82 protein-coding genes and 2 pseudogenes are annotated in these 93634 nt (G+C 58.7%); 24 read left to right on the forward strand and 60 right to left on the reverse strand.

What is annotated here, in order from left to right; genetic code table 11:
- The 11 genes from KHQ26_RS23570 to maeB form a co-directional block, all read right to left on the reverse strand.
- The coding region (locus tag KHQ26_RS23570) for an iron-containing alcohol dehydrogenase (protein ID WP_211777969.1) at window positions 1-314 on the reverse strand (314 nt) is incomplete at its 3' end.
- Window positions 304-1143, reverse strand: coding sequence for an ethanolamine utilization protein EutJ (gene eutJ / locus KHQ26_RS23575; protein WP_004174895.1), 840 nt, complete (start codon window positions 1141-1143; stop codon window positions 304-306). The genes eutJ and KHQ26_RS23570, both read right to left, overlap by 11 nt.
- A gap of 9 nt (window positions 1144-1152) precedes the next feature.
- Window positions 1153-2556: an aldehyde dehydrogenase family protein gene (locus tag KHQ26_RS23580; protein WP_004174893.1), complete on the reverse strand. Its 1404-nt coding sequence runs from the start codon at window positions 2554-2556 to the stop codon at window positions 1153-1155.
- A gap of 11 nt (window positions 2557-2567) precedes the next feature.
- The gene (gene eutN / locus KHQ26_RS23585; RefSeq protein ID WP_002913719.1) at window positions 2568-2855 is read right to left on the reverse strand and encodes an ethanolamine utilization microcompartment protein EutN; all 288 of its coding nucleotides are present in this window, start codon (window positions 2853-2855) and stop codon (window positions 2568-2570) included.
- A 128-nt stretch (window positions 2856-2983) separates the two neighbouring features.
- A complete protein-coding gene (eutM, locus tag KHQ26_RS23590) occupies window positions 2984-3274 on the reverse strand; it encodes an ethanolamine utilization microcompartment protein EutM (RefSeq protein ID WP_000387720.1) in 291 nt (96 codons plus the stop codon).
- A gap of 38 nt (window positions 3275-3312) precedes the next feature.
- Window positions 3313-4329: a phosphate acetyltransferase gene (pta, locus tag KHQ26_RS23595; RefSeq protein ID WP_004149263.1), complete on the reverse strand. Its 1017-nt coding sequence runs from the start codon at window positions 4327-4329 to the stop codon at window positions 3313-3315.
- The gene (gene eutT / locus KHQ26_RS23600; RefSeq protein WP_004174890.1) at window positions 4319-5125 is read right to left on the reverse strand and encodes an ethanolamine utilization cob(I)yrinic acid a,c-diamide adenosyltransferase EutT; all 807 of its coding nucleotides are present in this window, start codon (window positions 5123-5125) and stop codon (window positions 4319-4321) included. The genes pta and eutT overlap by 11 nt, the downstream gene beginning before the upstream one ends.
- On the reverse strand, window positions 5122-5811 hold the full coding sequence (eutQ, locus tag KHQ26_RS23605) for an ethanolamine utilization acetate kinase EutQ (protein ID WP_002913725.1): 690 nt from the start codon (window positions 5809-5811) through the stop codon (window positions 5122-5124). The genes eutT and eutQ overlap by 4 nt, the downstream gene beginning before the upstream one ends.
- Window positions 5789-6268, reverse strand: coding sequence for an ethanolamine utilization acetate kinase EutP (gene eutP, locus KHQ26_RS23610; RefSeq protein ID WP_002913727.1), 480 nt, complete (start codon window positions 6266-6268; stop codon window positions 5789-5791). Before eutP ends, eutQ begins: the two co-directional genes overlap by 23 nt.
- Before the next feature lie 12 nt (window positions 6269-6280).
- Window positions 6281-6616 carry an ethanolamine utilization microcompartment protein EutS gene (eutS, locus tag KHQ26_RS23615; protein WP_002913729.1) on the reverse strand — a complete coding sequence of 112 codons (336 nt, stop codon included), beginning with the start codon at window positions 6614-6616 and terminating at the stop codon, window positions 6281-6283.
- Between the two features lie 218 nt (window positions 6617-6834).
- A complete protein-coding gene (gene maeB / locus KHQ26_RS23620) occupies window positions 6835-9114 on the reverse strand; it encodes an NADP-dependent oxaloacetate-decarboxylating malate dehydrogenase (RefSeq protein WP_002913731.1) in 2280 nt (759 codons plus the stop codon).
- A gap of 294 nt (window positions 9115-9408) precedes the next feature.
- On the opposite strand from maeB, the gene tal reads away from it, so the two are divergent.
- Together tal and tkt are read left to right on the forward strand one after the other, a co-directional pair.
- Window positions 9409-10365 (forward strand): transaldolase, encoded by a 957-nt coding sequence (gene tal / locus KHQ26_RS23625; RefSeq protein WP_004174884.1) that lies wholly within the window; start codon window positions 9409-9411, stop codon window positions 10363-10365.
- A gap of 16 nt (window positions 10366-10381) precedes the next feature.
- Complete coding sequence (gene tkt / locus KHQ26_RS23630) at window positions 10382-12376, forward strand: transketolase (RefSeq protein ID WP_009309516.1); 1995 nt, start codon at window positions 10382-10384, stop codon at window positions 12374-12376.
- Here the strand turns inward: tkt and KHQ26_RS23635 are convergent.
- The 3 genes from KHQ26_RS23635 to aegA form a co-directional block, all read right to left on the reverse strand.
- Entirely contained in the window at window positions 12366-13412 is a 1047-nt protein-coding gene (locus KHQ26_RS23635; protein ID WP_004149270.1) for a DUF1176 domain-containing protein, read from the reverse strand. The two genes, tkt and KHQ26_RS23635, sit on opposite strands and share 11 nt — an antisense overlap.
- A gap of 63 nt (window positions 13413-13475) precedes the next feature.
- Window positions 13476-14072: a GDP-mannose pyrophosphatase NudK gene (gene nudK, locus KHQ26_RS23640; RefSeq protein ID WP_002913754.1), complete on the reverse strand. Its 597-nt coding sequence runs from the start codon at window positions 14070-14072 to the stop codon at window positions 13476-13478.
- Window positions 14073-14130: 58 nt separating this feature from the next.
- Window positions 14131-16113: a formate-dependent uric acid utilization protein AegA gene (gene aegA, locus KHQ26_RS23645; RefSeq protein WP_020803933.1), complete on the reverse strand. Its 1983-nt coding sequence runs from the start codon at window positions 16111-16113 to the stop codon at window positions 14131-14133.
- Window positions 16114-16485: 372 nt separating this feature from the next.
- Here aegA and acrD point away from each other — a divergent pair, with 372 nt between their 5' ends.
- The gene (gene acrD / locus KHQ26_RS23650) at window positions 16486-19599 is read left to right on the forward strand and encodes a multidrug efflux RND transporter permease AcrD (protein ID WP_004174879.1); all 3114 of its coding nucleotides are present in this window, start codon (window positions 16486-16488) and stop codon (window positions 19597-19599) included.
- A gap of 127 nt (window positions 19600-19726) precedes the next feature.
- Here the strand turns inward: acrD and ypfM are convergent, their stop codons facing one another.
- Window positions 19727-19786: a protein YpfM gene (gene ypfM, locus KHQ26_RS23655; RefSeq protein WP_100181659.1), complete on the reverse strand. Its 60-nt coding sequence runs from the start codon at window positions 19784-19786 to the stop codon at window positions 19727-19729.
- Window positions 19787-20151: 365 nt separating this feature from the next.
- Between ypfM and KHQ26_RS23660 the strand changes: the two genes are divergently transcribed.
- The 3 genes from KHQ26_RS23660 to KHQ26_RS23670 are packed head-to-tail and all read left to right on the forward strand — an operon-like array spanning window position 20152 to window position 21866.
- Window positions 20152-20505: an ArsC family reductase gene (locus tag KHQ26_RS23660; RefSeq protein WP_002913764.1), complete on the forward strand. Its 354-nt coding sequence runs from the start codon at window positions 20152-20154 to the stop codon at window positions 20503-20505.
- A gap of 3 nt (window positions 20506-20508) precedes the next feature.
- Window positions 20509-21636, forward strand: a complete 1128-nt coding sequence (dapE, locus tag KHQ26_RS23665; RefSeq protein WP_002913766.1) for a succinyl-diaminopimelate desuccinylase — start codon at window positions 20509-20511, stop codon at window positions 21634-21636.
- A gap of 26 nt (window positions 21637-21662) precedes the next feature.
- Window positions 21663-21866 (forward strand): YpfN family protein, encoded by a 204-nt coding sequence (locus KHQ26_RS23670; RefSeq protein WP_002913768.1) that lies wholly within the window; start codon window positions 21663-21665, stop codon window positions 21864-21866.
- 48 nt (window positions 21867-21914) lie between these two features.
- On the opposite strand, the gene ypfH is transcribed toward KHQ26_RS23670, so the two are convergent.
- The 6 genes from ypfH to dapA form a co-directional block, all read right to left on the reverse strand.
- Window positions 21915-22610 (reverse strand): esterase, encoded by a 696-nt coding sequence (ypfH, locus tag KHQ26_RS23675; protein WP_002913770.1) that lies wholly within the window; start codon window positions 22608-22610, stop codon window positions 21915-21917.
- Between the two features lie 76 nt (window positions 22611-22686).
- The gene (locus KHQ26_RS23680; RefSeq protein ID WP_004174876.1) at window positions 22687-24690 is read right to left on the reverse strand and encodes a tRNA(Met) cytidine acetyltransferase TmcA; all 2004 of its coding nucleotides are present in this window, start codon (window positions 24688-24690) and stop codon (window positions 22687-22689) included.
- A gap of 9 nt (window positions 24691-24699) precedes the next feature.
- A complete protein-coding gene (locus KHQ26_RS23685; RefSeq protein WP_002913800.1) occupies window positions 24700-25575 on the reverse strand; it encodes a neutral zinc metallopeptidase in 876 nt (291 codons plus the stop codon).
- Window positions 25576-25694: 119 nt separating this feature from the next.
- Window positions 25695-26408 (reverse strand): phosphoribosylaminoimidazolesuccinocarboxamide synthase, encoded by a 714-nt coding sequence (gene purC / locus KHQ26_RS23690; protein ID WP_002913801.1) that lies wholly within the window; start codon window positions 26406-26408, stop codon window positions 25695-25697.
- A 216-nt stretch (window positions 26409-26624) separates the two neighbouring features.
- On the reverse strand, window positions 26625-27659 hold the full coding sequence (gene bamC, locus KHQ26_RS23695) for an outer membrane protein assembly factor BamC (RefSeq protein ID WP_002913802.1): 1035 nt from the start codon (window positions 27657-27659) through the stop codon (window positions 26625-26627).
- A 16-nt stretch (window positions 27660-27675) separates the two neighbouring features.
- Window positions 27676-28554: a 4-hydroxy-tetrahydrodipicolinate synthase gene (gene dapA, locus KHQ26_RS23700; RefSeq protein ID WP_002913803.1), complete on the reverse strand. Its 879-nt coding sequence runs from the start codon at window positions 28552-28554 to the stop codon at window positions 27676-27678.
- Between the two features lie 153 nt (window positions 28555-28707).
- Here dapA and KHQ26_RS23705 point away from each other — a divergent pair, with 153 nt between their 5' ends.
- Window positions 28708-29274: a glycine cleavage system transcriptional repressor gene (locus KHQ26_RS23705; protein ID WP_002913804.1), complete on the forward strand. Its 567-nt coding sequence runs from the start codon at window positions 28708-28710 to the stop codon at window positions 29272-29274.
- A gap of 3 nt (window positions 29275-29277) precedes the next feature.
- The gene (bcp, locus tag KHQ26_RS23710; RefSeq protein ID WP_002913805.1) at window positions 29278-29748 is read left to right on the forward strand and encodes a thioredoxin-dependent thiol peroxidase; all 471 of its coding nucleotides are present in this window, start codon (window positions 29278-29280) and stop codon (window positions 29746-29748) included.
- A gap of 61 nt (window positions 29749-29809) precedes the next feature.
- Here the strand turns inward: bcp and KHQ26_RS23715 are convergent, their stop codons facing one another.
- Together KHQ26_RS23715 and KHQ26_RS23720 are read right to left on the reverse strand one after the other, a co-directional pair.
- Window positions 29810-30871, reverse strand: coding sequence for an AI-2E family transporter (locus tag KHQ26_RS23715; RefSeq protein WP_002913806.1), 1062 nt, complete (start codon window positions 30869-30871; stop codon window positions 29810-29812).
- A 54-nt stretch (window positions 30872-30925) separates the two neighbouring features.
- The gene (locus tag KHQ26_RS23720) at window positions 30926-31042 is read right to left on the reverse strand and encodes a hypothetical protein (RefSeq protein WP_004221267.1); all 117 of its coding nucleotides are present in this window, start codon (window positions 31040-31042) and stop codon (window positions 30926-30928) included.
- 51 nt (window positions 31043-31093) lie between these two features.
- Here KHQ26_RS23720 and bepA point away from each other — a divergent pair, with 51 nt between their 5' ends.
- The 3 genes from bepA to KHQ26_RS23735 all read left to right on the forward strand — a co-directional run bounded on the left by bepA (window position 31094) and on the right by KHQ26_RS23735 (window position 33966).
- Complete coding sequence (bepA, locus tag KHQ26_RS23725) at window positions 31094-32557, forward strand: beta-barrel assembly-enhancing protease (RefSeq protein ID WP_002913807.1); 1464 nt, start codon at window positions 31094-31096, stop codon at window positions 32555-32557.
- Between the two features lie 9 nt (window positions 32558-32566).
- Complete coding sequence (gene arsC, locus KHQ26_RS23730) at window positions 32567-32926, forward strand: arsenate reductase (glutaredoxin) (protein WP_004174871.1); 360 nt, start codon at window positions 32567-32569, stop codon at window positions 32924-32926.
- 128 nt (window positions 32927-33054) lie between these two features.
- Window positions 33055-33966, forward strand: a complete 912-nt coding sequence (locus tag KHQ26_RS23735) for an Rpn family recombination-promoting nuclease/putative transposase (RefSeq protein ID WP_002913812.1) — start codon at window positions 33055-33057, stop codon at window positions 33964-33966.
- On the opposite strand, the gene KHQ26_RS23740 is transcribed toward KHQ26_RS23735, so the two are convergent.
- From KHQ26_RS23740 to bglK, 5 genes are all read right to left on the reverse strand, one after another.
- Window positions 33963-34664, reverse strand: coding sequence for a DnaA inactivator Hda (locus tag KHQ26_RS23740; protein ID WP_020947395.1), 702 nt, complete (start codon window positions 34662-34664; stop codon window positions 33963-33965). The two genes, KHQ26_RS23735 and KHQ26_RS23740, sit on opposite strands and share 4 nt — an antisense overlap.
- 98 nt (window positions 34665-34762) lie before the next feature.
- A complete protein-coding gene (uraA, locus tag KHQ26_RS23745; RefSeq protein WP_002913824.1) occupies window positions 34763-36049 on the reverse strand; it encodes a uracil permease in 1287 nt (428 codons plus the stop codon).
- Window positions 36050-36144: 95 nt separating this feature from the next.
- A complete protein-coding gene (upp, locus tag KHQ26_RS23750; RefSeq protein ID WP_002913827.1) occupies window positions 36145-36771 on the reverse strand; it encodes a uracil phosphoribosyltransferase in 627 nt (208 codons plus the stop codon).
- Between the two features lie 217 nt (window positions 36772-36988).
- Window positions 36989-38422, reverse strand: a complete 1434-nt coding sequence (locus KHQ26_RS23755; protein WP_004174870.1) for a 6-phospho-beta-glucosidase — start codon at window positions 38420-38422, stop codon at window positions 36989-36991.
- 9 nt (window positions 38423-38431) lie between these two features.
- Window positions 38432-39325, reverse strand: coding sequence for a beta-glucoside kinase BglK (bglK, locus tag KHQ26_RS23760; protein WP_002913833.1), 894 nt, complete (start codon window positions 39323-39325; stop codon window positions 38432-38434).
- A gap of 263 nt (window positions 39326-39588) precedes the next feature.
- Here bglK and purM point away from each other — a divergent pair, with 263 nt between their 5' ends.
- The 4 genes from purM (at window position 39589) to ppx (ending at window position 45041) form a co-directional block, all read left to right on the forward strand.
- The gene (gene purM / locus KHQ26_RS23765) at window positions 39589-40626 is read left to right on the forward strand and encodes a phosphoribosylformylglycinamidine cyclo-ligase (RefSeq protein ID WP_002913836.1); all 1038 of its coding nucleotides are present in this window, start codon (window positions 39589-39591) and stop codon (window positions 40624-40626) included.
- Window positions 40623-41264, forward strand: coding sequence for a phosphoribosylglycinamide formyltransferase (purN, locus tag KHQ26_RS23770; RefSeq protein ID WP_004174865.1), 642 nt, complete (start codon window positions 40623-40625; stop codon window positions 41262-41264). Before purM ends, purN begins: the two co-directional genes overlap by 4 nt.
- A 180-nt stretch (window positions 41265-41444) precedes the next feature.
- Window positions 41445-43505, forward strand: a complete 2061-nt coding sequence (gene ppk1 / locus KHQ26_RS23775; protein ID WP_002913838.1) for a polyphosphate kinase 1 — start codon at window positions 41445-41447, stop codon at window positions 43503-43505.
- A 3-nt stretch (window positions 43506-43508) separates the two neighbouring features.
- Complete coding sequence (ppx, locus tag KHQ26_RS23780) at window positions 43509-45041, forward strand: exopolyphosphatase (RefSeq protein ID WP_002913839.1); 1533 nt, start codon at window positions 43509-43511, stop codon at window positions 45039-45041.
- Window positions 45042-45094: 53 nt separating this feature from the next.
- On the opposite strand, the gene KHQ26_RS23785 is transcribed toward ppx, so the two are convergent.
- The gene (locus KHQ26_RS23785) at window positions 45095-47323 is read right to left on the reverse strand and encodes an EAL domain-containing protein (protein WP_004174863.1); all 2229 of its coding nucleotides are present in this window, start codon (window positions 47321-47323) and stop codon (window positions 45095-45097) included.
- A 370-nt stretch (window positions 47324-47693) separates the two neighbouring features.
- On the opposite strand from KHQ26_RS23785, the gene KHQ26_RS23790 reads away from it, so the two are divergent.
- Window positions 47694-47867, forward strand: coding sequence for a YfgG family protein (locus KHQ26_RS23790; protein WP_004174861.1), 174 nt, complete (start codon window positions 47694-47696; stop codon window positions 47865-47867).
- A 96-nt stretch (window positions 47868-47963) separates the two neighbouring features.
- On the opposite strand, the gene KHQ26_RS23795 is transcribed toward KHQ26_RS23790, so the two are convergent.
- Window positions 47964-48875 (reverse strand): LysR family transcriptional regulator, encoded by a 912-nt coding sequence (locus KHQ26_RS23795; protein ID WP_004221278.1) that lies wholly within the window; start codon window positions 48873-48875, stop codon window positions 47964-47966.
- A gap of 73 nt (window positions 48876-48948) precedes the next feature.
- On the opposite strand from KHQ26_RS23795, the gene KHQ26_RS23800 reads away from it, so the two are divergent.
- The 3 genes and pseudogenes from KHQ26_RS23800 (at window position 48949) to KHQ26_RS23815 (ending at window position 53505) form a co-directional block, all read left to right on the forward strand.
- Window positions 48949-50181 carry an MFS transporter gene (locus KHQ26_RS23800; protein ID WP_004149291.1) on the forward strand — a complete coding sequence of 411 codons (1233 nt, stop codon included), beginning with the start codon at window positions 48949-48951 and terminating at the stop codon, window positions 50179-50181.
- 293 nt (window positions 50182-50474) lie between these two features.
- Window positions 50475-51653 carry an anaerobic sulfatase maturase gene (locus tag KHQ26_RS23805; protein WP_004162150.1) on the forward strand — a complete coding sequence of 393 codons (1179 nt, stop codon included), beginning with the start codon at window positions 50475-50477 and terminating at the stop codon, window positions 51651-51653.
- Window positions 51637-53505: pseudogene (locus tag KHQ26_RS23815) on the forward strand (sulfatase-like hydrolase/transferase). The gene KHQ26_RS23805 and the pseudogene KHQ26_RS23815 overlap by 17 nt, the downstream one beginning before the upstream one ends.
- A gap of 94 nt (window positions 53506-53599) precedes the next feature.
- Here KHQ26_RS23815 and guaA read toward each other — a convergent pair.
- Together guaA and guaB are read right to left on the reverse strand one after the other, a co-directional pair.
- The gene (gene guaA, locus KHQ26_RS23820) at window positions 53600-55177 is read right to left on the reverse strand and encodes a glutamine-hydrolyzing GMP synthase (RefSeq protein WP_004151979.1); all 1578 of its coding nucleotides are present in this window, start codon (window positions 55175-55177) and stop codon (window positions 53600-53602) included.
- A gap of 67 nt (window positions 55178-55244) precedes the next feature.
- The gene (gene guaB, locus KHQ26_RS23825) at window positions 55245-56711 is read right to left on the reverse strand and encodes an IMP dehydrogenase (RefSeq protein ID WP_004151980.1); all 1467 of its coding nucleotides are present in this window, start codon (window positions 56709-56711) and stop codon (window positions 55245-55247) included.
- Between the two features lie 158 nt (window positions 56712-56869).
- Here guaB and xseA point away from each other — a divergent pair, with 158 nt between their 5' ends.
- Window positions 56870-58261 (forward strand): exodeoxyribonuclease VII large subunit, encoded by a 1392-nt coding sequence (xseA, locus tag KHQ26_RS23830; protein ID WP_004174856.1) that lies wholly within the window; start codon window positions 56870-56872, stop codon window positions 58259-58261.
- On the opposite strand, the gene KHQ26_RS23835 is transcribed toward xseA, so the two are convergent.
- The 12 genes from KHQ26_RS23835 to KHQ26_RS23890 form a co-directional block, all read right to left on the reverse strand.
- Window positions 58245-58463 (reverse strand): zinc ribbon domain-containing protein, encoded by a 219-nt coding sequence (locus tag KHQ26_RS23835; RefSeq protein ID WP_004144303.1) that lies wholly within the window; start codon window positions 58461-58463, stop codon window positions 58245-58247. The genes xseA and KHQ26_RS23835 overlap by 17 nt on opposite strands.
- A 49-nt stretch (window positions 58464-58512) precedes the next feature.
- The gene (locus KHQ26_RS23840; protein ID WP_049124060.1) at window positions 58513-59553 is read right to left on the reverse strand and encodes a Gfo/Idh/MocA family oxidoreductase; all 1041 of its coding nucleotides are present in this window, start codon (window positions 59551-59553) and stop codon (window positions 58513-58515) included.
- Between the two features lie 117 nt (window positions 59554-59670).
- Window positions 59671-61149, reverse strand: a complete 1479-nt coding sequence (der, locus tag KHQ26_RS23845; RefSeq protein WP_004144309.1) for a ribosome biogenesis GTPase Der — start codon at window positions 61147-61149, stop codon at window positions 59671-59673.
- Between the two features lie 113 nt (window positions 61150-61262).
- Entirely contained in the window at window positions 61263-62441 is a 1179-nt protein-coding gene (gene bamB, locus KHQ26_RS23850; protein WP_002913889.1) for an outer membrane protein assembly factor BamB, read from the reverse strand.
- A 10-nt stretch (window positions 62442-62451) separates the two neighbouring features.
- Window positions 62452-63072, reverse strand: coding sequence for a YfgM family protein (locus tag KHQ26_RS23855; RefSeq protein WP_002913890.1), 621 nt, complete (start codon window positions 63070-63072; stop codon window positions 62452-62454).
- Between the two features lie 34 nt (window positions 63073-63106).
- Window positions 63107-64381, reverse strand: coding sequence for a histidine--tRNA ligase (hisS, locus tag KHQ26_RS23860; RefSeq protein WP_004174851.1), 1275 nt, complete (start codon window positions 64379-64381; stop codon window positions 63107-63109).
- A gap of 91 nt (window positions 64382-64472) precedes the next feature.
- Complete coding sequence (gene ispG / locus KHQ26_RS23865; RefSeq protein ID WP_002913892.1) at window positions 64473-65594, reverse strand: flavodoxin-dependent (E)-4-hydroxy-3-methylbut-2-enyl-diphosphate synthase; 1122 nt, start codon at window positions 65592-65594, stop codon at window positions 64473-64475.
- A gap of 26 nt (window positions 65595-65620) precedes the next feature.
- Complete coding sequence (gene rodZ, locus KHQ26_RS23870) at window positions 65621-66616, reverse strand: cytoskeleton protein RodZ (RefSeq protein WP_004174849.1); 996 nt, start codon at window positions 66614-66616, stop codon at window positions 65621-65623.
- A 276-nt stretch (window positions 66617-66892) separates the two neighbouring features.
- On the reverse strand, window positions 66893-68059 hold the full coding sequence (locus KHQ26_RS23875; RefSeq protein ID WP_002913894.1) for a bifunctional tRNA (adenosine(37)-C2)-methyltransferase TrmG/ribosomal RNA large subunit methyltransferase RlmN: 1167 nt from the start codon (window positions 68057-68059) through the stop codon (window positions 66893-66895).
- A 358-nt stretch (window positions 68060-68417) separates the two neighbouring features.
- Entirely contained in the window at window positions 68418-68849 is a 432-nt protein-coding gene (gene ndk, locus KHQ26_RS23880) for a nucleoside-diphosphate kinase (protein WP_004144312.1), read from the reverse strand.
- Between the two features lie 160 nt (window positions 68850-69009).
- Entirely contained in the window at window positions 69010-71334 is a 2325-nt protein-coding gene (gene pbpC / locus KHQ26_RS23885) for a peptidoglycan glycosyltransferase PbpC (protein WP_004174847.1), read from the reverse strand.
- Window positions 71335-76266, reverse strand: coding sequence for an alpha-2-macroglobulin family protein (locus KHQ26_RS23890; RefSeq protein WP_020803953.1), 4932 nt, complete (start codon window positions 76264-76266; stop codon window positions 71335-71337). It abuts the gene before it with no gap.
- 205 nt (window positions 76267-76471) lie between these two features.
- Between KHQ26_RS23890 and sseA the strand changes: the two genes are divergently transcribed.
- Together sseA and KHQ26_RS23900 are read left to right on the forward strand one after the other, a co-directional pair.
- Window positions 76472-77329, forward strand: coding sequence for a 3-mercaptopyruvate sulfurtransferase (sseA, locus tag KHQ26_RS23895; protein WP_002913950.1), 858 nt, complete (start codon window positions 76472-76474; stop codon window positions 77327-77329).
- Between the two features lie 226 nt (window positions 77330-77555).
- On the forward strand, window positions 77556-78398 hold the full coding sequence (locus KHQ26_RS23900; protein WP_004174837.1) for a hypothetical protein: 843 nt from the start codon (window positions 77556-77558) through the stop codon (window positions 78396-78398).
- Window positions 78399-78468: 70 nt separating this feature from the next.
- On the opposite strand, the gene sseB is transcribed toward KHQ26_RS23900, so the two are convergent.
- The 11 genes from sseB to trmJ all read right to left on the reverse strand — a co-directional run bounded on the left by sseB (window position 78469) and on the right by trmJ (window position 87304).
- On the reverse strand, window positions 78469-79245 hold the full coding sequence (sseB, locus tag KHQ26_RS23905; RefSeq protein WP_002913952.1) for an enhanced serine sensitivity protein SseB: 777 nt from the start codon (window positions 79243-79245) through the stop codon (window positions 78469-78471).
- Between the two features lie 99 nt (window positions 79246-79344).
- Entirely contained in the window at window positions 79345-80631 is a 1287-nt protein-coding gene (gene pepB, locus KHQ26_RS23910; protein ID WP_004174836.1) for an aminopeptidase PepB, read from the reverse strand.
- A 70-nt stretch (window positions 80632-80701) separates the two neighbouring features.
- Window positions 80702-80902, reverse strand: coding sequence for a Fe-S cluster assembly protein IscX (gene iscX / locus KHQ26_RS23915; RefSeq protein ID WP_002913954.1), 201 nt, complete (start codon window positions 80900-80902; stop codon window positions 80702-80704).
- Window position 80903: 1 nt separating this feature from the next.
- On the reverse strand, window positions 80904-81239 hold the full coding sequence (gene fdx / locus KHQ26_RS23920) for an ISC system 2Fe-2S type ferredoxin (RefSeq protein WP_002913956.1): 336 nt from the start codon (window positions 81237-81239) through the stop codon (window positions 80904-80906).
- Between the two features lies 1 nt (window position 81240).
- Entirely contained in the window at window positions 81241-83091 is a 1851-nt protein-coding gene (gene hscA, locus KHQ26_RS23925) for a Fe-S protein assembly chaperone HscA (protein WP_004149343.1), read from the reverse strand.
- 15 nt (window positions 83092-83106) lie between these two features.
- Complete coding sequence (hscB, locus tag KHQ26_RS23930) at window positions 83107-83622, reverse strand: co-chaperone HscB (RefSeq protein WP_004174835.1); 516 nt, start codon at window positions 83620-83622, stop codon at window positions 83107-83109.
- Between the two features lie 74 nt (window positions 83623-83696).
- Entirely contained in the window at window positions 83697-84020 is a 324-nt protein-coding gene (gene iscA / locus KHQ26_RS23935) for an iron-sulfur cluster assembly protein IscA (protein ID WP_002913979.1), read from the reverse strand.
- A gap of 17 nt (window positions 84021-84037) precedes the next feature.
- The gene (iscU, locus tag KHQ26_RS23940) at window positions 84038-84424 is read right to left on the reverse strand and encodes a Fe-S cluster assembly scaffold IscU (RefSeq protein WP_002913991.1); all 387 of its coding nucleotides are present in this window, start codon (window positions 84422-84424) and stop codon (window positions 84038-84040) included.
- A 26-nt stretch (window positions 84425-84450) separates the two neighbouring features.
- A complete protein-coding gene (gene iscS, locus KHQ26_RS23945) occupies window positions 84451-85665 on the reverse strand; it encodes a cysteine desulfurase (RefSeq protein ID WP_002913992.1) in 1215 nt (404 codons plus the stop codon).
- Between the two features lie 178 nt (window positions 85666-85843).
- Window positions 85844-86335 (reverse strand): Fe-S cluster assembly transcriptional regulator IscR, encoded by a 492-nt coding sequence (gene iscR, locus KHQ26_RS23950; protein ID WP_002913993.1) that lies wholly within the window; start codon window positions 86333-86335, stop codon window positions 85844-85846.
- 234 nt (window positions 86336-86569) lie between these two features.
- A complete protein-coding gene (gene trmJ / locus KHQ26_RS23955) occupies window positions 86570-87304 on the reverse strand; it encodes a tRNA (cytosine(32)/uridine(32)-2'-O)-methyltransferase TrmJ (protein ID WP_002913994.1) in 735 nt (244 codons plus the stop codon).
- 120 nt (window positions 87305-87424) lie between these two features.
- Between trmJ and suhB the strand changes: the two genes are divergently transcribed.
- Complete coding sequence (gene suhB / locus KHQ26_RS23960; protein ID WP_002913995.1) at window positions 87425-88228, forward strand: inositol-1-monophosphatase; 804 nt, start codon at window positions 87425-87427, stop codon at window positions 88226-88228.
- A gap of 46 nt (window positions 88229-88274) precedes the next feature.
- Here suhB and KHQ26_RS23965 read toward each other — a convergent pair whose 3' ends face one another.
- The 3 genes from KHQ26_RS23965 to KHQ26_RS23975 form a co-directional block, all read right to left on the reverse strand.
- Window positions 88275-89111 (reverse strand): hypothetical protein, encoded by an 837-nt coding sequence (locus KHQ26_RS23965; RefSeq protein ID WP_004174831.1) that lies wholly within the window; start codon window positions 89109-89111, stop codon window positions 88275-88277.
- A gap of 99 nt (window positions 89112-89210) precedes the next feature.
- On the reverse strand, window positions 89211-90191 hold the full coding sequence (locus KHQ26_RS23970) for a nickel/cobalt transporter (protein WP_004174830.1): 981 nt from the start codon (window positions 90189-90191) through the stop codon (window positions 89211-89213).
- The gene (locus KHQ26_RS23975; RefSeq protein WP_004151988.1) at window positions 90182-90820 is read right to left on the reverse strand and encodes a DUF1007 family protein; all 639 of its coding nucleotides are present in this window, start codon (window positions 90818-90820) and stop codon (window positions 90182-90184) included. Before KHQ26_RS23975 ends, KHQ26_RS23970 begins: the two co-directional genes overlap by 10 nt.
- 124 nt (window positions 90821-90944) lie before the next feature.
- Between KHQ26_RS23975 and csiE the strand changes: the two genes are divergently transcribed.
- Window positions 90945-92222 (forward strand): stationary phase inducible protein CsiE, encoded by a 1278-nt coding sequence (csiE, locus tag KHQ26_RS23980; RefSeq protein ID WP_002914002.1) that lies wholly within the window; start codon window positions 90945-90947, stop codon window positions 92220-92222.
- Here the strand turns inward: csiE and KHQ26_RS23985 are convergent.
- Window positions 92219-93355, reverse strand: a complete 1137-nt coding sequence (locus KHQ26_RS23985) for a 3-phenylpropionate MFS transporter (RefSeq protein ID WP_004174829.1) — start codon at window positions 93353-93355, stop codon at window positions 92219-92221. The genes csiE and KHQ26_RS23985 overlap by 4 nt on opposite strands.
- 82 nt (window positions 93356-93437) lie before the next feature.
- Window positions 93438-93634, reverse strand: a pseudogene (locus KHQ26_RS23990) (aldose 1-epimerase); the annotation flags it as partial.

Raw genomic sequence — 93634 nt, forward strand, 5'->3', positions numbered from 1 at the left:
GCGTCCCGCAGCTGGGCGACGGCGGCGCAGACATCGGTGACGCAGGGTTCGCCGGCGGGACAGGGCCAGAGAGTCATAGCAATCCCTTTCATCGCCAGGCTACGCTCCAGCCCGGCGGTCATTCCCGCCTGATGGAGAAAACTGTCAACCATGACAAACAGATGCCTAAGGCCCCGGGACTGCGCTTGCGGACCGCAGGCCGCCAGCGCGCCGACGCCGTGCAGCGTCACCGGCGGAACGTTGAAGCTTTTCATTTGCTGAAGATTCAGCGTATCAAAGGCATGGAACAGCGCCGTCTGCAGTTCAGCTTGCATACATCCCCTCCGCTTTTTCCCTCCCGCTGTTGGCGATTGCCAGCGGGGTCATAAACAGGCTGTGCTGCGGCAAATGCACCGGTAATGCCGGGAAGCGCTGACGAAACAGCTCATGCACGCCCGGCTGCATACAGGCGCCGCCTGCCAGCCACAAATCGACAATCCCTTGTCCGGCAATATGTCGGGCGACAATTTCGGCCATCTTCTCGTACACCGGCTTAACCACCGGCCAGATCTCCCTGGCGTGGCTGCGCTTGTACTGCTCCGCCTCCTCAAGCCCGATGCCGCGATTCCCGGCCAGAGTCAGGGAGATATGGTGGCCGCCGGTGGCTTCATCCGCCGAATACGTCACCCTGCCCTGTTTAACGATGGCGATCCCGGTGGTGCCGCCGCCGATATCCACCACCCCGGCGTTATCGAGCTGCAGCAGATCGGCCACCGCGGTAGGCTCATCCAGCACATGACTGATCTCCAGCCCGGCGGACTCCAGGACATTGATCGAAATGCGCGGATCGGTGCCGGGCGGAAACGAGGTCGCCGCATGGGTGAAGCGGCAGCCCAGCTGCTGCTCGAGAGTCGCAAGATGTCGGCGCACGAGGGTGACGGCGCCAAAGAAATCCCAGACGATGCCGTCGCGCACCACGTCGGCCCAGTCAAGGCATACCGCAACCGGCTGGCCGTCACGGTCAACCACCATCGACACCACGTCGCAGGTGCCCAAATCGATGCCCAGCCACAGCGGCGACTCGCTGGCGGCGGGCGCCTGGTTACACAGGGCAGCGGCTTTTTGTAGTCTCGGCGAAAGCCAGCGTTGTTCGTCGTGCGCCATGTTCATCCCTTATACGATTCGAAACGCATCCACCAGCACGCAGCGGCGCAGACGAACGAAGGTGCGCGCGCTGGTCACCCCTTCCCCGGTTGGGGTGGTGATGGTCATGGTGGTCCAGCCCTCGCCGCCCAACCCAAGCCCGGCGATGCACGGTCCATTTTTGACGAAGATGCTGGTGTCGATGGCATTCGCCATCTGGTTCATGTTGTCGATGTTGCGGGAGTGCATCGCCGCGGTGTGGTGGCAGCCGCCTTCCAGTTGCACCGCCAGGGCGATGGCCTCTTCAACGTTCGCCACCCGCACCACCGGCAGCATCGGCATCATCAGTTCAGTAACAGCAAACGGATGGCTGGCGGGCGTTTCCACAAACAGCAGGCGGGTTTGCGCCGGCACCTGCAGACCAATCGCCGCGGCGATTTTGCCCGCGTCGCGACCGACCCAGTCGCGGCTGACCGTGCCTTTGCCGCGCTCGTCAATATTTTTCAGCAGCAGCGGCTGGAGCTGTTCGGCCTGCGCCGTCGTGAGTTTCACCGCCTGCTGGCCTTCCATCAGGCGCATCAGTTCGTCGGCAACGCTATCGACCACGATCAGCACCTTCTCGTCGGCGCAGATAATGTTGTTATCAAAAGAGGCGCCTTTGACGATCGCCTGCGCGGCGCGCGGTAGATCGGCAGTCTCATCCACCACCACCGGCGGGTTGCCAGCCCCGGCGGCGATCAGGCGTTTGTTGGTATGTTTGCGCGCCGCCTCGACCACCGCTTCGCCGCCGGTCACCACCAGCAGGCCGATGCCAGGGTACTTAAACAGCCGCTGGGCGGTGTCGATATCCGGGTTCGCCACGGTCACCAGCAGGTTGGCCGGGCCGCCGGCGGCCACTACCGCCTGGTTAAGCAGGGTAATTGCCCTTTGCGAGACCTTTTTCGCCGCCGGATGGGGGGCGAAGACCACGCTGTTGCCGGCGGCTATCAGGCTAATGGCGTTGTTGATCACCGTCGCCGCCGGATTGGTGGACGGCGTCACCGAGGCCACCACGCCCCAGGGCGCATTTTCAATCAGCGTCAGGCCGTTATCGCCGGTGAGCACCTGCGGAGTCAGACACTCCACGCCCGGCGTGCCGCGCGCCTGCGCCACGTTTTTGGCAAACTTATCTTCAACGCGTCCCATGCCGGTCTCCGTCACCGCAAGCTCCGCCAGTTCACGGGCATACTTTTCACCCGCCTCACGAATGGCCTGAATCACCTGCTGACGCATCGCCACCCGCTTTAATCCCTGCTGGGCCACCGTTGCCGCCGCGACAGCGTCATCCAGTGAGGCAAAAACGCCCATATCATGAACGGTGCCGGCAGGCTGGCTGCTGTCTTTCATTTTCAGCAGTACCGCTTTCACTACCTGTTCAATGTCCTGTTGATTCATGATTTTTCACCCTACTTATGGAAGAGCACCTGACCATCGGCCGCAGCCTCATCCACGATACCAATCACGCACAGATCGACCGGAGAGGCGCCGTGTGCGTGCGCCTGTCGCGCCGAGCTGCCGCTGACCAGCAGTACCCACTCTCCGCATCCCGCGCCGATGCTGTCGATGGCGACCGCGCATTGCCCGTCGGGCTCGCCGCGGGCATTGAGCATCTCCACCATCAGCAGTTTGTCGTGGGCCAGACCTTCATGGCGTACGGTGCAGACCACATATCCGGTTACCACAGCCAGCTTCATGTCCGTCTCCGCGTGTGATGTGCAGGCCGGAAAAGCGCAACGCCATCCGGCATTCATGCCTTTTCATGGCCGGATAGCGACGCGCTGGCGTCTTATCCGGCCAGAACTTTCCGGCACCCCCTCCCCCGTTAGATGTTACTGTCGCCCTTGAAGCTAATCGGGAAGACCTCTTCCAGATCGCCATGCGGGCGCGGGATGACATGTACAGAGACCAGCTCACCGATACGCTGAGCCGCCGCCGCCCCGGCATCCGTCGCGGCTTTGCACGCCGCGACATCGCCGCGCACCATGGCGGTCACCAGGCCCCCGCCGATCTGTTTCACTCCCACCAGCTTGACGCGGGCCGCTTTGACCATGGCGTCGGAGGCCTCAATCAGTGCAACCAGGCCCCGGGTTTCAATCATTCCTAATGCTTCCATTGTGTTTTCCTCTCATAAGGGGTCCTGAAGGGGACCATTCATTCAACCAGCGTGGACGAGTCGGGGATCCGGCTTGCGTCCGTCTGGCGCGGTACCGACGCCACCAGCGCCAGTTCGATAATTTCCTCTACGCTACAGCCTCGCGAGAGGTCGTGAAGCGGGGCGGCCAGGCCCTGGATCAGCGGCCCGATGGCGCGATATCCGCCCAGCCGCTGGGCGATTTTGTAGCCGATGTTGCCCGCCTCCAGCGACGGGAAGACCAGCACATTGGCCCGGCCCTGCAGCGGGCTGCCGGGCGCTTTGTGCGCAGCGACGTCCGGTACAAAGGCGGCGTCAAACTGCAGCTCGCCATCGACCATCAGCTGCGGCGCCCGCTGACGCACGATCTCCGTGGCCTGCTGGACGTTAGCCACACAGGGATGCCGGGCGCTGCCGTGTGTCGAGAAGGACAGCATTGCCACCCGCGGCGCTTCGCCAGCGATCGCTCGCCAGGTCTCGGCGCTGGCAATCGCGATATCCGCCAGCTGCGCCGCGGTCGGCTGCGGCACCACGCTGCAGTCGGCAAACCCCAGCGGCTGTCCGGCATACTGCGGCAGCATCAGAAACAGCGAAGAGAGCGTTTTACATCCCGGCTGCAGGCCGATAAGGCGCAGACCAGCGCGCAGCACGCTGGCGGTTGACGAGAGATTTCCGGCGATACACACCTCGGCCTGCCCGGCGCTGACCATCGCCGCGGCGAACATCAGCGGGTCGGCCAGCTTGTCGACCGCGTCAGCGGGCGCTTTATCGCCGGCGCGCGCCTGCCAGGCGGCGGCAAACGCCTTGCGCATCGCCAGGTTGCTGTGCGGATCGATGACCTGCACCCCGGTCAGCGGCAGACGTTCGCCAAGGGCGAACTGCCGCAGCGCGAAGGGGCTGGCGACGAGGATCGGATGCGCCAGGCCCTGCTGCTGCAGATAATGCGCCGCCTTCAACACACGGACGTCCAGCGCATCCGGGAACACCACCCTGGCGGGGGCGCGCAGCGCCAGTTTGCGACACTGGTCAATGATCATCTTCACCTCCCAACTGCTGCAGTTGGCTGAGCGCCGGCGGCGCGTCCGTCACACCCAGGATCATCATCACGTAGACCGCGCTGGAGAGGCGGTTGAGCGCCTGTAGAATATCGGCACGCTGGACCGCAAATTGCGGCGTAATAAACACCTGCGCCGCGGTCACCTCCGCCTCGCGCACTTTGCCGCGCAGCAAATTAAGCAGCGCGACATCGCGCCCATGGCGGGCCTCCGGCACCAGGTGATCGTGACCCAGGTAACGCAGCGGCTGATGGGACAGACGATGCAGCTGCGCCTCGCTGAATCCGGCTATCGACTGCGCCGCCAGCGGTTCCTCCAGCGCATCGGCGCGCATGATGTTGCCCAGCCGCGAACGGATATCCGTCAGCCACGGCTGCCAGGGCTCCGCCAGTTCAATTTGCAGCCACACCGTCAGGGCGATGGTGCTGTCCAGCACCGCGCGGAAGGCCAGCCGCGGATCGTTTTTCGCCACCAGGGTATCGGCCGTCAGATGAGTTAAGGTGTCCGGCTTTTTGCCCACCGGCTGGTGACAAAGCTCGCAGCAGGCCTGGGGCGGATGGTCGCTGCTGGTCAGGACATGCACCGGCTGCGGCGTCTGTTCGTCATCCTCGACAAACAGGCGCCCCTGGCGGTCGAGAAATTTGACCCGCAGATGCCGACTTTCCAGCAGTTCCCTCGCCGAGGGCGTCAGGCGGGCATCGGCAGAAAGATGGATTTCACCGCCTTCGCTGAGCGTATGATTCGCTCTGAGCCACGCTTCGGTAATGAAATCGTTCATAGCGATTGCCAGTTTGCCGGCCAGGCGACGTACAGGAAGCGCACCGTCGACGGGGTACCGAATTCGATGCTGGAGCCTTTCGGGATGAACATGACGTCCCCCGCTTTGGCGACCAGCGTTTCCCCCTGATGGCGCACATGCAGCTCGCCCTCCAGCACCATATCGATTTCGTCGTAGTTCAGCGTCCACGGGAAGAAGGCGTTCTCCCACTGCATAAATCCGGCCGCCATGCTGCTGCCATCCTGGTCAGTCACCAGGTCCGTTAAGCCAACGCAGTGCGGCTGGGCGCCGTCGAAGCGGCCAAACTTCACGCTGCTGCCGTCGATCACTTTGATGCCGCCTTTGCCGGTCACGGAGTCAAATCCCGGCTGCATCGCCTCCTGCTCCAGGGACTGCTTCTCCTTCATCACCTTTTCCATCAGCTGCGCCACCAGGCTTTCGGTAAACTGGCCTTCCGGCAGCTGCGCCAGGATGGTTTCCCGGATCCGCTGGCTTTCCGTTTTGTCGCTGTCCGCCGCTGTCGCCGCCGGCGCGGCGCCATCGTCTTCGGTGATAGTGAATCCCAGCAGCTCGGCGACTTCGCGCGCTTCCGGGGTGATAATGCTGGCGCGCAGAACTACTGACATCGCCTGTTCGCCGCGCGCGTGGGCGGCACGAATATCGTTAGCGGTAATGAGTTTCTTCACCTGGCCCTTCCTCCTTTTGGCTGAGCTCACTCAAGTAATTTTCCAGCGGCGCAACGCTTTGCGGATCGCAACCGTTGAGGGCGAAAACCGGCGCCTGAAACCCCATCCCGTCCAGCAGCTGCCGCACCGCGGCGACATTGGCATCCGGCAGATCCGTTTTGCTGATCGCCACGATAAGGTGCTTTCGGCTGCCAATATCCAGCAACCCGGGTGGCAGGCGACTTTCGGTATCATTGGCCGCATGGACATAAATCAGGGTGTCCACATCCTGCAAGGTGGTAATTAAGGCGTGATACCAGCGCGGATGGCTGAAATATTCCCCGGGTGTATCGATGTCGCCACGATCGTTAAATTCCAGCGCCTGCGTTTTTCTGGCGAGGGAATAATTCCCTTGCAGGGCATTAAATAACGTGGTTTTTCCTGCACCGACGGCGCCGACAATGGCAATACGCTTCATGGTCGCTCTCAATTAACTTTTCGTTAATTCGCACAAGGTATAATTTAATAAGCGGCCTAATCCGCCGATGGTCTGCAGAAGCGCCTCCTCCACCGCGCCGACCGAGCCGTAGATCACCAGCGCGCCGCTAAACCGGTCGAGAAAACCGATGTGCACGTCGGCGGCCTTCATCGCCAGATCGCCGGCGATCATCGCCGTTTCTCCCGGCGTCAGCGTCATAATGCCGATCGCGCCGGATTCGGGTACGCCGATCTTTTTCGCCAGCTCCGCTCCCGGGTGGGCAATCAGATGCGCCAGCGTGACCTGTTTGCCTGGTACGAATTCCTGAATAATGCGTTCTTTATCCATGACTGATTGCCCCCTGAAATCTGTCCTCATGGTGACGACATTTCAGCGCGGCAAATAACAAATTTCGGCAAGTGGGGTTAAAAGGTGAAGTGGATCACTCAGGAGAGAAAATAATATTGCGGTGGAATTAAAAAGGCAGGCTCAGCGTTTTTTACTCACCGGCCTGCCTGATATTGCGCGCGGAAACGGATCCGCGCGTTAACGGGGGAAATAGAAAATCACAGCGGTTCGGTTTGCGCTTCAACAACCGCCAGCGCCACCATATTAACGATCCGACGTACGGAGGCGATCGGCGTCAGGATATGCACCGGCTTCGCCACCCCCATCAGCACCGGCCCGACGGTCACCCCTTCCGAACTGGAGACGCGCAGCAGGTTATAGCTGATCCGGGCGGCTTCCATATTCGGCATCACCAGAATATTGGCCGCCCCCTTCAGCGGGCTGTCCGGCATGCGATCGTTGCGGATGCTTTCCACCAGCGCGGCGTCGCCATGCATTTCGCCATCGATCATCAGCTCCGGGGCGCGGGCCTTCACCAGCTCCAGGGTTTTACGCATTTTGCTGGCTGACGGACAGTCGGCAGAGCCAAAGTTGGAGTGCGACAGCAACGCCACGCGCGGTTCAATACCAAAGCGTCGCACGCTTTCCGCCGCCATCAGGGTGATCTCCGCCAGCTCTTCCGGCGACGGATCGTGATTGACATAGGTATCGGCGATAAAGGTGTTGCCGCTCGGCAGCAGCAGCGCATTCATCGCCCCGGCGGTGCTGACGCCGTCGCGATAGCCAAACAGCGGCTGCACCACGCGGTAGTGATCGTGGTACTCGCCAATAGTCCCGCAGATCATCGCATCCGCTTCACCGCGATGAACCATGATGGCGCCAATCACCGTGGTGTTACTAATCACCGCCCGCTGCGCCTGCTCCTGGGTAATGCCGCGGCGCTTCATCAGCTGGTAGTACTCGCTCCAGTACTCTTTAAACCGCGGGTCGGATTCATTATTGACGATCTCAAAGTCAACGCCGGCCTTGATCTGCAGGCCCAGCTTCTGGATGCGCATTTCAATCACGCTCGGGCGCCCCACCAGAATCGGTTTGGCCAGTCCCAGAGACACCAGCTCCTGGGTGGCGTGCAGCACCCGGGTCTCCTCCCCTTCCGCCAGCACCACGCGCTTCGGCTCTTTGCGCGCCTGAGAGAAGATAGGCTTCATAAACAGGTTGGTTTTATAGACGAACTCGCTCAGCTTCTCGATATAGGCGTCAAAATCGGCGATCGGGCGCGTCGCCACACCGGAATCCATCGCCGCCTTCGCCACCGCGGGGGCGATCTTGACGATCAGCCGCGGGTCGAATGGTTTCGGAATGATGTACTCCGGACCAAAGCTTAAATCCTGATCGCCGTAGGCGGAGGCCACCACTTCGCTCTGCTCGGCATGGGCCAGCTCGGCAATCGCATGCACCGCCGCCAGCTTCATCTCTTCGTTGATCGCCGTCGCGCCGACGTCCAGCGCGCCGCGGAAGATGAACGGGAAGCAAAGTACGTTGTTGACCTGGTTAGGGTAGTCGGAGCGGCCGGTACAGATGATGGCGTCATCGCGGACCTGCTTCGCCAGCGGCGGCAGAATTTCCGGCTCCGGGTTGGCCAGGGCGAGGATCAGCGGCGCCCGCGCCATCTTCTTCACCATCTCCTGAGTCAGCACTTTCGGACCGGAGCAGCCGAGGAAAATGTCGGCGCCGTCGATCACGTCATCGAGGGTGCGTTTGCCGTCGTCTTCCACTGCATAGGCCGCTTTGGTTTCCGCCATGTTCGGCTCACGGTCTTTATAGATAACGCCTTTCGAATCGCAGACCACGATGTTGTGCTTTTGCATCCCCAGCGCCACCAGCAGATTCATACAGGCGATCGCCGCCGCGCCCGCGCCGGAGACCACCATCCGCACGTCGGACAGATTCTTCTCGACGACGCGCAGACCATTGAGGATCGCCGCGGTGCTGATGATCGCCGTGCCGTGCTGATCGTCATGGAAGACCGGGATATTCATCCGCTCGCGCAGCTGCTGCTCGATGTAGAAACACTCCGGCGCTTTAATATCTTCCAGGTTGATACCGCCGAAGGTTGGTTCGAGGGCGGCGACGACGTTAATGAATTTGTCCGGATCCAGCTCATCGACTTCGATATCAAACACATCGATACCGGCAAATTTCTTAAACAGGACGCCTTTGCCCTCCATTACCGGCTTACCGGCCAGCGCGCCGATGTTGCCGAGCCCCAGCACCGCGGTGCCGTTGGAGACGACCGCCACCAGGTTGCCACGGGCAGTGTATTTGTAGGCGGCCAGCGGATCTTTTTCGATTTCCAGGCAGGGGGCTGCGACGCCCGGCGAGTAGGCCAGCGCCAGATCGCGCTGGGTGGCGAGAGGTTTGGTCGGCGAGACCTGGATTTTTCCGGGAACCGGAAATTCGTGGAAGTCGAGGGCGCTCTGTTTTAACTGCTCATCCATTTTCTATTCCTTTCTTTCACGTATCGTTCGTAGGGGAAAAGCGTGATGACCATCCTGTCGTTCACCTTTCAGTGGCAGACAGTATCCCTCCTGGCGGGGCGATAAACTTTGAACACCGCCAAACTCTGGCCATCGTTATGATTTTGTTGTTATCAATTTATAGCGGTTATGTTACCCGGAATCGCCGCCAATAATAGCCCTGTCTGCTATGCTTTTTGGTTATGTACCTCATCAATGTTTATACCGTATACCGGCAAGCACTCATGTAACACCTTGTTCCAGGAGGACTTATCCATGAATCAGTTAGACAGCATCAAGCAGTTCACCACGGTGGTCGCCGACAGCGGAGACATCGAATCCATCCGCCACTACCATCCGGAAGACGCCACCACCAACCCCTCTCTGCTGCTGAAGGCCGCCGGCCTGGCGTCCTATAGCGGCCTCATCGACGACGCTATCGCCTGGGCCAAAAAACAGGGTGGCGGCCGCGAAGCGCAGGTGGCTCACGCCTGCGATAAGCTGGCGGTCAATTTTGGCGCGGAGATCCTCAAAAGCATTCCCGGGCGGGTCTCCACCGAGGTGGACGCCCGGCTCTCCTTCAACCGCGAGAAAAGTATCGAGAAGGCTCGCCACCTGGTGGCGCTGTATCAGGAGATGGGCATTGATAAGTCGCGGATCCTGATCAAGCTGGCATCCACCTGGGAGGGGATCCGCGCCGCGGAGGTGCTGGAGAAAGAGGGGATCCACTGCAACCTGACGCTGCTGTTTTCCTTCGCCCAGGCCCGGGCCTGCGCCGAGGCCGGGGTTTATCTCATCTCCCCGTTCGTTGGGCGTATTTATGACTGGTATCAGGCGCGCAAACCGCTGGAGCCTTACGTGGTGGAGGAAGATCCGGGGGTGAAATCGGTGCGCAATATCTATGACTATTTCAAACAGCATAAATACAACACCATCGTGATGGGCGCCAGCTTCCGCCGCACCGAGCAGATCCTGGCGCTGGTCGGCTGCGACCGGTTGACCATCGCCCCGCCTTTATTAAAAGAGCTGCAGGCCAGCGATACCCCGGTGGTGCGCAAATTGATCCCTGCCAGCCAGATCCTGCCGCGTCCGGTGCCGCTCAGTGAAGCGGAGTTCCGCTGGGAACATAATCAGGATCCGATGGCGGTCGAAAAGCTAGCGGAGGGGATCCGCCTGTTCGCCGTCGATCAGCGCAAACTGGAAGATCTGCTTGCCGCCAAACTGTCACTTTAGTCTCACGGAGAAAAATATGTCCCGAAGAGAGCTTGCCAACGCCATCCGCGCCCTGAGTATGGACGCCGTGCAGAAAGCCAACTCCGGCCATCCCGGTGCGCCGATGGGGATGGCTGATATTGCCGAAGTGCTGTGGAACGATTTTCTCAAGCACAATCCGCAGAACCCTGACTGGGTAGACCGAGACCGTTTCATCTTGTCCAACGGCCACGCGTCGATGCTGCTCTACAGTCTGCTGCACCTGACCGGCTACGATCTGCCGCTGTTTGAACTGAAGCAGTTCCGTCAGCTGCACTCTAAAACGCCCGGCCACCCGGAGCATGGCTATACCCCTGGGGTGGAAACCACCACCGGCCCGCTGGGCCAGGGGCTGGCGAACGCCGTCGGGATGGCCATCGCCGAACGGACGCTGGCGGCGCAGTTTAATCGCCCCGGCCATGAGATCATTGACCATCACACCTGGGTGTTCATGGGCGATGGCTGTTTGATGGAGGGGATCTCCCATGAGGCCTGTTCGCTGGCCGGCACGCTCGGACTGGGCAAGCTGATCGGTTTTTACGATCACAACGGCATCTCCATCGACGGCAAAACCGAAGGCTGGTTTTCCGATGATACGGCGGAACGCTTCCGCGCCTATCACTGGCACGTCATAGGCGATATCGACGGCCACGATCCGCAGGCTATCAAACAGGCGATAACGGAAGCGCAGGCGGTGAAAGATAAACCGTCACTGATTATCTGCCGGACCATCATCGGCTTCGGTTCGCCCAACAAAGCCGGCTCAGAGGAGTCTCACGGGGCGGCGCTTGGCGAAAAAGAGGTAGCGCTAGCCCGCCAGCAGCTTGGCTGGAAATATCCTCCGTTCGAGATCCCGAAAGAGATCTACGCGGGCTGGGATGCGCGTCCGCGCGGGGAAAAAGCGGAGCACGCCTGGAACGAGAAATTCGCCGCCTACCAGCAGCAGTTCCCGGAGCTGGCCGCTGAGCTGACCCGACGTATGAATGGCGCCCTGCCGGAAGACTTTGCCGCGACCGCCCGCGACTACGTGGCGAAACTGCAGGCCGAGCCGGCGAAAATCGCCAGCCGCAAGGCTTCGCAAAACGCGCTGAACGCCTACGGCCCGCACCTTCCGGAACTGCTGGGCGGTTCTGCGGATCTTGCGCCGAGTAACCTGACCATCTGGTCTGGATCGACATCGATTAAAGAAGATCCTGCGGGCAATTATATCCACTACGGGGTGCGCGAGTTTGGCATGACCGCGGTGGCCAACGGCATTGCCCTGCACGGGGGCTTTATTCCTTATACCTCGACCTTCCTGATGTTTGTGGAGTACGCCCGCAACGCCGCGCGCATGGCGGCCCTGATGAAGGCCCGGCAGATCATGGTCTATACCCATGACTCGATCGGTCTTGGGGAAGACGGGCCGACGCACCAGGCGGTGGAACAGCTGGCCAGTCTGCGGCTGACGCCCAACTTCAGCACCTGGCGCCCCTGCGACCAGGTGGAGACCGCCGTCGCCTGGCAGGCGGCTATCGCGCGACAGAGCGGGCCGACGGCGCTGATCCTGTCGCGACAAAACCTGGCGCAGATGCCGCGTACCCCGGAACAGGTGCAGGATATCGCCCGGGGTGGCTACGTGCTGAAGGATGCCGGCGGCAAGCCCGACCTGATCCTCATCGCCACCGGCTCGGAAGTGGAGATCACCGTCCTGGCCGCGGAAAAACTGTTGGCCAAAGGGGTAAATGTGCGGGTCGTCTCGCTCCCTTCCACTGATGTGTTTGACGCCCAGGATGAGGCCTGGCGCGAATCGGTGCTGCCGTCGGACGTCAGCGCCCGGGTGGCGGTCGAAGCCGGGATAGCGGACTACTGGTATAAATATGTCGGCTTAAAAGGCAAGATCGTCGGCATGACCGGCTATGGCGAATCCGCCCCGGCAGAGCAGTTGTTCCCGTTCTTTGGCTTTACGGTCGACCATATCGTCGCCACCGCCGAACAGGTGCTTAACGGGTGATCCACAGCGTGGGCCAGGCATCTGGCCCCTGCCAGTTGTCGCACGTCGGCTGCTGCGCGTAGCGGGAGAGGCTGAACCGCTGGCCGTCAAAACGCCAGCGGGTTTGGATCCCGCAATCGCCGGCCCCGCGGCCTTTATCCAGGGTCACCAGCTCATGGCGGCGGTCATCATAGCTGGCGTTGATCAGCTCAATCTCCCGCGGCGCCTCGCCCGGCGGCTGAAATGGCAACGTTAGCCGCACCTGACGGGCGACATAGGGGCGCTGGCGGGAGACCAGCCAGGCCAGCCAGACGGTGTTGTAGGCGCCGGATTCGCAGCTGGTCATCAGCAGCACTTTGTCATCCGTCAGCGCAGTAACGCGAATTTCACGGCGGAAGGGATCGAGGGAACAGTGGCTGTTGGTCATCCGCTCATTACCGTAGTCCATCAGATCGTTGAGCTCCTCACGCCCCAGCGGCGACTGCGCCGTTTCCGCGCTCGCCACCGCGCGCAGCGCCGGCGCCGGCGGTACGCTGAGCGGCGGCTCTTCCCCTTTGCCGACCCAGGCCGTTTCGCTACCTACCCGCTTTTGCCGATCGTCGATAAAAAACAGAGCCGCTTTCAACCCCTGCAGGGAGATGGTCTGCAGGCCATTGGCCAGCGAGAGCGCTTTACCCTCCTGAACCTGCTGGAGAAACGCATCGATCGTCACGCTGTCGGCGGTTTTAATGAGCTTATCTTCAATGTGCCAGCGCTTGTCGGTCAGGGACAGCGGTTTACCATCCAGCAGCAGGCGCGGCGCTATCGGCGCGAGCGTCGCCACTGGATTGCCGGTGCCGCCCAGCTCGATACGCAGACTGGCGTCAGTGACTGCCCCAGCGCTGCGGCTGAGGGTCATCACCAGGCCATGATGCAGCCCCACGTTACGGGTGACGCAGAAATTTTGGTTGTTACAGGTGACCAGCCAGTCGTTGAAGCGCTGCTGCGTCGGTGCCGACCATGCCTGCGAGCAAGGCAGCACCGCCAGAAAAAGGAAAAAGATGACGCGAAAAAGCATGAACCGCCCGACCCCAGATAAACCCGACCACGGCGCCTATCCTGGACAACGGCAGCGGGTTACTCAATCGGATTTGTCAGAGTTCCCCGACATCAGGCCGGAGGTTTGCAGATATTGCAGCAGAATGACCGCCTTACCGTCGCGGATCTCCCCGTCAGCGACCATCTGCAGCGCCTGGCTAAAAGGCAGCTCCAGCACCTCGATGGCTTCATCATCCACCCCGCCGCCGCTGGTGGTTCGCTGCGCGTCGCTGTACTCGGCGATAAAGAAATGCACTACCTCGGTGACGCCCCCTGGCGACATAAACAGCTCAAACAGCTTTCTCACCTCGCCCACTTCGTAGCCGGTCTCTTCCACCGCCTCTTTACGAATGCAGGCTTCCGGCTCGTCGTTGTCCAGCAGCCCGGCGCAGGTTTCAATCAGCATGCCGTCATGATTGCCATTGACCCAGGTGGCGACACGGAACTGACGCACCAGGACCACCGTCTGCTTATGGCGGTTATACAGCAGCACGGTGGCGCCATTGCCGCGATCGTAGACCTCGCGCTTGTGGCGCACGACGCTGCCGTCCGCCCGCGTCAGCTCATAGGTCATGTTGCGTAGTACGAACCAGTTCTCAGAGAGGATTTTATCTTTAATGACGTGAATATTGAGTGACATACCGACCCCACAGCGTAAAAGGACGCCCTCATACTACGCTGCGGAGCCGGGTTTGTCGTCAGTGAAGCGGCGTCGTTTTCCGCGCCAGATAGTCCAGGATCCCCTGCGCCGCGTGACGGCCTTCCGCCATCGCCGTCACTACAAGGTCTGCGCCGCGCACGGCATCGCCGCCGGCAAAGATCTTCTCCTGACTGGTCTGATAACGGTAACGGCTCTCCACTCCGGCTTTAATACGCCCCTGGCTGTCCAGCGCCACCCCCGCCGCCTCCAGCCAGGGCATGCGGTGCGGGTGGAAGCCAAAGGCCATGATCACCGCATCTGCCGGCATAACAAACTCGCTGCCGGGGATCGGCGTCGGACGGCGTCTTCCCCCGGCGTCCGGAGCGCCCAGCTCGGTGCGCAAAAAGCGAACCCCGTTAACTCGCCCTTTCTCGTCCAGCTCAAGCGTCACCGGCTGGACGTTAAACTCAAAGAGCGCCCCCTCTTCGCGGGCGTTTTTGACCTCTTTTTTCGAGCCCGGCATGTTGGCTTCATCTCGCCGATAGGCGCAGGTCACCTGGCGGGCGCCGTGGCGCAGCGCGGTGCGCACGCAGTCCATCGCCGTATCGCCGCCGCCCAGCACCACCACGTTCAGCCCGGCGGTGTTGACATAAGGCTCTTGCGCCGATGCCGCCAGCCCCATCACCTGTTTTGTGTTGGCGATGAGGAACGGCAGCGCATCGTAGACCCCGGGGGCCTCTTCGTTCGGCAGCCCCGCCTTCATGGAGCGATAGGTTCCGGCGCCGACGAACACTGCGTCATAATCGGCCAGTAGTGTCGCCATGGAGATATCTTTCCCCACCTCGCAATTGAGCTCAAAGCGGATACCCATCTCGCTGAAGATCGCCCGCCGCCGGGCCAATAGCGATTTATCCAGCTTGAACGCCGGAATGCCGAAGGTCAGCAGACCGCCAATCTCCGGATGACGGTCGAAGACCACCGGCTGGACGCCGTGGCGCACCAGCATATCGGCGCAGGCCAGCCCGGCCGGCCCGGCGCCGATAATCGCCACCCGCTTGCCGCTCGGCTTAACCTGCGAAAGGTCCGGACGCCAGCCGCTGGCCAGCGCCTGGTCGGAAATATAGCGCTCAATATTGCCGATGGTGACTGCCCCGCTTTCATCGCGCAGGGTGCAGGCGCCTTCACACAGCCGGTCCTGGGGACAGACGCGGCCGGTGATCTCCGGCAGGCAGTTGGTCTGATGGGAAAGCGCGACCGCGGCGGCGATATTCCCCGCTTTAACCAGCTCGATCCACTGCGGGATATGGTTATGCAGCGGGCAGGTCCATTCGCAAATACTGTGCTCCCCACACGTGAGACAGCGGGCGGCCTGCTGCTGCGCCTGCTGCGGGGTGAACGGCTGATAGATCTCCTCAAAGTGGCTCTTACGCACCTCCGCCGCCAGCTTATCCGGCTCCCCGCGCGGGGGCGTCATCGCCATTTGCCTGACCTTCGCGCCAGCATTGGGCTTGCTGCAGAGCGGCGTAGCGCGCTGCCACGGCTGTACCTCCTGGCATGCCGAGCGCAGTCGCCGCTGCTTCGCCAGGGTGATCAACGTCTCATCGTCGGCGAGGGTCAGCGCCTGCGCGGGACAGTTTTCCACACAGGCCGGCCCCGCCTCGCGGCCCTGGCATAGATCGCACTTGTGCGCGCTGGCTTTCACCAGGCCTGCGGCCTGCGGCGTCACCACCACCTGCATCACCCCGAACGGGCAGGCCACCATGCAGGATTTACAGCCAATGCATTTCTCCTGACGGACCTGAACGCTGTCGCCGGACTGGGCGATGGCGTCGTTGGGACAACTGCGGACGCAGGGGGCGTCCTCGCAGTGGCGGCAGGTGATGGCGTTACGCTGGCCCTCCGCTTTGATCACGGTGATACGTGGCAAAAAGCGCTGCGGGGTCAGCACGTGTTGCTCCTCGTTATGCGCCATCACGCAGGCCACTTCGCAGGCCTGGCAGCCGATGCACTTTCGGCTATCGCTCAAAATAAAGTGGTTCATGGCTTCCTTTTGTCTTCTTGGTGAATAACCCCTCAATGCGCATGCCTATTTATTACCCGACAAGATGACGCCGGAACAATGTCCAATTGCCCAGGATAAACTTTTTCTGGAGAGAATCCGTTTTGGATCAATTTTTTTGACTTAAATGAAATGAGGTTTCACACCGGCAAGGGATAATGCGCCGGTCTGCGGTGACGAAGCAGACTCGCTACCTGCTGGCAGGAAAGCTCGAGGTTTCTTTACGATACGGCAAAAGCAACATGATAAATTACACTATCTCCTTAATTTCTCCACGATTGCCGGAGAGGCTGGCGCTAAAGTGGCACAGGCTGTGCAATAACAAGAAAATGTGCATATGAGGTTTTTATTCTGATGGCGAATTTCTTTATCGATCGCCCCATTTTTGCATGGGTGCTGGCAATCCTGTTATGCCTGACGGGCACCCTGGCCATTTTGTCGCTGCCGGTTGAACAGTATCCCGACCTCGCCCCGCCGAATGTGCGGATCACCGCAAACTATCCCGGCGCCTCCGCGCAAACCCTGGAGAATACCGTCACTCAGGTTATCGAACAGAATATGACCGGCCTCGATAACCTGATGTATATGTCCTCCCAGAGCAGCGCCACCGGCCAGGCGACGATCACCCTCAGCTTTACCGCCGGTACCGACCCGGATGAAGCCGTGCAGCAGGTTCAGAACCAGCTACAGTCGGCGATGCGTAAGCTGCCGCAGGCGGTGCAAAACCAGGGGGTGACGGTGCGCAAGACCGGTGATACCAATATCCTGACGCTCGCCTTCGTCTCCACTGACGGCAGTATGGATAAACAAGATATCGCCGACTACGTCGCCAGTAACATCCAGGACCCGCTCAGCCGCGTCAACGGCGTGGGGGATATCGACGCCTACGGTTCGCAATACTCAATGCGCATCTGGCTCGACCCGGCGAAGCTCAACAGCTACCAGATGACCACCAAGGATGTTACCGACGCCATCAGTTCGCAGAACGCCCAGATTGCCGTCGGCCAGCTTGGCGGGACGCCTTCGGTCGATAAGCAAGCGCTGAACGCCACCATCAACTCGCAATCTCTGCTGCAAACCCCGGAGCAGTTCCGCAATATCACTCTGCGCGTCAATCAGGATGGTTCAGAGGTGACGCTGGGCGATGTCGCCACCGTCGAGATGGGGGCGGAGAAGTACGACTATCTTAGCCGCTACAACCGCCAGCCGGCCTCAGGCCTCGGGATCAAGCTGGCTTCCGGCGCCAACGAAATGGCCACCGCGGAGCGCGTGATCAATCGCCTCAATGAGCTGGCGCAGTTTTTCCCCCACGGTCTGGAATATAAGGTCGCCTACGAGACCACCTCCTTCGTGAAGGCTTCCATCACCGACGTGGTGAAAACCCTGCTGGAGGCGATCCTGCTGGTCTTCCTCGTGATGTATCTGTTCCTGCAGAACTTCCGCGCCACCCTGATCCCGACCATCGCCGTGCCGGTGGTGCTGATGGGCACTTTCGCGGTGCTGTATGCCTGTGGCTACAGCATCAACACCCTGACGATGTTCGCGATGGTGTTGGCGATCGGCCTGCTGGTGGATGACGCCATCGTGGTGGTGGAGAACGTCGAGCGCATCATGAGCGAGGAGGGCCTGTCGCCACGCGAGGCGACCCGCAAATCGATGGGACAAATTCAGGGCGCGCTGGTGGGGATCGCGATGGTGCTGTCGGCGGTATTTGTGCCGATGGCCTTCTTCGGCGGCACCACCGGCGCCATCTATCGCCAGTTCTCAATCACTATCGTCGCGGCGATGGTCCTCTCGGTGCTGGTGGCCATGATCCTCACCCCTGCCCTTTGCGCCACGCTGCTTAAGCCGGTTAAGCCAGGTGAATCCCATGAAAGAAAAGGCTTCTTCGGCTGGTTCAACCGCACCTTCAACCGCAGCGCCAGCCGCTACGAAACCTTCGTCGGCAAAATACTGCACCGCTCGCTGCGCTGGATGCTGATCTACGTCCTCCTGCTCGGCGGGATGGTGTTCCTGTTTCTGCATTTGCCGACCTCGTTCCTGCCGCTGGAGGATCGCGGGATGTTCACCACCTCGGTCCAGTTGCCGAGCGGCAGCACCCAGCAGCAGACGCTGAAGGTGGTGCAGAAGGCGGAAGATTACTTCCTCAATAACGAGAAGCAGAACGTCGAGTCGGTGTTCGCTACCGTTGGCTCCGGCCCCGGCGGCAATGGGCAGAACGTGGCCCGTATGTTCGTTCGTCTCAAAGACTGGGACCAGCGCGACCCGCAAACCGGCACCTCCTTTGCCATTATTGAACGCGCCACCAAAGCGTTTAATCAGATTAACGAAGCGCGGGTTATCGCCAGCAGCCCGCCGGCGATCAGCGGCCTCGGCAGTTCGGCAGGCTTCGATATGGAGCTGGAGGATCATGCCGGGAAGGGGCACGATGCGCTGATGGCGGCGCGCGATACGCTACTTGAGCTGGCCGGGAAAAATCCGCTGTTGACCCGCGTCCGGCATAACGGGCTCGATGACAGTCCGCAGCTGCAGGTCGATATCGATCAGCGTAAAGCGCAGGCGCTTGGCGTCTCCATTGACGACATCAATGATACGCTGCAAACCGCGTGGGGGTCGAGCTACGTCAACGACTTTATGGATCGCGGCCGGGTAAAGAAAGTCTACGTCCAGGCGGCGGCGAAATACCGGATGCTGCCTGACGATATCAATCTTTGGTACGTGCGCAATAGCAGCGGCACGATGGTGCCATTCTCGGCCTTCGCCACCTCGCGCTGGGAGACCGGCTCGCCGCGGCTGGAGCGCTACAATGGCTACTCAGCGGTGGAGATCGTCGGTGAGGCGGCGCCGGGTATCAGTACCGGTACCGCGATGGACATGATGGAGAAGCTGGCCGCGCAGTTACCCACCGGCTTTGGCCTCGAATGGACCGCCATGTCCTACCAGGAACGCCTCTCTGGCGCTCAGGCGCCGGCCCTGTACGCGATTTCTCTGCTGGTGGTGTTCCTGTGCCTGGCGGCGCTGTACGAGAGCTGGTCGGTGCCGTTCTCGGTGATGCTGGTGGTGCCGCTGGGGGTGATTGGCGCCCTGCTGGCGACCTGGATGCGCGGGCTGGAGAATGACGTGTACTTCCAGGTGGGTCTGTTGACGGTGATCGGCCTGTCGGCGAAAAACGCCATTCTGATCGTCGAGTTCGCCAATGAGCTCAACGAGAAGGGCCAGGATCTGCTCAGCGCCACGCTGTCGGCTTGCCGTCAGCGCCTGCGCCCCATCCTGATGACCTCGCTGGCGTTCATCTTCGGCGTGCTGCCGATGGCGACCAGCACCGGCGCCGGTTCCGGCAGCCAGCATGCGGTCGGCACCGGAGTGATGGGCGGGATGATCTCCGCCACCGTGCTGGCGATCTTTTTCGTGCCGCTGTTCTTTGTGCTGGTGCGTCGCCGTTTTCCGCTAAAGGAGCGTCCGCAATAAACCGACGAGCTTCGGCGGCGAGGCGTAATAACAGAAAAGGCGACCACGGTGGTCGCCTTCTTTATGTGTTCAGAACCCTAGCGCGCTTATTTACTTCGCGTTATTCCCCTGCTCACATTGCGGAAATTTATTTACGAAGCATGCCTTCAATAAAGTCTTTCCAGTTCCCCAGTTCATGTTCAATCATAATAGCCTCTCTTATTATTATGGTCGATTCTATATAACTTCATTACCGATGGGAAGTTGTGCTCCCCTATTGCTCTGATTGTCTTATTGACCGCTGACAGAGATAAAACCTCTGGTTGTCGCTACTATGCCGCTTCGTATGTAAACATAATGTGACGTAGAGCAACCTCAGACAACATTTTTGCAATAATGTTAAAGCCCTCACATCATGCCCACAGGTGGCCAACATTTAACCACCCGATATATCGAATGAGATCCCCGGTAAAAAGTTATATTTATTCATCTGAATCACGTATTATTTCAGTAAGACTTATATATTCGGAAATATCTGAGTTAACCGCTTAATTGAATGTAAAAGGTTTATCTATGCTCACCATGTACGGAATTAAAAACTGCGATACCATTAAAAAAGCCCGCCGCTGGCTGGAAGCGCATCAGATTGAGTATCGCTTCCATGATTACCGCGCCGATGGCCTTGAGCGCGCGCAACTGGATACCTTTATTGCCGAGCTGGGCTGGCAGGCGCTGCTGAACACCCGTGGCACCACCTGGCGCAAACTCGACGAGTCGCTGCGCAATAGCATCGATAATGCCGACGCCGCTGCCGCATTGATGCTGGAAATGCCGGCAATTATCAAACGCCCATTGCTCTGCGCGCCCGGTCGTCCTATGCTGCTGGGTTTTAGTGAAGCAAGTTATCAGCAGTTTAACGAGGTATAGTCTATGTCTTGCCCGGTCATTGAGCTGGCTCAGCAGCTTATTCGCCGCCCTTCCCTTAGCCCCGATGATGCGGGATGCCAGGCGTTAATGATTGAACGCCTGCGTGCGATCGGCTTTACCGTTGAACCGATGGATTTCGGCGATACGCAGAATTTCTGGGCCTGGCGCGGCCACGGCGAGACGCTGGCCTTCGCCGGCCACACCGACGTAGTCCCGGCAGGCGACGCCGACCGCTGGATCAATCCCCCGTTCGAACCGACCATCCGCGACGGGATGCTGTTTGGCCGCGGAGCGGCGGATATGAAAGGCTCGCTGGCGGCGATGGTGGTTGCCGCAGAGCGTTTTGTCGCGCAGTACCCGAACCACAGGGGCCGACTGGCGTTTTTGATCACCTCTGATGAAGAGGCCAGCGCCAAAAACGGCACCGTCAAAGTGGTGGAGACGCTGATGGCGCGTAACGAGCGTCTGGACTATTGTCTGGTCGGCGAACCTTCCAGTACCGAAGTGGTCGGCGATGTGGTGAAAAACGGCCGCCGCGGCTCGCTGACCTGCAACCTGACTATTCACGGCGTGCAGGGGCATGTCGCCTATCCGCACCTTGCCGATAACCCTGTCCACCGCGCGGCGCCGATGCTGGCGGAACTGGTCAATATCGAGTGGGATAAAGGCAATGAGTTCTTCCCGCCGACCAGCATGCAGATCGCCAACGTGCAGTCCGGCACCGGCAGCAATAACGTGATCCCCGGCGATATGTTCGTCCAGTTCAACTTCCGCTTCAGTACGGAGCTGACGGACGAGATGATCAAATCCCGGGTGATCGCCCTGCTGGAAAAATACCAGCTGCGTTACAGCGTGGAGTGGTGGCTCTCCGGCCAGCCGTTCCTCACCGGACGGGGCAAGCTGGTGGATGCGGTCGTCAACGCGATTGAGCACTATAATGAGATCAAACCGCAGCTGTTAACCAACGGCGGCACCTCAGACGGACGGTTTATCGCGCGCATGGGGGCGCAGGTGGTTGAGCTGGGCCCCGTAAACGCAACGATTCACAAAATTAATGAATGTGTGAACGCCGCCGACCTGCAGCTGCTGGCGCGGATGTATCAACGCGTCATGGAACAGCTGGTCGCCTGACGAATTGACGTAAAGAGGAAGCGCGCATGGAATGGCTTATTAAACACTGGTGGATTCTGGTGCTGGTCTTTTTGGTGGGGGTAATTATCAACGTGATTAAAGATCTGAATCGCGTTGACCACAAAAAATTCCTCAACAACAAACCCGATCTGCCGCCGCACCGTGATTTTAACGATAAATGGGACGATGACGACGACTGGCCGAAGCACGACCAGTCGAAGAAACCGTAAGTTTGCCTTTATCGCGGTACCGCCCGCCTGTAACCCCGCTCTCCGGGGTTACAGCATTTCGATGATATCATCCCCTTTTGGCGTACTGCCGCTCAGCGCCTCATCAAAATAGTGCTTCGGCACGGTATAACGCAGACGCTCGATCGCCAACTGCATACTGCGATCGTCAATGGCATGCCCGAGATCGTCGACAATATCTAAGGTCACGTCGCCGCCCGCCTGCTGTAACGCCTCCTCGGCCGACACCGCCCACGCCAGGTCGATAACCCGATCTTCACCCCCGTGGATCAGGTGAATGGTAGTGGCCGTCGTTGCCGTCTCCGGCAGCGTCGCATAGCGGCCATTAAAGGCGATGACCCGCGAAGCCAGATCCGGCGCCGCTTTGATACTCTCCAGCGACATAATCGCCCCCTGAGAGAAACCGATCAGCGCGGTGGCCAGTGGACTGACGCCGCTCTTTTCCTGCCAGTAGCGTACAATTTCAATAAAGGTCGGCATAATGGCGTCGATGCGCTGCTGACGATTCTCTTCCGTCACCCCCTGCAGTGAAAACCACTGCCGACCGTTGGGGCCGCAAGGTTCCACCCCGCCGATACTGACGATCAGCGCATCGGGAAACTGCGGCGCGAACCAGCTGCCGATTTGCCCCATGGAGACCGGGTTATCCCCTACGCCATGAAACAGCAGCAACAGCTGTTGCGCAGGCGTCGCAGGACTTTGAACAATAAAATGATCGTGTTTCATGGCTGTCTCCTTAGTGTTTGCGGGCAGTGTACGCCGCTCGCCAGATATGACCATGCCATTTAACTGAATGAGTTAGTTAAAAAAATTGCAGATGCGCCACCTGCTGACGCAGCGCCTCAGCGCGCGCTGCATCAAGGAAGCGCAAGGCGTCAGCGGCCTCCCGACGCCATCTCGCCTGCAAGGCTTTTCGCCCCGTCAGCTGCAGCACGGCGCAGAGTGCGGCCTCCTCTTTGCCCTGCAGTCGTCCCCGCAGGGCCGGCAACGGCATGTCGGCCTGCATCAGTAGGCGGTTGAGGCAGCCCAGCGCCGCGGCCAGCGGGCGGTGGGCGAAGGCAAAGCTCGCCGCTTCCAGCCAGTCCTCATCACTAAGCATAGCGTCTGCGACGGCCGGCAGCGGCGCGGATTCCTCTCGCCACGGGCGAAGCCAGTATTCATCGCGCTGCAGCCGCTGCGCCTCCCGCTGCGCCAGCTGGCGCCCTGCCGCGGTCAACGGATAGAGGGCCATCGCCGTATAGCAGCCGCTGCTGGCCTCGCGATGGGTACCCAGCCGTACGAGGGTAAACCCGCAGCGTTGCCAGAAGCGCCACAGCTCAGCGGTATAGCCGAAGCTGACGGAGAGATAGTCATAGCCAGCGGCATCGGCGGCGATATCGGCGATCATCTTCCGCCCAAGGCCTTCCCGCTGGCGGGTGGGATGGACAGCGATCCGACTGACCCGCAGCCCGCGCAGCGTCGCCGCCAGGGGACTGCCGCCGTGCGCCGCCAGCGACTGGGCGACCAGATTCCCGCGCGGCCGGCGAAAACCCGCCCATACCGCCCGGCTCAGTTCGCGAGAAAGTCCCCCCTCGGCCACCAGCCACAGGGCGCCCGCTACCGCGGCGCCGGCGCGAGCGCAGCGGAAAGCCTGGCCCGGAGCATCCATCATGCGCCGCAGATCGAGCGGGGAAGTTCGGTAATGCGCCCCGGACAATAGCTGGTACATCGCCTCCGGTAGCGCTGGCTGCGTTTGCCAGCAGGACTGATTGACCGCCTCCAGGGCTAGCTCCCCCATCGGCGCGTCGCGAAATGCCTCATCGTTAAAGATAAGCAACTGACTGATAGCTGACTCCAGCGGACAGCCCGCCGCCCAGCGGATCGGGGCGCTCAGGGTGAACGATTGCAGATGGGGCAGACTGGCGCAAAATTTCAGCAGGAATCCGCGACCGGTGCCCTCGTACCCTTGCACCGTCGTGGTGAGTAGCGTGCGGGGAAAACGGCTCACCAGCTGCCGGAGAAGCGGAGCCGGGATAGCCGCGGCCTCATCGACTATCAGCCACGCCGCCTTTTCTTTCGACGCCAGCAGCGCATCGGGCGCTATAAAGCGCAACGTCTCCCCGGCAAAGCTGGCCAGCACTTCGACAGCGCTACGCGTTGGGGCGGTGACGATGGCCTCGCCCCCAAGCTGGCGCAAGAGCATGCCCGCCAGCGCGGACTTTCCCCGTCCACGCTCCGCCGTCACCGCCGCGATACCGGGCGGCAGGCGTATCAGTTGCTCAAGGATTGCCGCCTGCTCGGCCTGCGGGCGGCCATCGGCGGGATGCCAGTCTGGACGCGGGGCGGCCAGCGGGAAACGTGGCCGGTCCGACTGCCGCCAGAGCAACACCTCCGGATCGGCGATAAACTGCCGACAGCAGCGGTGAACAAAGTTAGGGGTAACGATAGGGTCAGGCGTATCGCTCCAGCGCAGAGAGTCCTCATCCGCCCGGGTCGGCCAGTCGGCGAAGGGGGGCGTCAGCAGCACCAGCCAGCTTCCCGCCCGCAGCGTGCCGCTCAGGGCCGCCATGGCGGCCACATCAAACCCGCGCCGGGCATCGAAAAAGGCGTGCATCACTTCCCGCCCCAGCAGCGTTTTCAGCGCGCCGGGCGCCACGCAGGGCGCAGAACCCGGCTCGGGGCCAACCCACAGGCCATCGCCGCCGAGCCTCTCCCGTAGCGCCTGCGCCTGCTGCAGCGTCCAGCTCTCATCGCCGCTGAGCACCAGCAGGCGACGGATCCCCTCCCGCGCCATTTGCGCGGTGAGGTCAAGCAGCGCGTCCATCATGGGGGACGATTACAGCGCGCTGCCGAAGGTATTGCACTGCGCCGGATCGCCGCTATCGAAACCGCGTTTGAACCAGGTGTAGCGCTGTTTCGAGGTGCCGTGGGTAAAACTGTCCGGCACCACGCGTCCCTGGCTCTGCTGCTGTAGACGATCGTCGCCGATGGCCTCGGCGGCGTTCAGCGCCTCCTGCAGATCGCCAGTTTCCAGAATATCCTGCTGCTGCATATTATGACCCCAGACGCCGGCGAAGCAGTCTGCCTGCAGCTCCATCTTAACCGACAGGCGATTGGCTTCGGCCTGCGTGGCATGCTGCTGTTGCTGGCGGACCTTCGGCTCAATGCCCAGCAGTTTTTGTACGTGATGACCCACTTCATGAGCAATGACGTACCCCTGGGCAAAGTCGCCGTCGGCGCCCAGTTTATTTTTCATCTCATCGTAGAATGACAGGTCGATATAGACCGTACTGTCGGCAGGACAATAGAAGGGGCCCATCACCGACTGACCGGTGCCGCAGCCGGTACGGGTCGCGCCGCGGTAGAGCACCAGCTTTGGCTGCGGGTACTGGCGGCCCATCTTTTCAAAGATCGGCCCCCAGGTATCTTCGGTGGTAGCCAGAATGACGGAAGTAAACTTCGCCGCTTCATCGTCTTTCGGACTGATGGAGCGCTGCGTGGAGGTCTGCTGCTGCGGCATCGGTTCGCCGGTCAACATGCCGGTCAAATCCACGCCGTAGTAGCCCGCCACCAGCACAATAATCAGCAGTACAATGCCGCCCTTCCCGCTCGGCAGACGGAAGCCGCCGCCCCCGCCGCCGCCAAACGGCGAGCCTGATTGTCCACGTCGATCTTCAACATTGTCGCTTTCGCGACGCCCTTGCCAGCGCATAAGCACCTCATTCCCTGTTATGTATCAATAGCAGAGATCGTAGGCGGTTCAGCGCAGGATTACCACAGGAAACAGCAAGAGACGCCAGAAGATGAGGCCATCTTCTGGCGGCGGGCGGGTTAGTCGAGCTTAACGCCCAGGCGGTGAGCCACTTCTTCGTAGGCTTCGATCAGGCCGCCAAGGCTCTGGCGGAAGCGGTCTTTGTCCATTTTATCGAGGGTGTTTTTATCCCACAGGCGGCTGCCGTCCGGCGAAAACTCGTCGCCCAGCACCACTTCGCCTTTGAACAGACCAAACTCCAGCTTAAAGTCCACCAGAATCAGACCGGCGTCATCGAACAGTTTTTTCAGCACGTCGTTGGCTTTGTAGGTCAGCTCGCGCATCCGCGCCAGATTCTCTTTACTCACCCAGCCGAAGGTTTCGCAGTAGGAGTCGTTGACCATCGGATCGTGCATAGCATCGTTTTTCAGGAACAGGTCGAACAGCGGCGGATTCAGCTCGATACCTTCTTCAATGCCTAAACGTTTTACCAGCGAGCCTGCCGCACGGTTACGCACCACGCACTCTACCGGCACCATATCCAGTTTTTTCACCAGACATTCGGTATCGGAGAGCAGCGCTTCCATCTGGGTAGGGATGCCCGCTTCTGCCAGTTTACTCATAATGAAATGGTTGAATTTGTTGTTCACCATGCCTTTACGATCGAACTGCTCGATGCGCGCGCCATCACCTGCTGACGTATCGTTACGGAATTCCAGTACCAGCAGGTCCGGATTATCGGTGCTGTATACTGTCTTCGCCTTACCACGATACAACTCAGCTTGCTTTTTCATCTTTCACTACTCCAGTGATATTGAGCCAAAAAATGACGTGTCGGTCTTACATAACATCCTGCAACGGGCGTTGGAGCGGATGCTGTACGCTTGCGGGGCGAACTGCAGTCAGGCGACTGGAGCAGCCTTAACGCGGCGATTTACAGGATTATATGGCCACGCACACGTTTGCGTCACTATACATGAAAAAGGGCCGGATTGCTCCAGCCCTTTTGATTACTTGTTAAATGCGGCCTGGAATACGGCTACCAGGGCGTCATTTTGCGACTGCGTCAGGGTGTGGCCTTTCGGGTCGATAAACTGCAGGCTACTGCGGTTATCGAGGTCGCCGACCTGCAGTTTGTAGTCGCCGGAGACCAGCTGCGGGTCACGTGCGCCCAGCTCCTGCCAGCTGCTGTCAGACAGCGGCTTATAGGTCAGCGCCATGCTGCCCTGAGAGCGCGTGCTGTCGGTCACTTTCATCCCCACTTTCTCGAGGGCGCCCGGCAGACGCTGCCACACCAGGTTAAACGGCGCGCGAACAACGAGCATCGGCAGGCCGGTATCGTCGGCGGCGCTCTGCACGTCGAAGGTGGCCCCCGCGCTGCGCTGGGCGGCGTTCTGGGCGCTGGTGGCATTCATGTCAAGGCCTTCCGAAATGACGTTCAGCATAGCGGTGCTGTAGCGCTGCAGAGACGCCGGATCGGCAACCGGTTTACCCGCCTGCTCCAGATTCACCAGCTTAACGACCACCGCTTGCTGATAACCCTGCGGTTTGACGGAGATTTGATAACGACCGCGATACTGCTGATCTTCATCAAGACGGTTCCACTCAACCCAGTCGGTGTTCAGCGTCTGGCTCGCATCATCGCGCTTGGCGATAACGTAGTTCTTCGACTGAAGAATGCTGGTGACCTGTGCCCACAGCGAACCGCTGCGGCCGTTCTCGACCATCAGCGTCGCGGTATCGCCGTTAAACTGGGTCCGCGCACCGCTCACCAGCGCCAGCGGCTGCGCCGGCGGACGAATGTCCAGCGCTTTACCGACCGCGCCGGTGCTGTTAGCCACCGGAATATTGTAATCACCCACCTGAATCGGCAGGATCATCCCCGCCGGCGCGTGAAGTTCGCTCAACGGTGATGCCTGTAAATAGGCCTCATCACCGCTCACCTGACGCTTATAGCGCGAGTCGGAACTACAGGCCGCGAGGAGTAGAACCAGCGAAACACCCGCAACCTTCGCCAGGCGCGACTTCTGTACTGAGTAAGCCATCAAATCTCCCTAAACTTTACAGCAAACCGGCATGCTTCAGCGCGGCAGTGACGGCTTCACGACCATGATCGGTGATAGGCGTCATCGGCAAGCGCAGCGTATCGGTCGCCACAAGACCCAACGCCTTGCATCCCCATTTCACCGGGATAGGATTGGGTTCGACAAATAATTTTGTATGCAGTGGCATCAGACGCTGGTTAATCGCACGAGCTTCGGCAAATTGACCCGCCAGCGCCAGACGGCACATGTCGGCCATTTCGCGCGCCGCCACGTTGGCCGTAACAGAAATCACGCCTACGCCGCCGAGCTGCATGAAGTCCATACCGGTCGCATCGTCACCGCTCAGCAGAATAAAGTCGTCTGAAACCAGCTCTTTGATCTGGTGAACGCGACTTAAGTTCCCTGTTGCTTCCTTAATACCGACAATATTTTTAATTTCCGCCAGACGGCCAACGGTTTCCGGCAGCATATCGCAACCGGTACGGGACGGCACATTATACAGAATTTGCGGCAGGTCAGTATGTTCGGCGATAGCTTTAAAGTGCTGGAACAGGCCTTCCTGGGTCGGACGGTTATAATAAGGAGTGACCGTCAGGCAGCCAACAACACCGCTATCGTTAAAACGTTTGGTCAGGCTAATCGCCTCTGCGGTTGCATTGGCTCCCGTTCCAGCGATAACCGGAATACGCCCGTCGGCCAGCTCCAGCGTCATCATCACCACGTCGCCATGCTCTTCATGGCTCAGCGTTGCGGATTCACCGGTAGTCCCTACCGAAACGATCGCCGAGGTTCCGTTGGCGACATGGTAATCAATCAGTTTTTTCAGGCTTGTCCGGCAGACATTACCGTTTTCATCCATCGGCGTGACAAGCGCTACAATACTTCCCGTGAACATGGGCCATCCTCAGAGCAGAAGTGCGACAAGATTCTCAATGTTACGTTTGGAGCTGTAATAAAAGCAAGAGACCCGACGCCATCAGGGATGTTGTATGGCGGTTTTTTTTATGCTTTCCTAATGTTACCTCACCTTTTTAAAGGAAGAACAGGTTTGACAGCCTCATTACAACACTATCTGGTTATTACCGCCCTGGGGGCTGACCGTCCCGGCATCGTGAATACGATCACTCGCCACGTCAGCAGCTGCGGTTGTAATATCGAAGACAGCCGGCTGGCCATGCTCGGTGATGAGTTTACGTTTATCATGCTGCTTTCCGGGTCGTGGAATGCGATTAACCTGATCGAATCAACTCTGCCGCTGAAAGGCGCGGAGCTGGAGCTGTTGATCGTGATGAAACGCACCACTGCGCGCCCGCCGCAGGCCATGCCAAACACCGTTTGGGTCCAGGTTGAGGTGCCGGACTCACCGCATATCATCGAGCGCTTTACTGCCCTGTGCGATACATGGAATATGAATATTGCGGAGCTGGTGTCCCGCACGCAGCCAGGAGACGGCGATTCCGCGCAGCTTTTTATCCAGATAACTGCCCACAGTCCTGCGACGCAAAATGCAGCAAATATCGAACAAGCGTTCAAAGCCCTATGTACAGAACTGAACGCACAAGGCAGTATTAACATCGTTAATTATTCACAGCATGATGAACAGGATGGAGTTTAACCCATGACCCCACTGAAAGCCGGTGATATCGCACCGAAATTTAGCTTACCGGACCAGGACGGCGAGGAAGTAAATTTAACCGACTTCCAGGGACAACGTGTCCTGGTTTATTTTTACCCGAAAGCCATGACCCCGGGCTGCACCGTACAGGCGTGCGGCTTGCGCGATAATATGGACGACCTGAAAAAAGCCGGCGTTGAAGTGCTGGGCATCAGCACCGATAAACCGGAAAAACTCTCCCGTTTCGCCGAAAAAGAGCTGCTGAACTTTACGCTGCTGTCTGATGAAAACCATCAGGTTTGCGAGCAGTTTGGCGTCTGGGGCGAAAAATCCTTTATGGGGAAAACCTACGACGGGATCCACCGGATTAGTTTCCTCATCGATGCCGATGGCAAAATCGAACACGTCTTTGATGATTTCAAAACCAGCAATCACCACGACGTGGTGCTGAACTGGCTGAAAGAAAACGCCTGATGCAAAGCAAGACGCCGGGAGAGGAAGCCCTCGCCCGGCGTCTTTTTTTATTCTCATTGCCTTAGTCGTCGACCGCCAAACCATCCGGCCAGGCATGCACCACTGCTTTAATCAGCGTGGCCAGCGGAATGGCGAAGAAGACGCCCCAGAATCCCCACAGTCCGCCAAAGATCACCACCGACAGGATAATCACCAGCGGGTGTAAATTGACCGCTTCCGAGAACAGCACCGGAACCAGCAGGTTACCGTCCAGCCCCTGAATAATCAGATAGACCGCAAACAGGCTCCAGAACTCGGTGCCAGCGCCAAACTGAAACAGCGCCACCCCCACCACCGGAATGGTCACCACAAACGCGCCGATATAGGGGATCAGCACCGAGAAGCCCACCAGCACTGCCAGCAGCAGCGAGTAGTTGAGGCCAAAGAGAATAAAGCCTATCCAGGTGGCGACGCTGACGACAATCATCTCCAGCACCTTGCCGCGAATATAGTTGGTGATCTGCTGGTTCATCTCTTTCCACACCTGCCCGGCAAGCCCGCGATTGCGCGGCAGAACGCGGCGCACCGCGTTGAGCATCTGCTCTTTATCCTTCAGCAGGAAGAAGACCATCAGCGGCACCAGCACCAGATAGACCGCCAGGGTGAGTAGCCCCACCAGCGAGGCCAGAGAGTACTTAACCACCGAGTCGCCCACCGTCAGCATCCGGGTGCGCATATTTTCCGCCATCGCATCGATAATGCCGGCATCCATTAACGCCGGATAGCGCCGCGGCAGCGTGGCGGCGAAATCAGAGAGCTTATTTAGCATGCCCGGCATATCGCGGATGAGGTAGATCCCCTGCTGCCAGGCTACCGGCAGCACCACAAAGGCCAGCAACAGCAGGATGCCCACAAAGAGGATCAGCACCAGCGAGGTGGCCCAGGTGCGCGACAGACCGATGCGCTCCAGACGAACGGTCGGCCACTCCAGCAGATAGGCCAGCACGATAGCCACCAGCAACGGGGCCAGCAGGCCGCTGAAAAAGAACATAATGCCGAAACCGGCAAGCAAAATAACCAGCAGCGCTATCGCCTCAGGGTCGCTGAATCGACGGCGGTACCACTGCATTAACATCTCAAGCATAAAACCTTCCCTGAAGGGCCAAGCGGCGACAATCCGGGGAATTGTATCGAAATGTCACAAAAAAGACTTCGCTTTTTGATGCGCCGCAGTCAAACCGTTCTCCGCCATGAAGAACATATTTTCAAGGCGGCCAACGCCAGCTAAACTCGCTGGGATGCGGCCAGGGAACATTACGCCGCACAATCGGTCAAACTGGCACACCCACATTACAGGACAGAGGTTATGTTCAGGCAGTTGAAGAAAACGCTGGTGGCGACCGCGATCGCGTCGCTGACGCTGGGTTCGATAGGTCCTGCTTTTGCTGACTCCGCAGATACCCTGCCGGACATGGGAACCTCCGCAGGAAGCACGCTGTCAATCGGTCAGGAAATGCAGATGGGGGATTACTACGTCCGCCAACTGCGCGGTAGCGCGCCGCTGATCAACGACCCTCTGCTGGTGCAATATATCAACGGGCTGGGTATGCGTCTGGTGGCTCACGCCAACTCGGTGCGTACCCCGTTCCACTTCTATTTGATTAATAACGACCAGATCAACGCCTTCGCCTTCTTCGGCGGCAATGTGGTCCTCCACTCCGCCCTGTTCCGCTACTCTGATAACGAGAGCGAACTGGCCTCTGTCATGGCGCACGAAATCTCCCACGTGACGCAGCGGCATCTCGCCCGCGCGATGGAAGATCAGAAGCGCAATGCGCCGCTGACCTGGGTCGGTGCCCTGGGTTCGATTCTGCTGGCGATGGCCAGCCCGCAGGCCGGAATGGCGGCCCTGACCGGGACGCTGGCCGGTACTCAGCAGGGTATGATCAGCTTCACCCGCCAGAACGAAGAAGAGGCCGACCGGATTGGCATTCAGGTTCTGCAGCGCTCGGGTTTCGACCCACAGGCCATGCCGATGTTTATGGGTAAACTGCTTGACGAGTCGCGCTACTCGACGCGACCGCCGGAAATGTTGCTCACCCACCCCCTGCCGGAAAGCCGACTGGCCGATGCCCGTAACCGCGCCAACCAGATGCGCCCGGTGGTGGTACAGTCCTCGGCGGACTTCTATCTGGCGAAGGCGCGTACCCTCGGGATGTACACCAACGGCGACAACAAGCTGGGCACCGATCTGCTGAACGCCTGGGATAAAGGCAATATCCGCCAACAGCATGCCGCCCAGTATGGTCGCGCTCTGCTGGCGATGGAAAGCAATAACTTTGACCAGGCACGCAAAACGCTGCAGCCGCTGCTCAACGCCGACCCGCAAAATGCCTGGTATCTCGATCTGGCCACCGATATCGACCTCGGACAGAAGAAAACCAGCGACGCCATCAATCGCCTTAAAAACGCCCGCGAGCTGCGTACTAATCCGGTGCTGCAGCTGAACCTGGCCAACGCCCTGCTGCAGGGCGGGCAGCCCGGGGAAGCGGCGACCATTCTGAACCGGTATACCTTTACCTATAAAGAGGATGGCAACGGCTGGGACCTGCTGGCCCAGGCGGAAGGCGCGCTGGGCAATCGCGATCAGGAGCTGGCGGCGCGGGCTGAAAGCATGGCGCTGGTCGGCCAGCTGGAGCAGGCGATTTCCCTGCTCAGCAGCGCCAGCTCGCAGGTGAAACTGGGTAGCCTGCAGCAGGCACGTTACGATGCCCGTATCGATCAGCTACGCGATCTGCAGGCTCGCTTCCGTCCCTATCAAAAAATGTAAGGAGACCCCATGACCGACGCGGTAAAAATTTACCATAACCCACGCTGCTCCAAGAGCCGCGAAACGCTGAGCCTGCTGCAGAGCCGCGGCATCGATCCTGAGGTGGTGCTTTATCTTGAGACGCCACCGGATGCCGGGACACTGCGCCAGCTGCTGCAGCTGCTGGGTATGGAGAGCCCCCGCGAGCTCATGCGCCAGAAAGAGGAGCTGTATAAATCGCTCAATCTGGCCGACCCGGCTCTCAGCAACGCGGCGCTGATACAGGCGATGGTCGACAATCCGAAACTCATCGAGCGCCCTATCGTCGTCAGCCGCGGCCAGGCGCGTATTGGCCGCCCGCCGGAACAGGTTCTTGAGATCGTAAGCTAACTCACCCGCGCCGCGCTTGCGCGGCGCTTTTTTTTACGTGGGCGATTCCAGATCTTTCACGCCAATATCTCCCGCCCTCCGGACGGTGCTACTGTTCATCCATCGCTCAATCCACTGGACGGATGAACATGAAAAAGCCGACCTCCACGCCCCATGACGCCGTGTTTAAGACCTACCTCTCCCATCCCGATACCGCCCGTGATTTCCTGCAACTGTATCTGCCCGAGACGCTGCTTAAAGTGTGCGATCTGCGTACGCTGCATCTCGAGTCCGGGCATTTTGTCGAAGACGATCTGCGTCCCTTTTACGCCGACATTTTGTATTCCCTGAAAACCACGGCGGGCGACGGTTATATTTATGCGCTTATCGAACACCAGAGCACGCCCGACCGGCATATGGCCTTTCGTCTGATGCGCTACGCCATCGCCGCCATGCAGCGCCATCTCGATGCCGGCCACGATCGCCTGCCGCTGGTGATCCCTGTTCTCTTCTACCACGGTCTGGTGAGCCCCTATCCGTTCTCTCTGCGCTGGCTCGATGAATTCGTCGCTCCGGAGCTGGCCGGCCACCTTTATCACGGGGCGTTTCCGCTGGCGGACATAACCGTCATTCCGGATGACGAGATTGCCACCCACCAGCGCATGGCAACGCTGGAGTTACTGCAAAAACATATTCGACAACGCGATCTGGCGCAGCTCCTCGACAAGCTGAGCGAATTATTATTGACTGGACTGGCGACGGAATCGCAGGTACAAGCCCTGATGCACTATCTGGTACAGGCAGGCAACACGCGCGAGCCGATTAAATTCATTCGCGAGCTGGCGTTACGTACGCCGCAGCATAAGGAGACGTTGATGACGATTGCGGAATATCTGGAACAACAGGGGCTGGAGCGGGGCCTGGCGCAAGGCCGTCAGGAAGGACGGAAAGAAGAGGCGCAGCGCATCGCTGTCGCTATGCTGCACAGCGGCCTTCCGCGCGACCTGGTCGCCCGGTTGACCGGGCTGACGGAGCAGGAGCTGACTCCCCTGGCGGACTAAAGCTTAAGGATCTCTTTCACGAAGGGGATCGTCAGCTTGCGCTGAGCGGTAATCGAGGCATGATCCAGCTGATCGAGGGTCATAAACAGCGAACGCATCTCGCGATCCAGCCGCTTCAGCAGGAAGCGGCACACATCTTCCGGCATCTCGAAGCCGCGCAGTCTGGCGCGCAGCTGCAGCGCCTGCAGTTTGTCTTCATCCGACAGCGGCTGCAGCTTATAGATCTGCCCCCAGTCCAGCCGTGAGGCCAGATCCGGCAGGCCAAGATTCAGCTGCCGCGGCGGCCGATCGCCGGTGATCAGCAGCCGGGTTTTGCCTGATTCCAGGATCCGGTTATAGAGATTAAAGATGGCCATCTCCCAGGGCTCATCGCCGGCGACGCACTCGATGTTATCGATGCACACCAGCGCCAACTGTTCCATCCCCTCCAGTACCTCGGGCACAAACCACGTCCGTTTATCCAGCGGCACGTAGCCTACCGCATCCCCGCGCTGGGAAAGCTCCGCGCAGGCGGCGTGTAACAGGTGGCTACGACCTGCCCCTTCACGTGACCAGATATAAATGTACCCGCTGTGTTCCTGGCGCAGTACGTTCTGGAGGGCGGCAAGTAGGGAAGGATTATCACCCGGCCAGAAACTCGCGAAGGTTTCGTCGTCAGGAAGATACAGTGGCAAAGAGAGCTGTGCCGGTGCGTTCAGATGGACCTCAACATAGGCTTACAGAAAAACGCGAAGAGTTTACCACAGATTTAGGTCAGGAGAGAACCGGGCGGGATCGCCGCCCGGTCAGGCGATCGTTATTTAAACTCTTCGCTATCCGCCGCGTCGAGGACCACCTCTTCCGGACGCAGGACGCTGATAAGCTTGAAAATCAGGCTGAGGGCGATGCCCACGATAGTCGCCAGCGCCATCCCTTTCAGCTCGGCGGCGCCAATGTGCACTTTAGCGCCGCTAACGCCGATGATCAGGATCACGGAGGTGAGGATCAGATTCTGCGCTTTACTGTAATCCACCTTCGATTCAATCAGTACGCGGATCCCCGAGGCGCCGATCACCCCGTACAGCAGCAGGGAAACGCCGCCCATCACCGGCACCGGGATGATCTGGATAGCCGCCGCCAGTTTGCCGACGCAGGAGAGCAGAATCGCAATGATCGCCGCGCCGCCGATTACCCAGGTGCTGTAGACCCGGGTAATCGCCATCACGCCGATATTTTCACCGTAGGTAGTGTTGGGCGTCGAACCGAAAAAGCCGGAAACGATCGTCGACAGGCCGTTGGCAAACATCGAACGATGCAGGCCCGGGTCGCGGATCAGATCGCGCTTAACGATATTGGCGGTCACCACCAGATGCCCCACGTGCTCGGCAATCACCACCAGCGCGGCGGGCAGTATGGTGAAGATAGCAAACCACTCAAAGCGCGGAGTGTAGAAAGTCGGCAGCGCGAACCAGTGCGCCTCGGCGATCGGGGTGGTATCGACCACGCCCATCACAAACGACAGCGCATAGCCCACCAGCACGCCGATCAGGATCGGGATAATCGCCAGGAAGCCGCGGAACAGCACGGATCCGAACACCGTCACCGCCAGGGTCACCATCGAGATAATAATGGTTTTACTGTCCGGTGACTGGCCGTCGGCCGGCAGCAGCCCGGCCATATTAGCCGCCACGCCCGCCAGTTCGAGGCCGATAACCGCCACGATGGCGCCCATCGCCGCCGGCGGGAACATCACATCCAGCCAGCCGGTACCGGCTTTTTTGACAATAAAGGAGACGAGGCAGAACAGCACGCCGCACATAATAAAGCCGCCCAGCGCCACTTCGTAGCCCAGCGGCAACAGCAGCAGCACCGGGGAGATAAAAGCGAAGCTTGATCCCAGATAAGCGGGAATTTTGCCTTTACAGATAAAGAGGTACAACAGCGTACCGATGCCGTTGAACAGCAGGACGGTGGCCGGGTTAATGTGGAACAGAATAGGCACCAGTACCGTTGCGCCAAACATGGCGAACAGATGTTGCAAACTAAGCGGGATTGTCTGTAAAAGCGGCGGTCTTTCACTCACCCCGATGGCACGGCGCGTCATAGTGTATTCCTCTGAGAGTCGTCTGTTATTTGCTGTGGATCACTTTTATTCAAAAAAAAGCCGACTCTCAAAGTCGGCTTTTTTCGCGGTATATTTTATTTCGTTCCAAAAATCTTGTCGCCGGCATCGCCGAGACCGGGAATGATATACCCGTGCTCGTTCAGTCCCTTATCGACAGAGGCGGTGTACAGCTCAACGTCCGGGTGGGCTTTCTCCAGCGCGGCAATCCCTTCCGGCGCCGCCACCAGCACCAGCACCTTGATGCTGGTGCAGCCGGCGTTTTTCAGCAGATCGATAGTGGCGATCATCGACCCACCGGTGGCCAGCATCGGGTCAACGACCAGCGCCATACGTTCATCGATGTTAGACACCAGTTTCTGGAAGTAAGGCACCGGCTCGAGGGTTTCTTCATTGCGATAGATACCGACCACGCTGATACGCGCGCTTGGCACGTGCTCCAGCACCCCTTCCATCATGCCGAGGCCAGCGCGCAGGATAGGCACAACGGTAATTTTCTTGCCCTTGATCTGCTCGACTTCCACCGGACCGTTCCAGCCTTCAATAGTGACTTTCTCAGTCTCCAGATCGGCGGTGGCTTCATAAGTCAGTAAGCTGCCCACTTCTGAGGCGAGTTCACGGAAGCGTTTGGTGCTGATGTCGTGCTCGCGCATCAGGCCCAGCTTGTGTTTGACGAGTGGGTGTTTGACTTCCACAATCTTCATTCTCTTTCTCCTCTGAGGGGCAGCCACAAAAAAAATCGCGGGATTATACCGCTTTTTGCGGATTGTGCCATACCCATCTTGCTTGACGTATATCAAGCAAAGTGATTTAGAGACAAAAAAACCGGAGGCGAGGCTCCGGCTTGGGTGCGGGGTGCAGTCCATACGCTTACGCGGGCCTACGTGTATTGTAGGTCGGTTAAGCGTTAGCGCCACCCGACTACGACAGGTTCTCCCCGTTGCTGGCAATTACCTGCTGATACCAGGCAAAGGACTTTTTCCGGCTGCGTGCCAACGTGCCATTGCCTTCATTATCTTTATCGACATAAATAAAGCCGTAGCGTTTTTTCATTTCCCCCGTGCCGGCGGAAACCAGATCGATACAGCCCCAGGGGGTGTAGCCCATCAGATCGACGCCATCCTCGACCACCGCCTTTTTCATCTCCGCGATATGGGCGGAGAGATAATCGATACGATACTGGTCATTGACGCTGCCGTCCGCTTCGCGGACATCAATCGCGCCAAAGCCGTTTTCGACAATAAACAGTGGCAGCTGGTAGTGATCCCAGAACCAGTTCAGCGAATAGCGCAGGCCGACCGGGTCAATCTGCCAGCCCCAGTCCGACTTTTTGACGTACGGGTTGGAGACCAGGCTGGTGGTTTCATCATAATCAAGCAAGGGGTTGTCTTCGGTGGCTTTGGTAGCGAACGACATATAGTAGCTAAAGCCAATGTAGTCGACACAGCCCTCGGTTAACGCCTGACGATCGGCTTCGGTGATATCCAGAGTAAAGCCGCGGCGGGCAAAATAGTTGAGCAGATGCTGCGGATAGCGACCGCGCACGTGGACGTCGGTAAACCAGTAACGGCGGTGCATGGCGTTCATCGCCATCATCATATCGTCCGGGGCGCAGGTCAGCGGATAGATGGGGCACATAGCGATCATGCAGCCAATCTGCAGCGCCGGGTTGATCTCGCGCGCCGCTTTCACCGCCAGGGCGCTGGCCACCAGCTCATAGTGCGCGGCCTGGTACATCACCGGTTCCCGGTCTTCATCCGGCAAATATTTCAAACCGGAGTTGGTGAAGGGGGCAAAGTCCTCATGGAAGTTGGCCTGGTTGTTGATCTCGTTAAAGGTCATCCAGTACTTCACTTTATGTTGATAGCGGGTGAAGACGACTCTGGCAAAGCGCACGAAAAAGTCGATTAGCTTGCGGTTGCGCCAGCCGCCGTACTCGGTGACCAGGTGATAAGGCATTTCAAAATGCGACAGCGTAATGACTGGCTCAATGCCGTGTTTCAGGCATTCGTCGAACAGATCATCATAAAACTGCAGGCCAGCCTCGTTGGGCTCCAGCTCATCGCCCTGCGGGAAAATACGCGTCCAGGCAATCGAGGTGCGAAAACATTTGAAGCCCATCTCGGCAAACAGCGCCAGGTCTTGTGGATAACGATGATAAAAATCGATCGCCTCATGGTTCGGGTAGTTTTTCCCGGCCACCACGCCGTCGGTAATTTCCCGCGGCACGCCGTGGGCGCCGGCGGTCATCACATCCGCCACGCTGATCCCCTTACCGCCCTCCTGCCAGCCGCCCTCTAACTGATGCGCTGCGACCGCGCCGCCCCACAGAAAACCTGCTTTAAATCCGGACATAGTCTCTCCCTAATGTCGATCGTCGTCTGGCGAACGATACAGCTGATTAAAATGGTAAACCGCGCCAATCAGGCCGGCATCGTTACCGTGACTGACGGTATCGAGATAGTCGGCAATGCCGAACCAGGCCAGATGCTGGCGCAGTAGCGTCAGAAATCCTGGGCGTTCCACAACGCCGCCACCGATAAAAATGGTCTGCGGATCGAAGATATGGACGAGGTTATAAAGGCCATGGCCCAGGCCATTGAAGAACTCGGCGACCAGACGCTGACAAACCGGGTCGCCGGCGTCATAGCGGTCGAAAATCAGTTCGCCTGTCACGCTATCCAGCGGCGCGCCAATATGTTGCGCATAGCGATGGCGCAGCACTCGCAGAGTGCAGTTCTCATTCATCGAATAGCGACGAGGATCGCGTCCGCCGGGACGGTCGGTAAGCATGTAGCCGAATTCGCCGGCACGAAAACGCGCCCCGTTGATCAGCTGGTGTTGGCAGAAAATCGCCCCACCGATGCCAGTACCGATAGTGAGCACCAGAAAATTGGCCATCTCCGCCGCTTTGCCCTGCCAGCGCTCGGCCAGCAGCACACAGTTGGCGTCGTTTTCCACCGAGACCGGCAGCCCGGTTCGCGTCTCGAGCCACGATTTCATGGCGAAGTTATCAAATCGACGGATAGCGCCGCCCATGGTGATAAGACCGCTGTGCGGATCGATATAGCCCGGCGCGCTGATGGCTATTCCTTCACACGACGGATGGGCCGCCAGCCACGACAGCATTGCCTGTAAGATCCGATCGCCATCGCTGTCATTGATTGACTGCCTGGCGGTTTCCAGCAGCCTGCCGTCGCGGGCCATCACGCCCATCTTTAACGCGGTGCCACCGATATCAAATGCCGCAATCTTCATTCATCCCTCTCCTGACCCGCGTCAATCACCGACAAAATGCGTGGCAAACCAACAAGGAAACCGGTTTCAGTCGTATAATGAGGATTCCTTTACGTAGAGGCAAGCACCAGACTGTACCCGGTTTCATTTTCGTGAGCAGTATCAAATTTAACCATTCATCAGCGGTTTTACGTCAACTGTAAAGCAGGCTCGCAAACGTTTGCTTTCCCTGTTAGAATTGCGCCGATTTTTCTTGCTTACCGCAAACGCGTGGAGACTTCGCAGTGACCGATAAAACCTCTCTCAGCTATAAAGATGCCGGCGTGGATATTGATGCAGGCAACGCTCTCGTCGACCGTATTAAGGGCGTGGTGAAGAAAACCCGTCGCCCGGAAGTGATGGGGGGACTGGGCGGATTCGGCGCGCTGTGCGCACTGCCGCAGAAATACCGCGAGCCGGTACTGGTCTCCGGCACCGACGGCGTCGGTACCAAGCTGCGTCTGGCAATGGATCTGAAGCGTCACGACACCATCGGTATCGACCTGGTCGCCATGTGCGTGAACGACCTGGTGGTTCAGGGCGCTGAGCCGCTATTTTTCCTGGATTATTACGCCACCGGTAAACTGGACGTCGATACCGCAGCCAGCGTCATCAACGGCATCGCCGAAGGCTGCCTGCAGTCCGGTTGCGCGCTGGTCGGTGGTGAAACCGCAGAGATGCCCGGGATGTACCACGGCGAAGATTACGACGTGGCGGGTTTCTGCGTCGGGGTAGTGGAAAAATCAGAAATCATCGACGGCAGCAAAGTGACCGATGGCGACGTGCTGGTGGCGCTGGCGTCCAGCGGCCCGCACTCTAACGGCTATTCGCTGGTGCGTAAGATCATTGAGGTTAGCGGCGTTGACCCACAAACTACCGACCTTGACGGTAAACCGCTGGCCGACCATCTGCTGGCGCCAACCCGCATCTATGTGAAATCGGTGCTTGATCTGATCGCCAGCGTTGACGTCCACGCTATTGCCCACCTGACCGGCGGCGGCTTCTGGGAAAACATTCCGCGCGTGCTGCCGGATAACACCCAGGCGATCATCGATGAGTCCTCCTGGCAGTGGCCATCCGTCTTCAACTGGCTGCAAACCGCCGGTAACGTCAGCCAGCATGAAATGTACCGTACCTTTAACTGCGGCGTAGGGATGATTATCGCCCTGCCGGCAGCGGAAGCGGACAAAGCGATTGCCCTGCTGAATGACAAAGGTGAAAACGCGTGGAAAATCGGGTATATCAAAGCCTCCGATTCCGAACAGCGTGTGGTCATTGCATGAAAAACATCGTGGTGCTGATTTCCGGTAGCGGCAGCAATTTGCAGGCGATCATCGACGCCTGCGGCCGGAAACAGATAAACGGCACCCTGCGTGCGGTATTCAGTAACAAGGCTGATGCGTTCGGCCTTGAGCGCGCGCGCCTGGCCGGCATCCCGGCCCATGCGCTGGCGCAAAGTCAGTTTGCCGACCGGGAAGCGTTCGATCGTCAGCTGATGCATGAAATCGACGCCTACGCCCCGGATCTGGTGGTGCTGGCAGGCTATATGCGTATCCTTAGCCCGGCGTTCGTCAGCCACTATCAGGGACGTCTGCTGAACATCCATCCCTCGCTACTGCCGAAGTATCCTGGCCTGCATACTCATCGTCAGGTGCTGGAGAACGGTGACGAGGAGCACGGTACCTCGGTGCACTTCGTCACCGATGAGCTGGACGGTGGGCCGGTTATCCTGCAGGCCAAGGTGCCGGTCTTCGCTGGCGACAGCGAGGAGGAAATCACGGCGCGGGTTCAGGCCCAGGAACATGCCATTTATCCGCTGGTCATCAGCTGGTTCGTCGATGGACGTCTGCGCATGGCAGGCAACCACGCCTGGCTGGATGAGCGACAGCTTCCCCCGCCGGGCTATGCCGCCGACGAATGAACAACCAGCCCCGCATGAGCACATCGCGGGGCTTTTTTTTAATTAAAAGTGTTTACTAATCAAACATCTCACAGAAATAATTCTTCTTACTGTCATATTGTTGTGACACAGTAAATCGCTACGCAGAAAAATTCGTCATAATAGTCTACGTCCTGTGAGTAAAACGGAGTGTGAGCGGTAATGGGCCAGGAAAAGCTATACATCGAAAAAGAACTCAGCTGGTTGTCTTTTAACGAACGCGTGCTGCAGGAAGCGGCGGACAAGAGTAACCCGCTGATTGAGCGCATGCGCTTCTTAGGGATTTACTCCAACAACCTGGATGAGTTTTACAAAGTGCGCTTCGCTGAGCTGAAGCGCCGGATTATTATCAGTGAAGAACAAGGCAGTACCGCCCATTCTCGCCACCTGTTAGGCAAAATTCAGGCCCGCGTTCTGAAGGCCGATCAGGAATTCGATAGTCTGTATAATGAACTGTTGCTGGAGATGGCGCGTAACCAGATCTTCCTGATCAACGAGCGCCAGCTGTCCGTCAATCAGCAGGCCTGGCTGCGCAACTACTTCAAGCAGTATTTACGCCAGCATATCTCGCCGATCCTGATCAACCGCGAAACGGACCTCGTGCAGTTCCTGAAAGATGATTACACCTATCTGGCGGTGGAGATTATCCGCGGGGAAAACATCAACTATGCTCTGCTGGAAATACCGTCGGATAAAGTGCCGCGCTTCGTGAACCTGCCGCCGGAAGCGCCGCGTCGCCGCAAGCCAATGATCCTCCTGGATAACATCCTGCGCTATTGCCTGGACGATATTTTTAAAGGCTTCTTTGATTACGATGCGCTGAACGCCTACTCGATGAAGATGACCCGTGACGCCGAGTACGATCTGGTGCATGAGATGGAGTCGAGCCTGATGGAGCTGATGTCCTCCAGCCTCAAGCAGCGCCTGACCGCCGAGCCGGTTCGCTTCGTCTACCAGCGCGATATGCCGGATGCGATGGTCGAAATGCTGCGCGATAAGCTCTCCATTTCCAACTATGACTCAATGCTGCCGGGCGGCCGCTATCACAACTTTAAAGACTTTATCGGCTTCCCGAACGTCGGTAAGGCCAATCTGGTCAATAAGCCCATGCCGCGCCTGCGTCATCTGTGGTTTGATAAATTCCGCAACGGCTTCGACGCCATTCGCGAACGCGACGTGCTGCTCTACTATCCCTATCACACCTTTGAGCACGTGCTGGAGCTGCTGCGTCAGGCCTCCTTCGACCCCAGCGTATTGGCGATCAAAATCAACATTTACCGCGTGGCCAAGGATTCGCGCATTATTGACGCGATGATCCACGCCGCCCACAACGGTAAGAAAGTCACCGTAGTGGTGGAGCTGCAGGCGCGCTTCGATGAAGAGGCTAACATTCACTGGGCGAAACGCCTGACGGAAGCGGGAGTCCACGTTATCTTCTCTGCGCCAGGTCTGAAGATCCACGCCAAGCTGTTCCTTATCTCGCGTAAAGAAGGCGATGAGGTGGTGCGCTACGCCCACATCGGCACCGGTAACTTTAACGAGAAGACGGCGCGGATCTACACCGACTATTCGCTGTTAACCGCCGATGCGCGCATTACCAATGAAGTCCGCCGGGTGTTTAACTTTATCGAGAACCCGTATCGTCCGGTTAGCTTCGACTACCTGTTGGTGTCGCCGCAGAACTCGCGTCGTCTGCTGTATGAGATGATCGATCGCGAGATCGCCAATGCGCAAAACGGGCAACCGTCCGGGATTACGCTGAAGCTGAACAATCTGGTGGATAAAGGTCTGGTGGACCGACTGTATGCCGCCTCCAGCTCCGGCGTGCCGGTTAATCTGCTGATCCGCGGCATGTGCTCGCTGATCCCGGGTCTGGAAGGTATCAGCGAAAATATCCGCGTCATCAGTATTGTGGACCGTTTCCTCGAGCACGACCGGGTCTACTGTTTTGAAAACGGTGGCGATAAACAGGTCTGGCTCTCCTCTGCCGACTGGATGACGCGTAACATCGATTATCGCATCGAAGTTGCCGCTCCGCTGCTCGATCCGCGTCTGAAGCAGCGGGTGCTGGATATTTTTGATATCCTGTTCAACGATACGGTAAAAGCGCGCTATCTTGATAAAGAACTGAGTAACCGCTATGTGCCGCGCGGCAATCGCCGTAAAGTGCGCGCGCAAATGGCGATTTACGATTATCTCAAATCACTCGAACAACCCGACTAACCTATGCCAATAAACGATAACACCCCTCGGCCGCAGGAGTTCGCTGCGGTTGACCTTGGTTCGAACAGTTTTCATATGGTGATCGCCCGTGTCGTCGACGGCGCCATGCAGATCATCGGACGCCTGAAACAGCGCGTACATCTGGCCGATGGCCTCGATGAAAACTCGGTGTTGAGCGAAGAAGCCATGACCCGTGGGCTGAACTGCCTGTCGCTGTTTGCCGAACGCCTGCAGGGGTTCTCCCCCTCCAGCGTCTGTATCGTCGGGACGCATACGCTGCGTCAGGCGACCAACGCGGCGGAGTTTCTTAAACGCGCGGAAAAAGTGATCCCCTACCCGATCGAGATCATCTCCGGTAATGAAGAAGCGCGCCTGATTTTTATGGGCGTTGAGCACACGCAGCCGGAGCGCGGCCGCAAGCTGGTGATTGATATCGGCGGCGGTTCAACCGAGCTGGTCATTGGCGAAGATTTTGAGCCCCGCCTGGTGGAAAGCCGCCGCATGGGCTGCGTGAGCTTCTCGCAGGCCTATTTCCCTGGCGGCGTTATCAATAAAGAGAACTTCCAGCGCGCGCGCCTGGCGGCGGTGCAGAAACTGGAGACGCTGGCCTGGCAGTTCCGTATTCAGGGATGGACCGTAGCGCTGGGCGCCTCCGGCACCATTAAAGCCGCCCAGGAAGTGCTGGTGGCCATGGGCGAGAAGGACGGATTTATTACGCCGGAGCGCCTCGAGATGCTGGTAAATGAGCTGTTGAAGCATAAAAACTTCGACGCGCTCAGTCTGCCCGGTCTCTCAGAAGACCGTAAAGCGGTCTTTGCGCCTGGGCTGGCGATCCTCTGCGGTGTGTTTGACGCGCTGGCCATCAAAGAACTTCGTCTGTCCGATGGCGCGCTGCGCGAAGGTGTCCTGTACGAGATGGAAGGCCGCTTCCGCCACCAGGATATTCGTAGCCGCACGGCACAGAGTCTGGCAAATCAGTACAACATCGATCGCGAACAGGCGCGCCGGGTACTGGAAACTACCACCCAGATGCTGGAGCAGTGGCAGGAGCAGAATCCCAAGCTGGCCAATCCGCACCTCGCGGCGCTGTTGAAATGGGCGGTGATGCTCCATGAGGTAGGGCTGAATATCAACCACAGCGGCATGCATCGTCACTCGGCCTACATTCTCCAAAATAGCGACCTGCCGGGCTTCAATCAGGAGCAGCAGATGCTGATGGCCACCCTCGTACGCTATCATCGCAAAGCGATAAAGCTCGACGATCTGCCGCGCTTTACGCTATTCAGGAAAAAGCAGTTTCTGCCGCTAATTCAGCTACTGCGCCTGGGCGTACTGCTGAATAACCAGCGTCAGGCTACCACTACGCCGCCGACGCTGCGCCTGCAGACGGAAGCTCACCACTGGACGCTGACGTTTCCGCACAACTGGTTTAGCCAGAATGCGCTGGTGCTGCTGGATCTGGAAAAAGAGCAACAGTACTGGGAAGGCGTGCCGGAATGGATGCTAAAGATTGCTGAAGAAGAGCCAGACGCCTGATCGTATCTCTGGCTATCAACCGAGCCGGGCGCTTACGCCCGGCTTTTTGCTGCTCAGCCGGTCATCTCCTCCGCCAACTGCGTCAGAGGTACCGGTACCCCGATATCATAGCCCTGCATATAATCGATCCCCAGCGTGATGACCGCCTGACGTATTTCCGGCGACTCCACATATTCGGCCACCACCTGCATGTTCTTCATACGCGCCAGACGACAAATAGAGTCCACGACCTGGTAATCAAGACTGCTGGCAAGCAGATTGCGAATAAAACTGCCGTCGATTTTAAGAATGTCGACGTTCATTGTTTTTAACCGGGCGTAGCTGGCGTAGCCGGTACCAAAATCATCGATCGCCACCCGGCAGCCCAGCGCCCGCAGATGCTCTAAAGTCTGGCAGACCAGCTCGGGATTGCTGAGCGCGTAGTTCTCGGTCAGCTCGAAAATAATCTGCCATGGCTCAATGTTGTAGGCCTGCAGCAGCGCTTCGACCTCCTGAGGAAACTGGCTGCGGCTCAGCGACACCGGAGAAAGATTGATCGCCAGCCGCAGACCGGGCAGCGCCCGCCGGTTGGCGTCCATAAAGGCCAGCGTATGCTCAATAACCCACTGGTCCACCCGCGTTGACAGCCCAAACTCGTGCGCCACCGGCAAGAACTCGTTTGGCCCCGTTAGCTCACCCGACTCCCCTTCCATCCTCACCAGCACTTCATGATAGCGATCGCCGCGAATGCCCTGGATAGGCTGCGCCATCAGGACAAAATGGTCATGTTCCAGCGCTTTGAGAATGCGGTTCATCATCACGACTTTATCTTTCAGATCCTGCTGAACATGGCCTGCGCCGCGGCGCTGTAAATTTTCCGGATGGCCGCTGGCTAACGACATGTCGGCAATGGTGTTCAACTCGCCAAGCAGTAAATACAGATGCTTGACCGGCGAGCGAACGCTACAATAGCTCATGCCGATCCGCGGCTGCAGGGGGACCCCGTCCCAGTGGAAACGGAACTGTCGCAGGGAGCGGTCAATTAAGTGAATGCGCGCCTGGTGCCCTTCGCTATTGAGACGGAACACTAAATCGTGACCGGCAAGATGATATACCGCTTCGTTGGGCTGCAGCAGCGTTCTCAGGTGGTTCGCCAGCATTTGCTTATACTGGATTCGCAAAAGTACCCCATAGTGGCGCCCCAGCAGTTCAAGCTCAGGAATGCGCAGAAAACAGAGCGTCGACCAGCTCGTGCCGTTGAGCGCCCGGCTTAGCGCCCGCAAGTTCGGCATATGAACCACCGGGTCGAGGAAGGCCATCTGCCGGACGCGAGCGTAGATCAGCCGCTGCTGTGTCGCCAGCATCGCCGTATAGGCGACAATAAACGAGAATACCAGATAGCTTGATGACGTGATCGCCAACTGGGTGTTATAGCTTGGGTAAATTGGTAAGTAACGGTAATGAAAATGGATCACGGCAATCAGCACCGGCGTCCAGATCAGTGAGATAAAGCGATAGCCAAAACGCATGGCACCCCAGAGCATCACCGGCATCAGCAATGACAACGTATAATTCGTACTAAATATGGTGCTGCTATCATTAAGCGGCATCAATAATAGCCACAGTAGCAGAATTAATACCGTCGCCCAGCAAATAATTTCAATTTTTTTTATTTTTGGATCAATTTGTAAGCGAACCTGAGAAATAAAGCCGCGTAAATGAAAAGGATTACGAATGACCCGTAACACAAAATAACACAGCGGCATGCCGGTCAGGCACCCTACCATTAGCGCCTGAAAGGTGATTAATGAACGTAAACTAAATGGCGTAACGCCGGTCATTTCCGTTGTGCGCGGATGAAGTCCAAGATATTCGGCAATCTGTGACAAAATCAGAAAAATGACCGAAGGGAGCAGCATTTGCCAGAACAGACGATGCGGCATCAGTCGGACGTTGCCGTGTGAGACCTGCTGACGCTGGGGGACAAAAATGCGGTAGCCGCCCCAGCAGAGCACGCAGGGGATAAGGAAATGGAACAGTACACCGATGGACTGCTCAAACATCATGCCGTGGGCCAGAGTTAACAGCAGGCCAATAATAATGCCAGGGATCGCCGCCCAACCAAAAAACATCATCAGGCTGAGCACCAGCGCCAGGGGAAGATAATACAAAAATACCATATGACCATTGAGCATGGTGTAGGTATTCGCCCATCTGGCGACCGGTAATAACAGCGCAGGCAGAACGAGCGGTAAAGCCCACCACTTGTCGCGATATTGTTGATAGTATTTTAATAAATTCATAGGTGCTCTACAGAGTGCCTCTGCTCCCGCGAGGCATATTCAGGCAGGCATCCAACCACCCATGCTGACCGCGTAAATAATAACGATACGGTAACGTCCGCTGATTTTAGTGGCCAAGAGAAGGAGACTATTGATATAAATCAACAAATGCTGACGCCAACATTAATAAATATTATTTTTCCCGACATTTCACGGCTAATAAAGTGAGCATGTAAATACGACGATTATCTTATATAACATTAATTAATGTTTTCACTGCCGCACTTTTACATCTGCATCAATTGACCCCATCTCGTTCCTGTGCCTTAATACCCCCATCGCCCATCTTCGGGTATACTTCAAGGATCCTTTTGTGAGTCAGGCACCCAGTATGCGTAAACGACATCGATTTAACCGTCGCATGACCCGTATCGTACTGCTTATCAGCTTTCTCTTCTTCTTTGGACGCTTTGTCTACTCCTCCATCGGCGCCTGGTACCATCATCAGGATAAAAAAGCTTCGCAGGAGTCATCGCTCACCGTCGAGCCCTCCCCCCGCGAGTAATCCTTTGATTCTAATACTGCAAGCGCCACACTCCGCAGGCAGAGCCGCTCGCTGCTGAAGTACTGTCTTTGATGCGGTAATTTTGCCGTCGGCGATTTATAAGCGCACGGTATGCAGCAGGCGCAGCATTTCAGCGATACCTTTTGTCACAATTTTGTCCTGACGCATGACTACCGCCAGCTGTCGATATAGCCGCGGCGCCAGCGAGTGTACGCGTAATCCGTCGCGATCCTCCACCCGCTCCACCGCCATGCGGGGCACGATGCTGTAGCCCAGCCCTGCCCGCACCATGCGCTTAATCGCCTCGATGCTCCCCAACTGCATTACCGGCGTCACCGCCAGTCCCGCCGAGCGGAACCAGCGGTCAATCAGATCCCGCGTGCCGCTACCCGCCTCGAAGGCAATGAGCGGCTGCGCCTGCAGCTCGGCGGGAGTATAAACCGCCGGCATCTCCGTCTCGCGGCTGGCATAGATGGTCACGAACTCCTCATCTAACATCGCAGTCACCGCCAGACTGCGCCCCTGCACGGGCAGCGTGACCAGCCCGAGATCGAGCCGGTTTTCTTCCACCGCGCGGACGATATCCAGCGTGTTGCCGGTGGTCACCCCCACCGTCAGCAGCGGGTGCTGCTGACGAAGATGCTGCAGCAGCGGTGGAAGAAGATGAATGCAGGCCGTCGCGCCGGTCCCCAGCGTCAACGATCCATTAACCTCCTGACTGAATGCGCTGACCGACTGCACCGCGCTATTCACCGCCCGATCGATCTGCTCGCTGTGGGCCAGCAATGCCATTCCCGCCGCCGTCGCCTTGATCCCACGTCCGGTTCGCTCCAGCAGCCTGGTCTGTAAAAACTGCTCCAGCTGACGTACCTGCAGGCTGACGGCAGGTTGGGAGATCCCCAGCGCGTCGGCGGCGGCAGAAAAGCTGCCGCGCTGTACGACCAGCCGGAAGGTCGCCAGATTTCCCAGGTTCAGTGTTGTCATAAAAGTTTCTCTTATACCGCGCATAAGGTGGCCGCTCTGCCAGAACAATAGCCTGCCGGGTATGCTCAGGACAACTGTCTTAACGGAATGAAAAACCATGGAAATAAACGCTATTCCCCGACGCCTTGCCTTCACCGCGGGCGGTCAGCAACTCATCAACTGGGGGATCTCTTTTTATATGCCCGGCACCTTTGCCGGGGCTATTGCCGCCGACAAAGGATGGTCCTTGCCGCAGATCTATCTCGGCCTGACGCTTGCGATGCTGATGATGGCCGCTGTCTCCCCGTTCGTTGCCAGGCTGCTGGCTCGCTTTGGCGGAAGGCTGGTGGTCACCAGCGGTACCTTACTGATAGCCGCCAGCTGCGCCATGATGGCCTGGCGCCCTTCGCTGGCCGGCTGGTACGGCGCCTGGTTGCTGACCGGCATCGGCATGCGGCTCTCACTGTATGATGCGCTGTTCGCCGCAGTGGTGAATCTGTACGGTCAGCAGGCGCGGAAAACTATCTCTCATATCACTCTCGCTGGCGGTCTGGCCTCTGCCCTCTTCTGGCCGCTGGGCGAGGCGTTATTAACCATCATGCCCTGGCAGAATGCCCTGCGGATCTATGCACTGTTTGGCCTGCTGAGCGCATGGCTGAGTTATCAACTGCCTCGCCAGCGGCTCAATTCAGCGGCGAAATCACCAGCCTCGCCAGCGACAGCAGAGGGCGACCGGCGTAACGGGGCGCGTTACGCGATCTTTATTGCGCTGATCACCTTCATCTCTAACGGTACCTCTACCCATCTGCCGGAGTTTATCAGCCACTTTGGTCTGCCGGTTGCCGTCGGTATGCTGTGGGGATTCGGCCAGACCGGCGCCCGGCTGGGGGAAGTGCTGGCCGGTCCCCGGGTCACCTCACTCACGCTAACGCGTTTTACTGCGCTCGCCATGCCGCTCTGTTTTCTCCTTGGATTGAGCAGCACGACCTTTGCCGGATGCGCAGCCGGGTTTGTGCTGGGCTATGGCGCGATTAACGGGCTGGTGACGATTGTCAAAGCGACGCTGCCGCTGGCGCTGTTTAGCGCAGAAAGCTACGCCAGCCGCACGGGTCTCCTGCTGATCCCCGGGCAACTGATGGCAGCTGTTTCACCCTTTGCCTACGCATGGCTGAACCACCGGCTGGGCATTATCGGCGGAATGTGGGTGTCCACCGGGTTAACGTTGATCGTTGCCGGACTGGCGCTGGCGATTGTGCGCGAGGCGGGTAAGGCGCAGGATGAACGTAATGTAGAATATCCGGCAGCGGCCGTTGACCAACCGATAGCCAAAAACAACCTTGCTGAAGAGTAAACGTGGATCACTACGCCCTTGATAATTTACGCCTGCCCTTATAGCCATATGGCAGGCATTATTCATATTATAAATTTTTAATGAAAATACATTCACCAAATCAATGATGAAATTTTTAAGAGAATAGCAGGGCATGCTGTCACCTGCGAAAAATAACGATACCGCCTGTATTTTTCGCTTGCATAATGATCCAAAAAATAAAGCCAGTCGCCATCGGTAACATTAGCCACACCTCCGGTAACACAATTAGCCTTACTCTCTTCCTCATCGAAACCGTTCGAGCATAGCAAAGAATGAGCGCTAATTTTAATACCGTAGCAAAACCCGGCGGCAATCGATGCAATCTGGCCTGTCGGTATTGTTTCTATCTGGAAAACGAGGTTCCGCGTCCAGGGTATGCCACCATGGACGACCTCACGCTGGAAGCATACATTCACAACACCATTTCATCGACCCCCTCGCAAAACGTCGAGTTTTGCTGGCAGGGCGGTGAGCCTACCTTATGCGGGCTGGATTTTTTTGCAAAGGTGGTCGAGCTCCAGCAGCGTTACCGTGGTAACAAAATCATCGCCAACAGCCTGCAAACCAACGGCATCTTGCTGAACGATAAATGGGCTCGTTTTTTGCGTCGTCATGGATTTCTGGTCGGATTATCCATTGATGGCCCTGCGTCACTCCACGACACCTGGCGTACGACGGGCTGCGGAAAACCCACCTGGGAAAAAGTTGTGCAGGCCATACGCTGCCTGCAGCAGCATGACGTTCCGGTGAATGCCATGGTGGTGGTCAGCCGCCAGTCTGCAAGCCAGGGGAAAAGTCTCTATCGCTGCCTGAGCCGCGAGCTAAACCTTCACCATCTCCAGTTTATTCCTCTCGTTGACTCCCCTGCTCCCTGGTCAGTTACCCCTGAGGGCTGGGGCAAATTTTTGTGCAGTGTTTTCGACGACTGGCTGGAAAACGATGTTGGCAGGGTGTTTATCCAGTACTTTGATAATCTGCTCGGCGTATGGGCCGGCCAGCCCGCCACGCTCTGCACCATGCAGCCTGTCTGTGGGCAGAGTTTACTGGTGGAGCAAAACGGCGATGTCTACAGCTGCGATCACTTTGTCTCAGCGGAATATAAACTGGGTAATCTGAAGCAAGATGCTATGGCAGCGATGGCGAGCTCGCCATTTCAGCAACAGTTCGGGAAGCAAAAGGGCCAACTCTCTGCCCGCTGTCAGAGCTGCCACTGGCGCTTTGCCTGCCATGGGGGATGCCCTAAACACCGTTTTACCATCCATGACGACGAAGCACAGAATTACCTGTGCAGCGGCTATTTAGCCTTTTTCGGCCATATCACGCCCTATATGAACGTCATGCGAAGGCTTTTATTAAATTGCCAGCCGCCCGCGCTCATTATGAGTCTTATCCCGGAGATTCGGCAAAATATATTACAATTAACGGAGTCTGAAGATGAAAGAACCAAATAAAATAGATGGAAATCGCCGCCATCTCCTCAAAGGTCTGGGGATTGCCGCTGTCGTGAGCCTGTTACCAGAGACGGGAAACGCCGCACAAAATAATGCCGCCGCGAAAGCGGCATGGGATATTCCTTTCACCGGCGAAATCCCTGACACACTGCCCGAAGGCTACAATATTTTACTCATAACCTGCGATCAGGAACGTTATTTCGAGCGGTATCCCTTTCCGGTGCCGGGCCGGGAACGCCTGATGAAAACGGGTATCACTTTTACCAATCATCAGAACACGGCCAACGTTTGTACGCCATCGCGCTCTGTCATGTACACCGGGCTCCATATGCCGCACACCCGGATGTTTGATAATCTTGGCTTCCCCTAGATGAATTACGATCTGGATCCGGAATTACGTACCGTGGGCCATATGATGCGTGAACTGGGTTATTACACGGCGTATAAAGGTAAATGGCATCTTACCCGGGAGATCGATCAGCCGGTCGCTGGTAAATCGGTAGAAGAAATGGACCTGGGCGAGATCCCGACGCCGCGACTGCATGAAATTATGGAAAAGTATGGTTTCTCTGATTATCACGGCATTGGCGATGTCATCGGGAAAAGTAAGGGCGGCTATTTCTTTGATTCAGTCACCACGGGGCAGACCATTAGTTGGCTACGTAACACCGGCCGCCCGCTGAATGATGAAAATAAGCCCTGGTTCGCGGCAGTAAACCTGGTTAACCCCCACGATGTCATGTTTATCGACACCGATGAGCATGGCGAGCAGGTGCAGTGGAAAGGGCCAATGGATAAAGAAAACCACACCCTGCTGCCAACCCAACCCCCGCACAACCAAATCTATCAGCAAAGCTGGCCAGACTATCCGCTGCCTGCAAACCGCCACCAGCCGCTCGATGAGCCTGGCAGACCTGCCGCCCATAAAGAGTACCAGAATGCCAGGGCGGTGATGGAGGGACAGTTCCCCGATGAAGACCGGCGCTGGCGCAAATTACTGGATTATTATTTCAACTGTATTCGCGATAATGACCAGCATCTTGAGGCGATTCTCAATGAGCTGGATAACCTGCAGCTGACGCAAAATACGATTATCGTCTTTACCGCCGACCATGGGGAACTCGGTGGCTCCCACCAGATGCATGGTAAAGGTTCCTCGGTGTATAAAGAGCAGATCCATGTGCCGATGATCATTCGCCATCCGGCGTATCCGGGAAATATCTGCTGCAACAGTTTGACCAATCATCTGGATTTAGTACCGACCCTGATTGGTCTGACTGGACGCGATCGCTCGCTGCGAGAGAAAGTCCTGAAGGGCAGAAAAGGCCGGGATATGAGCCCATTACTGGCGCATCCTGAGCAAGCGGGCTTAAATGCGCTGCGTCCGGGTTCGCTTTATTGTTACGGCATGATCCTGTATATGGATGCGCAATACACGGCAAAATTCAGAAAGCTGGCTGGAGAGAAACTCCCGCACGATCAATTTAAAAAAGCGATCGCGTCACTCCATCCTGATTTTTCCCATCGCTCAGGGATCCGTATGATCAACGATGGACACTATAAATTTGCCCGCTACTTTTCGCTCAAGCAGCATCATATTCCTGCTTCCCTGGCCGAGCTGCTGGAGAATAATGATGTTGAACTTTTCGATCTGGTTAACGACCCCGAAGAAAATCATAACCTCGCCCGGGAGCCAGAGAAATACCGGGATCTGTTAATGACAATGAACGATAAACTCAATCAGCTCACTGCCGCTGAGATTGGCGAAGATGATGGCAGCTATATGCCCCCGTTTGAAGGAAGCCAGTGGGATCTGACGGCGGCCCAGATGCATCAATATATGCGCGATTAGCGCTTGCCGTCAGGTGGGAGATCTTAATGTAGCAGCTATAAAAAAACCCTCTGTAAACACAGAGGGTTTCGTTTCATTCAGCTAACGCCGGGGATTATTCCCACTCAATCGTTGCTGGCGGCTTGCCGCTGATGTCATACACCACGCGGGAGATACCGTTCACTTCATTGATGATACGGTTGGAGACGCGGCCGAGGAAATCATACGGCAGGTGCGCCCAGTGCGCGGTCATGAAGTCGATGGTTTCCACCGCACGCAGGGAAACCACCCAGTCGTATTTACGGCCATCGCCCATCACGCCGACGGAACGAACCGGCAGGAACACAGTGAACGCCTGGCTGACTTTGTTATACAGGTCAGCTTTGTGCAGCTCTTCGATGAAGATAGCGTCCGCACGACGCAGCAGGTCGCAGTACTCTTTCTTCACTTCGCCCAGCACGCGCACGCCAAGGCCGGGGCCCGGGAACGGGTGACGGTAGAGCATGTCGTACGGCAGGCCCAGTTCCAGGCCGATCTTACGCACTTCGTCTTTGAACAGCTCACGCAGCGGCTCAACCAGGCCCATCTTCATCTCTTTCGGCAGGCCGCCCACGTTGTGGTGAGATTTGATGACGTGTGCTTTACCGGTGGCGGAAGCGGCAGACTCGATAACGTCAGGGTAGATAGTACCCTGCGCCAGCCATTTGACGTCGTCCAGCTTCAGCGCTTCTTCGTCGAACACTTCCACGAAAACGCGACCGATAATTTTACGCTTCGCTTCCGGATCGCTTTCACCCGCCAGCGCGTCGAGGAAACGCTGCTCGCCTTCAACGTGAACAATGTTCAGGCCAAAGTGGTCGCCGAACATCTCCATCACCTGCTGCGCTTCGTTCAGGCGCAGCAGACCGTTGTCCACGAATACGCAGGTCAGGTTTTTGCCGATAGCGCGGTGCAGCAGCATCGCGGTCACCGAAGAGTCCACACCGCCGGAGAGGCCGAGGATCACTTTGTCGTCGCCAACCTGCTGACGGATACGCTCAACGGCGTCGTCAATGATTTTCGCCGGGGTCCACAGCGCTTCGCACTGGCAGATGTCGCGCACGAAGCGCTCCAGCATACGCATCCCCTGACGGGTGTGGGTCACTTCCGGGTGGAACTGCACGCCGTAGAAGCGTTTTTCTTCGTTGGCCATAATGGCGAACGGGCAGTTGTCGGTGCTGGCGACGGTTACGAAGTCCGCCGGGATGGCGGTCACTTTGTCGCCGTGGCTCATCCACACGTCCAGCAGCGGTTTGCCGTCTGCGGTCAGGGAATCTTCGATACCGCGCACCAGCGCGCTGTCGTTAACCACTTCAACCTGTGCGTAACCAAACTCACGCTCGTTAGAACCTTCTACATGGCCGCCCAGCTGCATCGCCATGGTCTGCATGCCGTAGCAGACGCCAAATACCGGCACGCCGGCTTCGAACACATACTGCGGCGCGCGCGGGCTGTTCTCTTCGGTGGTGCTTTCCGGGCCGCCGGAAAGAATGATGCCGCTTGGATTAAATTCGCGGATCTGTGCTTCCGTGACATCCCATGCCCACAGCTCACAGTAGACGCCCAGCTCACGCACGCGACGCGCCACCAGCTGAGTATACTGAGACCCGAAGTCGAGGATGAGGATGCGATGTTTATGAATGTTTTCCGTCATTGACGCTAATTCCGAGGCAAGTGAAACAGAGTAAATAAATCGCCCGACGCAAGGTCGGGCGAAGAAATCAGGAGCCCAGACGGTAGTTCGGGGACTCTTTGGTGATGGTCACGTCGTGAACGTGGCTTTCCTGAATGCCCGCACCGCTGATGCGTACGAATTCAGCTTTGGTACGCAGCAGGTCAATGGTACCACAGCCGGTCAGACCCATACAGGAACGCAGACCGCCCATCTGCTGGTGAATGATCTCTTTCAGGCGGCCTTTATAGGCCACGCGGCCTTCGATACCTTCCGGCACCAGTTTGTCAGCGGCGTTATCGCTCTGGAAATAGCGATCAGAGGAGCCTTTGGACATCGCGCCAAGGGAGCCCATCCCGCGGTAGGATTTGTAAGAGCGACCCTGATAGAGTTCGATTTCACCCGGGGACTCTTCGGTACCCGCCAGCATGGAGCCAACCATCACCGCCGCCGCACCGGCGGCGATCGCTTTGGCGATATCGCCGGAGAAACGGATACCGCCGTCAGCGATAACCGGAATACCGGTCCCTTCCAGCGCTTCCACCGCGTCGGAAACAGCGGTGATCTGCGGCACACCCACGCCGGTGACGATACGGGTAGTACAGATGGAGCCCGGGCCGATGCCCACTTTCACCGCGCTGCAGCCGGCTTCCGCCAGCGCGCGTGCGCCTGCGCCAGTGGCAACGTTGCCGCCGATGATCTGCAGGTCAGGATATTTCGCGCGCGTTTCACGGATACGCTGCAGAACGCCTTCTGAGTGACCGTGCGAGGAGTCGATCAGCAGAACGTCAACGCCTGCCGCTACCAACGCGTCTACGCGCTCTTCGTTGCCGGCACCAGCGCCGACCGCCGCGCCTACGCGCAGACGGCCCTGCTCATCTTTACAGGCGTTCGGTTTACGTTCTGCTTTCTGGAAGTCTTTGACGGTGATCATGCCGCGCAGGTGGAAGCTTTCATCCACAACCAGCGCTTTCTCAACGCGTTTTTCGTGCATCTTAGCGAAGACCACTTCACGGCTTTCGCCTTCACGAACGGTGACCAGACGCTCTTTCGGCGTCATGTAGACGCTGACCGGCTGGTTCAGATCGGTGACGAAACGCACGTCGCGGCCGGTGATGATGCCGACCAGCTCGTTTTCTTCGGTAACCACCGGGTAGCCGGCGAAACCGTTGCGCTCGGTCAGCTCTTTCACTTCACGCAGAGTGGTCGTCGGCAGAACAGTCTGCGGGTCGGTGACCACGCCGGACTCATGTTTCTTCACGCGACGAACTTCTTCCGCCTGGCGCTCGATGGACATGTTTTTGTGAATAAAGCCGATGCCGCCTTCCTGTGCCAGGGCAATAGCCAGACGCGCTTCCGTTACGGTATCCATGGCTGCGGAGAGCATAGGAATATTCAGACGAATGGTTTTCGTCAGCTGAGTGCTGAGATCGGCAGTATTCGGCAGAACGGTAGAATGAGCGGGAACGAGGAGGACGTCGTCAAACGTCAGGGCTTCTTTAGCGATACGTAGCATGGGCAATATCTCGACCAGGGTGGATAAATATTGCCGTGGCATTATACAGAGCGTAACCGATTGCATCTACCCTTTTTTGCAAATAATACTTGCCATCCCCTCTGAGCGCGTTACTATCGACTGAATAACCTGCTGATTTAAAGTTTGATCTTGCTCACATGTTACCCTCTCAATCCCCCGCAATTTTTACCGTAAGCCGCCTCAATCAGACGGTGCGTCTGCTGCTTGAGCGCGAAATGGGCCAGGTTTGGATCAGCGGCGAGATCTCTAACTTCAGCCAGCCCTCCTCCGGCCACTGGTACTTCACCTTAAAAGACGATAACGCCCAGGTGCGCTGCGCGATGTTCCGCAACAGCAACCGCCGGGTCACGTTCCGCCCGCAGCACGGGCAGCAGGTGCTGGTTCGCGCCAACATCACGCTGTATGAGCCGCGCGGCGACTACCAGATTATCGTCGAAAGCATGCAGCCCGCCGGCGAAGGGTTGCTGCAGCAGAAGTATGAGCAGCTGAAAGCGCAGTTAACGGCGGAAGGACTGTTCGAGCAAAAACATAAGCAGGCGCTCCCCTCTCCCGCCCACTGCGTCGGCGTCATCACCTCGAAAACCGGTGCCGCGCTGCACGATATTCTCCATGTGCTCAGGCGCCGCGATCCCGGGCTGCCGGTGATCATCTACCCAACCGCGGTCCAGGGTGACGACGCCCCCGGGCAGATTGTGCGCGCCATCGCGCTGGCCAACGCGCGCCAGGAGTGTGACGTACTGATTGTCGGACGCGGCGGCGGTTCGCTGGAGGATCTGTGGAGTTTTAACGATGAGCGGGTGGCGCGGGCTATTTTCGCCAGCCAGATCCCTATCGTCAGCGCCGTCGGCCATGAAACCGACGTCACGATCGCTGATTTTGTTGCCGACCTGCGGGCACCGACTCCCTCAGCCGCCGCGGAAATCGTCAGCCGCAACCAGCAGGAGCTGCTGCGCCAGCTGCAGTCCGGACAGCAGCGGCTGGAGATGGCGATGGACTATTTCCTCGCCAGTCGCCAGCGCCGTTTTACCCAGCTGTTCCATCGCCTGCAGCAACAGCATCCACAGCTGCGCTTGGCCCGCCAGCAGACCGCCCTGGAACGCCTGCGCCAGCGGATGCGTATCGCCGTGGAGTCACAGCTTAAGCGCGCAGAACAGCGGCAAAAGCGCACCGTTCAGCGTCTGAATCACTACAACCCGCAGCCACGGATCCACCGCGCGCAGTCGCGGATCCAGCAGCTGGAATACCGGCTGGCGGAAATTATGCGTGGCCGCCTCAGCGAGCGGCGTGAACGGTTTGGCAACGCGGTGACCCATCTGGAGGCGGTGAGCCCCTTAGCCACCCTGGCGCGGGGCTACAGCGTCACCTCGGTGAGCGACGGTACGGTGCTGAAGCAGACAAAACAGGTCAAAACCGGCGATCTGCTCACCACCCGCCTGAAAGACGGCTGGGTCGAAAGCGAAGTGAAGCAGATCGCGACGGTGAAAAAAACGCGGGCCAGAAAGCCTTCGCCCACTAAACCAGCGGAATAAATTCCACCCGTTTTTTCGAGATAAGGCCATGCCCATGCTGGCAAAAGTAATCCACCGCGCCGCACGCCTTCAGCACCTCCAGCGGCTGGTGGCATTCCGGGCAGCGGGCCTCAAGGGTAAATACCCTTTCGCACTGGGCGCAATGCGCGCTACTGCCTTTGACATCTAACGGCGCGTGGCACAGAGGGCAATCAAGTTCCATAACCATTCCTTTCAACGTTTATCTGCACCTATTTTATCATGTTCCGGGTTTAATGCGGGCCGCGTAATTGCTGCTGCAACCTGAGCAGCCATTCCACTTCCTCAAGCCTACGCTGCGTTAGCCCGGCCACGCTGTCCGGCGCCCGGATAAACAGATTATCAGCGCCGAGGATCTGCTCATCAAGACAGTGCGTATAGATCGCCCCGGGCCGGGTCCAGCGCTGCACCCGCTCGCCGTCCTGTAGCGTCACCACTTCGCCCTCAGGGGCGCGATCGAAGGTAATTATTCGCCCGTCCCGCAGTCCTATCCGCATTCCCTTTTGCCCGCCCGCGGGACCCGCGTATTTGTTGAGCCAGATATTGAGCGGGATAGTGCCCAGGGTTCCCTGCAGATGCGCCTCCCCCTCGGCAGTGCTCGTATCCCCAGGAGCAATGTCATGGCCGAGGCGGTCTTTCGCCACCCGAAGGGAAAGGCTCAGCGCCGTATCGCCTCCGCTGGCGTGCAGGGTTTCGCGGAGCATCGCCAGGACATGGGTGCCGATATCGAGGATCACCCCATCAGGGTGACGCAGCTGCCGGGTATCCAGCTCCCCGGTGGCAAAATTGAGTGCGACCGGCTCACCAGCGCTGTTAAAGCCGCTTGGCTCCTGCAAATAACCTTCGATCCAGACGATATCCTGCGCTGACAGGTGCGGCGGAGGCAGGCCGCTGGCCTCCCCTTCCGCCCGCCACAGCGGGCCAGGAGCGTTCAGCGCAACGCCTCGCGCCATCCAGTGGTCAAGAGCCAGCACCCGCGCGGCCTGCTCAAGGTTGGCCACGATCGGCTTTTCCACCACGATGCGGGAAATGCCGCTGGCTAACGCCCTCTCCAGTACGGGCAGATGCTGAAGTGATGAGGTGGTAATGAAGAGCGTATCCAGGGGTTCGGCCAGCAGCGCCGACAGCGAACTACAGCGCTGGATCCCCGGCAGCGCTCTGCTGCAGTCCAGGTCATAGCCCTGGCAGCGGTCGATGACGTCCCCCAGGCGACGCAGCGCCGGTAAATAGGCGGTTTCCACCACCGCGCCGAGGCCGATAAAACCAATCTGCATAGTAAGTCCACCTTTGAGCCGCTCTGTTCCCGGCGAAGTATCGCGGGATTATGGCGGAAGGTTTTGACATTTACCGGCATGGCGGCCACAAAAAACCCGCCGAAGCGGGTTTAATGATTATTTGCTTTTCTTGATGTGCTTGATCAAGCGCTTACGTTTACGCATCTGGTTCGGCGTCAGGGTGTTACGCTTGTTAGCGAACGGGTTTTCCCCTTCCTTGAACTGGATACGGATCGGCGTGCCCATCACGTCCAGGGATTTACGGAAGTAGTTCATCAGATAGCGCTTGTAGGAATCCGGCAGATCCTTGACCTGGTTACCGTGGATCACCACGATAGGCGGGTTGTAGCCCCCGGCGTGGGCGTATTTCAGCTTCACGCGACGGCCACGCACCAGCGGTGGCTGATGATCTTCCGCCGCCATGTTCATGATCCGGGTCAGCATCGCGGTGCTTACGCGGCGCGTAGCGCTGTCGTAGGCTTCGCGTACCGATTCAAACAGGTTGCCGACGCCGCTGCCGTGCAGGGCGGAGATGAAGTGCACCCGGGCAAAGTCGATAAAGCCCAGACGATAGTCGAGGGTCTCCTTCACCTGCTCCTTCACTTCCTGACTCAGGCCATCCCACTTGTTAACGACGATCACCAGCGAACGGCCGCTGTTGAGGATAAAGCCCAGCAGCGAGAGGTCCTGGTCGGAGATCCCTTCGCGAGCATCGATCACCAGCAGCACGACGTTGGCGTCTTCAATCGCCTGCAGCGTTTTGATCACCGAGAACTTTTCCACGACGTCGGTGATTTTCCCGCGCTTGCGCACCCCGGCGGTATCGATGAGCACGTATTCGCGCTCGTCACGCTGCATCGGGATATAAATGCTGTCACGGGTGGTGCCCGGCATATCGTAGACCACCACGCGATCTTCACCGAGGATGCGATTGGTGAGGGTTGATTTACCGACATTAGGACGCCCGACAATCGCCAGCTTGATCGGCAGATCCTGCGGATTGAAGTCGTCTTCCGGCTCTTCTTCCGCTTCGCCATTCTGCTCGGCTTCGAATTTCGCCCAGTATTCGGCGTCTTCATCCACTTCTTCCTGCGGATTAACCTCATCTACCCATGGCAGCAGGGCCTGCTCCAGCAGGCTGGTCACGCCGCGGCCGTGCGAAGCGGCAATCGGATAGATATCGCCCAGGCCGAGCGACCAGAAGTCCGCCATTGCCTGGTCGACGTCGATGCCGTCGGTTTTGTTAGCCACCAGGAAGGTGGGCTTTTCACGAGAGCGCAGGTGTTTAGCGATCGCGATGTCCGCCGGCATCAGGCCCGCGCGCGCATCGACCATAAACAGCACCACATCGGCCTCTTCGATTGCCAGCAGCGACTGCTCCGCCATCCGGGTTTCCACGCCCTCTTCCGTACCATCAATACCACCGGTATCGATACAGATGAATTCGCGGCCTTCGACTTCGGCCCGACCGTACTTACGGTCACGAGTCAGCCCCGGGAAATCCGCAACCAGCGCATCACGAGTGCGCGTCAGGCGGTTAAAGAGCGTGGATTTTCCAACGTTAGGGCGCCCGACAAGCGCGACCACAGGTATCATGTTAAATGCCTCATACAATCACTAAGCAACATCGTCTTAACGACGTTTTTAAAAAAGTCAAAACGGCCCCTGTCTGCCAGGGGCCGTTTCTTAATCACTCACGACAGCGGTAATTAACGCGTAATCGCGTACAGCGTACCGTCTTTCGCCTGGATCAGCAGTCGACCATCGGCAACCACCGGGTCGGTCAGGAAGCCGGAACTATCGACTTTCTGCTGCGCCACAAAATGGCCATCTTCCGGATTAACCCAGTGCATGTAGCCTTCGCTATCGCCGACGACCAGATTGCCATTATACAACACCGGCGCGGTCAGCAAACGGTGCAGCAGATCGCTTTGCGTCCACAGGGTTACACCGCCGTCGGTGGTCAGTGCCAGCAGGCGATCGTTCTGGTCTACCAGGTAGATACGGTTACCATCGACGATGAAATCATTCACCGAACCCAGCTCGCGTTTCCACATAATCTGGCCGCTACGCAGGTCCAGCGCGGTCAGGTTACCGTTATAAGCCAGCGCATAAACCACACCGTTAACGATGATCGGCGTCGTGTCGACGTCGTTCAGGCGGTCAATTTCCGTCGGGCCGGTGGCCGTAGAAATACGCTGCTGCCAAATCATCTGCCCCTGCTGCATCAATACTGCACTGACGCGGCCGTTGTCGCCGCCGACGATCGCCGCGCCGTAGGCGGTCGCAGGCGCAGACTCGCCGCGCAGGGAGAGCGCCGGCATATCGAGGTTAACGGTCCACTTCACGGCCCCATCGGTCTCGTTTAGCGCCTGCAGCTGGCCGTTACTGGTATGCACCAGCACCATGCCATCGCTCACCACCGGACGCGACAGCGCCTCGCCGGCGACACGGGTTTGCCAGGCCACGGTACCATCGCTGGTATTCAGCGCATAAAGCTGCGCTTTCTCGCTGCCGATATAAACATGGCCGCCAGAGACGGTCACCCCGCCAGAAAGCAGCGCTGGCGTGCGCGAGAACCAACCATCTTTCTCCGCCAGATTCACCGACCACACCTCTTTGCCGTCGTCGGCGTTCAGCGCTTTGACGGTGCCTTTACGGTCAGCAGCATACACTACGCCGTCGGCAAAGGCCGGATGAAGGTTAGAGTAAAATTCGCCGATACCATCGCCAACCGAGGTGCTCCAGGACGTGGACGGCGTAAACTGGTTTTCTACCGTCGGCAGCGGTGACATTTTCACCACATCTTCTTCGCTATTAAACAGCGAACACCCGCTCAGCAAGGTAACGGAAAGCAGCCCTGGCAACAGTAATTTACGCAATTGCATCGAGTCCCTCTCAGATGGACAAATTATTCATTTTCATACGCATCATTTCGCTGAGCGCAGGAGAAGCATCGCTTTTCACGCCAGCTTCCCACGCCGCACGGGCCCCTTGCTTATCGCCTTTGCTCAACAGAATTTCGCCGCGCAAATCGGCCACAATGGCGGTCCAGCCCTCACCTTTGATGCTGTCGAGGGTTTTCAGCGCCGCATCAGCCTGTTTCATTTGCAGCTGAACGCGGGCCAGACGCATACTGATAACCGATTTCAGATTATCATCAGATGCGGCCGCCAGCCCCTGCTGCAGCTGCTTTTCAGCGTTCGGCAGATCGTTCTGTTCAACAAAATGCTGTGCCAGCTCGAGAGAGGCGAAGGCGCCGTAGGTATTTTTATTGTCAGCCGCGAATTTCTCTGCCCCTGACAGCACTTCTGGCGTATTCGATTTCAGCGCGGAAGTCGCCTTCTCGTAAGCCAGCGACGCGTCTCTGGCGGTATCCTGCTGATGGGAGGTCCAGTAGCGCCAGCCTACCAGCGCGCCAATCCCTAAAATCACCCCGACCGCCAGCGCTTTGCCGTTTTCGGCAAAGAAGCGCTTCAGCGCATCGACCTGATCGTTCTCGTTGTTAAAAGTTTCCACGCAGTCCTTCTCCTGACTAATAATTCCCGGGAGATTAACCCAGAAGTGTGCGCAAATGCGCGGCAACGCTCTCCTGCGTTACGGTAGTTTGCTCACCTGAGCGTAAATCCTTCACTACCACGTTTCCGTCAGCAATCTCTGATTCACCGACCACCAGCGCGACGCGCGCCCCCCACTTGTCAGCGCGGGCGAACTGCTTCTTAAAGTTGCCGCCGCCGTGGTTGGTCATCAGCTTCACGCCGGGCAGCGCATCGCGAACCTGCTCAGCCAGACGCATTGCAGCAGACTGAGTATCGGTCCCGGAGGCTACCAGGTATATATCGACAACAGGATCGGCTTTAAATTCCGGATTCACTGCCTGGACCAGTAAAACAAGACGTTCCAGCCCCATGGCAAAACCCACGCCCGGGGTAGCGCGACCGCCCAGCTGCTCAACCAGGCCGTCGTAACGACCGCCGGCGCAGACGGTGCCCTGGGAACCAAGGCTGGTGGTCACCCACTCGAACACGGTGCGGTTATAGTAATCAAGGCCGCGCACCAGGCGCTGGTTGACGGTGTAGCGGATCCCGGCATAGTCAAGCAACGCGCGCAGGCCGGCAAAGTGGGCTTTCGACTCTTCGTCAAGATAATCGCCGAGCGCCGGCGCGTCGTTGAGCAGCGCCTGAACGTCCGGGTTTTTGGAGTCCAGCACCCGCAGCGGGTTGGTATACATCCGGCGTTTACTGTCTTCATCCAGTTTATCGGTAAACTGCTCCAGGTATGCCACCAGCGCGTCGCGGTAGTTGGCGCGCGCTTCCAGCGAACCGATGGAGTTCAGCTCCAGGCTGACGTGTTCGGAGATGCCCAGCTCACGCCACCAGCGCGCGGTCAGCATAATCAGCTCCGCGTCGATGTCCGGGCCCTGCAGGCCAAACACTTCGGCGCCGATCTGGTGGAACTGGCGGTAGCGACCTTTCTGCGGGCGCTCGTGACGGAACATTGGCCCGACGTACCACAGACGCTGTTCTTGATTGTACAGCAGACCATGTTCGATGCCGGCACGTACGCAGCCCGCCGTCCCTTCCGGACGCAGCGTCAGGCTGTCGCCATTGCGGTCTTCGAAGGTATACATCTCTTTTTCAACCACGTCGGTCACTTCGCCGATCGCGCGTTTGAATAACGGGGTCTGCTCTACAATCGGCAAACGGATTTCGCTGTAACCGTAGCTACCGAGCACCTGCTTCAGTGAGCCTTCAATGCGCTGCCAGAGAGCGGTTTCGCCCGGCAGATAATCGTTCATGCCACGGATGGCTTGAATGTTCTTTGCCACGTTTATTCTCTTTATATATACAAAAATGAACCCCGGCGCCTCGCGCCCGCAGGTTCAATCATACACGGGAAGCGTATCGCTTCCCAACACGTTATTTTGCTTCAACCTGTTGAACGTCAATCCGACGGGCTTCATCGAGCATCGAGGCTTTGGCGCGGATCCGCGCTTCCAGCTGGTCGATCATGTCGTTGTTGTCCAGGCGATCTTTACGCACGCCGTCTTCATACAGGCCGCTTTTCTTGTTGCCGCCGGTGACGCCAAGGGTGGAGACCAGCGCTTCGCCCGGGCCGTTCACCACGCAACCGATGATCGAAACATCCATCGGGGTGATGATATCTTCCAGACGCTGCTCCAGAGCATTCACCGTACCGATAACGTCAAACTCCTGGCGTGAACAGGTCGGGCAGGCGATAAAGTTAATGCCGCGGGAACGAATACGCAGAGATTTGAGGATATCGAAGCCGACCTTGATCTCTTCCACCGGATCCGCCGCCAGCGAGACGCGCAGCGTATCGCCGATCCCCTCGGACAGCAGTAGTCCCAGACCGATCGCCGATTTTACCGCGCCGCTGCGCGCGCCGCCCGCTTCGGTGATCCCGAGATGCAGCGGCTGATCGATCTGTTTCGCCAGCAGACGATAGGATTCCACCGCCAGGAAGACATCGGAGGCTTTAACGCTGACTTTAAACTGATCGAAGTTCAGACGATCGAGATGATCGACATGACGCATGGCGGATTCGAGCAGCGCCTGCGGCGTCGGCTCGCCATATTTTTCCTGCAGATCTTTTTCCAGCGAGCCGGCGTTGACGCCGATGCGGATCGGGATGTTTTTATCGCGAGCGCAATCTACAACCATGCGGATGCGCTCTTCGTTGCCGATGTTGCCCGGGTTGATACGCAGGCAGTCGACGCCATATTCCGCCACTTTCAGCGCAATACGGTAGTCAAAGTGGATATCGGCGACCAGCGGGACGTTAACCTGCTGTTTGATAAGTTTGAACGCCTCAGCAGCGTCCATCGTCGGAACAGAGACACGGACAATGTCCGCGCCTACGCGCTCTAACGCTTTGATTTGATTTACGGTCGCCGCCACATCGGTGGTGCGCGTATTGGTCATTGACTGAACGGCGATGGGAGCCCCATCGCCAATTGGCACATTACCAACGTAAATACGTTTAGATTTTCTACGTTGAATCGGAGCCTGGTTATGCATGAAAAATCTCCCGCGTTACCCGTCTGTTACTGCGCCGGTGATGCTTCGGCATTGAGGGTCAGACGCGCAACCTGGTTAGTTCTGATAAAACGACTTAAATCGACAGGCTTGCCCAGATACTGGATCTGTACCGCGGCCGGGGCGCCAATTTTCAGCTTATACGGCGCCTGACCGCTCAGGTTCAGGTTACCGCCTTTACGCTGCAGGCCGCTGAACAGTTTTTTACCGGTGGCATCGCTCACTTCCAGCCAGCAGTCGGCGGAAAAGTTCATCACCAGATCCTGCGCCGACGCCGCCGGAGTCGTGACGTTCGCCTGATCGGTCGGCAACGGCGAGGCTGGGGTGGTAGCCGGAGCTGCCGGCGTCGTCCCCGCGGTATCGACATTGGCCTGGGAAGGCGCCACGACAGCGTTATTATCCGCTGGCGTCTGGGCCGGCGCGCTGGTGGTCGGTGCGCTGGCGGTATCGGTTGGCGCGCTGTTCGCGGCGCTATCGGCGGTCGGGGCTGCAGGGGCGCTGGTATCCAGCGGCACGTTCTGGCTGTTGGCGTCGCCGCCGTTCAGCTCTGCGGAAGACTGATCGGCCATGGTCGAAATCTCTTCCTGCTGCGCCTTATGGTCTTGCCACCACCAGGCGCCGCTCAGACCGATAACCACAAACAGCACCAGCCAGGTGAAGCTCATCAGCCAGCCGTCGCGCTTTTTGCGGCGCTTGCCTAAAGAGAAACTCTGCATTGGCGCGACTTTCGCCGCGCGGATGGGCGCCTGCTTGGCCATCATCGGCAGCAGCTCGTCTTCTGGAATATGTACGAGGCGAGCGTAGGAGCGGATGTACCCGCGCAGGAAGGTGGAGGCGAGGTCGGCGGGGGCCTTATCGTCTTCAATATCACGAACCGTGGACACCTTCAGGCATAAGCGTTCGGCCACCGCTTGCTGGCTAAGTCCGAGTTGTTCGCGGGCGTGACGCAGACGCGCGCCCGTGGTGTTTGCTTCTTGATGATCTTGAGTGGCTTCAGTATTCATTCGCTACAACTACTGGTACGTGAAATTTAAAGTTCAGCGCGGGAAAAAGCCGGCGCCGCGAGACATCTGTGCTACGTCAGCCTCACAGTATAGGACTGTCAGCCGCGCGATCACAGAGACGAATCAAAATTGAATGCTAAGCGGTTGTTGTGCCGCTACATACTGCCTCAAAGTCGACAAAAACGCACCGTAATTATTAACCGAATCAGCGTATTTCGCCTGGCTATCGGCCATAAATATGACCCGTGCCGCCTGCGCTGCACGGGTCATCATTTGTCAGACCGCTTTTACGTCAATCGCTTCGCCCTGCATCCGCTTACGCAGCGTACGCTTGGTACGGTCAATGACGTCGCCCGCCAGCTGGCCGCAGGCGGCATCGATATCGTCGCCGCGCGTTTTACGCACGATGGTCGTAAAGCCGTACTCCATCAGGACTTTGGAGAAACGGTCGATGCGGCTGTTGGAGCTGCGGCCATACGGCGCGCCCGGGAACGGGTTCCATGGGATCAGGTTGATCTTGCACGGCGTATCTTTCAGCAGCGCCGCCAGCTCATGGGCGTGCTCGGTGCCGTCGTTGACGTGATCCAGCATCACGTACTCGATGGTCACCCGGCCCTGGTTGGCGTTGGACTTCGAAATATAGCCGCGCACCGAGTTGAGGAACGTCTCGATGTTGTACTTTTTGTTGATCGGGACGATTTCGTCACGAATGGTGTCGTTCGGCGCGTGCAAGGAGATCGCCAGCGCAACGTCGATCATATCGCCGAGTTTATCCAGCGCCGGCACCACGCCGGAGGTAGACAAGGTCACACGACGCTTGGAAAGGCCAAAGCCGAAATCGTCGAGCATGATTTCCATCGCCGGAACGACGTTGTTGAGGTTCAGCAGCGGCTCGCCCATGCCCATCATTACTACGTTGGTAATGGGACGCACGCCGGTGGTCTTCACCGCGCCGACGATCTTCGCCGCGCGCCAGACCTGGCCGATAATTTCGGATACCCGCAGGTTGCGGTTAAAGCCCTGCTGGGCGGTGGAGCAGAATTTGCACTCCAGCGCGCAGCCTACCTGGGAGGAGACGCACAGGGTGGCGCGGTCTTCTTCCGGGATATAGACGGTCTCGACGCGCTGATCGCCAACGGCAATCGCCCATTTAATGGTCCCGTCGGTTGAGCGTTGCTCTTCAACCACTTCCGGGGCGCGGATCTCCGCCACTTCTTTCAGTTTACTGCGCAGGACTTTGTTGATGTCGGTCATCTCATCAAAGTCGTCGCAGCAGTAGTGATACATCCATTTCATCACCTGATCGGCGCGGAAAGGCTTCTCGCCCATGTTTTTGAAAAACTCGCGCATCTGCTGACGGTTTAAATCCAGCAGGTTGATTTTGGCATCTTTGTTCGGCACCGTCAGAGCGGCGGTATCAGGCGTGACAATTTGTTCAGACATAATATTTTCCGGCCTCGTTATTACACGTTATGGCCCCAGGTGGGTTGAAAAAGAAACGCCCCGGAGAGCGACTGCTCGTCCAGGGGCGCTATATTCTACAAATTCTGGCGCATCATTGCCACGTTTGCACAAAGCAATGAAAAAAAATCTGTAACTGACTGCTCAATCCTCTAAGGCTTTTCGATTGTCGCAAGGCGGCAAGCAAGTGACAAATTCGTCGGGAACGAATTTGACCAGCCGTAGGCTGGCCTCCGGTGAGAGGCAGGAGCCTCTCATTAATCCCCGGGAGCATAGATAACTATGTGACCGGGGTGCGCGAAGGAAGCCAACAATGCTGTGGCGTGAAAGACGCAGGAGATTAGCGAGTGCGCGGGCAAACCTCGCCTTCAGCAAAGAAGAACGCGATTTCGCGGGCAGCGGATTCTACAGAGTCGGAACCGTGGGTGCCGTTCTCGGTGAAGCTGTCAGCGTAGTCAGCGCGCAGGGTACCCGCCAGGGCGTTTGCCGGATTGGTGGCGCCCAGCAGGTCACGGTGACGCTGTACCGCATTTTCGCCTTCCAGAACGGAAACCACGATCGGGCCGGAGGTCATGAACTCAACCAGACCGTCGAAGAACGGGCGACCTTCGTGCTCAGCATAGAAACCACGAGCCTGTTCAACGGTCAGGTGCAGCATTTTGGTGCCGACGATTTTGAACCCTGCAGCTTCAAAGCGGGAAAAGATGCTGCCAATAACGTTTTTTGCCACCGCGTTTGGTTTGATGATGGAAAAAGTACGTTCAATAGCCATGATTACCTCTAATTAAATGTTCTGTTGTTGCACATACGATTGTATGGCCTGGCGCGCATTATAATGAGCATCCCCGCCCCTGCCTACGGATGAAGGTAACATTTTGTTAAAATAAGATGAGTATTGAAAACACAAACCGCCAACAACAAATTCACCCTGGTTATTGCAGGGTGAAGCTGGCGGCCGCCGTCTGACCCGCTTCATCCATCACCACCAACTGCCACTCGCCGGGTTTATCCAGCATTAGCGTGGTTCTTGCGCCGGCGGCCTCTAACGGTTCGCCATTAATAAACCACCAGCGCCGCCCCTCCCCACCGCTGGTTTGTAGCGGCAACATCACCCGCGCCTCACCCGGGAGACGTTTTATCACCGCCCCATCACGGATGCCGGACAGCACCAGCGGCGCGGTATCCTGAGTCTGTAACGGCGGGCATGACTCCGATGCCGGTCCCAGGCGCGCGCGCCGCCTTTCGCTGGCCGGCAGCCAGGGATCCAGCGGCAGCGGCCAGACTTCGACCTGGCTTTCCCGAGCGCCGGGACAATCCGCCGCCACCCGTTCGCCGTGTTCATTGCGCCACACCGGGAAGCGGATCCCGCGTACGCTCTCCTGCCCCGGCAGCAGCAGAGTCGGCGGCTGGCTGGCATCCAAAAGCCAGCTGGCCAGGCGACGACGACAGTTGCTGTCGCCCGCCGGCAGATCCTGCCCGCCAGGCCAGCAGATTGTCCCCTGGCTGACCGTTGCCGGGCGCGGATCGCTCGGCAGCCCGCCGCGGCTCATCGCCGGGCGGGCCAGCAGCAGATTATTGACCTGGTTGAGCAGCGGTACGGCGCTGGCGAAGCCAAACTGGCCCACCACCGGCGTACCGTCCGGGCGCCCGGTCCAGATGCCTATCAGATATCGCGCATTGAGGCCGACCGCCCACGCGTCGCGATAGCCGTAGCTGGTGCCGGTTTTCCACGCCAGCGGCACCGCCTGCGGCAGCGAGGCATCGGGAACCGGTTGCGCTTCGCCGGCCAAAATACGCCGGACGATCCATGCCGCCCCGGGCGACATCAGCGCGCGCTCGGTCAATGGATCGCTCGGCTTCAGGCGCAGCCGCGCCGCCTTGCCATGGCGGGCGAAGGCGCTGTACGCCGCGACAATATCTTCCAGCCGCGCCCCGGCGCCGCCGAGGATTAGCGACAGATTCGGCTCTGCGCCAGCGGGCAGCGTCAGGGGCAGCCCGGCGTTGCGTAAATTAGCCGCAAAGCGTTTTGGTCCATAGGCTTCGAGCACCTGCACCGCCGGCAGATTCAACGAACGCACCAGAGCCTCGCTGGCGCTCACCGGGCCATGAAACCCGCTGTCGAAATTACCGGGGCGATAATCGCTAAAACGCCGTGGCACATCCTGTAATAGCGATGCCGGGTGAATCAGCCCCTCATCCATCGCCATCGCGTAGATAAAGGGTTTCAGCACCGACCCCGGCGAGCGTACCGCCGAGACCATATCAATATGGCCGAAGCGGCTGTCGTCGGTGATATCCGCCGAGCCCACCCAGCCGCGAACTTTCATATCCGTGTGGTCGACGACGACCACCGCCAGCGAACTGCGCGGCGGCAGGCGCGATTTCCAGTTCAGCGCCAGATCTTCCAGTTGCCGCTGCAGTCCGGCATCCAGAGTCGTCACCACCTTTTCATCACGACTGGTCGCCAGCGCGCGGCGTGAAAAAAGCGGCGCCAGCTGCGGCATCTGGCGCGGAAACAGCCATACTGGCTCCTCCATCGCTTCCTTTACAGCCTGCTCCGGCCAGACGCCCTGGCTGACCATTCGCGTAAGCACTTTATCACGCGCCGCCTGGGCCCGCTGCGGCCAGCGGTCCGGACGTAAACGACTGGGCGCCTGGGGAAGTACCGCCAGCATCGCCGCCTCGCCGTAGCTAAGCCGGGCAGGCGGCTTACCGAGATAGGCCCAGCTGGCCGCGCCGATCCCCTGCAGGGTGCCGCCAAACGGCGCGCGGTTCAAATAGAGGGTTAGAATGTCGCTTTTTGACAGATGCCACTCCAGCTGCAGCGCTCGCCACAGCTGGCGCAGCTTGCCGCCGAAGGTGCGTGGATGGGGATCAAGCAGGCGTGCCACCTGCATGGTAAGCGTGCTGCCGCCCGAGATAACTCGCCCGGAAGTAAGATCCTGCCAGGCGGCGCGCAGCACCGCGAAGGGATTGACCCCCGGATGGCGCCAGAACCAGCGGTCTTCATACTGGATGAGCGCCTGCAGATAGCGCGGCGACACGTCGGCGAGCGTGACCGGATAACGCCAGACGCCCTGCGCGTCGGCAAACCGCCACAGCGGCGTCCCGTCTTCCGCCACAACCACACGGGCAGGCGTGACGTCATGCAGCGGCAGCGGCCACAGGCGATCGGCCGCCAGCACCGCCAGCCACAGCAGAAAAATAAACGCCGCCAGCCAGCGCCAGCGGCGTTTTACCCGAGGCAATACGCGCATTTACGGCGTCACGGTGAGCGGACCGCTGGCCGCTCCTGTCGCCCGCCACTGCGGCGCATACATCGATTCCACCTGCGGCTGCGGGACCTGATAAGTGCCCGGCGTCACCGCCCGCGCCAGATAGACCAGCGTCACCGGCTGGCCTTCATTGACAGCGACGGCAGCGACGAAACGGTCATCGCGGAACTCGATATGCTGAATATCCGCCTGCTGCATCTGGTTAAGCAGGTTTTGCACCGCGTCGCCATTCTCCTGCAGGCTGGCGCTGCTGTTGGCCAGATTCTGGTTTTCCAGCTCCAGACCGGCTGGCAACAGATCAACCACCAGCGCGTCAGGCACGTTGCGTTTGGCGGTCACCTCCAGCTTGACGAGCACCAGTTCGCCGCTGCGCAGTGAAGACAGCGATTTCTGCTGCCCCTGGGTATCGAAAATAGTGCGTTCAATCCCCAGGACGTTACCGCCCGGCTGCGGCGCGCTTTGCGGATAGCCGCTGCTGTCGAGACGCAGCCACAGCGGCTGACTGCCGGTATTACTCACCTGCAGCGCCGCCAGCCGATCGCCGTCGAGATTGCGGGTTTGCGCTTTGTCGCCGGCCAGCGGCTCCGCCTGCAGCGAGGTTTGCGCCTGCCAGCTGCCCGGCAGGTCCGCCAGCGTACGTCCGGCAAGGAACAAGGCGTTGGTTTCCTGGGTCGACAGCCAGCGCTGGCCATAGGCCTCTTCCGACAGCGTGCTCAACAGCTGATTTTGCACCTCCGGCAGCAGCTTATTCTCTTCCAGCAGCGCCAGCTTCAGGGCGTTATCGCGCAGCGGGCTACCGTAATCGCCCAGCCAACGATTCTCATCCTGGCGCGGGGTGGCAACCGCCAGCTTCAGGGCGGCGTCGCCGCGCGGCGCATCGCCCATGGTTTTCAGCGCAATGCCGAGCTGCAGCAGCGGCAAGCCGGATCGCGCCTGGTCGTGACGGCTCCAGATTTCACGCAAGGCGCCGAGCGGCGCTTTTTGCTGACGCGCCAGCACCAGCGCGGCATAGGCCTGAGCGGCAAAGCGGCTAGCCTGGGCGTCGTCGCTGTAGCGCACGGTCATCAGGCCCGGCTCCTGCAGATAGCGCAGCAGGCGCTCGTTGCCTTTATTAATGGCGTTGACCGGTACGCTATAGCCCTGCTCGCTGGCGCGCACGAGGAAGTCCATGGCGTAGGCGGTCAGCCAGTACTCTTCCGGCCCCTCTCTATCCCATAGCGCAAAGCCGCCGTTTTCCAGCTGCATCTGCAGCAGGCGTGAAATACCGACATCGATGGCCGCGCGGCGTTTTTCGTCGCTGTCCCCGCTAATGCCCAGCGCCTTTAGCTGCGCCGCGCTGGTATACAGGGACGGGAACAGGCCGCTGGCGGTCTGCTCAAGGCAGCCGTAAGGATAGGCTTTCAGCTCGCGGATATAGCGGGCGAGATTCAACGGTGGTTTACCGCTGAGCAGCAGTTGGCCCTGCAGCGTTTGCGGGGCAAAGCCCTGGCTCTGCGCCGCCGGCGGCTGCCAGCTTTCACCTGGCTGCAGCACTGCGCCGCTGTTGACGGTCTGTGCCGGGTACGCCGGACGCACGCCGATTTTCCACTGTTTTTGCAGCGGGGCGAAGGTTTCGCCCGGCAGGCTCAGGCCGCTGATGGTGGCATTAACCTGACCATCGCCGAAGCCCGCCAGCGCGCTCACTGGTATAAACAGCGTGCTGCGCGCCCCCGGCGCCAGCTGTACCGGCGGCAGTTGGCCATCGGTCAAGGTCACCAGCCCGCTGGCGGTAAGATGTACCTGCAGGGTTTGCGGTTTGTCGGTCAGATTGCTGAGATCCAGCGCCAGCCGTGTGGTATCGCCGCTGGCGAGGAAGCGCGGGGTGTTCAGTTCGGCGATGACCGGGGCGGCCACCACCACTTTATCTTCGCTGCTGCCGAAGTCATCCGCCGTCCACGCCTGGGCCATCACCCGCAGCTCGCCGTTAAAATCGCCAATGGGTAACGTCACCGTGCCTTCGCCCTGATCGTTCAATACCACCGGCTGCGCCTGCTGGGCGACGATCGTCACGTGGTTAACCGGCGGTTTGCCGCCGCGTTTTAACTCGTCGCCATCGCCGCCGAAGCGCAGGCTGGCCACCCGCCCCTGCCCTTCGATCACCTGGCCGTAGATGTCATAGATATCTGCGCCGTAACGCTTCTGGCCAAAGAAGGCGTTCCACGGATCCGGGGTAGCGTAATCGGTGATATTCAGTACCCCGCTATCCACCGCCGAGAGCAGGACATTGACCTGTTTCGGCGCCTCGCCCTCTTTGACGCTGGCTTTCACTTTCACCGTCAGCGGCTGGTTGGGGCGCATTTTGTCCGGGGCCTCCAGCGCCAGCGTCAGGCGACGGTTTTCATCGCCCAGCGGCAGATGCAGCAGGCCCACCGCGCGTTTCGGCGTTGCCGAGCGCGATTTATCGCCGGGACGAACCACCAGCGTGCTGAGGTAGAGGTCGTGGCGATTCCAGGTTTTATCCACCGGGATCGACAGGTCCATCCCCTCCGCCGGGACGTCAATTTCCTGCCACCACAGCGGCCCTTCGCTGGATTCCACCATTGCGTAGCCTTTACCCGCCGCCGGGGCGGCGATGTGCAGCCTGATGGTGTCGCCCGGTTTATAGCTCGGTTTATCCAGCTTCATGGTGACCCGGTCAGGACGCGCCGCGCCGGCGCCTTCGCTGTTATCCTGCCAGCTGTAGCCCGCCCAGAAGCGCACGCTGCTGACCACGTCGTCCGGTCCTTTCACCTCCAGGCGATAGGATCCCCACTCCACCGGGAAGCTCACTTTGCCGATCTGGCCGGCCTGCAGGTCTAGCGACTCCTCGCCCTCCTGCAGATCTTTTTGATCGAACTGCGACTGCCAGCCTTCGCTGTCGGACCAGTTCCAGTAGTAGTCGCGTCGCTCGCGGATCAGCCGCACCTGGAGACCGGAGATCGCTTTTTTCTCGCCTTTGACGTCGGCATAGACGATATCAAACGCGGCGTTACTGTTTTCATCCACCACCGGCTGTTTCACGGTGGTATCGGTGCGGTAATCGTAAACGTCCTTCAGCGTAAATTGCGGGCGGATCCCCGGCAGCGCCTCGGCGGGCCAGATCGGCTGCTTAACCGTACGGGTCACCGGGCGACCGCCGGATTCCAGCAGGCTGGCCTGCAACACCACCTGCAGCGGCGAATGGCTATCCTGCCACTGGCTTGAGGTAGTCACTTCGCCATGGCCTTTTTCGTCCAGCGTCAGCTGGACTTCATCCAGACTACGGGAGAGGTTTTCTTCCGCAATATCGCCGAACTGGAAGCCCGGCAGCGCAGCGACGGCGTCGCGCAGCGGGCGCAGGAACAGCTTGCCCTGCAGCTGGTTGCCGCTGGCCGGCGCGCCGTAGAGATAAGCGCCGCTAACGCCAAAGGTGACGTCGGCATCCGGCGCGACTGGCGCGGCCTGCGGCGTCAGGTTCAGGGCCATGCGTTCCGGCATAAAGTCTTCAACGTGGAAATCCCATTCGCGCGGCTGGTTGTCGCCGGCGCTGGCGCGAATGTGCCACATGCCGGTAGCCGCGCCGCTGTCGAGCGGATAAGTAAACTGGTACAGGCCATTCACTGGTTTACTCATCACCGAGCGGATCACCTGGCCGTCCGGCTGAACCACCTCCAGTTTCACCGGCTGCTCCGCCAGCGGCTTGCCGTCGCTATCGCGCAACAGCGCATTAAGGATCACCGTTTCGCCGGGACGATAGAGATCGCGCGGGCCAAACATAAAGAACTGTTTGCTAAAGCCGGGCGCCCCTGCGATAGAGAATTCCGCCAGATCCAGCGCCGGCAGCTTGAGGTCGAGGAGCGTGGTCTGCCCCTCTTTGCGCGCCAGCAGCAGCGCGGCTTCTTTATCGGTTTGCAGGGTGACGTGGCCCTGGCTGTCGCTTTTCGCTTCCGCCAGGGTCTGCCCTTTGGCATTGAGCAACTGCACCTCAATACCCGACTGGGCGGCGCCGTTTTCCAGACTCTGGGTAAAAACTTCCAGCCGGTTATGGTAGCGATGCGCCGAGACGCCGATATCGCTGAGGGTAAACAGCGTCGCCGCGTTGCTGTAGCTATAACGGCCCGCCGGGTTCATGACCGCCACGTAGACGCCAGGCTGCTGGAGCGGCTTGATGTCGCTCAGCGGCAGCAGCAGCTTTTCGCGAGTATTACGCGCCGGGTTGAGATCGAAGCGGCCGCTGTAGACCAGATCCGCCATCTTCAGCAGTTCATCAGATTCCCAGTTGCTTAACGAGTTACGGTATTCCCACTGACTGACAAAGGCGGAGAGCGATTCCGGCTTAATGCGGAAGAAATTAACGTCGACATTATCGACGTTCAGCGCCATCACCGGCAGCCCGGCGACCACGTTGCCCGGCAGCAGCGAGCCGCGGCTGGCAAACCCAACGCTCGGCGCGATATCGCGGGTGGTCAGGGTCTTCTCAAACGGTTTATCAAGCGTCGCCTTGTTCAGGGCGGTCAGCGTCGGGTCGACCGAGACAATCAGCTCGCGCTTTGGCTCAAGGTGACGCAGACGCAGCTCTTTCAGATTCGGCGCCAGCTCCCAGGCACCGTCCACCTTACCGCTTTTCTTGTCGACCAGATGCACGCTGCGGGAGAAATCCTGGTCCGGCTGCAGCGGGACGGAAAACGTCAGCACCAAGGTCGCGGCGCCATCCAGTTGCACCTCCGAGGCGTCGAGGAGCGTCAGCGCTTTACCCTGGCTTTTTTCCGCCAGCGCCGCCAGCTGGGCGCGGTCCGGTTTTGCCGTCGCGGCTGGCGCCGGGGCCGAGGCCTGCGGTGTACCGCTGTCATCACACCCGGTTAATGAAAATGCGGTAAGGAGCGCCAGTGATAGCGCCGCTAAACGAAATGGTTTCATCCTTCTAACCCCTCGGCCGATGAGCCTGATGCAATTTGTCACATTTATTATGCGTTATGGCGGCGCTTCTCAACAGTGACGAAGCGGGTTTCTGCCGATTAATCAGAAAAGTGCCGTGACGCCGTCCCCACTCTGGCGTCCTTAACTTGTCAGCGCCAGCTAAAACGCCGACAATTCAGTCATGAATAATAAAACGGAGGCACCTATGTCCACCTCGTTTTTTGTCGCTGCCGACTGGCTGGCAGAACATATTGATGACCCGGAAATTCAGATTATCGACGCCCGCATGGCGCCCGCCGGGCAGGAGGCCCTGCGGGATATGGCCGCGGAATACCGCGCCGGCCATGTGCCGAACGCGCTGTTTTTCGATATCGAGGCGCTATCCGACCACACCAGTCCGCTGCCGCATATGATGCCGCGGGCCGAAGCGTTTGCCGTCGCCATGCGCGAACTGGGCGTCTGCAGCGATAAGCATCTGGTGGTCTATGACGAAGGCAATCTGTTTTCCGCCCCGCGCGCGTGGTGGATGCTGCGCACCTTTGGCGTAGAGAAGGTGTCAATTCTGGCCGGCGGGCTGGAGGGCTGGCGGCGCGACGAACTGCCGCTGGAACAAGGGATGCCGGAGGTGGCCGAAGGGGAATTCGACGTGCGGTTCGATCCTCAGCAAATTAAGCGTCTGACCGACGTCCTGTTGGTCAGCCATGAAGGATCGGCGCAGATTGTCGATGCCCGTCCGGCGGCCCGGTTTAACGGCCAGGCCGACGAACCGCGCCCGGGCCTGCGCCGCGGGCATATCCCCGGCGCGCTGAACGTACCGTGGACGGATCTGGTGATTAACGGCGAACTGAAAACCGTTGACGAGCTGAACGACATCTTTTTACGTCAGGGTGTCGATTTTGAACGGCCGATCATCGCCAGCTGCGGCTCGGGGGTGACGGCGGCGGTGGTCGTGCTGGCGCTCACCACGCTTGGCGTGAACGGCGTCTGCCTGTATGACGGCTCCTGGAGCGAATGGGGCGCGCGGAGCGATCTGCCGATTGAACCGGCCCCTGCCGCTCCGTAAACACGGCGTGACCGCGGGCCTCCCGTTCCGCGGTCACTAAATAATTTCTGATTTTCTCTCCCACTTTCTTCTGCTTCTCGCTAAACCGGTTACTCTGTGCTGCCGCAGGGCTTGTACCTGTCGAGTTCGCTTTGCCTGATGCGGAGGCAGAGCACTGGTACAGAATTCCTCAGGGCTGATAGCGCATCCAGTCCATCCCAATCTGATGTCACCACAAGGAGTGAAAATGGCATTAGTCTCTAACCCACATTCGGCTTATTCACCGCGCCTTCCCTGGCTGGGAGGTATAGCTGGCCTGCTGGCAGGCGGCGCGATCCTTTATTTTTGGCCGCAATGGAACCGGACATGGCTAAGCCTGGTGCCTGCGCCAGTCTCCGTGTATACCCGCTTTCTCGGGGTCACTCTCGAAGACGTTCCGTTAGTCACCTATTGCCATCAGGCGCTGCTGGGTTTTCTGATGGTGCTGCTCGCGCCCGGTTACGGTAAGTCGACCCTTGCCGCGTGGATGATGCATAACCCAGCGTCAAGCCGGCGCTGGCCCGGCGAGGTATTCCGTGCCTGGGTCACAAAATTTGGCCTGCTGGTCATGGTCTTTTGCAATCTGTTCTTTTTGTCCCGGGTCCCATCCGGAACCCTGGCGTTATATATTTTTATTCTCCAGCACATCAGCGTTGCCGCGGCGGTGGCGTCAGGGGTGCTGCTCCTGCGTGACGCCCGGCGCCTGGCCCGCACGTTCGACGCTCAGCTGGCGGACCTGCGTCTTCTCATGATACTTACCCTCGGGTTCCAGACGATTTTGCCGGCGCAGATCGCGCTGATGAGCGCCCGGGGCGTGAATACGCCGCTGGGCTGGTACATTGTTATCGCGCAAATGGCAGGGGTGTTACTGGCGTTTATGCTGGTCGGCGGGCTGGTGGCAGCGCTACGTTCTCTGCTGGGCGAAGAGAGGTGCCGGGCCTGGCGCGGGGATATGGCGCTCTTCAACGGCATTGTCACACTGTGCGTGACGGGATTTCTCCTCTATCACATGGTGTCTGCCTATCCGCGAATCTTTGCCGCCCTGCATTAGCTTTTGCCACCCCGCTTTTGTGCCTCGAACTGGAAGCAGAAAGAAACAGCGGGGGCTGCCGCCCCCGCTGTCAGATAATGCGGTTCTGCTTAAAATCGCGCAGGAAGCTGCCCCAGCGCTTTTCATAGAACGGCGTGATATGGGCAATCATAAAGTGGCTGATGCCCTTCTCGCCTTCCACCACCTGGCAAATATCGATCGGTTCGTCGCCTGGCAAGGTATCGGTGGCCACGCTGCCGGTAGTCTGGATAATGGCTTCAATATCCCCTTCCGCTTCAATCCCGATCAATAAGTTTGCCGGCGCGTCGGCGCGCTCTTTAATCGAGCACAGAAACGCCCGCTTGACGGTCTTCAGCGTTTTGAACAACGTGGTCAGCGAATCGACCATCTGCGCCGGCGGTTCGGCGACTTCAGACAGCAGCAGCGCTTCGCCGCCTTCCAGTACCGTCTGGGTGCTCAGTGGGCTGCCCTCTTCGCCTAACAGATGGCTGATTTCCCGTGGGGTGAACTCTTTGCCGCTCGGCAGCTTCGGGTTGAGGAATAACGATTCGCCCAGCGTCATCGCCATCAGCGTGCGGGCCGGCATCATCACGAAAGCCTGTTCATCCGCCACCGCCTGCTGCAGCGCCTCCAGCGAGGTAAAGAATGGGATCACCGAGGTACCGTCGTCTTTTTCCCAATGCTGCAGATCCAGCGCGCTATCTTCGACAATCTGCTCGCCATCGGCTGCCCTGCCCGGCACCCAGACGGTGGCCTCCAGCAGAGCGCTGAAAAATGCCGGACGATGGGCAGGCTCAGTCGCCGCTTTTTCCAGCAGGGTTTCTAATTCATTTTTTGTATCTGACATAGTTTGGCTACTTCACAATGAATTGCCCGGCGGCCATTCGTCCACGCGGGCATATGGTTTTCCTGGCCGGGTAAGCGCGGGCGCCACCCGGCAAGGCCATTACTCAGCTGTCAGCAGGTTAGCAATGGTACGCACGCCAAGCCCGGTGGCGCCCGCCGACCACTGCTCAACGGCAGATTTGCGGTAGGTTGCCGAACAGTCGATATGCAGCCAACCCTGATGGTAGTTTTCCACGAAGTGGGACAGGAAGCCCGCCGCGGTGCTGGCGCCGGCCGGATAGGCCGCGCTGCCGGTGTTGTTCAGGTCAGCAAAGTTGGACGGCAGCTGGTTGCGGTGGAACTCGGCCAGCGGCAGACGCCAGAAGGCTTCGTTTTCCGCCTGAGCGCTCGCCAGCAGGCGATTCGCCAGCGCATCGTCAAAGCTGAACAGCGCGTGGTAATCATTGCCCAACGCGGTTTTCGCCGCGCCGGTCAGGGTAGCGGCGTCGATGATCAGCTCTGGCTTCTGCGCCGAGGCGTCAATCAGGCCATCCGCCAGCACCAGGCGGCCTTCCGCGTCAGTGTTCATAACTTCAACGGTTTTGCCGTTGCGATAATGAATAATATCGCCCAGTTTGAAGGCGTTACCGCTGATCAGGTTGTCGGCGCAGCACAGGTAGAGCTTCACGCGTTTGTTCAGCCCACGGGTAATGGCAAAAGCCAGCGCGCCGGTGATAGTCGCCGCACCGCCCATATCGGATTTCATCGAATCCATAAAGGCGCTTTGCTTGATGCTGTAGCCGCCGGAATCAAAGGTGATGCCTTTGCCCACCAGGCAGGCGTATACCGGCGCCTCTTTATCGCCGGTCGGGTTATAGTCCAGCGCCAGCAGAACCGGCGGGCGCTCGGAGCCGCGGCCCACGGTATGCAGACCAAGATAGCCCTGCTCGCGCAGATCTTCGCCTTTGGCGATGCGATAGCTTATCTTCTCACCCGCCACGCCGCACAGCAGGTCGACAGCGCGCTGCGCCAGCTGCTCCGGACCCAGCTCTTCCGCCGGCGCATTGATGGTGTCGCGCACCCAGTCGATGATCGTCAGGCGGTTATCCAGCTCGCTGCGCTGCGCGTCGTCAAGGGATGGCCATTCGACCTGACGCTGACCTTTCGGCCCTTTATAGCCGGCCCAAAAGGCCCAGGCGCGATCGGTGTTCCAGCCTTCGCCGCTCAGGGCGACGTGCTTGATGCCCATGCCGTCAATTTTGCGCGCCGCGCGCTGGATAAGCCCGAGGTCGTCTTTACCGTTGAGATGTAGAGCGATGCCGTCGTTATTGATGCTCCAGGTCGCTTTTTCTCCCCAGCGTCCATCGGCTGGCTGAGTAGAAAGCGTAATCTTCATAGCTTCGGTCATTATCATTATCCTTCTTAGCAAACGGGCCACCCTATGGCAGCCCGTTAAAATGTTTTCGCTTAACGCGAAATTATTCGGCCTCGTCTAGCCAGACTAGCAGAATCGCCTCGAGAATTTTTTCATTGGATGCGTTTGGATCATCATCAAACTCTTCCAAATCGCAAATCCACTGATGCATGTCGGTAAAGCGAACGGTTTTCGGGTCGAGATCCGGGTAAGCGTCGTACAGCGCTTCGCCGATTTCACGGCTGTCGGTCCATTTCAGTGCCATATTAGTGCTCGCGTGCGTGGTTGATGGTGTAACGCGGGATCTCAACGACCAGATCTTCGTCGGTGACGCGCGCCTGGCAGCTCAGACGGCTGTCAGGTTCCAGCCCCCAGGCTTTATCCAGCATGTCGTCTTCATCTTCGCTACTTTCCGCCAGCGAGTCAAAACCTTCACGCACGATGCAGTGGCAGGTGGTGCAGGCACAGGATTTTTCGCAGGCGTGTTCAATTTCGATACCGCTACGCAGCGCGGCATCGAGAATGGTTTCACCGGTCTCAGCTTCCACAACGATGCCATCCGGACACAGGTCCTGGTGGGGCAGAAATACAATTTTTGGCATTTTAAACCTCGTCCACGGATTGGCCTTTCAGCGCGATACGGACCGACTGATCCATACGGCGAGCGGCGAATTCCTGGGTTTGTGTGTCGATATTTTTAATCGCTTCTTTAATCGCGTCAGCGTCGTCGCCTGCCGCGGCGGCGCGTACCTGCTCCGCAGCGGCATCGATGGCCTGACGCTCCGCGGCGCTTAACAGCGCGGCGTCGGCGGCCAGCGCGCTTGTCAGGCTCTCCAGTACGCGCGCGGCTTCCACTTTCTGTTCAGCCAGCATGCGCGCCTGAATATCCTGTTCGGCGTAGCTCATCGAATCTTTAATCATGGTGGCGATTTCGCCATCGGTCAGACCGTAAGACGGTTTCACCTGGATGGAGGCTTCCACGCCGGTCGATTTTTCCATCGCCGTAACGCTCAGCAGGCCATCGGCATCCACCTGGAAGGTAACGCGAATATGCGCCCCGCCCGCCGGCAGCGCCGGGATACCGCGCAGCGCAAAGCGCGCCAGCGAACGGCAATCCTGGACCAGCTCACGCTCGCCCTGCATCACGTGAATGGACATCGCCGTCTGGCCATCTTTGAAGGTGGTAAACTCCTGCGCGCGGGCCACCGGAATGGTGGTATTACGCGGGATCACTTTCTCCACCAGGCCGCCCATGGTTTCCAGGCCTAACGACAGCGGGATAACGTCGAGCAGCAGCAGTTCGCTGTCCGGCTTGTTGCCCACCAGGATATCGGCCTGGATCGCCGCGCCGATGGCGACAACTTTGTCCGGGTCAATGGAGGTCAGCGGAGTGCGACCGAAGAACTCGCCAACGCGCTCACGCACCAGCGGCACGCGGGTCGAACCGCCGACCATCACCACTTCCAGCACTTCTTGCGCTTCAACGCCAGCGTCTTTTAGCGCCCGACGGCAGGCCATCAGGGTACGTTTTACCAGCGGGGCAATCAGATCGTTAAACTGGCTGCGGGTGATATCGCCCTGCCAGCCGCCGACCTCGACGTGCGCTGCCTCGGCATCGCTCAAGGCGATTTTCGCCGCGATGGCGGCATCCAGCAGCTCACGCTGCAGACGGTTATCGCTGCGGTCGCTGAAGCCCGCCTGCTCGCGCAGGTAGTCAGCCAGCAGGTGATCGAAATCATCGCCGCCGAGAGCCGAGTCGCCGCCGGTGGCCAGCACTTCAAACACCCCGCGGCTTAAACGCAGAATGGAGATATCAAAGGTGCCGCCGCCGAGATCGTAGACCGCAATCACCCCTTCCTGGCCGGAGTCGAGGCCGTAGGCAATAGCCGCCGCGGTCGGCTCATTGAGCAGGCGCAGCACGTGCAGGCCCGCCAGACGCGCCGCGTCTTTGGTTCCCTGGCGCTGAGCGTCATCGAAGTAAGCGGGAACGGTAATGACCACGCCGTCGAGTTCGCCGGCCAGCGCTTCGGTCGCCCGGGCGGCCAGCGCTTTGAGGATATCGGCGGAGACGCGAATCGGGTTCAGCAGGCCGCCGGCGGTCTGGATCATCGGCAGGCCGTTTTCACTGGCCTGCAGCTGATACGGCAGATGCGGGTAACGGTTTTGAATATCGGCGAGGGAGCGCCCCATCATCCGCTTCACGGAGCTGATGGTATTGGCAGGATCCTGAGCGGCGTTAAGCCGGGCGTCATAGCCGACGGTCAACCCCGAAGCGTGGTAGTTCACCACCGACGGCAGCAGATAGCGGCCTTGATGATCGGGCAGAGTCTCGGCCTGGCCGCTACGCACGGTAGCCACCAGAGAATTGGTGGTGCCCAGGTCGATACCGGCCGCCAGACGACGCTGGTGCGGCGCGGCGCTCAGGCCGGGCTCACTAATTTGTAATAAGGCCATAATTGCTTCCGAAAATTAAAAATCGAGCAGTTTTTCTTCGAGTTCTTCAGCACTGCTGCGCAGTTTATCGAGGAAACGGAGCTTACGAACCGTGTCCGCCGCCGCCTCCCAGCTCTCATTATGCAATTGGTCAACCATCAGCTGCTGACGGGTATCAAACAGCGCTTTCACCCGTTTGATAAAACCTTCCAGCCGCGCGTCGTCTTTCGCCTGGCCGATCTCATCCAGCTCTTCGCGCAATTCCAGCTGTTCCATCAGGAACGCGGTATCGCGAACGGTATGCTGCTCGCTGGCCAGATCGAAGCCATGCAGCGAAAGGAGATATTCTGCGCGAGTCAGCGGATGGCGCAGCGTCTGCCAGGCCTGGTTTATAGTGGCGGAATGCTGAACCGCCGCAAGCTGTTCCGCCGCAGGCGCGCTGGCAAATTTATCCGGATGGTACTGGCGCTGCAGATCCTGATACCGGACAGCCAGTTGTTCAAGCGAGAGGGTATAGCTGGCTGGTAACCCGAAGAGGGTGAAATAGTCCATAGTAACCTCAGGGTCATACATCTAAATTAAAACCCCACGCGCGGCGTGACCGCGGTGGGGTTGAGGAGTACCGATTATACGTTAAAGCTTTCGCCGCAGCCGCACTCATCTTTGACGTTAGGGTTAGTGAATTTGAACCCTTCGTTGAGGCCTTCTTTGACGAAGTCCAGCTGAGTGCCGTCGAGGAATTGCAGACTTTTGCCGTCGATCACGACCTTCACGCCTTTGTCTTCAAACACGGTGTCTTCAGCCGCCGGCTCGTCAACAAACTCCAGTACATAGGCCATACCCGAGCAGCCGGAGGTTCTTACGCCCAGGCGCAGGCCAAACCCTTTACCGCGGTTCGCCAGGAAGGCATTGACTCGCGCTGCTGCACTGTCGCTAAGAGTAATCGACATAACAAAACCTCAACTAATTATTTTGCTTCACGTTTGCTTTTGTAATCCGCAATCGCGGCTTTAATCGCGTCTTCCGCCAGGATCGAGCAGTGGATTTTCACCGGCGGCAGTTCCAGTTCATCGGCGATATCGGTGTTCTTGATCGCCTGCGCTTCGTCCAGCGATTTGCCCTTCACCCACTCGGTAACCAGGGAGCTGGAAGCGATAGCGGAACCGCAGCCGTAGGTCTTGAAGCGCGCGTCTTCAATGATACCTTCATTGTTGACTTTAATCTGCAGCTTCATCACGTCGCCGCAGGCCGGCGCGCCGACCATGCCGCTGCCGACGTTCTCGTCGCTGTTGTCAAAAGAGCCGACGTTGCGCGGATTCTCGTAATGATCGATAACTTTTTCGCTGTAAGCCATGATGAATTCTCCTTATTGGTGCCGAATTAGTGATGTGACCATTCAATGCTGTTCAGATCCACGCCCTGTTTGAACATTTCCCACAGCGGAGAAAGCTCGCGCAGACGGCCAATGGATTTGCGAATCAGATCGATGGCATAGTCAATCTCTTCTTCGGTAGTGAAACGACCTAAAGAGAAACGAATAGAACTGTGCGCCAGTTCATCAGTCATGCCTAACGCGCGCAGCACGTAGGATGGCTCAAGGCTCGCGGAAGTACAGGCTGAACCGGAGGAAACCGCCAGGTCTTTCAGCGCCATAATCAGCGACTCGCCTTCAACATAGTTGAAGCTGACGTTAAGAATGTTCGGCGCGCCCTGCTCGAGGTCGCCGTTGAGGTACACTTCTTCCATATCCTTCACGCCGTTCCACAGACGGTTGCGCAGCGTGCGCAGACGCGCCATCTCGCTTTCCATCTCTTCTTTGGCGATACGGTAAGCTTCACCCATGCCGACGATCTGGTGAACAGGCAGAGTACCGGAACGCATACCGCGCTCGTGGCCGCCGCCGTGGATTTGCGCTTCGATACGAATACGCGGCTTACGACGTACGTACAGCGCGCCGATGCCTTTCGGACCGTAGATTTTGTGACCGGAGAAGGACATCAGGTCAACTTTCAGCTGGCTCAGATCGATAGGCAGCTTGCCCACGCTCTGGGTGGCGTCTACGTGGTAAATGATACCGCGGGCGCGACACATCTCGCCGATGGTAGCGATATCCTGCACCACGCCGATTTCGTTATTCACATGCATGATGGAAACCAGGATGGTGTCGTCACGCATCGCCGCTTCCAGCTCTTTCAGATCGATAATCCCGTTGCTCTGCGGCGCCAGGTAGGTCACTTCGAAGCCTTCGCGCTCCAGCTGACGACAGGTATCCAGAACCGCTTTATGCTCGGTTTTGCTGGTGATGATGTGCTTGCCTTTTTTCTGATAAAAGTTGGCTGCACCCTTGATCGCCAGGTTGTCGGATTCAGTCGCACCAGAGGTAAAGACGATTTCGCGCGGGTCGGCGCCGACCAGCTCGGCAATCTGATTGCGGGCGATATCAACCGCCTCTTCAGCCTGCCAGCCAAAACGGTGGGAACGGGAGGCCGGGTTACCAAAGGTCCCGTCCATGGTCAGGAACTGCATCATTTTCTCGGCAACACGCGGGTCCACCGGCGTGGTTGCGGAGTAATCGAGGTAAATCGGTAATTTCATTGCTCTTAAACTCCGTACATCACTCAATGCAAGGAATCAGGCAACCGGCTTGATGTACGACCGAGTACACGGAATGTCGGAGCATCCCGGCCTGATTCTGAAAGCTCTTTATAATCGTTGTCCCGCCGCTTCGCGCCGCCTTGCCCTGTCAGCCGCAGCCCGAAACGGGACGGGTCACTCAGGCGCGCAGTTTAACGTCAATCGCGTCCTGGGTGCGCGCATTGCGCTGGGTTTCGTGCTGATGCTGACGACCGGAAACATCGAGGATCTCCTGGTTATTCACCAGTTCCCCGAGGGTGATATTGTTCAGGAAGCCGGTCAGGCGCTCGCTCAGGTCGCGCCACAGCGCGTGAGTCAGGCATTTATCGCCGCCCTGACAGCCGCCCTTGCCCTGGCAACGGGTGGCGTCAACGGATTCGTCCACGGCGCTAATGACTTCGCCGACGGCGATACTGCCGGCATCTTTACCTAACAGATAACCACCACCTGGGCCACGAACGCTGGAAACCAGGCCATTTTTACGCAGGCGAGAGAACAGCTGTTCCAGATAGGAAAGCGAAATTCCCTGACGCTCTGAAATATCTGCCAACGGCACCGGGCCCGTTTCAGAGTTGAGCGCAACGTCAAGCATCGCGGTCACGGCATAACGCCCTTTAGATGTCAGTCTCATGTCTTACTTAACCTCAAACTCGCCCCTGGCCGGGCTTTTTATTAATATGGGTATTGCATAGCAGGGCCAAGTCTGACATTCCCGAGTAATTTGGTCAACTATTTACTTGACTGTTTTAGTCAGGTATTTGGCTTTCCGTGCCGTTTTACTTCCGCATAGCCTGACACCTTCATCCCGCCAGGCGAGCCCGATTCGTAGCCCGGATAAGCGAAGCGCCATCCGGCGTTAACGCGGTTACTTACCTTTATTCTGCTGCTCAATAGACGCCAGCATGCCGCGCAGGATGTTCAACTCCTGGCTTTCCGGACGCGCGCGGGTGAACAGACGACGCAGCTTGTTCATCACCTGCCCCGGATGATTCGGGCGGATAAAGCCCGTCGCCAGCAGCGTCTGCTCAAGATGGTCGTAGAATCGCTCCAGATCGTCCACCAGCGGGTACGGCGCCTCTTCATGCTCAACCGCCGGCTGCGCTTGCTCCTGCGCCGCTAGCCAGGCCATCCGCACTTCATAGGCGATAACCTGCACCGCCATCGCCAGGTTCAGCGAGCTGTACTCCGGGTTGGCGGCGATCGCCACGTGATAGTGGCACTTCTGCAGTTCATCGTTGGTCAGACCAACGCGCTCGCGGCCAAAGACCAGCGCCACCGGCGCATGCTGACCTTCGGCGACGCTTTTCAGACCGCATTCGCGCGGGTCGAGCATCGGCCACGGCAGCGTGCGGGAGCGCGCGCTGGTGCCAACCACCAGGCTACAGCCTGCCAGCGCTTCATCAAGGGTATCGACAATCTGCGCGTTGCCGATCACGTCGCTGGCGCCCGCGGCCAGGGCTATCGCCTGCGAATCAGGTTTGACCAGCGGATTGACCAGCCACAGGTTAGTTAAGCCCATGGTTTTCATCGCGCGGGCTACGGAGCCCATGTTGCCGGTATGGGAGGTTTCTACCAGTACGATTCGAATATTTTGCAGCATTATGGTTCTTCGGCTAAAGATTATTCGTGCATGCTACCATAAAACGGAGACATAAGCAGATTTGGCTGCTATTATATGCGCCGTTTTTTCCCGTTCTTTAACATCCAGTGAGAGAGACCGATGCATCCGATGCTGAACATCGCCGTGCGCGCCGCGCGCAAGGCGGGTAATTTAATTGCCAAACACTACGAAACGCCAGACACCGTAGAAACCAGCCAGAAAGGCAGCAATGATTTTGTGACCAACGTCGATAAAGCCGCCGAAGCGATTATTATCGAAACCATTCGCAAATCTTACCCGCAGCACACCATTATCACCGAAGAAAGCGGTGAACACGCTGGCGAAGAGCAGGATGTTCAATGGGTTATCGATCCACTGGATGGCACCACCAACTTCGTTAAACGTCTGCCGCACTTCTCTGTTTCCATCGCCGTACGCATCAAAGGTCGTACTGAAGTCGCGGTGGTCTACGATCCGATGCGTAACGAACTGTTTACCGCGACCCGCGGCCAGGGCGCGCAGCTGAACGGCTACCGTCTGCGCGGCAGCAACGCTCGCGACCTCGACGGCACCATCATCGCGACCGGCTTCCCGTTCAAAGCGAAGCAGCACGCCACCACTTACATGAATATTCTCGGCAACATGTTTACCGAATGTGCCGACTTCCGTCGCACCGGCTCTGCCGCGCTGGATCTGGCCTATGTAGCCGCCGGCCGCGTTGACGGTTACTTTGAGATCGCCCTGAAACCATGGGATTTCGCCGCAGGCGAGCTGATCGCCCGTGAAGCTGGCGCGATTGTCTGCGACTTCACCGGCGGTCATAACTATATGCTGACGGGCAACATCGTTGCCGGTAACCCGCGCGTGGTGAAAGCGATGCTGGCGAACATGCGCGAGCAGCTGAGCGACGCGCTGAAGCGTTAATCTCTTACTGATGTCAAAAAGGAAGCCGCGGCTTCCTTTTTTTATGTCATTTTATCATGTTGAGGATCTGGCGAATCACCGCATTACCGCCAATACAGAGCACCGTCAGGCCGCTAAATAAGGCCAGCGGTCCGCGCCAGCGCAGACAGCCCTGCGTCCCCAGCCAGCGCCGGAAACACAGCGCTATCCCTACCGTCGCCAGGCGGGCTAACAGCACGCCGACCATCGCCGGAACCAGCAGCAGCCATCCCCACAGCGGCAGCTCATACTGCTGCGCACTGAGTAAAATCCATACCAGCTGAAACGGCAGATAAAAACTCAGGGCAAAGATCAGCGGAATGCGAATATTGCCTGCCGGTGCGGCAACGCCCTGAAAGTCGCGCCAGCCGTCGCGCAGCAGTATTCCAGCCAGCACCAGCGTGGCCAGATAGCATACATCGTTAAAGATGCCCACGATCTGCATTAGCCTGTCGCTGCTTAGCTTACCCATAAACGCGAAACGCCAGAAAATGATCACCAGAAAACCGAACTGCAACACCCAGCTGCGCAGGATCCAGTCGACCATCTCCCGCGGCGAGGGCTGGTTATGCACAGCCCAGGCAACAATGGGCAGTTTACTGTGACCGGGATGACAAAAGGCCAGCACGAAGCCCGACAGCGTTAGGGTGGCGTAGGCCACCAGCGGAATATCCGCGACACTCGCCACCCCGAATCGCATAACATACGGCATGGCGTGGTAGACACGCACCAGATCTGACGGCCACCAGCTGGCCAGGGCTGGAAACCAGAATACGATCGCCAGGCCCGCCAGCAGCCCGGCGGCGCCGGCGCAGCCATAATAGAACCGCCCGCTCTGCGCGGGAGAAACGATATTTGCGGCCATAGCGACTCCTTGTCATCCGCCGAAAAGCGGAAAACTAGAGCATCGCTTCGCCAGCGGCAAGCGCTGGCGCCCACTTTAGGATTTGCGCCCGGCGTCTGTCTAAAACGGACGGATCCCACCGCCGGCAGGGACGGCGCTGAGCCACATCACCCCTGCCGCCGCCAGCAATATGACGCCGCCGGCCAGCGCCAGCGTCGCCCAACTAACCTGCTTCCATAACGCTGGCGCCTGATGGCGACTGAGGCGGATCGCCAGTTGGCGGAACCCATGCACCAACAGCGCCAGCGCCGTGATAGTCAACGAGGTTCCCGCCGCCATCGCCAGCGTCGCCGCCATCCCCCAGCCAAAAACGCCGATTACCTTGCTGAACAGCAGAACCATGATCGCCCCCGAGCAGGGACGCATGCCCATCGACAGGACAATCGCGGCGCGAGCCCGCCAGTCGTCGCCGGCCTGCAGCTGCTCCGGGGCCGGGAGATGCTGATGCCCGCAGCCGCAGTGTTCGTTATGAACATGATGCGGGGTAAAAGCGGTAAACGTTGGCCGGCGCAGCAGCAGACGCAGCTTTTTTAACGCCCGCCAGCACAGCAGCAGCCCTAACGCACCCACCAGCAAATAGCTCCCCTTCTCCAGCCAGAAACTGCTGAGGTGCAGCTGGCGCGCCGGCAGCTGCAGCAGCGCCAGCACCACGACCACCAGCGCGATGGCCACCAGCCCCTGTAATAAAGAGGCGGCCAGCGTCAGGCCAATGCTTGATTTCAGCTTCGCGGGATGGGTGGCAAGCCAGGTCGTAATGACAATTTTACCGTGTCCGGGCCCTAAGGCATGGAGCACCCCGTAAACGAAGCTAAACCCCAGCAGCGACAGCCCTGCCGCCGCCGGGTTCTCCGCCACCGCCTGCAGCAGGCGGCTGAGTTCCAGATTGAGCGAACGCTGCCAGACTGCGCTCTGCATCAGCACCTGCGGCCACGCCCGCCACAGCCAAATGCCGCCGATGATGCTCACCGCCAGCAACAGCGCCAGCGGCCACAGCGCTTTCCAGCGCGAAGATCGCGCGCGCGGAGTAAAAATTACTGACATGTCAGGGTCACCTTCTGGGCAAAATAGCTGCCCAGCGCCATATCCTCCGGCGGCGCATCCGCTTTATCCAGCGACTGGGCGTATGAGAGCATTTTGTCGTTCGGTTTTGGCGTCATCACCGTTGCCTTACAGGCGGCCCGCAGCCCTGCGGGCAGGGAAAAATCGCTATCCTTGTCATAAAACATATCGACGTAGTAGGTCGGGTCGAAGGTGGAAAAGGTAAACGTCTGCCCGGCAATGGGTTGCGGCGTCGCCAGCGGCAGAGTAAAGGTGAGTACCGCCTGCAGTCCGTCACGTTCGAGGCCGTAACCGTCGGGACGATTGTCAAATTTAACCCGCTGACCGTTATGCCACAGCTCGCTGAAATAGTGCTGGCCGAGCACGTTGGCCATCACCTCCGCCGCCAGCTTTTTCCAGACTTCGCTGCCCGGTTTGGCGTTTCCGGCATCATAGAGCAGATCCGATGAGGTAATTTCATCCATCGTCCAGCGCATTTTAAAGGCGCTCAGCAGACCGTCCTTGACCACCGGCTCGCTTTGCAGGCTGATGAAGCTATGCGGATGCGCAGCGGCCGACCATGATAAAACCATGAAAAACGCCGCGCTTGTGCATTGTTTCACTCTGTTCATCTGTTCCTCACGTGAAAAATTCTGTGAACTTCGCCAGCAATCCTGAGTAAAAGCGGACGCTCTTCCCTGCCCACGCCGCGGTCATTGTCTATCCTTAGCGGAAACCCTAACTGGAACTTACCAGATGATGACCGTCATTGAACCACCATCTGCGCTTTCCAGTCCACAGCGCCGTAGCCAGGTGCTCCTGATGTTTTATCTGCCCGGACAGTCGGTGACGACTGAACGGCTTGGCAGGATCAACCTCGTTGATGAGACCACGGCCCGGCAGGATATTGAGGAGACCGGACGCGAAATTCAGCGTTACCACCGTTTGACCCTCCAGTCACAGGTGGACGGCAGCTATCGGATTGAAGGCGCCGCGCTCGACCAACGTTTATGTCTGCTGCATGCGCTGCGGCGGGGGCTGCGCCTCTGCCCACAGTTCGTTAATCATCATTTTACCCCGGCGCTGAAAACGCAGCTTAAACAGGAAGGCATTGCCCGCACCTTATACGATGATACCAATCTGCAGGCGCTGGTGAACCGCTGCGCGCGGGCGCTCAATCGCCAGTTTGACTGCCGCGACGTGCAGTTTCTGCGCTTGTACCTGCAGTACTGTCTGCTCGAACATCACCGGGGATACTCTCCGGACTTCAATGAGGAACAGCAACGCTGGGCTCAAACCGCCGCCGAGTTCACCCTGGCGCAGGAGATTGTCCGCCACTGGCAGCGTCGGGTCGGCGCTCCGCCCCATGTCGGAGAACCTTTTTTCCTCTCGCTGCTGTTTATGTTGCTCAAAACCCCCGACCCGGTCCGCGACGGTCACCCGCACGATCGCCGCCTGCGGCTGGCTATCTCCGGCCTGATCCACCGCTTTCAGATCCTCGCTGGCAGAGCGTTCAGTGATGAGCAGGGGCTCAGCGATCAACTCTATATTCATTTGTCGCAGGCGTTGATCCGCAGCGTGTTTGCTATCGGCATCGACAGCACGCTCACAGAGGAAGTGACCCGGCTCTACCCTCGCTTACTGCGTACCACCCAGGCGGCATTGAGCGAATTCGAGGAGGCCTGGCACATCCGTTTTAATGAGGAAGAGACCGGTTTAATCGCGGTGATCTTTGGCGCCTGGCTGATGCAGAAAAGCGACCTGCACGAGAAACAGGTGCTGTTGCTAACCGATGACAACCCAGCTATTGAAGAGGCCCTGGAACAACAGCTGCGCGAACTAACGCTGCTGCCGCTGAATATCAAATACCAGAGCGTAGAGCGCTTTCAGAAGGAAGGTGCGCCCAAAGGGGTGACGCTTATCGTCACCCCCTATGCGACGGCGCTGCCGCTGTTTTCGCCGCCGCTGATCCACGCGGAGAACTACTTCACTGAACGCCAGCAGCAGCATATCTGCGCCATGCTCGAGGACTAGGCCGCCACCGCTTTTGGCCGTATAGCCATCGCCGGGAGCGTCAGCAGGGCCATCACCCAGAATACGCCCTGGTGCAGGTGCTGATAGAGGAAACCGGCGAAGACGGTCATGATGGCAATACTGCCGCCCATCGCCACCGCGGAGTAGACGGCCTGCAGACGGATCACTTCGCTACCCTGACGGGCGGCGATATAGCGCATCGCCGCCAGATGACACACCGTGAAGGTGCCACAGTGAAGGATCTGCGCAAGGATGAGTCCCGGCAGCGCCGTGGTCCAGCCCATCAGTCCCCAGCGAATCAGCCCGCAGGCGGCGGAGAGCAACAGCAGGTCGCGGGCGCTGAAGCGGCGGAACACCTTTTTACTCAACGCGAAGATCACCACTTCCGCCACCACGCCTAACGACCACAGATAACCGACCGCCGAGGCGGAATAGCCGGCCTGCTGCCAGTAGATGGCGCTAAAGCCATAGTAGGCGGCATGCGCTCCCTGCAGCAGACAAACGCAGGCGAGAAAGCGCCAGCTTTGGCGCACCAGCGTCAGCCAGGCCGCCATTCCGGCCCCCTGCTGCTGGCGCGACTCCCCCTGGGGCATCACCGACGGCTTAAGCAGCATGCCGAGCAGCATCGAGGCGACCCCCAGGCTTAGCATCAGCAGGATCGCCCGGTAATCAAACAGGCTCACCAGCTTGCCGGTCAGCGCCGAACCAATCACAAAGGCAATAGAGCCCCATAGCCGCACCCGGCCATAGTCCATGGTGATCTGCTTTTGCCAGGTGTTGGCCAGAGCATCCGTCAGCGGCACCAGCGGCGAAAAGAACAGGTTGAAGCCGATGATGATCGCCAGCAGCCATGCTACGTGGCTGCCGGCCCAGAAGGCCAGCGCGAAGAGCAAGGTTAACAGCGCCAGCACGCGCAGCGCGGTGATCAGCCGGGAGGGATCGCTCACCCGCGGGGCAATCAGCAGACTGCCGAGAAAACGGGCCACCAGACCGGCGCCAAGCAAAATGCCGATGGTTTCCGGAGTCAGCCCGTTTCCGGCCAGCCAGACGCTCCAGAAGGGCAGAAAAATACCGTAGCTAAAAAAGTAGGTGAAATAACTGAGCGCCAGCCAGCGCGTGGAGTGCAAGACCATGATTTCCTCCCGAATGGTGGCGACAGTCTGGCGATAAACCCCGGCGGGCGCAAGATGCTCTTGTCTGCTGATAGCTCGTTATTTATGCCCCCTCGATGATGATTTTCAGCGAAAAATTGAGCTTCTCTCCCGCGCCTAAAACTCGCAGCCCCGGCTGCCCGTCCATGTTGTGGGCGTTTACCGGATGGCTTTGCGGCTCGAGGCAAAGGAATGATTCACCTTGCATTCTGAACAGCATCAACCACGGAGTTTGCGATAGAATTGTGATACTCATCACGT

It is taken from the genome of Klebsiella sp. 10 (genome assembly GCF_018223925.1).
In the GTDB taxonomy this organism is placed as follows: domain Bacteria; phylum Pseudomonadota; class Gammaproteobacteria; order Enterobacterales; family Enterobacteriaceae; genus Klebsiella; species Klebsiella pneumoniae.

Excerpts from the sequence above, each read along its gene's own strand:
- KHQ26_RS23975 (WP_004151988.1), bottom strand. The coding sequence starts at position 90,820 with ATGAACAGAGTGAAACAATGCACAAGCGCGGCGTTTTTCATGGTTTTA.
- KHQ26_RS23635 (WP_004149270.1), bottom strand. The coding sequence starts at position 13,412 with ATGCTTTTTCGCGTCATCTTTTTCCTTTTTCTGGCGGTGCTGCCTTGC.
- trmJ (WP_002913994.1), bottom strand. The coding sequence starts at position 87,304 with ATGCTGCAAAATATTCGAATCGTACTGGTAGAAACCTCCCATACCGGC.
- KHQ26_RS23660 (WP_002913764.1), top strand. The coding sequence starts at position 20,152 with ATGCTCACCATGTACGGAATTAAAAACTGCGATACCATTAAAAAAGCC.
- bepA (WP_002913807.1), top strand. The coding sequence starts at position 31,094 with ATGTTCAGGCAGTTGAAGAAAACGCTGGTGGCGACCGCGATCGCGTCG.
- iscX (WP_002913954.1), bottom strand. The coding sequence starts at position 80,902 with ATGGCACTGAAATGGACCGACAGCCGTGAAATCGGCGAAGCGCTGTAC.
- KHQ26_RS23795 (WP_004221278.1), bottom strand. The coding sequence starts at position 48,875 with ATGCGCGGTATAAGAGAAACTTTTATGACAACACTGAACCTGGGAAAT.
- iscR (WP_002913993.1), bottom strand. The coding sequence starts at position 86,335 with ATGAGACTGACATCTAAAGGGCGTTATGCCGTGACCGCGATGCTTGAC.
- bcp (WP_002913805.1), top strand. The coding sequence starts at position 29,278 with ATGACCCCACTGAAAGCCGGTGATATCGCACCGAAATTTAGCTTACCG.
- csiE (WP_002914002.1), top strand. The coding sequence starts at position 90,945 with ATGATGACCGTCATTGAACCACCATCTGCGCTTTCCAGTCCACAGCGC.
- rodZ (WP_004174849.1), bottom strand. The coding sequence starts at position 66,616 with ATGAATACTGAAGCCACTCAAGATCATCAAGAAGCAAACACCACGGGC.
- KHQ26_RS23970 (WP_004174830.1), bottom strand. The coding sequence starts at position 90,191 with ATGTCAGTAATTTTTACTCCGCGCGCGCGATCTTCGCGCTGGAAAGCG.
- ppk1 (WP_002913838.1), top strand. The coding sequence starts at position 41,445 with ATGGGCCAGGAAAAGCTATACATCGAAAAAGAACTCAGCTGGTTGTCT.
- KHQ26_RS23720 (WP_004221267.1), bottom strand. The coding sequence starts at position 31,042 with ATGTTCCCTGGCCGCATCCCAGCGAGTTTAGCTGGCGTTGGCCGCCTT.
- KHQ26_RS23840 (WP_049124060.1), bottom strand. The coding sequence starts at position 59,553 with ATGCAGATTGGTTTTATCGGCCTCGGCGCGGTGGTGGAAACCGCCTAT.
- KHQ26_RS23735 (WP_002913812.1), top strand. The coding sequence starts at position 33,055 with ATGAAAAAGCCGACCTCCACGCCCCATGACGCCGTGTTTAAGACCTAC.
- KHQ26_RS23800 (WP_004149291.1), top strand. The coding sequence starts at position 48,949 with ATGGAAATAAACGCTATTCCCCGACGCCTTGCCTTCACCGCGGGCGGT.
- pbpC (WP_004174847.1), bottom strand. The coding sequence starts at position 71,334 with ATGCGCGTATTGCCTCGGGTAAAACGCCGCTGGCGCTGGCTGGCGGCG.
- ypfH (WP_002913770.1), bottom strand. The coding sequence starts at position 22,610 with ATGAAACACGATCATTTTATTGTTCAAAGTCCTGCGACGCCTGCGCAA.
- aegA (WP_020803933.1), bottom strand. The coding sequence starts at position 16,113 with ATGAACCACTTTATTTTGAGCGATAGCCGAAAGTGCATCGGCTGCCAG.
- KHQ26_RS23890 (WP_020803953.1), bottom strand. The coding sequence starts at position 76,266 with ATGAAACCATTTCGTTTAGCGGCGCTATCACTGGCGCTCCTTACCGCA.
- suhB (WP_002913995.1), top strand. The coding sequence starts at position 87,425 with ATGCATCCGATGCTGAACATCGCCGTGCGCGCCGCGCGCAAGGCGGGT.
- maeB (WP_002913731.1), bottom strand. The coding sequence starts at position 9,114 with ATGGATGAGCAGTTAAAACAGAGCGCCCTCGACTTCCACGAATTTCCG.
- hscA (WP_004149343.1), bottom strand. The coding sequence starts at position 83,091 with ATGGCCTTATTACAAATTAGTGAGCCCGGCCTGAGCGCCGCGCCGCAC.
- tal (WP_004174884.1), top strand. The coding sequence starts at position 9,409 with ATGAATCAGTTAGACAGCATCAAGCAGTTCACCACGGTGGTCGCCGAC.
- purN (WP_004174865.1), top strand. The coding sequence starts at position 40,623 with ATGAAAAACATCGTGGTGCTGATTTCCGGTAGCGGCAGCAATTTGCAG.
- upp (WP_002913827.1), bottom strand. The coding sequence starts at position 36,771 with ATGAAGATTGTGGAAGTCAAACACCCACTCGTCAAACACAAGCTGGGC.
- KHQ26_RS23985 (WP_004174829.1), bottom strand. The coding sequence starts at position 93,355 with ATGGTCTTGCACTCCACGCGCTGGCTGGCGCTCAGTTATTTCACCTAC.
- KHQ26_RS23785 (WP_004174863.1), bottom strand. The coding sequence starts at position 47,323 with ATGAATTTATTAAAATACTATCAACAATATCGCGACAAGTGGTGGGCT.
- eutN (WP_002913719.1), bottom strand. The coding sequence starts at position 2,855 with ATGAAGCTGGCTGTGGTAACCGGATATGTGGTCTGCACCGTACGCCAT.
- eutM (WP_000387720.1), bottom strand. The coding sequence starts at position 3,274 with ATGGAAGCATTAGGAATGATTGAAACCCGGGGCCTGGTTGCACTGATT.
- KHQ26_RS23965 (WP_004174831.1), bottom strand. The coding sequence starts at position 89,111 with ATGGCCGCAAATATCGTTTCTCCCGCGCAGAGCGGGCGGTTCTATTAT.
- KHQ26_RS23805 (WP_004162150.1), top strand. The coding sequence starts at position 50,475 with ATGAGCGCTAATTTTAATACCGTAGCAAAACCCGGCGGCAATCGATGC.
- iscA (WP_002913979.1), bottom strand. The coding sequence starts at position 84,020 with ATGTCGATTACTCTTAGCGACAGTGCAGCAGCGCGAGTCAATGCCTTC.
- eutT (WP_004174890.1), bottom strand. The coding sequence starts at position 5,125 with ATGAACGATTTCATTACCGAAGCGTGGCTCAGAGCGAATCATACGCTC.
- ispG (WP_002913892.1), bottom strand. The coding sequence starts at position 65,594 with ATGCATAACCAGGCTCCGATTCAACGTAGAAAATCTAAACGTATTTAC.
- sseA (WP_002913950.1), top strand. The coding sequence starts at position 76,472 with ATGTCCACCTCGTTTTTTGTCGCTGCCGACTGGCTGGCAGAACATATT.
- KHQ26_RS23790 (WP_004174861.1), top strand. The coding sequence starts at position 47,694 with ATGCGTAAACGACATCGATTTAACCGTCGCATGACCCGTATCGTACTG.
- pta (WP_004149263.1), bottom strand. The coding sequence starts at position 4,329 with ATGATCATTGACCAGTGTCGCAAACTGGCGCTGCGCGCCCCCGCCAGG.
- guaA (WP_004151979.1), bottom strand. The coding sequence starts at position 55,177 with ATGACGGAAAACATTCATAAACATCGCATCCTCATCCTCGACTTCGGG.
- bamB (WP_002913889.1), bottom strand. The coding sequence starts at position 62,441 with ATGCAATTGCGTAAATTACTGTTGCCAGGGCTGCTTTCCGTTACCTTG.
- KHQ26_RS23685 (WP_002913800.1), bottom strand. The coding sequence starts at position 25,575 with ATGCGCTGGCAAGGGCGTCGCGAAAGCGACAATGTTGAAGATCGACGT.
- iscU (WP_002913991.1), bottom strand. The coding sequence starts at position 84,424 with ATGGCTTACAGCGAAAAAGTTATCGATCATTACGAGAATCCGCGCAAC.
- der (WP_004144309.1), bottom strand. The coding sequence starts at position 61,149 with ATGATACCTGTGGTCGCGCTTGTCGGGCGCCCTAACGTTGGAAAATCC.
- dapE (WP_002913766.1), top strand. The coding sequence starts at position 20,509 with ATGTCTTGCCCGGTCATTGAGCTGGCTCAGCAGCTTATTCGCCGCCCT.
- pepB (WP_004174836.1), bottom strand. The coding sequence starts at position 80,631 with ATGACCGAAGCTATGAAGATTACGCTTTCTACTCAGCCAGCCGATGGA.
- acrD (WP_004174879.1), top strand. The coding sequence starts at position 16,486 with ATGGCGAATTTCTTTATCGATCGCCCCATTTTTGCATGGGTGCTGGCA.
- uraA (WP_002913824.1), bottom strand. The coding sequence starts at position 36,049 with ATGACGCGCCGTGCCATCGGGGTGAGTGAAAGACCGCCGCTTTTACAG.
- KHQ26_RS23875 (WP_002913894.1), bottom strand. The coding sequence starts at position 68,059 with ATGTCTGAACAAATTGTCACGCCTGATACCGCCGCTCTGACGGTGCCG.
- dapA (WP_002913803.1), bottom strand. The coding sequence starts at position 28,554 with ATGTTCACGGGAAGTATTGTAGCGCTTGTCACGCCGATGGATGAAAAC.
- hscB (WP_004174835.1), bottom strand. The coding sequence starts at position 83,622 with ATGGACTATTTCACCCTCTTCGGGTTACCAGCCAGCTATACCCTCTCG.
- bamC (WP_002913802.1), bottom strand. The coding sequence starts at position 27,659 with ATGGCTTACTCAGTACAGAAGTCGCGCCTGGCGAAGGTTGCGGGTGTT.
- guaB (WP_004151980.1), bottom strand. The coding sequence starts at position 56,711 with ATGCTACGTATCGCTAAAGAAGCCCTGACGTTTGACGACGTCCTCCTC.
- purC (WP_002913801.1), bottom strand. The coding sequence starts at position 26,408 with ATGAAAAAGCAAGCTGAGTTGTATCGTGGTAAGGCGAAGACAGTATAC.
- fdx (WP_002913956.1), bottom strand. The coding sequence starts at position 81,239 with ATGCCAAAAATTGTATTTCTGCCCCACCAGGACCTGTGTCCGGATGGC.
- KHQ26_RS23670 (WP_002913768.1), top strand. The coding sequence starts at position 21,663 with ATGGAATGGCTTATTAAACACTGGTGGATTCTGGTGCTGGTCTTTTTG.
- KHQ26_RS23715 (WP_002913806.1), bottom strand. The coding sequence starts at position 30,871 with ATGCTTGAGATGTTAATGCAGTGGTACCGCCGTCGATTCAGCGACCCT.
- KHQ26_RS23755 (WP_004174870.1), bottom strand. The coding sequence starts at position 38,422 with ATGTCCGGATTTAAAGCAGGTTTTCTGTGGGGCGGCGCGGTCGCAGCG.
- ndk (WP_004144312.1), bottom strand. The coding sequence starts at position 68,849 with ATGGCTATTGAACGTACTTTTTCCATCATCAAACCAAACGCGGTGGCA.
- eutP (WP_002913727.1), bottom strand. The coding sequence starts at position 6,268 with ATGAAGCGTATTGCCATTGTCGGCGCCGTCGGTGCAGGAAAAACCACG.
- eutJ (WP_004174895.1), bottom strand. The coding sequence starts at position 1,143 with ATGGCGCACGACGAACAACGCTGGCTTTCGCCGAGACTACAAAAAGCC.
- bglK (WP_002913833.1), bottom strand. The coding sequence starts at position 39,325 with ATGAAGATTGCGGCATTTGATATCGGTGGCACCGCGTTAAAGATGGGC.
- KHQ26_RS23835 (WP_004144303.1), bottom strand. The coding sequence starts at position 58,463 with ATGGAACTTGATTGCCCTCTGTGCCACGCGCCGTTAGATGTCAAAGGC.
- sseB (WP_002913952.1), bottom strand. The coding sequence starts at position 79,245 with ATGTCAGATACAAAAAATGAATTAGAAACCCTGCTGGAAAAAGCGGCG.
- nudK (WP_002913754.1), bottom strand. The coding sequence starts at position 14,072 with ATGTCACTCAATATTCACGTCATTAAAGATAAAATCCTCTCTGAGAAC.
- arsC (WP_004174871.1), top strand. The coding sequence starts at position 32,567 with ATGACCGACGCGGTAAAAATTTACCATAACCCACGCTGCTCCAAGAGC.
- eutS (WP_002913729.1), bottom strand. The coding sequence starts at position 6,616 with ATGGATAAAGAACGCATTATTCAGGAATTCGTACCAGGCAAACAGGTC.
- ppx (WP_002913839.1), top strand. The coding sequence starts at position 43,509 with ATGCCAATAAACGATAACACCCCTCGGCCGCAGGAGTTCGCTGCGGTT.
- xseA (WP_004174856.1), top strand. The coding sequence starts at position 56,870 with ATGTTACCCTCTCAATCCCCCGCAATTTTTACCGTAAGCCGCCTCAAT.
- KHQ26_RS23580 (WP_004174893.1), bottom strand. The coding sequence starts at position 2,556 with ATGAATCAACAGGACATTGAACAGGTAGTGAAAGCGGTACTGCTGAAA.
- iscS (WP_002913992.1), bottom strand. The coding sequence starts at position 85,665 with ATGAAATTACCGATTTACCTCGATTACTCCGCAACCACGCCGGTGGAC.
- KHQ26_RS23900 (WP_004174837.1), top strand. The coding sequence starts at position 77,556 with ATGGCATTAGTCTCTAACCCACATTCGGCTTATTCACCGCGCCTTCCC.
- tkt (WP_009309516.1), top strand. The coding sequence starts at position 10,382 with ATGTCCCGAAGAGAGCTTGCCAACGCCATCCGCGCCCTGAGTATGGAC.
- KHQ26_RS23680 (WP_004174876.1), bottom strand. The coding sequence starts at position 24,690 with ATGATGGACGCGCTGCTTGACCTCACCGCGCAAATGGCGCGGGAGGGG.